The following is a 99,838-nucleotide window of genomic DNA, read 5'->3' as shown; positions in this document are numbered from 1 at the left end:
GTCGGCGCCACCGACCTGGTGCTGCGGCTGATCGAGGCCGGCGTGGTGATGCGCGACCTCACCTTGGAGAACCCGATCCGGGCGATCCGCGCGTCACTGCCGGAAAGGGCTCGGCTCCCAGGCCTTCCCGCCGATCGGATAGCTGTACAGCGGCCGGCCCTTGACCGCGCTGGTGCGGAATGGCGTGCCGTCGCCGAGGCCGATGGGCAGCGTGCCCTTCCGGTTGCCGCTGGACCACTCCAGTTCCAGGTACCAGCTGACGTCGTGGGCGACGGTCTCGGCATTGACCTGGATGACCTCCGGGTCGGCCTCGCTCACCTTGACCGGCAGGCCGGTGCTGCCCTCGCTGACGACCGGACGGGGGCGGGCGGCGTCGAAGTCGATGTCGTAGGACTTCTTGTCGACCCCACCGCCGCAGCCCTCGCCCATGGAGTAGGCGTTCCAGGCCAGCGGGGCCGCGATCCGGGCGACGCGGACGTTGAGGGCGGTCAGCACCACGGTGTCGCTGCCGGTGCCCTGCACGGCGAGCTCGATCGACTGGTAGTGGCCGGGGACCGCGCCGACCCTGGCGGCCCAGGCGGAGACGTCCGCCACCGCGGGCGGCCTGGGGACTTCGGATGGCGGGCGGTCGACCACGTACTGGTCGCACGCGCTGACCCAGCCGGAGGGGCGGACCGTGACGGTGATCGGGGCGCTCGGTCCCTGGTCGGCGGCGGTCGACCCCGACGGGGTCGCGCCCGCGGTGACCGACGCGGCCGTGGCGCCGGGAGTCGGGAGCGGGGCCGGGGATCCGGTGGACGCCCCGGCGTCCGCCGCCGGGGCGGAAGCGGACGCGGGGTCACCGCCCCGGTGGGGCCCGAGACCGGTGGCGACGGCCCCGATGGTGGCGAGCACCGCGGCAGCCGTCACGGCGGCGAGTACACCCCGGCGCACGCGCCGGCGCGGCGGTACGGCGGGGGTGCGCGCCGGGGCGGCCGTCCCGTCCTCCGCGACGCTTCCCGCGGCCGGTGGCGGTTCGGGTACGGCCTGCAGTTCCGGTACGGCCTGCGGTTCCGCCTCCGGTTCCGGTTCCGGTTCCGGTTCCGGTGCCGCGGGGGCCACCGGTGCCACGGGCCCGGGGGTCGCAGGACCGGGTGCCCCAGGACCGGGCGCGGGCGCCTGCCGGTTCCCCCGCGTCGCGTGGGCGATGACCCACAGCCGGTAGAGCTCGGTGCGCTCCTCCGGTGTCGCCCGGCACAGTCGCGCGAGGCGCTCCAGCGGGTCGTACTCCACCGGCATCACGTCGCCGTTGCAGTAGCGGTGCAGGGCCGACGTGCTCACGTGCAGCCGTTTCGCCAGTGCGCCGTAACTGAGCCCCGACCGGCTCTTCAGCTCCTTGAGCAGCCGCCCGACCTCCTCCGCCGCCGTCAAATCCCCGGTCCCCTCTGGCACTGGTCCTCCACCCGCTCGTGCACTCCTCGGTGATCGCGCCCCCGGCTCCGGCCGTCGCCGACCGCCGGGCCACCGGGGCGCCGGCTGACGTGGGCTCCGGCAGACAAGCACGCTGCAGACCGCCCCGCGGTTCCCCCGGGGAGGCCGGCGGCACCGGCCGCGCCCTCCCGGCGTCCCGCGGGATCGTCCCGCGAGCGCGTCCCAGGAGGGTTACATCTTCCCAGGTCACAGGGGGTGGAAGCGTCCCAGCGTCCCTGATCGGCGGCCCGCCGTTGCGGCGGGGATGAACCGGCGCACAAGCTGCCGACGAACACCGAGAGGGAGCGACTGTGAGCACTGTTCGGGCGGCCCGGGCCGCGATACGCACCAACGACCGTTTCCACCGCGGCGCGGTGGCACTGGCCATGGGCGGGGTCCTGCTGATGTCCGCGGCCTGCGGCGACGGCCAGGGCGGGGGCGACGGCGCTCACGCCGCCGCCTCCGGTACCCCGGGCGGGGCGGCCGCCGCGGCGACGCCGAAGACGTCGACCGCGGTGCTGGACGTCGAGCCGAAGGACGGGGCCCAGGGAGTCGCACCGACCGCCCTCCGGGTGTCCGTCTCCCACGGCAAGCTCACCACCGTCGACGTGACCGACAAGGAGGGCAAGCCCGTCCCGGGCTCGATCACCCCGGACGGCACCGACTGGAAGCCCGCCGCCGCGCTCGCCCCCGGCACGGCGTACACGGTGAACGCCCAGGCGAAGGACGCCGACGGTCTGCTCTCCGCGGCCACCAGCGCCTTCACCACCGTCCCGCCCGGCAAGCAGGTGTCCACCAACGACAACATCGCCGACGGCCAGACCTACGGCGTGGGCATGATCGTCAAGGTGGACTTCAGCACGAAGGTCGTGAACAAGGACGCCGTCGCCAAGGCCATCACCTTCGAGACCGACAACGGCACCGAGGTGAAGGGCCACTGGTTCGGCGACGACCGGATCGACTTCCGTCCGGCGGACTACTGGAAGCCGGGGACCAAGGTCACCATCCACTACCGGCTGAAGAACGTCGAGGTCGCCCCCGGCGTCTGGGGCGACGTCGACAAGGACGAGCCGTTCACCATCGGCCGCTCCCAGATCTCCACCGCGGACGCCGCCACGCACCAGATGACGATCGTGCGGGACGGCAAGTCCACCACGGTGCCCGCCACCCTCGGCGACGACAAGCACGCGTCGTGGGGCGGCACCATGGTGATCATGTCCAAGGAGAAGGTCACCCACATGAACTCCCAGACGGTGGGCCTCGGCAACGAGTACGACATCCCCGCCGTCCCGCACGCGATGCGGCTGACGAGGAGCGGCACCTACCTCCACGGCAACTACTGGTACAAGGGCGACCCGTTCGGCAAGGCCAACACCAGCCACGGCTGCGTCGCGCTCAAGGACGTGGAGGGCGGCAGCGACACCTCCCCCGCGGGGTCGTTCTTCAACAGCTCGATGATCGGCGACGTCGTCACGGTCGTGAACACCAAGGAGAAGACCGTCTCGCCCGACAACGGCCTCGGCGGCTGGAACCTCACCTGGGCCAACTGGTAGCACCCGCGGCCCGCGGAGGAACCCGCCGCCGGACGGCCTCCGTTGTCGCGCGACCTCCGTTGTCGCGCGGCCGCCGTCGTCGCCGGACAGCCTACGTCGCCGTGGACGCACTGCTCGGGCCCGGTCAGTTGCGGTCGCCGAGCAGTCTGTCGACCAGGAGTTCGGGGTAGCCGTGGTCCGGCGGGTCGATGCCGAAGATCGCCCGGACGTAGAACGGCGCGATGAGCTGGTCGAGGATCTGCTCCAGGGGCGGTGGGTCCTCGCCGCGGGCCGTGGCCCGTTCGCGGATCTGCTCGATGGAGCGCATCCGGCGCCGGAAGTGCTGCGCGCGCTCGTCCTGGGCCTGGGTGCTGTTCGGCATGGACAGCACGACGGCGCGCACGAGGGCGCGTCCCTGGGGTGTGCGGATGCTCGCGACGCTGGCCTGGGCCCAGGCGAGGAGGTCGCCGCGCAGGCTGCCGGTGTCGTTCAGGGGTGAGTCGCGTTCGAGCCGGGTGGTCACCATGTCGGCCAGGAGGGCGTCGAGGCTGCCCCAGCGCCGGTAGACGCTGGTGTGGTTGACGCCGGCGCGTTGTGCGATCGCGGGGATGTTGAGGTCCTCGCCGTCGGGGTCGGAGAGCAGGTCGATGACCGCCTGGTGGACGGCTTCGCGGACCTGTTCGGGGCTCCTGCGCACTCGTGCGGGCGCTTGCTTGTCGGTCATGCCTCCATCGTAAGCACAGATATTTGCTTCTGGGGATCCGGGGGGCTACTGTTCCCATCGCAAGCACAGATCTGTGCTTGCGGGTGAAGGGGAGTGTGTGATGAAGCAGCTGCTGTTCCCGAACAACATCCAGTTCTGGTACGAGACCCTGCGCTCGATGAGCCACATCGCCTACGGCGGCGCGGACTTCGGCGAGGTCGTCTCCACCGCCGAGCGGATCACCGAGGGCGACTACGGAAGCTGGTACACCGAGTGGCTGGCCACCGCCGACCGGGTCTCCCGCGACGCCGGGAAGGCACTGGCGGCCGGTCACACGGTCAGCGCCCGGGACGCCTTCCTGCGGGCCTCGAACTACTACCGCTCGGCCGAGTTCTTCCTCCACGGCCACCCCTGCGACCCCCGCCACGACCACGCCTACGAGCGCAGCGTGGCCTGCTTCCGGTCGGCGGCCGCCCTGTTCACCCCGATCATCGAGCCGGTCGAGATCCCGTACGAGGACACCACCCTGCCCGGCTACCTCTACCGCGCCGACGACTGCGGCACGCCGCGCCCGACGCTCATCATGCACAACGGCTTCGACGGCACCGCCGAGGAACTGCACTTCTTCGGCGCGTTGGCCGGCGTCGAGCGCGGCTACACCGTGCTGGTCTTCGACGGCCCCGGCATGCCCGGGCCGCGCCACCGCGAGGGCCTGGTGTTCCGTCCCGACTGGGAGAACGTCATCACCCCCGTCGTGGACTTCGCCCAGACCCTCGCCGAGGTCGACGACGACCGCATCGCGCTGCTGGGGATCAGCATGGGCGGCGTCCTCGCCCCCCGGGCCGCGGCGTTCGAGCACCGCCTGGCCGCGCTGGTCGCCGTCGACGGCCTCTACGACCTCGGCCAGACCTCCGTGCGCAACATCCCCGGCACCCGCGAGGACGCCGAGCGGCTCCTGCGCGCCCCGTCCGCCCCCGAACTCGACGCCGCCCTCGACCAGATCATGACCAAGGACCCGATCGCCCGCTGGGCGATCAACCACGGTATGTACGTCATGGGCGTCGACACCCCGCGGGCCTTCAACGCCTCCTACCTCGACTACAGCCTCGCCGGCGGCATCGCCGAACAGATCCGCTGCCCCACCCTGGTCTGCGATGCCGAGGACGACATGTTCTTCAAGGGCCAGCCCGAGCAGCTCTACGACCACCTCACCTGCCCCAAGGACCTGATGGTGTTCACCGCCGAGGAAGGCGCCGGCGCCCACTGCCACCCCGGCGCCATGCGCCTGACCCAGGCCCGCATCTACGACTGGCTCGACGACACCCTCAACACCAACGCCTGAGAAGCAGGCGGTGACCGACGGCGGCACCGGGCCCGGGTGCCGCCGTCCGCCGGCGGCGCCCGGGCGTCACCCGGCGCCCTCCCGAACGCCCCGGCGACAGCGATGGCGGCGGCGGTGCCGGAACAGCGCCGACGACGGGTCGGGCGCCGGGTCAGGCGGAGGGTCAGGCGGAGGGTCAGGCGGAAGGTCAGGCGAGGGGTCAGGCGCCGGTCAGGGCCGTCGGCGCGTCGTCCGTCTCCCGCAGGGACGCCGACAGGGCGCGGGCCTCGTGTTCGGTCATCCGGGGGGTGTCGTACGGCAGGGCGTTGACCCACCGCTGGGTCAGCCGGGCGATCCGCTCGCCGTAGCGCTCGGCGGTGATGAGGTCGCCGCGCGAGCCGGCCCGCTCCGGCCCCTGGTCGGCGTGGCTCTGGCTCATCAGGCCGAGCCACGAGCCCAGCCGGTTCACGTCGTCGCGCGAGCCGCCGCTCCAGTTGTTGCCGGGCATGTCGCCGACGCCGATCCACTGCATGCCCAACTGCGCGGCGAACACCGCCAGTTGCTCCAGGACGGCCAGCTTGTCACCGCTCTGCGAGGCGGACATCGTGAAGCCGCCGGCCAGCTTGTCCTTCCACGCCTGCGTGACGAACGGCGTGAACGCCGCCTCCATGAACGCCTTGAACACCGCCGACACGCTGCCCATCAGCGTCGGACAGCCGAGGACGATCGCGTCGGAGCGCTCCAGCAGCGCCATCACCCCGGCGTCGTGCCAGCGGCCCGCGACGACGTCCTCGGCCCGCACCTCGACCAGGTGCACGTCGGCGCCGGGCACCCGCCGCGCCCCGTCGGCGAGGTGCTCGGCCAGGACCTGGGTGTGTCCGTGCACCGAGTGGTAGACCACCGTCACGGTGACCGTCGGCACATCCTGCTCGCGGTCGACGTCCTTGACTGCCATGACTCTTCACTACTTCCGATCGTGGGAAAGTCCTGCTCGCAGGCCCTGCTCGTCGGCCTGCCCACCCATCACAGCCCGTGCGCGCCACGCCATCAACGCCGAACTCCGGCATGCAGCGATCGGCGACACCGATCGATCGCGCTAGCCTGCTCCCGTGGACCGGATCGAACTGGAAGCATTCGTCGCCGTCGCCGAGGAACTCCACTTCGGCCGCGCCGCCGTGCGCCTGCACCGAGGACAGCCCACCGTCAGCGACGCCGTCAGACGGCTGGAGAGCAGCCTGGGCGGACGGCTGTTCCACCGCACCAGCCGCCGGGTCTCACTCACCGACCTCGGCGAAGCGCTCCTGCCCGACGCCCGCGCCACCCTCGCCCAGCTGCGCCGCTTCCAGCAGCGCGGACGCGCCCTGGCCGCCGGCGACCGGGCCCGCACCACCCTCGTCGTCGCCCATGCCGAGTACACCGGTCACCAGCTGCTGTTGCGCTGCCTGCCGCAACTGCGCGAGCGCTTCCCCGATGTGACGATCGTGCCGGAGTCGATGCCGACCACCGCCCAGCTCACCGCCCTGCGGGCGGAGACGATCGGGCTCGGCATCGGCTGGGCGACCGGTGACGTCACCGGCGTCCGCGCGAGGGTGCTGTCCACCGAGCGGTTCGTGGCGCTCGTGCCCGCGGACCACCCCCTCGCCGGGCGCACCGGGCTGAGCACGTCCGACCTGTCCACCACCGACCTGCTCACCTGGCCCCACCAGATCAACAGCGGCCTCTGCGACCGCCTGCTGTCCGCCTTCCGGATCGGCGGTGCCGATCTGCGCATCATCAGGACCGCCGACAGCGTGCACGCCATCGCCGCGCACGTCGCCGCGGGAGCGGGCATCGGCATCACCGTCGAGTCCGCGCTCGACCACCGGCCACCCGGCCTGCGGGTCATCCCCCTCGCCGGCCCGTCGACCACCGTCGACCAGGTCGTCCTCACGCCCGCCGAGCCGTCGGACACCGCCACGGCCCTGCGCGACCTGCTGCTGCAGGCCTCGACGGAGGTCCCGTCCGCCGGCGCAGGTGCCGGCGCCGTGGCCGGCGACAGCGACAGCGATGGCGGCGGCGGTGCCGGCGGTGGCCTCGTGGACGAACGGTCCGGGTGCCGCACGCCTGGTCACGGATGATCACCTGCCCTACGCTGGGGGCCCTTGATCGAATCGAGGGGGATGACGTGTCTCAGGTGACGCAGGGCGTGGCGCCGGCCGGGCCGCCGACGGCGGGCGGGGGCGACTGGTAGAACCCCGCCCGCCGTGGGCGTGGGGTCAGGGTGACGGGAGGGCGGCGGCCACGCAGTCGAGGACGCGCGCCAGCCCGTACCGGAACTGGTCGTCCCGGCTCAGGCGCGGCTGGCGCGCCTCCAGTGCGATCTTGCTGAAGATCGGGTACTCCCCGCTCTCCAGCAGCTGCTGGATGTACGGGTGGCTGCGTGCCGCCCACTCGGACTCGCTGAGGCCGCTGCGGCGGAGCTCCTCGGCCTGGCTGACCTCGTCGCGGACGGCGCCCTCGACGTAGCCGTTCAGCACAGCCATCAGGCCGAGGTTCTCGTCGATGGGCAGGTGGGCGTCGAGCACGCCCACCACCCGTTCGATCAGGAGCAGTTGGTGGGGGCCGAGACCGGGGAGCGACCGGTTCACGGTGGCGATCCACGGGTGCCGGAGCCACATGGCCCGCAGTCCGTCGGCGTAGCGTGTCAGATCCGCCCGCCAGTCGCCGGAGGGCATGCCCTCGACGTCGATCTCGCCCATCAGCCGGTCGGCCATGAGCTGGATCAGGTCGTCCCGGCTCGGGACGTAACGGTAGAGCGACATCGCGCCCGCGCCGATCTCGGTGGCGATCCGCCGCATCGTGGCGGCCTCCAGCCCCTCGGTGTCGGCGATCCGGACCGCGGCCTCGGTGATCTGCGCACGGCTGTAGGTCGGTTTCGGTCCGCGGGCCGGGCGCTCGGGCCGCATCCAGATGTTCGTGTACTCGGCGTCGGTCACCGCTGCACCCCCTGCTTGCGTACACAGTACCCAGTGGCCGCTCCCCGTGCTAGCGTGGTCGCCATGGCCGCGTACAGCGTACTCAGTCGAGATGTCGTGGTGGTTCCGGTCGCAGCCGCCCGGGGGCTGCACGGTCCTGCTCCGCAGACTGCCGGTGCCCCTGCCCCTGCCCGTGCGCACGGGCGCAGGGGGCGGTGATGGCCGGGCCCGGCGGACCGGACCATCGGCCGCCGCCGGTCGGCGAGGACGACCGCGACCAGGCGGTCGAGCGGCTGCACGAGGCGTACGGCGAAGGGCGGCTCTCGGACGAGGAGCTGGACGAACGCCTCCACGAGGTGCTGACCGCCACGACGGGCGCCGAGCTCCGGTCGGCCCTGGCCTTGCTTCCGGAGGAGCGCGCGGGTGCGGCGTCCACGATCGCCGCCGTCAGCGGTCGGATCCGCCGACGCGGCGCATGGCGGGTGCCCCGGACCCTCACGGTCGCGTCCGCCCTCGGCAGCGTGCACCTGGACCTCTCCCGGGCGGTCATCGACCACCCGGTGGTCGACATCGAGCTGCAACTCGGCACCGGCAACGCCAGGATCACCGTCCCGCGCGACGCGGTCGTCGACATCGAGGGTCTGCAGACCGGCTGGCGGCAAGCGCTCCACAAGGCCCGGCGGCGCGCCCGCCCCGGCGGACCGAGGATCCGGATCTCGGGGTTCACGGGGCTCGGGCGCTTGACCATCCGTCATGCGTGGCGCTGAAGCGCCCGTCGGTCGCGCCGTCCTGTCCCTCAGCCGGTGTGCGCCGCCTCCGCGGGCGGGCGGGGCGCGCCGTGGAACACCTGCCGTACGTGCCACTGCCGGTGCCGGGCCGCGACCGGCGGGTTCCCGGGCTGCGGCCCGATGACGGGGCGTCCGGAGAGCGCGAGCACGTGCCGGCGGCTGGCCTCGCTGCGGCCGACGAAGCGCTGGGACACCAGGATGCGGTGGTCCTCCCCCAGGCCGAGGACGCCCCTGTCGAAGAGCTTGTGGTGCAGCGAGCACAGGCACAGGCCGTTGTCGACCTCGTCCGGCCCGTCGTGCGACCACCAGCGGACGTGCGCCGCCTCCAGCCCGACCGTGATCGCGCCGAGGGCCCCGTCGTAACCGCAGAACGCGCAGCGGAACTCGTAGGCGGTGAGCACGAGTTCACGCATCCGCCGGTCCCGCTGCCGCCGGGCCGCGGGGTCGGCTGCGCCGGGGTCGGCTGCGCCGGGGTCGGCTGCGCCCACGAAGCCGGTCCCGGCCCGCTCCAGGTCGAGGCCGACGGCCTCGCAGAGGTCGGCGTGCAGGGACAGCGGGAAGTGGGCGTCCAGCACCACCCTGGCCATCCGGCCCAGCAGGGACGGCTCCTCGGCGAGCGCGGCCCGCAGCCCCGGCGCCAGCCTGCCGGTGGCGCCGCTCGCGCGGAGGACGCCGACGCCGCTCCCGGGGCTTCCCGGGCCCCGGTCGGTCCGGACCTCCCAGACACCGTCGCTGACGAGGTGGTGGAACGGGTAGGCGGGCGTCGTCGGATGCGACGGCCCGTACTCGGCGAGCAGCCGCTTCAGCTCACCCTCGACCGCGCTGAAGCGCAGCTCGCCGTCGGCGTCCTGCTGGTGGCTGCCGAGGGCGTAGAGCAGCAGCAGCGGCTTGTGCGGAGCGCGGACGCCGTTGTTCGTCCAGCGCCGCAGCCCCGCCGCGCGGTCGAGCCAGTCGGTGCTCACCGGACCGTCACCGTGTAGGTGTCGTGCACGACCCGCTTCCGGTCCTCGTCGCCGAGGGCCGGGCGGTGGCAGAGTCCGCGGTAGCAGTCGAGGAGCGTGACGGCGGTGGTCCCGCGGCCCTTGGCCTCGAAGGTGTAGTAGCGGGTGCCGCCGGCGCCGTCCGCGGTCCTCGCCTCCTCGGGGAGGTCGACGCGCTCGTCGACCTCGACCGCCACGGCGGCGTCCGGCCGAGGGGCCTCGATGCTCCAGGAGTCGCCGGCCGAGGCGTTGTCCCGGACGGCGATCGAGAACCGCTGGCCGACGGCGAGGCTCACTGCGCGTTCGTCCGCGCGCAGCACCCGGCCGCGGTCGGGCCCGTCCGACCCGCAGGCCGTCAGGGCCGCCGCCAGGACGACCGACAGCGCCACCGCCCGCAGCGGGGTCCGCCCCCGCCCTCGGGCCCGCCCCTCGGCCGCGCCGCCTGTCCGGACCGCGTGGCCGGAACCGTCCGCCATGATCCCCCCGTACCCGTGTGCTGCCCGTGCGCCGTCCGCGCGGCGGCGTCGGGGCACTCTACGGACCGGTTCGAGGCCGGATCAATCCGCCCGGCCTCCGGTACGGCTTCCCGTCAGGCCTCCGGTACGGCAGGGACGCTCGTTCAGCGGGACGGGAACGACGACAGTCCGTGCTCCCACGCGTCGGCGGCCTGCAGCAACTCGTCGTTGCTGCAGGCAACTTCGACGGCGTACTGGTAGATATCCGGAGCGTCGTCGGCGTCCCACCGCTGCCACGGCGGTGCCGCCTCCAGGGACAGGTGGACGCGCACCAGCGACCGGCCGTCGAGGCTGCCGGCCAGGCTGAAGGCCAGGTTCGGCTCCAGGAACGACAGGCTCGGCGACAGGTCGCCCTCCTCGTCGGGCTCGGCCACGGCCACCCTGCCCGCGGCGACCGCGCGCAGCCAGGACGACAGTTCGCGGCCTTCGGAGGTCAGCAGGGCCGGATCCTGGAACGACCATCCGCCGGCGGGGGTCGTCACCCTGCCCTCGACGACGAGCCAGTTGTCGTCGTACGGGTCGCCGCTCGTCGCGGGGAACTGGTAGCGCAGCGGGCGCAGTTCGACGCTGGTTCCATGACGTGCCAGGAGCATCGTCACAGCATGCCACGAGCCGGTAGATTGCCCCCGGCCACCCGGCCACCCGAACCTCAGGGCCGGACACCCGGACACCCCGACAAGGAGACGACGGCGTTGGGCACGAAGGCGGTTGCGATCCTCTCCCTCGGCGGCACCATCGCGATGACCGCCGATCCGGCCACCGGCGGCGTCGTGCCGGCCCTGTCCGCCCACGACCTCCTCGCCGCCGTCCCCGCCCTGCAGAGCCTCGACGTCGAGCTGCGGGTCCACGACTTCCGGCGCCTGCCCAGCGCCTCCCTCGGCTTCGACGACCTGAGCGCGCTCGCGGACGCCCTGGCCGACGCCTTCCGGTCAGGCTGCGACGGCGCGGTGGTCACCCAGGGCACCGACACCATCGAGGAGACCGCCTACCTGCTGGACCTGCTGCACCCGGGCGAGCAGCCGATCGTGGTCACCGGCGCGATGCGCAACCCCACCCTGCCCGGCGCGGACGGCCCGGCGAACATCCACGCGGCCGTCATCGCCGCCGCGGCGCCCGAGCTGCGCGGCGCCGGCGCGGTGGTCGTCCTCGGCGACGAGATCCACGCCGCCCGCACCGTCCGCAAGTCCCACACCACCAGCCCCGCCGCGTTCACCTCCCCGGCGACCGGGCCCCTCGGCCGCCTCTACGAGGGGCGCGTCCACCTCCACGGCCCGCTCGCCGCGCGTACGACCTTCGCCGGCCCGATGATCCGGCCCGCGGCCCGCGTCGGCCTGTACACCGCGACGCTCGGCGACGACGGCGCCCTCCTCGCCGCGATGGCCGAGGCGTGCGACGGGCTCGTCGTCGCCGCGTTCGGAGTCGGCCACGTCCCCGAGGACTTCGTGGCCGTCCTGGAGCGGGCCGCGGCCCGGATCCCGGTCGTCCTCGCCAGCCGCATCGGCAACGGGCCGGTCCTGGAGGGGACGTACGGCTTCCCCGGCTCGGAGAAGGACCTGCTGGCCCGCGGACTGATCCGGGGCGGCCACCTCGACGCCTACAAGGCCCGCCTGCTCCTGCACGTCCTGCTCGGCCAGGGCCGGAACCGCGACGAGACCGCCGCCGCCTTCGCCCTGGCCGCGCACTGACCCCGGCAGCGGGCTGCGCCACGTGCGCCGCCTCCGCCTCGTACGCCGCCTCCGCCGCTGACGCCCCGGGGAGTCAGTCGTGCTCCGCCGAGCCGGTGAGCCGGAGCTTGCGCTGGGCCCGCTGGTAGAACGTGGTGCGGCCGAGCCGTACGACGCGTGCGGCCGCGGGCAGCATGGTCACCGCGACGTGGTCGCCCGGTACGACACGGCCGACCAGGAGGCCGTCGGCCTCGACGGCGAGGTCGCCGCTGTGCGGCAGGACCTCCAGGTCGAGCCGCTCGCCGCTGGAGAGGAACACCGAGCGGTTGAACGCGGCGTGCGGAGCGACGGGTGTGATCAGCAGCCCCTCCGCGTTGGGGGAGACGATCGGGCCACCGGCGGAGAAGCTGTACGCGGTCGAGCCGGTCGGCGTGGCGGCGACGACCGCGTCGGCGGTGTAGTCCACGAAGGGCTCGCCCTGGACCCGCACGGCGACCGCCGCGGACCTGTGGCCCGGGCTGCGCAGCAGCACGACGTCATTGAGCGCTGTCTCCCGGGTGGTCCCGAAGCTGGCGTGGACGCCGGAACGGACTTCCACGGTGAACCGCTGGGCGTCGATGGCGTCCAGTGCGGCGGGCAGTTCCGGTATGTCGACCTCGGCGAGGAAGCCCAGGCGTCCGACGTTGACGCCCAGGACCGGCGCGTGGCCCCCGGTCGCGAGCCGCATGGCGCGCAGCATGGTGCCGTCCCCGCCGAGGCTGATCAGCAGGTCGGCGCTCGTGGCCAGCTCCTCGGTCCCGACCGGAATGGCCTCGCAGCCGATCCTGGCCACCTCCGCCGCCAGCCCCAGCACCTTCGTCCCCCGGGCCCGGCTCCAATGGACCACGGCCTCGACGGTGGGCGCGCAGGTGCGCTCGGGGTGGAGGACCAGCCCCACCGTGCCGATGAATCCCATCCGGGGCACCTCGATGTCGGCCGGGAGCGTTGCTCCCTCCAGTCATGCACAGCCGGTCGCCACCTTCAAGGGCACGCGGGCCCGTGCGACCGGCTCAGTGGTGGGGTACGACGGCGACGGGGCCGTGGGCGTGGTGGAGCACGGACTGGGCCACCGGGCCCAGCCGGGGCCCGGCCATCGGGTGCCTGGGGGAGCGCCGGCCGAGGACCACCAGCGAGGCGGTGCGGGACGCCTCCACGAGCATTCTGCTCGCGCTCCAGGCGCACACCTCCGCCTCGGTACGGACGTCGGGGAACTCGTCCTGCCAGCGCTCCAGGGTGTCCTGCAGCCGGGCCCGTTCGGCGGCAGCCAGGGACTGCCCGATGTGCCACCGGTCCACCGGTGCCTCCGTGGCGGACGGGCCGCGGAAGGTGTCCCGGCTCTCCATCACCCGCAGGGCGGCGCCGGTGTCGGCGGCGTGCCGGAAGGCGAAGGCGAGCACCGGGTCGCACGGCCGGTCGCCCTCGACGCCCACGACGACGGGTCCGGGCGCCGCGGCCCGCCCGTCCGCCTCGGCTCCGCCGTCCGATCCGGCGCGGACCAGCACCACCGGGCAGTCCGCGCGGGCGGCGGCGCGCAGGCTGACGGAGCCGATCAGGAGGTCGGCGAAGCCGCCCTTCCCGCGCGAGCCCAGCACCAGCACCGGGGCCCGGCGGGCGGTGGCGGTCAGCGCGTACGCCGGGTTCCCGGGGACGATCTCGCAGGAGACGGCCAGCCCGGGCAGCTCGGCCGCGATGCGGTCCCGGATCGCGGCCACCGGGACCGGCAGCGTGCCGTCGCCGCCGAGGTCGCGGTCGAGCGCGTCCACCTCGCCGCCGGCGACCAGGACCATCCGCAGCGCGCGCCCGTTCCGCCGGGCCTCGCGGGCGGCCCACTCGGCCGCCGCCGCACTCTCGGTCGAGCCGTCGATCCCCACCACCACGCCGTGCGACATCGCTGAGACCTCCCTGGTCGGCGGAGGGCCGCGGCACTCGTGGGCGCGGTCCCGTCCGGCGACCAGACTCCCGCCGGGCCGACGGTCGGGCACAGGGGCCGAGCAGCCCCACCTGGGTACCGAAGGTCCCGGGGCCGGACGGCCGTCTGCGAGAATCAGCCGCGGCTTCGGCAGTGAGGCTTCGGCAGCGCGGCTTCGGCAGTGGGGCTTTGGCGACGAGGAGGGCCCGTGGGCGGCGAGACGGTGCGGTCACGAATGCCGCAGCTGCGGTTGGACGAGCTGCTGGAGGAGCTCCAGGCGCGGATCGACGCGGCCCGGGGCACCCGGGACCGGGTGCACAGCCTGCTGGAGGCGGTGCTGTCGGTCGGCCGGGAGCTGGACCTGACGCAGGTGCTGCGGCGGATCGTGGAGGCTGCCGCCGTCCTGGTGGACGCCCGTTACGCGGCGCTCGGGGTGATCGGGCCGGACGGGGAGACGCTGTCGCAGTTCCTCACGGTGGGCCTGTCCGAGGAGGAGATCGCCCGGATCGGCCCGTACCCGACCGGCCGTGGCCTGCTCGGGGAGCTGATCCACCGCCCGGCGCCGCTGCTGCTGGCCGATCTCTCCGAGCATCCGTCGTCGGTGGGCTGCCCGGCGCACCACCCGGTGATGCGGACCTTCCTGGGCGTGCCGGTGCGCGTGCGCGAGGAGGTCTTCGGCAACCTCTACCTCACCGACAAGCAGGGCGGCGAGGAGTTCGACGCCGACGACGAGGCGGTGATCTCCACCCTGGCCGTGGCCGCCGGGGTGGCGATCGACAACGCCCGCCTGTACGAGGAGGCCCAGCGCCAGCAGCGCTGGCTGAGCGCGAGCGCCGAGATCACGCGCGCCCTGCTGTCCGGCGGTTCCCGGTCCGAGGTGTTCGAGCTGATCGCCCAGCGGGCGAGGGAGATCACCGGCGCGGAGCTGGCCGACGTCTCGGTGCCGACGGCCGGGACCGGAGCGCTCCGCGTGGAGCTGGCGCTCGGCGGCGACGCGGCCGGCCGGGAGGGCCTGGTGGTACCGCTGGAGGGGTCGCTGTCGGGGACGGCCTTCGCCTCGGGGGTGTCGGTGACGACGGTGGATCTGGCCGGTGATCCCCGGCTGTTCGCCGAGCCGCGCCGTTTCGCCGGGCTCGGACCGGCGGTCGCGGTGCCGCTGGGCCGGGCGGAGGGGCAGATCGACGGCGTGCTGCTGCTGGCCAGGGAAGCCGGCCGACCCGAGTTCACCGACGGCGAGACCGGCCCGCTGCTGGGCTTCGCCGACCAGGCCGCGCTCGCCCTGGAGCTGGCGGAACGCCGCCGGGACGTCGAGCAGCTGGCGATGCTGGAGGACCGTGACCGGATCGCCCGGGACCTGCACGACCTGGCCATCCAGCGGCTGTTCGCGACGGGGATGACGCTGCAGAGCGCGGCCCGGGTCATCGACCATCCCGGTGCATCGGACCGGGTGCTGCGTGCGGTGGGGGACCTGGACGAGACCATCAAGATCATCAGGTCGACGATCTTCGGCCTGCGGGCGCGGGAGGAGAAGGGCGGCCAGGGCCTGCGGTCGCGCGTGGTGCGGGTGGCCGAGGAGGCGCAGGCGGCGCTGGGCTTCCCGCCCAGGCTGAGCATGGAGGGCCTGCTGGACACGGACGTGCCCGCGGAGGTGGCCGACCACGTGGTGGCGGTTCTGGGGGAGGCGCTGAGCAACGCGGCCCGGCACGCGCGGGCGGGGCGGATCGAGGTGGTGCTGCAGGCGACCGGGGCGCGGGTGGTGCTCACGGTGCAGGACGACGGGGTGGGCATTCCGGAACAGGGGCGGCGCAGCGGACTGCGCAACCTCGCCGAACGCGCCGAAGCCCTGGGGGGCGTCTTCGAGCTGGCCGCCCCGGCGGCCGGCGGGACCAGGTTGTCCTGGTCGGTGCCGCTGGCACACTGATCCGGCCCTGCGGCGGCGCGTCCGTCGTGCCGTCCGAGGGCCGGAGGCCGGTGGTTCGGCCGTCGTCGGTTCCGCCGGCGTCGAGTCCGTCGGCGTCGGACCGGCCAGCGGTGGCCCGGCCGGCGTCGGTCCGATCGGCGATCCGACCGACGTCGGTCCGATCAGCGTTGGACCAGGCGGTTCGGCGGGAACAGGCGGCCGCTCACCAGCTCCGGGAGGATGCGGACGGTGACCGTGCCGGCCGGCCCGGTCGCCGCTCCCTCGGGGGTGACGTCGGCGCGGCCGAGGACGGTCACGCTCCAGCCGGTGCCGTCCGCCGCGTCGAGCTCCCCGGCCTCGAAGGCCACCAGCGCGCCCGCGACCGCTCGGGCCAGCTCGGACCCGGCGGCGGTGCTCAGCAGCACGCTCCCGTCGGCCCCGAGCCGGTACCGGGCGGGTTGGACGGCGGGGAGGGCACCGAGGGTGTAGACGACCCGGCCGACCGAGAGGCCGGCGAGGAGCCGTCGGCACTCTCGCCCGTCCAGCGGGGTGGTGTCAGGTGTCATGGCATCGATGGTGTCGCCGCGGTGGGCGCCGGGGGAGGGGTCGTTGGTCCTCGGAGGGGATGCCGACCGGATCTGATCGGTGGGGTCGGTGCCCCGAGGCGGTCGGTGAGGCAGCGGGTTCAGCGGTCGGTTCAGCGGCCGGTACGAGCCGCGGGCTGCCCGTGGGTGCCGAGGGCCTGGGTGGCGATCAGGGCGGCCTGGACGCGCCGTTCCACGCCGAGCTTGGCCAGCAGGCGGGAGATGTGGTTCTTGACCGTCTTCTCGGCGAGGAAGAGCCGCTGACCGATCTGGCGGTTGGTGAGCCCCTCACCGACCAGGGCGAGCACTTCCCGCTCCCGTTCGGTGAGCTGGGGCAGGCCGGAACTCTGCTCGGTGACGGCGTCGCCGCGCAGGCGGGCCATCAGCCGGGTGGCGGCGCCGGGGTCGAGCATCGACTGGCCGGAGGCGACGGTGCGAACGGCGGAGACCAGGTCGGTGCCGCTGATCTGCTTGAGGACGTATCCGGCGGCTCCGGCCATGATGGCGTCCAGGAGCGCCTCCTCGTCGTCGAACGAGGTGAGGATCAGACAGGCCAGCCCGGGCATGCGGGAGCGCAGTTCGCGACAGACCGTCACGCCGTCGCCGTCCGGCAGCCGCATGTCGAGAATGGCGACGTCGGGGCGCAGCGCGGGGACCCGGGCGAGCGCCTGCTCGACCGTGGCGGCCTCGCCGATCACCCGGAGGTCCGGCTCGGCGTCCAGCAGGTCGTGCACGCCCCGGCGGACCACCTCGTGGTCGTCCAGCAGGAACACCTTCACCGAGCCGCTCGCTCCAGCCGCCGGACTCTCCGTCATCGCCGCTCCAACCCCGTTGGCCCGCCCCGCTGGCGGACCGCGTGACTCTCCGTGGAGTCTGACGCGACCGGGGGCGGTTCCGATAGGGCCCTCCGGCCCTGTTCCGCCCCACGGTGGCCGGGTGTCGGGACCGGGTGTCGGGACCGGGTGCCACGGCCGGGTGCCGTGGCCGGTGTCGCGGACGGAACGGCCGGACCGGTCAGCCGTGCTCGCCGCCGCGGGGCGCGCGGCCGCTCCAGACGGGCTCCGACCGGGCCCAGCCCAGGGCCCACGCCCGGTCGGCCCGACGGTCGAGGACGCTCAGCCTCGTGCAGAGCACGGCGGAGGCGAGGACGCAGAGCAGGCCGAAGAGGAGCAGGCCCAGGCACAGGGCGTCGGCCACGAGGTCGGCGGTGCTCGACGGTGCGGTGGCGGGACGGCCGGTGCCGTCGACCCAGATCCCGACGGTGCTGCCGGGCCCGGCGGTCCGGGGGACGTCGATGCTGCCGGTGTTGGACCGGGTGCCCGGGTAGGTCCAGGCCGCGTCGGCGCGGTACACGGCCTTCCCGCCGACGACGGTGGCCTCCGCCCTCCGGACGGAGCCCTGCACCAGGGCGTCGACGCGGTGCAGACCGGCGGCCGTGGCCGCGGCCTGCCGCTGGCCGGCGGCGAAGTGGGTGACGGCGGCTCCGGCCCCGAGGAGTGCCGCGAGCGCGATCCCGAGGGCGGTGAGCACCACCGCCCGGCTCCGGGCCCGGTCGAGAGCGCGGCTGAGCGGATTGCGCTCCCGGCCGAGGGCCCGGCGCAGGTGGCCGTACGGCGGTGCCGCCGGGCTGTCGGGCCGGGCCGGGCGGTGGGTGCTGGACACGGCGGTGCTCCTTGTCGCTGTTCAGGGGGCGATGGCGGGGCCGTGCACGGCTCAGGGGTGGGGGACGACGACGACCGGGGCGGCGCAGTGGTGCAGGACGGCGTGCGCCACCGGGCCGAGGCGCGGCCCGAGGCGGTGGCGGTGCTCCCGCCGCCCGACGACGACGAGGTCCGCACGGGTCGAGGCCGCCTCCAGCAGGGCCCGGGCTCCGCCACCGAGGCGGACGTCCTCGACGATGTCGAGCCCGGGGTGCTCCGCCCTCAGGGCGGTGACGACCGGGGAGATCAGGGCCGCTTCGGTGGCCTCCTGCTCCGTCAGGTCCACCAGGGGCGGCATCAGGCCCCCGTACGCCCAGACGGGCGCCGGGTCCCACCCGTGCACGACGCGCAGCCGGCAGCCGCGCAGCTGCGCCTCGGCCACGGCGAACTCGACGACGGTGTCGTCGGTTCGACGGCCGTCGAGCCCGACCACCACCTCCCGTCCCGCCCCGGCCCCCGTCCCGCCCCCAGTCCCAGCGGGCCGGTCGGCGGGCGCCTGTCCGAGGCGCACCAGCACGGTCGGGACGGTCGCGGCCGCTGCCACCGCGAGCCCCACCGAACCCACGAGGAGGCCGGCGAAGCCGCCGAGCCCGCGGGAGCCGAGCACCAGCAGCTCCTGCCCCTTCGCCGCGGCGAGCAGTCCGTCGACGGGATCCTCCGCGACCACCGCGACCTCCACCGGCAGGCCCGGGTGGTCGTGCCGGATCCGGTCGGCGATCCCACGAAGCGCGTCCGATGCCCTCTGCCGCAGGTCGCCGGGCTGCGAGACGTTCCCGTCCCCGGCGTCGAGCCACGGCCACGCGTGCAGCAGCCGCACCGCGCAGCCCCGGCGCCGGGCCTCCGCGGCCGCCCACAGAGCCGCCGCCTCGCTCTGCGGCGATCCGTCGATTCCGGTCAGGACACAGCGCGTCATGGTGGTCTCCCCCTCGTGGGATCAAGCGTCGGGCCGGGACGGCCGGCGCCCGGCGTCATCGAATCTCCCGCCCGGGCGCGCGGTGGGAGAAGGGACCGAAGGGACCGGCCGCCGGGCCGGTGGTCCCGGTCGCGGAAGCGTCGGGCCGTGTGCCGCTCGCGGTACTTCCCCGTGTCGACCGCGACGGGCCGGCGCCGGGCTCCGGTGGTCCCGGCCGGGCCCGGGACCACCGGGCGGGCAGGCCGGGACCGCGGGCACGGGGGACAGGGACCGTCGGCCCCTGGGGCGGCGCAGCCCGGCGGATCGAGGATCTTCCTCGTCGAGCGATGGGCAGGTCCGCCCGCCGTGGACTTCCACTCTGACCGAGGAGCACCCTCATGTCCGCATCCGACCACCCGGAGCGAGGGGCCGCCGACGCGGCCCCGGGGCAACGGAGAACCGACACACGCTTCGGATTGCCCGCCGCGACCGCACTGGTCGTCGGCAGCATCATCGGGACCGGGGTGTTCGCCCTGCCGTCCGCGCTCGCACCCTACGGGCCGATCGCCCTGGTGGCGTTCGTCGCCGTGACCGTCGGCGCCCTCGCCCTGGCGGTGGTGTTCGGGCGGCTGTCCGAGCGGGTGCCGGGCAGCGGCGGCCCCTACGTCTACGCCCGGGAGGCGTTCGGCGAGTTCGCCGGGTTCCTGACCGCCTGGTCCTACTGGATCACCGCCTGGGCGGGCAACGCGGCCATCGCGGTGGCCTGGGTCGGTTACGTCGAGGTGTTCGTCGACAAGGGCCACCACACCTGGGCCTCGATCACGATCGCGCTGGCCGGTCTCTGGCTGCCCGCGGCCGTCAACCTGACGGGCGTGCGGAACATCGGGGCCTTCCAGGTGGTCACCACCGTCCTGAAGTTCCTCCCGCTGGGCTTCATGGCGACCGCCGGACTGCTGTTCGTCAAGTCCGGCAACTTCGGGGCCTTCAACGCGAGCGGGGGATCGGCCCTCGGAGCCGTCTCGGCCGCCGGCGCCATCGCCCTGTTCAGCTACATCGGCCTGGAGACCGCCTCGGTCGCCGCCGGCCGGGTCCGGGACCCGGAGCGCAACGTGCCCCGGGCGACCGTCTACGGCACGCTGGCCTGCGCCGCGATCTACCTGCTCGGGACGCTGGCCGTCTTCGGCACCGTCCCGCACGGCCGACTCGTCGGCTCCACCGCGCCGTTCACCGACGCGTTCAACACCATCGCGGGCGGTACCTGGGCCGGGAACCTGGTCGCCGCCGCCGCGATCGTCTCCGGCCTCGGGGCCCTCAACGGCTGGACGCTGATCTGTGCCGAGATGCCGCTCGCGGCGGCCCGCGACGGACTGTTCCCGTCCGCCTTCGGCCGTACCCGGGGGCGTGGTGAGGTGCCCGTCTTCGGCATCCTGTCGGCCACCGTGCTCGCGTCGCTGCTCACCGTGGTCAGCTACACGCAGTTCACCCAGGTCTTCACCGAGATCGTGCTGCTCAGCGTCCTGACTGCCGTCATCCCCTACCTGGTGTCCGCGGCCGCGCAGCTGCTCTGGCTGGTGCGGCACGGTCGCGCGGAGCTCGACCGGCGGCGCCTGGGCCGGGACGCCACCGTCACCGTCCTCGCGCTGTCGTTCTCCTACTGGTCGATCCAGGGCAGCGGCTACCAGACCGTCTACTACGGCTTGTTCACCATCCTGCTCGGCATCCCGGTCTACGTCTGGCTCAAGCGGGAGCCGGGCGGGAACCTCACGGCCCCGGCGGCGCCCGCCGCCTCCGGTACGGCCCAGCCCGTGCCGGCGGCCCATACGGCCCACCCCGTCGGCCTGCCGACGCTCATCCTCCGCGCGCTGCGCCCGCGGCACCAGCACTGAGAACGAGGAGCCCCACCGATGTCCACCCTGCGTGTCGATTCCGAGGCCGGCCGCCTGCGCCAGGTCGTCCTGCACCGCCCGGGCCTCGAACTCGCCCGGCTCACCCCCCGCAACGTCGACGAGCTGTTGTTCGACGACATCCTGTGGGCCAAGCGCGCCCGCGAGGAGCACGACGCCTTCGCCCAGGTGCTGCGCGACCACGGCGTCCGCGTCCACCACTACGCCGACCTGCTCGGCGAGACCCTCGCCCTGCCGCCGGCCCGGGCGTGGCTGCTCGGACAGGTCGTCACCGAGAGTACCGTCGGCCCCGCCCTGGTCGACCCGGTCCGGGCCCTGTGCGAGGACCTGGACGGCCCGACCCTCGCCGAGTACCTGATCGGCGGCGTCCTCAAGGACGACCTGCCGCTGACACGGCCGCACAGCCTGGTCTGGAGCGCGCTGGGGGAGCAGGACTTCGCCCTGCCGCCGCTTCCCAACCACCTCTTCCCACGGGACAACTCCTGCTGGATCGGCGGGCGGTACAGCCTCAATCCGATGGCCCGCCCGGCCCGGCGCCGGGAGACCCTGCACACCGCGGCGATCTACCGCTTCCACCCGCTGTTCGCCGAGACCGCGCCCCCGCTGCTGGACGGCACCGTCCAGGCGCCGGGGAGCACCCTGGAGGGCGGGGACGTCCACGTCCTCGCCGAGGGCGTCGTGATGGTCGGGATGGGCGAGCGCACCACCCCGCAGGCCGTGGAACAACTGGCCCGGCAGCTGTTCCTGACGAACACCGCGCACCGGCTGGTCGCCGTCCGCCTGCCGGAGACCCGGGCGTTCATGCACCTGGACACCGTCCTGACCATGATCGACCGGGACGCCTTCGTCCTCTACCCCGGGCTCGCCGACCAGCTGCGCTCCTGGACCCTGACCCCCGCCCCCGAGCGCCCGGCCGGCTTCGACGTCCGCCCCGACACGGACCTCGCCACCTCACTCGCCGAGGCCCTCGGCCTGGACAAGGTGCGCTTCCTCTCGGCCGAGCAGGACATGCGCGCCGCCGAGCGCGAGCAGTGGGACGACGGGAGCAACTTCCTCGCCCTCGAACCCGGCGTCGTCGTCGGCTACGAGCGCAACACCACCACCAACACCCACCTGCGCAAGCAGGGCGTCGAGATCGTCACGATCGCCGGATCCGAGCTCGGCCGGGGCCGCGGCGGCCCGCGCTGCATGAGCTGCCCCGTCCAGCGCGATCCCGCCAACTGACCACCTCCGATCACTCCCCACGAAGGAGAACGCCGCCATGACCATCGACCTGTCCGGCCGCCACTACCTGGACGAACTCGACTTCACCGCCACCGAGATCCGGCACCTGCTCGACCTCGCCGCCGAGTTGAAGGCCGCGAAGCGGGCCGGCACCGAGAAGCCCCGGCTCGCCGGCCGCCGCCTGGCGCTGATCTTCGAGAAGAACTCCACCCGCACCCGCTGCGCCTTCGAGGTCGCCGCCGCCGACCAGGGCGCCACCACCACCTACCTCGGCCCGGACAGCTCCCACATCGGCCACAAGGAGAGCGTCGCCGACACCGCCCGCGTCCTCGGCCGGATGTACGACGGCATCCAGTACCGCGGCTTCGACCAGGGCACCGTCATCGAACTCGCCCGCCGCGCCGGAGTGCCGGTCTACAACGGCCTCACCGACGCCTGCCACCCCACCCAGAGCCTGTGCGACGTCTTCACGATGCGCGAGCACAGCGGGAAGCCGCTGGAGGAGATCTCCTTCTGCTACCTCGGCGACGCCCGCAACAACACCGCCAACTCGCTGATGGCCATGGGCAGCCTGCTCGGCATGGACGTCCGGATCGCCGCGCCGGGCGCCCTGTGGCCGCAGCCGGAGCGTGTCGCCGCCTGCCGGGCGCTCGCGCTGGAGAGCGGGGCCCGCCTGACCGTCACCGAGGACGTGACCGAGGCCGTGCGGGACGCCGACTACCTCTACACCGACGTGTGGGTCTCGATGGGCGAGGACCACGACCACTGGCCCGACCGCATCGCCCAGCTGCTGCCGTACCAGGTCAACGCCAAGACCCTCGCCGCCACCGGCAACCCGGACACGGCCTTCCTGCACTGCCTGCCCGCGCTGCACGACACCCGCACCGACCTCGGCGCCGAACTCGCCGCCCGGCACGGCCTGGAGGGGCTCGAAGTCACCGACGAGGTCTTCGAGTCGCCCGCCTCGCTGGTGTTCGACCAGGCCGAGAACCGCATGCACACCATCAAGGCGATCCTGGTCGCCACGCTGGGGAGGGACTGACCGTGCGCATCGTCGCAGCCCTCGGCGGGAACGCCCTGCTCCAACGGGGCGAACACCCGGACGCCGAGGTCCAGTTGCACCACGTCCACCAGGCGGCCCGCTCGCTCGCCGAACTCGTCGAGGCCGGCCACGAGGTGGTGATCACCCACGGCAACGGTCCGCAGATCGGCCTGCTCGCCGTCGAGAGCGAGACCGACCCGGCGCTCACCGCACCGTACCCGCTGGACGTCCTCGGCGCCCAGACCCAGGGCATGATCGGCACCCTGCTCGCCCGGGAACTGATGAACCGGCTTCCCGGGCGGGAGGTCGCCGCCCTCGTCACCCACACCGAGGTCGACCCGGACGACCCGGCGTTCACCCACCCCACCAAGTTCATCGGCCAGCGACTCGACGAGCAGCAGGCCCGGGCCCTGGAGCGCGAGCGCGGCTGGACCACGGCGCAGGACGGCGCGCACCGCCGCCGTGTCGTCCCGTCGCCCGCACCACGGGCGGTGCTCGAAGCGCCCCTCGTCCGCCGCCTGCTGGCCGGCGGAGCGGTGGTGATCTGCGGGGGCGGCGGGGGCGTCCCGGTCGTCCGCGACCGTGACACCGGCCTGCTCCGGGGAACCGAGGCCGTCGTCGACAAGGACCGCACCGCCGCGCTCCTCGCCGAGCAGCTCGACGCCTCCGCCCTGCTGATCCTCACCGACGTCACGCACGTGTTCACCCGCTACGGAACCGCCCACCCCGGCCCGCTGGTGACCACCACGCCCGAGCGCCTGCGCGCGCTGGACCTGCCCGAGGGCTCGATGCGGCCCAAGGCCGAGGCCGCCGCCGCGTTCGCCGAACGGACCGGCGGCCTGGCCGCCATCGGCCCGCTCGACAACGCCCTCGGCACCGTCCTGGGCACCACCGGGACCACCGTCCGCGCCGCCGCGATCGGTGGGGAGTTGGGCCGCACGGCCCTGCCCGCGGGACGAACGGCCGACGACGGCGCCCTCCGGCACCCGGCAGTCTGAAACCACATCCGAGAGGCAGGACTCCTGATGAACCGTCTGCACACGCCGATCGCCCACGACATCCGGGTCGAGACCCGGGGCGAGGTGTCCCTCGCCGCGCCCGACTACGCCCGGGCGAAGCTGCTGGCCGTCGTCGAACGGCAGCACGAGCCGGTGCTCGCGGCCCGGGTGAAGCTCACCCAGGCGAGCAACCACGTCGTCAAGCCCGCCATCGCCCAGGCCGTGGTGGACCTCAACGGCCGGCCCGTCCGCGCCCACGTGGCGGCCGCGACCATGCAGGAGGCCGTCGACCTGCTCCAGGACCGGCTGACCGCCCGGCTCGCCCGGGTGCACCGGCACCGCGACGCCCACCGCCACCACGCCCCGGCCGGCCGCGCCGCCCGGGACGACGAGGCCGCCCGCGAGCACCGCCCGCACCGGCGCGGCCTGGCACCGGAGGACCGGCGGATCGTGCGGCACAAGACGTACAGCCTGCCCAGCCAGAGCGCCCGGGCCGCCGTGTTCGAGCTGGAGGCCATGGACTACGACTTCCACCTGTTCACCGACGCCGCCTCCGGCTGCGACAGCGTCGTCTACCGCGACGAGCGCGCCGATGGGCACCGCCTGGCCGTCGCCGGACCCGTCGCCGGACCCGTCGCCGGACCCGTCGCCGGGCCCATCGGCGAGCCGGAGCCGGGACTCAGTGTGAGCACCGCGGCGGTGCCGGAACTGACGGTGCCCGAGGCGGTGGCCAGGCTCGACCTCACCGGACTGCCGTTCGTCTTCTTCGCCGACACCGCCACCGGGCGGGGCAACGTGCTCTACCACCGCTACGACGGCCACTACGGCCTCATCACACCGGCGCGGTGACGCGGTAGCGGCGGCAGGAGCTGCGCCGAGGGCGGGGAGCCGGGGACGGGTGACACCGTCCCCGGCTCCCCGCCGTGCATGCGGCCCCCCACCGACCCCGCGCCGCCGGGACCTTCGGCGCGGCGGCAGGGCAGCTCGGCCCCTGCCACGGCTGCGGGGCACGACGCGATGCTGTCCCGGACGGCGGGGGCGCGGAACGGCCGCGTCCCGCGGGACCGAGAGAGGACGCGACATGTCGCACTCCGTGGTGGTGGGGATCGACGGCTCGGAGCAGAGCACGGTGGCGGCGGCGTGGGCTGCCGCCGAGGCCGACCGGAGCGGCCGGGCGCTCCGGATGATCCACGTCGGGGGAGCCGAGGACGGCAGGCCGCTGCGGCCGGCGGGGGCGGACGACGGCCTGCCGCCGGAGCTGCTGGCGGTCCGGGACCGCCTCACGGCCGTCCTGCCCGGCCTGGAGCTGTCGTGCGAGCGGATTCCGGGCAGCCCGGTCCACGCGCTCGTGGCGGCCGGCGCGCGGGGCGGGCTGATCGTCCTCGGCTCGCGCGGCCTCGGTGGCTTCACCGGCCTGCTGGTCGGCTCGGTCGGGCTCCGGGTGGCCGCCGACGCGCCCTGCCCGGTCGTGCTCGTCCGGGCGGGCGCGGACGGCGAGTCCGACGGGGCGGGTGACGCGGCGGGTGACGTGGTGGTGGGCGTCCGGGGCGACCGCCCCTGCGCCGAGGTGCTCGCCTTCGCCTTCGAGCAGGCGGCCCGTCGGGGCGTCACCCTGCGGGTGCTGGAGAGCCGTTCGTTGCCGGCCGGCCCCTACGTGACGCAGGCGCCGGTCGACCAGCGGGAGATCAGGGACTCGCTGGCGGAGGCGGAGCTGGTGCGCCTGGGGGACGCGCTGGCCCGTTGGCGGGACAAGTTCCCCGGGGTGCGGGTGGAGGCCGAGGTGACCGCCCGGCACGCGGGCGGGGCGCTCGTCGACGCCTCCCGGGGAGCCTCGCTCGTCGTGCTGGGGCGGCGGACCCCCGTGCACCAGGCGGGTGTGTCCCGGTTGGGGAGCGTGGCGCACGCCGTCCTGCACCACGCGCTCTGCCCGGTCGCGATCGTCCCGCACGACTGAACCGCACGACTGAGCCGCCCGGTGGCGGCCTCGGCCCGGACCCTCGAAGGTCCGGGCCGCGGCCGTTCCCCGGTCCCCGACCGGCTGCGCCGGCCGCGCCGGGCGGGCCGGCCACGATCGCAGGTCCGTCCGGGGAAGGGACCTTCGGCCCGGAGGAACGGTCCAACGGCGCTTCTCCGCAAGGGCGTTGCCACGACAGGCTGGAGTTCGGAGGCGCGGACCGGCCACGGATGCGCCCCGACCGGATGACGAACCGAGAGGTGACCACCATGCCCCGCCGCCGCCCCGAGGCCGAGACCACGGACGAGACCGAGGCCCGGACAGGGTCCCCCACCACCGTCAGCACCGTGAACAGCGTCAGCGACGTCAGCACCCCGTCCGCCGTCGACGCACTGGTCGCCTCCGCGCTGGAGGCCCTGCAGGAGTACGCCTCGTTCACCCAGGACCAGGTCGACCACATCGTCAGGAAGGCGTCCCTGGCGGCGCTGGCCCGACACACCGGACTCGCCGTGCTGGCGGTGGAGGAGACCGGGCGCGGGGTGTTCGAGGACAAGGCGGTGAAGAACGTCTTCGCCTGCGAGAACGTCACGCACGTGATGGGGCGCACGAAGACGGTCGGGGTGGTGTACCGGGACGAGATCGACGGGATCGTGGAGATCGCCGAGCCGGTCGGGGTGGTCGCGGGCATCACCCCGGTGACCAATCCGACCTCGACCGTGATCTTCAAGTGCCTGCTGGCGCTGAAGACCCGCAACCCGATCGTCTTCGCCTTCCACCCCGCGGCCCAGAACTGCTCGGCTGAGGCGGCCCGGATCGTGCGGGACGCGGCCGTGGCGGCCGGCGCCCCGGCACACTGCGTCCAGTGGATCGAGGAGCCGTCGATGGCGGCGACCGGCGCGCTGATGAACCACCCGGACGTGGCGACGATCCTGGCCACCGGCGGGAACACGATGGTCCGGGCCGCGTACAGCTGCGGCAAGCCGGCGTTGGGCGTCGGCGCGGGCAACGTCCCGGCGTACGTCGAGAAGAGCGCCGACCCGAAGCGCGCGGTCAACGACATCGTGCTGTCCAAGACCTTCGACAACGGCATGATCTGCGCCTCCGAGCAGGCGGTGATCCTGGACGAGGAGATCCGGGAGGCGGCGCTCGCCGAGTTCCGGAAGCTGAAGGCGCACCACGCGAGCGCCGAGGAGAAGGCGCTGCTGGAGCGGTTCCTGTTCGGCACCGGCGACGGCCGTTCCTGCGCCGGGGACCGGCTGAACGCCGACGTGGTGGGCCGCCCGGCCGCGTGGATCGCCGAGGCGGCGGGCTTCGCGGTACCCGAGGACACCTCGGTGATCCTGGTGGACTGCGAACGGGTCGGGCCGGCGGAGCCGCTGACCCGCGAGAAGCTCTGCCCGGTGCTGGCGGTGCTGAGCGCCGGATCGCGCCGCGAGGGCGTCGAACTGGCCGCGGCGATGGTGGAGTTCAACGGGCTCGGGCACTCGGCGGCGGTGCACACCGAGGACGCGGCGTTCGTGGAGGAGTTCGGGCACGAGGTCAAGGCCTGCCGGATCGTCTGGAACGCGCCGAGCTCGCAGGGCGGCATCGGAGACGTCTACAACGCCTTCACCCCCTCGCTGACCCTGGGCTGCGGCAGCTACGGGCACAACTCGGTGGCGGGGAACGTCTCGGTCCTCAACCTCGTCAACATCAAACGGATCGGGCGGCGCAACACCAACATGCAGTGGTTCAAGGTCCCGCCGAAGATCTATTTCGAGCGCAACTCGGTCAAGTACCTGGCGAGCATGCCGAACGCGCACCGGATCGTCGTCGTCACCGACCACACGATGGTCCGGATCGGGCACCTGGAGCGGATCCGCGGCGTCCTGGACCGTCGCCGGGAGCCGGTCGAGGTGCGGGTGGTCGACTACGTCGAGCCCAACCCGAGCATCGACACGGTGCGCCGCGGCGCCGAGCTGATGCGGGAGTTCGAGCCGGACACGATCATCGCGCTGGGCGGTGGCTCGCCGATGGACGCCGCGAAGGTGATGTGGCTGATGTACGAGCACCCGGAGGTCGAGTTCGCCGACCTGAAGGAGAAGTTCTTCGACATCCGCAAGCGCGCCTTCACCTTCCCCGACCTGGGGGAGAAGGCGAAGCTGGTGTGCATCCCGACCACCTCGGGCACCGGCAGCGAGGTCACCCCGTTCGCGGTGATCACGGACACCGCGACCGGCCAGAAGTACCCGCTCGCCGACTACGCGCTCACCCCGAGCGTGGCGATCGTGGATCCGGCGCTGACCACACGGCTGCCGAAGGACGTCACCGCCGACTCCGGCTTCGACGCCCTCACCCACTGCATCGAGACCTACGTGTCGGTCTACGCCAACGACTTCACCGACGGGCTCGCCCTGCAGGGCATCCGGCTGATCTTCGAGAACCTGGAGCGGGCCGTGGCGGACGGCCCGGAGGACCCGGTGGCGCGCGAGAAGATGCACAACGCCGGGACGATCGCCGGAATGGCCTTCGGCTCGGCCTTCCTCGGCGCGGTGCACGCCATGGCCCACACCCTGGGCGCCACCTTCCACGTCGCCCACGGGCGCACCAATGCCCTCCTGCTGCCGCACGTGATCCGCTGGAACGGTTCCGCCCCGACGAAGGTCACCGGCTGGCCCAAGTACCAGAGCTACCTCGCCCCCGAGCGCTACCAGGCCGTCGCCCGGATGCTCGGCCTCCCGGCCGCCACCCCCGAGCAGGGCGTCGAGTCGCTCGCCGCGGCGGTCGAGGACCTGCGCGACAGGGTCGGCATCCCGCGCTCCTTCAAGGCGGCCGGCGTCGACGAGGAGGCCTTCCTGGCGGCCCTGCCGCACCAGGCGATGAACGCCTACGAGGACCAGTGCGCCCCCGCCAACCCGCGCATGCCGATGCTCGCCGACATGCAGCAGCTGATGCGTCAGGCCTACTACGGCGACCGGTCCTGAGGACCGTCGGCCCCTGGTCCGCCGGGGGGTTCCGGACGAGGACCGGGGCCGACGGCGGGACCACCACGGTGGCGGTGAATCCGAGAAGGGAGCCAGAGAGATGACTGTCCGGCAGCACGACGAGACGACTCGGGACGCCTGGGAGGGCTTCCGGGGCGGACGATGGCGGGAGACCGTCGACGTCCATGACTTCATCCGGCACAACTACACCCCGTACGAGGGCGACGCCGCCTTCCTGGCCGGCCCCACCGGGCGGACCACCGCGTTGTGGCGGCGGATCACCGACCGCTTCCCGGAGGAACGCGCCAGGGGCGTGTACGACGTCGCGCACGACGTTCCGTCCTCCGTCACCGCGCACGCGCCCGGGTACATCGACCGGGGGAGCGAGCTGATCGTCGGCCTGCAGACCGACGCCCCGCTCAAGCGCGCGATCATGCCGAACGGCGGCTGGCGGATGGTCGCGGGTGCGCTGCGGACCTACGGCTACCCGGTCGACCCGCAGCTGGAGAAGGTCTTCACCGAGTACCGCAAGACCCACAACGCCGGGGTGTTCGACGCCTACACCCCCGAGATCCTGGCGGCCCGCCGGGCCGGCGTCATCACCGGCCTGCCGGACGCCTACGGGCGCGGCCGGATCATCGGCGACTACCGCCGGGTCGCCCTCTACGGCGTGGACCGGCTGGTCGCGGCCAAGCTCGCGGAGAAGGCCGAGCTGAACGCGGCGCCCGCCGACCCGGCGGTCCTGGAGGAGACGATCCGCGAACGCGAGGAACTCGCCGAGCAGATCCGGGCACTGGGCGAGCTCAAGGAGATGGCCTCGGCCTACGGGTACGACGTCTCCGGGCCGGCCCGCACCGGCCGCGAGGCGCTGCAGTGGCTCTACTTCGCCTACCTGGCGGCGGTCAAGGAGCAGAACGGCGCGGCGATGTCGCTCGGCCGCACCTCGACCTTCCTCGACGTCTACCTCCAGCGCGACCTGGACGCCGGGCGCCTCACGGAGGAGCAGGCGCAGGAACTGGTGGACGACTTCGTCATCAAGCTGCGCATCGTCCGCTTCCTGCGCACCCCCGAGTACGACGAGCTGTTCTCCGGGGACCCGACCTGGGTCACCGAGTCGATCGGCGGCATGGGCGCGGACGGCCGCACCCTGGTCACCCGGACGTCCTTCCGCTTCCTGCAGACCCTGTACAACCTGGGCCCGGCGCCCGAGCCGAACATGACCGTGTTCTGGTCGCCACGCCTCCCGCGGGGGTTCAAGGAGTTCTGCGCCCGGGTGACCATCGACACCTCCGCCGTGCAGTACGAGTCGGACGAGCTGATGCGCCCGCGCTTCGGCGACGACACGGCGATCGCCTGCTGCGTCTCCGCGATGGAGGTCGGCAAGCAGATGCAGTTCTTCGGGGCCCGGGTCAATCTCGCCAAGACGCTGCTCTACGCGATCAACGGGGGCCGGGACGAGCTGACCGGCGACCAGGTCGGGCCGGCCACCGCCCCGGTCGGCGACGGCGTGCTCGACCACGACGAGGTCCTGGCCCGCTTCGACGAACAGCTGGAGTGGCTCGCCGAGACGTACGTTCACGCGCTGAACGTCATCCACTACATGCACGACAGGTACGCCTACGAGCGGATCGAGATGGCCCTGCACGACCGGGACGTCCGGCGCACCATGGCCTGCGGCATCGCCGGCCTCGCGGTGGCCGCCGACTCGCTGTCCGCCATCAAGTACGCCGAGGTCACCCCGGTGCGCGACGGGACCGGGCTGGTCACCGACTACCTGATCGAGGGCGACTACCCGGCGTACGGCAACAACGACGACCGGGCCGACGGGATCGCGGTCCGGCTGGTCGAGGAGTTCATGGCGAAGGTCCGCAAGCACCCCACCTACCGCGGCGCCGAGCACACCCAGTCCGTCCTGACCATCACCTCCAACGTGGTCTACGGCCGGAAGACCGGCAACACCCCGGACGGCCGGCGGGCCGGCGAGCCGTTCTCCCCGGGCGCCAACCCGATGAACGGCCGGGACGGCCACGGCTTCGTGGCCGCCGCCCTGTCCGTCGCGAAACTGCCCTACGAGCACGCCCAGGACGGCATCTCGCTGACCAACACCGTCGCCCCGGACGCGCTGGGCCGCACCGAGGCGGAGCGGATCAGCAACCTGGTCGGCGTGCTGGACGGCTACGTCGCCTGCCACGGCTTCCACATGAACGTCAACGTCCTCGACCGGGACACCCTGCTGGACGCGATGGCCCACCCGGAGAAGTACCCGCAGCTGACCATCCGGGTCAGCGGCTACGCGGTCAACTTCGTCCGCCTCACCCGCGAACAGCAGCTCGACGTCGTCAACCGCACCTTCCACGACGCGCTCTAGGCCGGTCTTCGAACCCCCGAACGTGGGGTCCGAAGACCGGGCCCGGGCAGCGTGACCGACCGTCCACGCGGCGCCGGCGCCCGCTCCGACCAGCGGACGCCGGCACCCCGCCGTCCTCCGGAGAATCGCCATGACCGAACCCGTCCTCCGCGAAGGCCCGCCGCGTCGTCCCCCGGCGGCTCGCGCTCCGAGTGCCGCCGAACCGATCGCCACCGAACCGATCGCCGTCACCCCGATCGCCGTCACCCCGGGTGCCGTCACCCCCGCGGCCGCTGTCACCCGGCGCCCGGTCGGCGGCATGCTGCACTCGTGGGACCTGTCCACCGGCGTGGACGGCCCCGGCACCCGCTTCGTCGTCTTCCTCGACGGCTGCCCGCTGCGCTGCCTCTACTGCCACAACCCCGACACCCGCCACATGCGCGACGGCCGGCGCACCTCCGCGGACGAGATCGTCGCGGAGGCCGCCAAGTGCACCGGGTTCATCCACGCCTCCGGTGGCGGCGCCACCGTCAGCGGCGGCGAACCGCTGCTCCAGCCGGTCCTCACCGGCGAGCTGCTGCACCGCTTCAAGCACCAGCTCGGCCTGCACACCGCCCTGGACACCTCCGGCTACCTCGGCGCCCGCGCCACCGACGCCCTGCTCGCCGACACCGATCTGGTGCTGCTGGACATCAAGTCCTGGGACCGCGCGCTCTACCGGCACCTGACCCAACGGGAACTCGCCCCGACCCTGGACTTCGCCCGTCGGCTCGCCGACCTCGGCAAGGAGACCTGGGTCCGGTTCGTGCTGGTTCCCGGCCTGACCGATGCGCCCGGGAATGTCGAGGGCGTCGCCGCGTTCGCCGCCTCGCTCGGCAACGTCACCCGCGTCGACGTGCTGCCCTTCCACAAGCTCGGCACGGAGAAGTGGCGAGCGCTCGGTCTGGAGTTCACGCTCGCGGACACACCGGTGCCCACCCGCGACCAGACGGCCGCGGCCCGCGCCGTGTTCGCGGCGTACGGGCTGCACGTCGTCTGACGGGACGGCGCGCCGCCGCGCGTCGGGGCACCTCGGTTCCGTCCCCGGTCGGGCCCGCGGGCCGCGCTCGAACGAGCTGCGTGCGGATCGTGAACTCCGGTAATTCCTAACCAATTTGAGTGAAGGTTTGTTCACCGATCGACCGGGCGCCTGCGGATCGCCGTAGCCTCGGGAGCCGCAGGAAGCCGCGGGGATCCAGTCGACTCGGAAAGGCCATCGACACCATGACCCACTCATCGGGCGGGAACGACGCGACGACCGGCGGGCCCTCCCGCCGCACGCTGCTCAGGATCGGTCTCGGCGTCGCCGCGGGGGCGGGGGCCCTCGGTACGGGTGCTCCCGCGGCGGTCGCCAACGGGCCGTACGACCCGACCGCTCCGACGATCGCCACCAAGATCAAGAACCTCAGCGGACCGGTCGAGACCGGGCCGTTCGCCTCGCCGTGGACGGACCTCGGCATCCCCGTGCGGTGCCCGGACGGGACCATGCTCTTCGTCTGCGGCGACACCTTCGACGGCGACCGGGTGGGCACCGGCGACTGGCGCGCCCCGGTCGGCCTGCGCTCCGGCAGTGCGAACCCCGACAACCTGCGCATCGACGGCAGCGTCGGCGGCGACCACGCCAGGAGCCTCGTCGACGAGCCGCACAACCCGGTCGGCGACAAGTTCACCACGGCGATCCCGTCCGACGTGTTCGTCGTCGACGGCGTGATGTACATGCACCTCATGCGCGGCGTCATCTACGACACCCACCACACCGACTTCTGGCGCTCCACCGACAACGGCGAGACCTGGGAGTACCTCTGCCAGTGGCCGGGGGACCTGCACGGCGGCCAGTTCCAGCAGAAGACGTACGCCGTGGCCGACGACGGCTACTGCTATGTCCTGTCCACGGTGTTCAACCGCGACGTGGAATCGGGCATGCTGCTGCACCGGGTCCGGCAGGACAGTCTCGGCAACCCGGACGCCTACGAGCCGTGGGGCTTCGCCGACGGCGGCTGGCGGTGGAACGCGCCCGCCCCGACGACCGTCTTCGGCACCCGCAGGTGGGGCGAGATGTGCTTCCGCGCCATGGACGGCAAGTACGTCCTCACCTGGCTCAACATGGACCCGCTGTCGATCAGGGCGATGGTCTTCCCCCTCCCGACCTCGGACCTGACGAGGACGCTGGAGCAGACCATGATCCTTCCCGGCGCCCCGGGCCAGGAGGTCGGCAACCTCGTCGCCAGCCCGTACGGCGGCTTCGTCGTCCCCGGTTCGACGTTCGGCAACTTCCACATCGTCGTCAGTCAGTGGTACGACGACACGAACTACCGGATCATGCAGTACCGGATCAACATGCTGTCCTGAACCTGATGCCGAACGTGAGGCCGGACCTCGACCTGAACGTGAAGCCGAATCCTGGACCTGAGGCTCAACCTGAAGCTGTACAGCCTGAAGCTGCACCTCGACCTGAACCTGAGGTTGAGCTTGAGGTCGAGGTCAAGGTCGAGGTCGAGCCTCGCGCCGAGGTCCGGCCGACCCCTGGGTAGTCTTCGGAGCCATGTGGAGAGAAGCGGCTGGTGAGGCCTTCCCCGGGGCGGGGTTCCGGAGTCCCGCGCAGGTGACGGCGCTCGCCGAGGCGGAGCGCCGGCTCGGGCGCGGTCTGCCGGCCGAGCTGAGGGAGCTGCTCCTGGAGAGCGACGGAATCATCGGGCGCACCGCGGTGGACACCGTGTGGCCTCTCGAAACGGTCGTCGAGCGGAACCTGCTCTTCCGTTCCGACGCCTCCTTCGCCCAGCTGTACATGCCCTTCGACGCCCTGCTCTTCTTCGGCGACAACGGGGGCGGGGACCACTTCGCGTTCGTGCGGACACCCGAGCGTCCGGACATCTTCGTCTGGGAGCACGAGGACGACAGCCGCCGGTGGGTGGCCCGGGACCTGGCGGACTACCTGGGCCGTTCCCTCGCCGCGGGCGGGGACGACTGGTACCGGTAGCCGCCGGCCCGGTGCGCCCCGCCGGGTGTCGCCCGTCGGGTGCCGTCCCGCGGGGTGCCGTCCCGCCTACCGCCGGGCGTCGACCTGCACGACGGCGTGACGGCCGTCGGTGCGCCACGGCGTACCGGTGTCGTCGAGCCGGGCGACGGTGGTGGCGTCGACGCCGACGATCACGTCCGACTTCAGGGTGCGCAGGGCTGCGACGGCGGACGGGAAGTGCGCCGTCGCGGCGGTGAACGGGGTGGTCGGCGGCCAGAGCCGGTCGCCGACCAGGCGGCGGTAGTTGAGGTCGCCCTTGACGATGGTCAGCGCCGCGTCCGCGAACTCCTCCCGGAGGTCGGCGGGCATGTCGTGGAAGGGCAGCGGCGCGCAGAAGAACGGATGCGTGCGGACCGCGAGCGTGCCGCTGCCCATCGCCCGCCACAGCCGCTCGCCGGCCGCCGCGGCGGCCGGCGTGGGCGCGGTGCGGAGGCGTTCGAGCGCGGCGAGGACGTCGGCCATCGTCGCGTCCGACACGAAGTACGGCTGCGGCTTCACGTACAGCGTGACCTGCGCCGCCGGGCCGCCGGTCAGGAGGTGGTCGATCAGCACGAGGTCCGGCAGCAGCTCCCGGCCCGCGTTGTCGGCGACGACGCAGAGCCGCCCGCCCCCGGCCCGTTCCAGCGCGGCCCACAGCAGCGCGCCGTCGTCGGCGACCAGGCCGGACGCGGCGGGCCCGCCCGGCTCCGCGGTGATCCCGAAGCTGAGGTCCGCGCGGTTGCCCCACAGCGAGGACGACAGCAGCGCCTCCCGCCGGCGGGTCTGCGGCAGCCCGTCGAGGGCGTCGAGCGCGGCCAGTTCGTCGTCGACCGCCGACCCGCCGAGCTCGGCGGCCTTGAACGGCGCGAACGGGTCGACGCCCTGCCAGGCGCCGGGCCGGAAGTAGCCGGTGGCGTCGAGGAGCCGACGGTAGAAGTAGCTCTCGGCCCACAGGAACGGCGCCTCGCCCCACGGCCTGCCCCACAGGCCCTCGCCCCACGTCAGCCACCGGGCCGCGTCGGCGGCATCCGTCGCATCCGTCGCATCCGTCGCATCCGTCGCGTCCACCGCGTCCGGCCCATCCGTCGCGTCCACCGCGTCCGCGCGCAGCGGCTCCAGGACGCCGTCGGTGCTTTCCACGAGCAGCCGTTCGACGGCCGACCGCTCGGCGGGGCCGTACGGGAGGGCGTCGAGGACCCGCCGGACGAGCTGGGGGTGGCGTACGTGGAAGACGCTCCAGGGGAAGGACCCGGGGACGTCACTGCGGATCACGGGCGCGTTCGACACGGTGGGGCTCGTCCCTCGTCGTCATCGGGCAGGTGGGTGCGTCGGTCGCAGACCTTACGCGGGTGGCGGCCCGGAGTCGCGACGCGGTGCTGCGGCGCGGAGTCGCGGCGCCGGGTTGCCGTGCCTCCGGGGTGTCACTGCGGTCGCAGTCCGGCGAAGACGACGTCGAAGATCCGCTCCCGGGCCCCGGGGTCGGCCGCGAGCTGCTCGGTGGCCGTGCCGACGCCGACGAGCAGGGCGATCAGCTCCGGCAGGCCCACCTCGGGGCGGACGGCCCCGGCCCGCTGCGCCGCGGCGAGGAGTTCGGTCAGCTGGGACCGCATCTGCTCGGTGGACTCCCGCAGGGAGGCGTGCACGTCGACCCCGGCCTCGGCCAGGGCGCGGGTGAACTCCTGCTTGCCGGCGGAGTGTTCGACGATCAGGCGGAAGCTGGCGAAGAAGGCCTCGGCGGGCTCGGCCTCGGCCGCGAGTTCCGCGGTGCGCGCGGTGATCGTCTCCAGCCTGCGGACCATGACCGCCTCCAGCAGTGCCTCCTTGGTGGGGAAGTGCCGGAAGAGGGTGCCGACCCCGACCCCGGCGGCGCGCGCGATCTCCTCGGTCGGCACGCCGATGCCGCGGGTGGTGAACACCTCGGTGGCGGCGTCGAGCAGCTTGGCCCGGTTGCGGGCCGCGTCGGCGCGCAGCGGTCGTTCCGATGCCCCGCTCATGCCTGTCTCCTCCCGTCCGCGGCGCGCGCGGATCTACCCCTGGACAACCGGAGTGGCTGGTCCGTATCGTGTGAAGCGGAGTCGCTAGTCCGATTCTAGCGGCGCGATCCTGGGGGTTGATCATGTCCGAAACGCTGTCGCCGCGCGAGGTCTTCCTCAAGCTGCTGGAGGGCATCACCGAAGGACGGTTCTCCGAACTGGCCGAGCTCTACGCCGAGGACACCGTGGTGGAGACCGTCTTCGAGCCGGTCGGGCCGCGCCGGTTCGAAGGGCGAGCCGTCCTCGCGAAGCGGTTCGCGGAAGTCGCCGAGCACTCGCCCCTGCGGCTCACGGCGGAGAACGTGGTGATCCGGGAGACCGACGATCCCGAGGTGATCGTCACCCAGTGGGACTACCGGGCCCACCACCGCGCCACCGGCCGGGACTTCGAGACCGCGAACATCCAGGTCCTGCGGGTCCGCGACGGCCGCATCGTCCACAGCCGGGACTACCACGACCACCTGGCCTTCCACACGGCCGGCGGCACCCTGCCCCAGCTGGTGGCCGCCCTGGAAGGCGAGTAGCCGGCCCCTGCCGGAGCGCTCCGCTCGCCCCCGAGCGCTCCGGCCGGCGCCCCACCACGGCCGCCCGCAGCGGGCCCGCCGCCGGCACTCGGCTCACCCGCCCGGCGTCCGGTAGATTCGGCCGCCGGCTGACGCACACGAAGCGGCTGCGCGCAGCAGGTTCGACGCAAGGGGGCGACGGGTGGGGAGCGGGGACGGGCGGGGCCGGCGGGCGGGGGACCTGCTGGAGTGCTGGCGGGCGATCGAGCTGTTCAGCCCGCCGTCGATCCCCGAGGTGCCGCGCAAGCGCCGCGTGGGCCGGCCCCGGGCCTCGGACCCGGTCGTCGTCGACGTCACGCCGGCCGCGGGCCAGGCGGCGGCCCTGCTGCCCTGGTCGCCGGAGCACCCGGAGACGGCGGCCCGGCGTGCGCCGCGCGGGATGGTGTGGCGGCACGAGGTGTACGGCGGGGTCTTCGAGGTGGAGCGGCTGCGCCAGGCGATGATCGCCGTGCTGCCGGCGGGCACCGACCCCGATCCGGGGGTGCCGCAGGAGGAGCTGAAGCTGTCGGGCCGCAGCGCGATGTTCGCGCTGGTCCTGGACGAGCACGGGCGGCCGGTCGAGGAGACCTCGGTGGTCTCCGCGTGCGCCTGGGCGACGGGGCGGCTCTTCGACCCAGGGCCGTCGACGCCCGGGTGGCTGGACGGCTTCGAGGAGCTGGGCGAGGCGTTCGAGGTGGCGGTGGGGCAGCTGGCCGCCGCGCCGATCCGGTACGCGCCGGGGGCCCGGCCGCTGCCGAACCAGCTGCCGTACTCGCTGCCGAACCCGCTGCTGTCCCGGCCGGTGGGCGGCACGGTGCCCGGACGCACGGTGCCCGGACGCGCGGGGGCCGAACCGACGGGCGGCTGGCGGCAGTTGCTCGCGGAGGTCCTGGGCGGCGCGGCGGTGGCGGCGGTCGGAGCGCTGTTCGGCGAGGTCGCCGGGGCTGCCGTGCAGGGGGCGACGGAGCCGCTGGTGCGGCGCGTCGCCGAGTGGTCGGCGGTCCGCCGGACGGGGCGGCAGGACGCCGAGGGGCCGGGGGCCGCGGCCGAGCCGCAGCCGTCCGCCGCGGTGCCGTCACCGTCCGCTTCACCCGCCACCGTTGCGCCCGTTTCCCCCGACGAGCCCGGTGGGCCTGGTGGGCCCGATGGGCCTGATGGGCACGGTCCCGACGGGACCGACGGGGACACCGGCGCGCGCCCGGTCGAACTCGCCGACCTCGTCGCGCTGACCGCCCAGATCGCCCACCTGTGCGGTGTCGAGGAGCACCTCGACCCGCGCGTGATCCGGGTGCAGAGCCGGCTGGTGCGCCTCCCGCGCGACCCGAAGGCCAAGGCCGCCGCCCCGCAGCCGTTCCTCAACAGCTTCCTCCCGCCCGACCTCGCCCGGGTCGGCGCGGCGCTCGCCGACAGCGGCGGCGAAGGCCTCGGCCCCGCCCTGGAGGCCTATCTGACCGCTCGCCAGGACATCCCGGTCGCCGCCCGCACCGACCTGCTCGTGGACCGCCTCACCGTCCTCGAAGGCGTCGACCCGGCGCTCGTCCCCGCCGGGCGCTGGCCGGCCAAGGCGCGCTACCCGCTCGCGCTCAGCCAGCAGTTCGCGGTCAACCGCATGCTCGCCGACCGCGCCACCGGGACGACGGCCACCGCCCCGGCCCCGGACGCCGGCGGCCTGTTCTCCGTCAACGGCCCGCCCGGCACCGGCAAGACCACCATGCTGCGCGACCTGGTCGCCGCCCTCGTGGTCGAGCGCGCCGCCGTGCTGGCCGGCTACCGGCGGCCCGAGGAGGCGTTCGTCGGCCGAGCCTGGCGCGGCAAGGACCGCCAGGGCGTCCACGCGCGCTTCGTCTCCGCCCTCGACCCGCGGCTCACCGGCCGCGAGATCGTCGTCACCTCCTCCAACAACGGCGCGGTGGAGAACATCACCGCCGAACTGCCCGGCGCCACCGCCCTCGACGAGCACTGGCACGGCGGCCCCGACCACTTCTCCGACCTCGCCTCCGCCCTGCTCGGCGGTGCGCCCGCCTGGGGGCTGGTGGCCGCCGTCCTCGGCAACAAGACCAACCGGACGCGGTTCACCGAGCGCTTCTGGTGGGGCCGCCTGCCCGAGGACGAGAACGCCGTCCGCACCGCCGCCGGCCTCCCGCCGCTGCGCGGCATGAACGCCGTCCTCGGCGACTGGGTCCCGCCGAGCGCGCCCAGGCCCACTGCCCGTACCCCGCGCGACCGCCGCACGGCCACGGCCCCAGCGACCGTGACAGCGCCCCCCGCCGCCCCCGCCGAGCCCGCCGAGCCCGTCCCCTCCTGGCCCGAGGCCGTCGCCGCCTTCCGGGCCGCCCAGGCCGAGGTGGAACGCCTGCGCGCCGAACGCGCCCGCCTCGCCACGGCGCTGGCGACCACCCGGTCCGACCGGCTCGACGCCGACCTCGGCGCCCTGAGCGCCGCCGTCGTCCGTGCCGATGAACGGGTGGCCGCCGCCCGGACCCGCTCCGACGCCGCCGCCACGGCCGTCGAGACCGGTGCGAGCGCCGTCCGCACCGCCGAAGCCGCCCACGAGGCCGCCGACCGGGGCGTCTCCCGGGCCCGCCAGGCCCTCGAAGAAGCCCGGAGCGTCCTGGCCGTCGCCCGCGAACGCGCCGACCAGCACCGCCGACAGGTCGACACCCTCACGGCCCTCCACGACGAGCCCCCCACCGCGCAGTCGGGCCTGCGCGCCGGGCTGCGCCGCATGCTCCGGAGCGAGGCCGAGCGCCAGGCCGCCGAGCAGCACCGCGAACGCAGCCAGGCCGAACTCCTCGCCCTGCTCGTCGAGCAGCACACCGCCCTGGCGGACGCCAACGGCCACATCGCCCGTTGCGTGCGCGCCGAGGAGCAGGCCGCCGCCGAGCTGCGCACCCGCTCCACCACCGACGTCACCGCGGCCGCCACGGCTGCCGACTTCGCCCGAGCGCTGGAGCGTGCCGCCCTCACCGAGGAGTCCGCCGCCCACGAAGCCCTCCAGCGGGCCCGACAGGACGCCCGCACGGCCCTGCAGGAGCTGGAGAGCGCCGTCGCCCGCGTCGACGCCGCCCACCGCTCCCTGCGCGAGGCCGCCGAGACCCTCCCCTCCCTGCCACTGGACTGGCTCCACCTCGACGACCACGAGCAGGAACTCGGCGCCCCCTGGGCCGACGAGGCCTGGAGCACCGCCCGCAGCGACCTGTTCCTGCGCGCCCTCGACCTGCACCGCGCCTTCGTCGCCAACACCGCCAAGCGGATCCGCAGCAACCTCCAGGTCCTGGTGGAGCTCATGGCCGGCACCAACGGCCCCGTCCCCGACGAGCAGGTCCTGCACGCCTGGCAGACCCTCTTCCTGCTCGTCCCCGTCGTCTCCACGACCTTCTCCTCGATCGGCAGCATGTTCGCCCGCCTCGGCCGCGGCTCCCTCGGCTGGGTCCTCGTCGACGAGGCCGGCCAGGCCACCCCGCAGGCCGCCGTCGGCGCCCTGTGGCGCGCCCGCCGCGCCGTCCTCGTCGGCGACCCCCTGCAGCTCGAACCCGTCGTCACCATGCCCAGCGCCCTGCAGCGCCGCCTGCTGCTCGCCCACGGCGTCGACGAGGAGTGGCTGCCCTCCGCCACCTCCGCCCAGGCCGTCGCCGACCGGGTCAACCGCTACGGCACGTACCTGCCCGCGCCCACCGGCGCCGAGGACGAGACCGTCTGGGTCGGCTCACCGCTGCGCGTCCACCGCCGGTGCGAGGAGCCCATGTTCACCGTCAGCAACGAGGTCGCCTACGGCGGCCTGATGGTGTACGGCACCCACCCGCAGCCCTTCCCCGACCCCGAGCACGACGGCCTGCTGCCCAGCCGCTGGCTCGACACCCCCGACCCCGAACGCCCCGCCGACGCCCCCTGGGGCGAACGCGACCGACGCGCCCTCACCTTCCTGCTGAGCCGGCTCGACCGGCACGAGGTCGGCGTCGACCGCCTCCGCATCATCGCCCCCTTCCGCGCCCTCGTCCGGGAGGCCCGCGACACCTGCCGCACCCTCCCCGGCTGGAGCGCCGAACACCTCGACGAACGCTGCGCCACCGTCCACAAGGCGCAGGGCAAGGAGGCCGACGTCGTCATCCTGCTGCTCGGCGCCGGCCGCCGCGGCGCCCGCGCATGGGCGGCCGGCACCCCCCACCTGCTCAACGTCGCCGCCAGCCGCGCCAAGCGCCGCCTGTACGTCGTCGGTGACCGCGCCCTGTGGGCCCCGCTGCTCCACTTCGACGTCCTGGCCGACGAACTCCCCGTCTACGACCACATCGAGGACCGCGACACCTGGCCCCTCGACACCCCCGAACCGCTGGCCCCGCCCGCGTAGCCCACCGGGCCCTGACGTGCCGCGCCGGGCCCGGAAAACAGCGGTGTCCCGCTCCACCCGCGAACGGGTGGAGCGGGACACCAGGGTGCGTCAGCTGCTGGTCGTCAGCAGACGGTTCGCCAGGGCGTCGGCGAGGCGGTAGGCCTCGTCGGCCGAGAGGGTACGGCAGATGGCGTCCGCCAGTTCCTCGACGTTGTGCCAGTCGACACCGTCCAGATCGGCCTGCGGGGCTGCGACCGCCGGCTTCTCGCGCTGCTCCGGCATCGGGACCGGGTCGGAATTTTCCGCGGAAAATCGGTCGGTGCCCGAAGCGGGCTCGGCGCTCGCGGACGGAGCCGCCTTCGGAGCTGCCGGGGCTGCAGGTTCCGGCCGAGGCGCGGCCGGCGTCGTCGGCGCCGGGGCCGCCGCCGACGGCGCGGATTCCGCAGCCGGTCGGCTGACCGGCTCGGCAGCGGCCGGGGCGGGCGTTGGGGCAGCTATCGCGGCGGGTGCGGTGACCGTTTCGGCGACCGGCTCGGCGGCCGGTGCCGGCGCGGCCGCCGGCTGCGGAGCCGGCACGCCGGCCGGGGCGGCCTTGACGCCCGCCTTCGCCTCCAGCCGCGCCGCCCGCTTGAGCGCCACCGCGTCGGCGTCGGCCTGCAGCAACTGGTCCAGCTCCGCCGTCTGTCCGGCCAGGGACATCTCCTCGATGCCCTTCACCGACCCCAGCCGCCGGGCGACGTTGATGGAGACGCCCTCCTCGCCGCGTGCCTTGGCCCGCACCTGGCGCTGCAGCTCCGGGTGGAGCTTCAGCAGGTTCTTGCGGTGCGAGATCCAGCTCTGGGACCAGCCCTCGGCCTCGGCGGCCTCCTTGGCGGTGGGGTACTGCGCCACGATGAGCAGGACCGCGTTGGCCTCCTCGATCGGGTCGAAGTCCTTGCGCGCCATGTTCTCGTCGAGGGCCGCCCGCAGCAGGGTCGCCTTGGACTCGGCCACCGAGTCGTCGACGACCACGAGCAGCTGCTCACGCCCGTACAGCTGCGCCGCGGCCCGACGGCGGTTGCCGTTGACGATGACCACGTCCTGCGGGCCCGCGCCGAGCACCTGCCGGTCCTCCGGCCACAGGAGCAGGTAGGCCGCCGGGGTGACGGCGAGGCAGCTCTGCAGCTGGCGGTCCTTGATGCTCGCCAGGTCGGAGAGGTCGCCCAGCTCGTCGCGGGGGTTGCGCGGGTTGGGGAGGCAGTTGGCGGTGGGGATCCACCGGGCCGGGGTGTTGTTGGCGCTGCTGCCGCTTTCCACACCCGGGGCGTCGACGACCGGGTCGGCGGCCATCGAGGCGAAGGAGACACGACGGCCTGCCATCAGCGACCCCCGTACCCGAGTTCGAGGGACAGGCGGAAGAAGTCCTCGCGGGCCCGGTAGGCGGTGCCGCTCTCCTTGTACTGGGTGACGACGGTGCCCTCGGCCACCGCCCGCGAGTGGATCTTGTACCGGCGCAGGACGGTCTTGGCGCGGGGCCAACCCTTCGCCGCGATGTACGCCTCGGTGTCCTCCAGGTCGGCGCGGCCGTCGCGCGGGTCCCAGTTGTTGACGACGATCCGGAAGGGGATGTCCATCGGCTCGATGACCTTCTGGATGGTCCGGGCCGTCGGGTCGAAGCACAGCGGCTCGGTGATCATCGGGACCAGGACGTCGTCCGCGATCTCCAGCGCCCGGCGCAGGATCTCCTCGTCGGCCAGGGTGCCCGGCGTGTCGATGAAGATGTGCTGGTACTCGTCCTTCTCGCCCAGCACGTCGAACGTGCACGCCGCGAGGTTGACCGTCGTGGTGGTCTTGCCGACGCCGCCCTTCTGGTTGGCGATCACGTGGATCTTCGCGCCGGTGTTCTTGAGGTGGATCAGCTGTTCGGCGTGGTCGTGCGCCGCCATGAAGTCGAAGGGCAGGTTGTCGCCCACCCGCTCCGCCCAGACGACGGCGGACCCCTGGGGGTCGGTGGACACGACAAGCACGGATGGCTTCATGATGTTCCGTTCTCTCCGTGGGCTTCCCGGGCTGACTGCCCGGTACTGCGGATGTCCGCCGTTCAAAGCCGCGAACGGTGGACGGGGACAGCATTGCAGATGATCAACTGGGAGTCGGACGCGACCCGCCCGTTTTCGCGCACAATGATCGTCTCCGGCGCCCGCTACCGTCCCCGGAAAGCGGTTCTCCCCCGCGTGAACGGCCTCTGCCCCGGTGATCCGGGAAACCGCGGGCCCGGCTGCGGCGGAGGGGGGAGGGAACAGGAATCGTGCACGGCACTCGCCGATTCACACATCCGGGAAATCGCCGGAAGTGACGTTCCGGAAATCATGACGGACCGCCAGATCGAAAGCCGTCGGAATTCCCCCGCGTCCGGACCGGCGGACTGCCACCGCGACGGCCGACGGGCCGCCGACGGCCACCGAGGCGCCCGAAGTCCCGGAACACCACGACAGTGGACAGTAGACAAACGATGGACGCGCGGCGGGCGGCACGGGCCGCATCGCGCCGCCCCGCCCGTCCATCGCTTGTCGCCCGGCGCGGCGGATCGTTCACCACGGCGCAGGCACACGGCCCGCGCCGCCCACCGAACACACACGGAATCGAGGGAAACCATGCGCATCTCCGCACGCGTCGCGGCGCTGGCCACGGTGGCCGCCATCGGGCTCGGCACCATCGCCACCGGCACCGCCCAGGCCGCCCCGGCCACCGGAGCAGCCACCGCTTCGGCCGCCGTCAAGGCCGCCCAGCCGGCCCCGGCCGGCGTCCAGGCCGCCCGGAGCACCACGGTCCACCTGACCAACAAGACCGGCTGCACGCTCTGGCGGACCAACTACTCCCTGGCCCACGGCATCTGGACGCAGGAGCCGTACCTGGGGCTGGCGGACGGCGCCGAGGAGACCTTCGGGTCCGAGAGCAACGGGTTCATGACCGGTACCGAGGGCCTGGTGCAGTACGTGTCCTATGACTGCCAGCAGGGCTGGCGCAACGGCAAGTACGTCCAGCTGCACTGGGCCAACCCCTACGTCGGTTCCAACGGCTATGACGAGAACGGCACCGACGGCGGCGTCTTCGCCCCGGTCCGTCAGGGTGGCGGCGGCGACAACGCCGACGTCTTCTGGACCGTGTGGGGGGCCTGATCCCGCCGTCGGGCACCACCACGCCGGAGCGGTCGGATAGTTCGGAGTCCGCCGGCTGACGGGCGGTGCCCCCTGCCAGGTGTCGAACGGCCCGCCCCTGTCCGGGCCGTTCGGCACCACCGGGTCGGACGCGCCGCCGCGCGGCCGGTCGCGCCCGTCCTCTCAGCGCCGGGCGCGAGGGCCGCGCGGCTCGACGAGGCGATCGCCGAAGAGCCGGGTGCCCGCCTGTTTGACGTGTTTCAGCACGGGTGAGACCTCCATGCTCTGCAAGCCGTCCAGGGACCCGATGCGATCCGACGTGAACTCGAACAGTTCGTCGAGATCCCGGCAGTGTGCGACGGCGTGGATGTTCCAGGGCCCGGAGACGGCTGCGACGAAGGCGATCCCGGGTTCCTGCGCGAGTGCGCGGCCCGCGTTCTTCACCGCCGACGGGTGCACGCGGAGCCAGAGGTTCGCGCGGGCGTGGTAGCCCAGGGCCGCTGCGGCGATCTCGACGTCGATGTGCACGACGCGGCGCCGGAGCAGGGTGTCGAGGCGCCGCGAGACGCGACCCGGAGTGAGACCGGCGGCTGCGGCGAGGTCGACGAGACCGGCGCGGCCGTCCGCGGCGAGCGCATCGAGCATCTTCTCGTCCTCGGGGGTGAGCTGCAGCGGCTCGCGGGCGACGACCGGAGACTCGGTGAACGGGGGCCCGCCGCTCCCCAGCGCTGCTTCCTCCTCCGGGGACAGCGTGCCCTCCAGGGCGGACCAGTAGTGGCCGCGCCCGCCGAGGAACTGACGGAGCATGGCGAAGGCGTTGACGTCGACCACCGCGGCCGTGCGGGGAAGCCGCTGCCCCAGGAGGTCCTCGCGTTGTTCCCGCGTCCGGGACTGCGTCGCGCAGGTGATCTCGCAGCCCGCCGCGCCCAGGGCCACCCAGTTGACGTCGTCCCGCTCGGCGAGCGCGTCGGCGATCGCCGGGCCGCTGCCGGGGCGGCAGCGCAGCCGCACCAGCCACCTGCTCTGCCCCAGGGCGCCCGGGTTGACCACGCCGGCCACGCGGATCACACCGTCGGCGCGCAGCCGGCGGTAGCGGCGGTTGACGGCCCCCTCGGTCAGGCCGAGGGCGGTCGCGATCGCGGCGAACGAAGCCCGCGGTGCGATCTGCAGCGCCCGGATGATTCGTACGTCATCGGGCTGCAGCGAAGCGGATTCCGTCATGAGTGCCCTCGGCATGTCGGCAATCCTACGAACGAGGGCTTGTGGCTCGCCCGCGATGCCGTGCGGAGGAAACACTCGGGGCGTAGGGGGTTCGGGGCGCAGGGGTTCGGGCGCACGGGATTCGGGGCGCACGGGTCGAGGGATCGCAGCGACGGGCGCCGCCCCGTGCCGGTCCCGGGGTCCCGACGACACCCGAACGGAGTACGACGCCCGTGGAACGGAGTTGACGCCCATGTCATCGAACGGCACCGCACATCAGCACCGACCGACCGCCCTGATCGTCGGGGCCTCGCGCGGCCTCGGCCACGCGATGGCGGTGGAGTTCCTCGACCGGGGGTGGAGGGTCGTCGGCACGGTCCGCGACCTCACCGCCCGGACGCCGCTGCACGAACTCGCGGACCGGGCCGACGGGCGGGTGACCGTCGAGCGCCTCGACCTCAACGAGCCCGGCCACCTGCCGCTGCTGCACGAACGTCTGGCGCACCGCCGACTCGACGTGCTCTTCGTCAACGCGGGCACCACCAACAACGAGCGGACGCCGGTCGGGGCGGTCCCGACGGCCGACTTCGTCGACGTGATGGTCACCAACGCCCTCGGCCCCATGCGCGCCATCGAAGCCCTCGAAGACCTGGTGCGACCGGCGGGCCTGATCGGGGCGATGTCCTCGGGACAGGGCAGCATCACGAACAACACGGACGGCGGCCGCGAGGTCTACCGGGGGAGCAAGGCAGCGCTGAACATGTTCCTGCGGAGCTTCGCGGCCCGGCAGAGCGGGACGCGGCGCGCCTTCGTCCTCCTGGCGCCGGGCTGGATCCGCACGGCCCTGGGCGGTCCGGACGCGCCGTTCACGATCGAGGAGACCGTCCCCCTGCTGGTGGACGTCCTGCTCTCCCGACGGGGCACGCCCGGCCTGGCGTATCTGGACCGCTTCGGCCGGACCGTTCCTTGGTGAGCCCTGCCCGCTACGGATGGACCGTCCCGTGGTGAACCCTGCCCGCTACGGCCGGGCCGAGCCGCCCGACTGAGGCTCCTCCGTCCCCTCGCACCCGGAGTCGGCGGCGGCCTCGACGAGGTTGTGCTCCAGGCGTTCCAGGGTGTGCAGGGCCTCCGCGCGCTCGTCGGGGGTCAGACCGGAGGTGACGAGGTCTTCGAGCGTGCTCCAGCTCTGTTCGACCTCGCGGCGCAGGGCGTGGCTGGCGGCCGTGGGTTCGATGAGCGACGCGCGCTTGTCGGTGGGGTCGGGGCGGCGGCGGACGAAGCCGGCCTGCTCCAGGCGCTGGACGGTGCGGGTCATGGTGGCGGCGTCGGAGTCCAGCAGGCGTACGAGGTCGGTCTGGCGCCGGGGGCCGAGTTCCCACAGGTGCATCATGACGAGCTCCTGGCCGGGGTGCAGGCCGATGCGGCGCAGGAGCTGTCCGGCGTACATGCGGTGCAGGCGGGCGAGGCGGAAGATCGCGTGGCTGATGGGCCCGCCGGCGGCGGCGGCCGGCAGCGGAACGCTGGCTCCCTGAGCGGATCCCGCGGGATCCTTCCCGGCCTTCGGGGACTGGGTCATCTCTTCCTCACTTCCTGATCGGGCAGCTAACTCTATCGCGCGGCTGCGCTCCCTCGCTGATCCGCCCGCCTTCGCACGGCAACTTACCTGGCAGATCGGCATGGCTGACGCCAGGAGGCCGTGGAGAAGTGGCCCTCGGGCACTTACCTGTTCGAGCAGGTATCTGTTACGTTGGATGCATCGAGGCCACCGGCACTCCTCACGTAGGGAAGAGATCATGACCACTGCTTTCGATCCGATCGTTCTGGGCGGCAAGCCCCTGACCAGCCGTATCGCCATGGCGCCGATGACCCGCAGCCGCGCGCACGGGCCGGGCGCGGAGCCGACGGAGCTGATGGCGACGTACTACGCGCAGCGCGCCGGCGCCGGGCTGATCGTCACCGAGGGCATCCAGCCCTCGCCGGTCGGCCAGGGCTACCCCGACACCCCAGGCCTGCACACGGCCGGGCAGGTGGCGGCGTGGCGGACGGTGACCGACGCGGTGCACCGCGAGGGCGGGGTGATCTTCGCCCAGCTGATGCACACCGGCCGGATCGGCCACCCCAGCCTGCTGCCCGACGGCCTGGTGCCGGTGGCGCCGTCGGCGGTGGCCGCCAAGGGGCAGGTGTTCACCCACGAGGGCCCGAAGGACTACGTGACGCCGGAGGAGCTGAGCGAGGCGGAGATCCGGCAGACCGTCGCGGACTTCGCCGACGCCGCCGCCCGCGCCGTCGAGGCCGGGTTCGACGGGGTGGAGATCCACGGCGCCAACGGCTACCTGGTCCACCAGTTCCTCGCGCCGAACACCAACCTGCGCACCGACGCCTGGGGCGGCGACACCGAGGGCCGGATCCGATTCGCCGTCGAGGTGGTCACCGCGGTGGCCGAGGCGATCGGCGGCCACCGGGTGGGTCTGCGGATCTCGCCCGGCAACCCGTACAACGACATCGCCGAGGCCGACCCGGCCGAGGTGTACCAGGTGTACGAGGCGCTGATCGGGCGGCTGACCGGCCTGGACCTGGCCTACCTGCACCTGTTGGAGGGTCCGGACCGCGACCTGACCGCGCGCCTGCGCAAGGCGTGGCCGGGCACCTTCGTCCTGAACCCCTTCACCCACCCCGCCGTCACCGGGCCCGAGGCGCTGGAGCTCGTCGAGGACGGCAGCGCGGACATGATCGCCTACGGGGCGCTGTTCCTGGCCAATCCGGACCTGCCGGCCCGGCTGGCCGTCGGCGGACCGTTCAACACGCCGGATCCGGCCACGTTCTACGGCGGTGACCACCGGGGCTACACCGACTACCCGGCTCTCGGCGCCTGATCGACGCCTGACAGGCGCGCGGCACACCGGCGCGGCCACGGGCGTGGCCGCCGTCGTGACCGCACAGTGGGTCAGGGCGATCCCGTCCGATCCGTCCCCCGATCCGTCTTCCGAACCCGTCTTCACCTGGGAGTTTCCGATGTCCACTGCCATCACCTTCTCCGAGTACGGCCCGCCCGAGGTGCTGCGCCCGACCGAGGTCACCCCGCCGCAGCCAGGTCCGGGCCAGGTCCGGATCAAGGTCAAGGCCGCCTCCGTGAACCCGCTCGACCTGAAGATCCGCTCCGGCATGATGGCCAAGGTCGCCCCCGCCGACTTCCCGGTGACACCGGGCGTGGACGCTGCGGGTGTCGTCGACGCCGTCGGCGAGGGAGCCGGTGCGGCCGTCGGCGACGAGGTGCTCGGTGCCACCGCCGGCGGCAGCTACAGCGAGTACGCCCTGCTGGAACGCCCGGTGGCCAAGCCCGCGGAGCTGTCGTGGGAGGTGGCCGCCTCGCTGGTCACGGTCGGCCGGACCGCACACCGGGTCCTCGACCAGCTCGGCGTCGAGGCGGGCCGGACCCTGCTCATCCACGGCGCCGCCGGCAGCGTCGGCTACATCGCGGTGCAGCTGGCGGTCGCCCGCGGCATCACCGTCATCGGTACGGTCGGGGAGAAGGACGTCGAGCGCATCACCGCGCTGGGCGCCACCGCCGTCCGCTACGGCGACGGCTGGGCGGAGCGGGTGAAGGCCGCCGCCCCGGGCGGAGTGGACTTCGTCTTCGACGCCGCCGGCGCCGGCGTGCTCGCCGACTCCGTCGCCCTGACCGGCGATGCGGACAAGGTCATCACCATCGCCGACATGTCCGCCCAGCAGCACGGCGTGCGCTTCAGCGCGGGCACCGGCGGCCAGGGCGGGGAGTCACTGCCGGAGCTGGTGCAGCTCGCCGCCGCCGGAAAGCTCACCGTGCCGATCTGGCGCACCTACCCCCTGGCGGAGGCCGCCCAGGCGCATGCCGACCTGGAGGCCCACCGCAACCGGGGCAAGGCCGTCCTCCTGCCCTGACCCCTGTGCTGCGGCCGCCTCGCCGCCTCGTGTCGCCGGAGCGCGTTGCCGCCTTGCGCCGCCGGAGCGCGCGAGGCGGACGGCCGGGGCCGCAGCCGGCCCCGCACTCCAGCCGGCTGCGGAGCGTCACGTGCCCGCTGGTCGTGGCGGTCGGAGGGCAGGGCTGAGGAGTTCGCAGAAGCGGTCCAGGGCGCGGTCGGTGCGGTGGCGGTCGCCGGTGGTCGTGAGGTCGAACAGGAGGCCGCGGATGACGGCCATGACCAGCGTCGGGGTGACGGTGTCGTTCGGGCCGGCGGTGACGTCGTGGAACACGGCGCCCAGGGTGTCGAACCAGTCCGTGATCGCCTCGGCCTGGTGCGGGTAGTTCTCGGGATGGACGAGACCGTCGGCGTGCACCTCGAAGAACAGCCGGACGAACGGGGCGCGTTCCGGTGCACTCATCCAGGACCAGATGCCGCGCAGGTGCTCCTCCGGGGAGGCGGCCTGCGCCGGGGGGAGCCCGGCCAGCCGCATCGCGCCGCGGCGGCGGGCCTCGGCGAGGACGGCGGACACCAGCTCCTGCTTGCTGCCGAAGTCGTAGAGCAGCATCCGCGGGCTGGTGTCGAGGGCGGCGGCCAGGGGCCGCAGGCTCAACCCGGCGAGGCCGTGCGCCAGCACGTAGTCGGTCGCCCTGGCCAGCGTGGCCTCCCGTCGAGCGGGGTCCGGAGGTCGCCCCACGGTGGACCGTCCTTTCGTTCTTGCCGATCTGAGCCTGCGTCAGTATATGGTACGACTGTTTCAAGAACGAGGGGGAGACAGTCATGCACGCACACGACCGGGCCGTCGCACTCGGCGCCGGAGGTCTCGTCGGCACCGCCTGGACGGCCGGGCTCGCCCGCGGCCTGCGCCACGGCGGGGTGGATCTCGGCGAGGCCGATCTCATCGTCGGCACCTCGGCCGGCGCGATCACCGGCGCACTGCTGGCCACCGGTCAGGACCCGGGCCGCCTCGCCACGCCGGTGCGCCCGGCCGGTTCCGGCAGCACGCCGCCGCGGGTGGACGGGCGCCGGCTGGGCGAGGTGTTCGCCGTGCTCGGTCAGGCCGCCGCGGACCCGGACGGGGCGCGGCGCCGGGTCGGCCGGATCGCGCTCGACGCCGAGACCGGCCCCGAGCAGGCCCATGTCGCCCGGATGCGCGCCATGGTCGGCACGGACGACTGGCCGGACCGGCCGCTGCTCATCCCCGTGGTGGACGCCGAGACCGGCGAGTCGGCCGTCCTCGACCGTACGAGCGGCGCGCCGCTGTCCGTCGCCGTGGCGGCGAGCACGGCCTTTCCGGGCATCTACCCGCCGATCACCGTCGACGGCCGCCGGTACATGGACGGCGCCCTGCGGTCGGCGACCAACGCCGCACTCGCGGCCGGAGCGCGCACGCTCGTCGTGATCGACCCGCAGGCGCACCTGTTTCCCCGCGAGCTGCTCCACCGGGAGCTGGCCGTGGCCGCGGCGCACACCGTGGTGACCGTCGAGCCCGATCCGGCGTCGATCGGCGTGTTCGGCCCGGACCTGAACGACCGGACGGCGTGGGAGCCGGCCTACCGGTCGGGCCTTCGCCAGGCCGCCGAGGTCGCGGAGCGGCTCCGTTCCGCGTGGCGGACCGACGCCGGTGCCGACACCGCGGCCGGGACCGGATTCGGTACGGAGGACTGAGCGCCGCCTGGTCCCCGGCCGGGTGATCCGGTCCCGGCCGGCCCGGCGGCGCTCAGCGCGGCAGCACCCAGTCCGGGGCCCAGGTGTCGGGGGCGTCGTGGCCGGGGGTCGTGGCGGCGAGGTGGGTGCGGAGGGTGGCCAGGGCCGGGTGGGGGTTGTCGCGGTGCCACAGGAGTGAGTGCGGGTAGACGGGCGTCGGGTCGGTCACCGGGATGCGCCGCAGGCCGTGGCCGGCGGGCCAGACGAGGCGGGTGTGCTCGCTCATGAAGGTGGCCAGGGCCGGGGTGTCGGCGATGGTGTCGAGGAGCGCGTCGGAGCCGAAGTTGGGGCCGGTCGCCTCGATGGTGAGACCGAACTCGGCGACCAGGTCGTCGTAGTAGGCGCCCCACTCGCTGCCGGGGAGGATGCCCGGCATCCAGATCCGGTGGCCGACCAGCTCGGCGAGGGTCACCGACCTCGCGCCCGCCAGCGCGTGGCCGGGGCCGGTGAGGAGCTGGAGCGGCTCGTCGAGCACCCGGACGGACGTGATGTCCTCGGGCAGGGGCCGGCCGGGCGCGGCGACGGCGCGGAAGGACGCGTCGACGGTGCCGGAGCGGATGGCGGCGATCGCCGTCTCGATCTCCAGCAGCATCACCACGTCGAGGTCGATCTGCGGGTGCGCGCGGTGGAAGCCGCGCATCAGGCCCGACGCCGCGCCGCGCGAGGCGATCACGTCGACCCGCAGCGGGCGGTGCCCCACGCGCACGGACGCGACCGCGCGCTCCGCGACGCGCAGCAGTTCGCGCGCGTGGGGCAGGAACGCCTGCCCGTCGATGGTCAGCTCGGCCCCGCGCGGGGTGCGGGTGAACAGCCGCACGCCGAGGTCGCGCTCCAGCGCGGCGACGCGCTTGGAGACGGCCTGCTGGGTGACGGAGAGGTCGACCGCGGCCTTCTGGAACTGGCCGGCGTCCGCGATCGCGGCGAAGGTGCGCACTGCTTCGAGGTCCACGCCGACCACCCTAGTGAACAACCCATGGTTGTGCGGCGATGGCACGAAGGTTGTTTGACCCGCGGTTGTGCTGCCCGATTAGCTCTCCTCGATCAACCCCGGTTTGTGTGATCGAGACGGCGAGGAGGCACATCGAGCATGAGGGGCAGGAAGCGGCTGGGCCGCCGGTTCGGCTGGCTGTGGGCGGCGTACGCGGTGAGCGCGTACGGGTCCGGGCTGGGGTTCGGGGCACTGCCGATGATCGCCGTGCTGGTGTTGCACGCCGGTCCGGCCGAGGTGTCCGCGCTGTCCGCGGTCGGGCCCGCGGTGGGAGCGCTGGTCGCGCTGCCGCTCGCGCCGTGGGTGGAGTTCCGGCGCAAACGCCCGGTCATGATCGCGACGGACCTGACCCGGTTCGCGGCCATGGCGAGCATCCCGGCGGCCTACGCCCTCGGGTGGCTTGGCTTCGTCCAGCTGCTCGTGGTCTCGATCGTGGTCGCCGCCGCCAAGATCGCGTTCGGCGCGGCAAGCGGCGCCTACCTCAAGGCCCTCGTCCGGCCGGAGGACCTGCTCGTGGCCAACGCCCGGTTCGAGTCCACGAACTGGAGCTCCATCGCGGTCGGGCCACCGCTGGGCGGCGCGGCGATCGGGGTGTTCGGGCCGGTCACCACCGTGGTGGCCGACGCGCTCGGCTACCTGCTGTCCGCGCTCGGCATCACCGCGATCGGCGGCCGGGAGGAGGCCCCGCGGCCGCCCGGCACCGGCACTGGCAGCGACACCGGCAGCGGCAGCGGCACTGCCACCGGCACCGGCCCGGTCCGGGCCGGCGGGGTGCTGGACGGCTGGCGGCACATCCTGGGCGACCCCGGTCTGCGCGCGCTCTACCTCAACAACGTGCTCGTCTCCGGCCTGATCATGGCCACCGAGCCGGTGCTCGCCGTCCTCCTGCTGCGCCGACTCGACTTCGCCCCCTGGCAGTACGGCCTCGCCTTCGCCGCCCCCTGCCTCGGCGGACTCGTCGGCTCCCGGCTGGCCCCCCGCGTCGTGGCCCGCTACGGGCGGCACCGGGTGTTCCGGACCGCCGGCACCCTGCGCGCCGTCTGGCTGATCGGCCTGGCCTTCGTCCGCCCCGGCGTCGTCGGCCTCGTCACCGTGATCGCCGTCGAGCTGGCGATCATCGTCAACATGAGCCTCTACACCCCGGTGCTCGCCACCTACCGGCTCGAACACACCCCCAAGCACCTCGTCGCCCGCACCCTGGCGGCCTGGTCGATCGGGCAGCAGGCGGCGATCGCCGTCCTCACGGCGCTCGGCGGACTGCTCGCCGGCGCCACCGGCCCGCGCACCACCCTCGCCGTCGCGGGGCTGGCCATCCTGGCCACCCCGTTGCTGCTGCCCCGCCGCGACCAGGTGGCGCAGCCGGATCCGGTGCCGTCGGTGCCGGCCGACAACCCGGCCTGACTCCCGCGCCGCCGCAAGCGCCACTGCCGTCACCGCCCTCGTAACTGCCACCGCCACCGCCGTGACCGCTACCGCCACCGCCGTGACCGCCACCGCCGCCGCCGTGACCGCCACCGCCGCCGTAACCCAGGAGGACACCCGCGTGAGCACCGACCTTGCCCTCGACCCCGCGCACACCGCCCTGCTCGTCCTGGACTGCCAGCCCGCGGTCCTGGCCGCCGTCCTGCCCGACGAGGGGGAGCGCGAGGCCCTGCTCACCCGCCTGCAAGGAGCCGTCGCCGACGTACGCGCCGCGGGCGGCACCGTCGTCCACGGACGCCTCGGCTTCACCGAGGCCGACTGGGCCGCGGTCCCGGCCGCCAACACCTCCTTCGCCGCACTGGCCCGCCACCGCGCCATGCACCACGAGGACCCCGCCGCCGCCGTCCACGAGCGCCTGGCTCCCCGGGAGGGCGGCGGCGACATCGTCGTCCGCAAGACCCGCCACGGCGCCCTGTCCACCACCGACCTCGACCGCCGGCTGCGCGAGCGGGGCCTCACCGCACTGGTCGTCGCCGGCGTCAGCACCGGCGGCGCCGTCCTGTCCACCGTCCTCGACGCGGCCGACCGCGACTACCGGCTCCACGTCCTGTCCGACGGCGTCGCCGACCCGGACCCCGACGTCCACGACGTCCTGCTCCGCCACGTCCTCCCCACCCGGGCCCGCATCATCGACACCGCCGCCCTGCCCGCCCTGCTCCGCGCCGCCTAATGGGACTTGCTGAGTCGTAGAGACTCGGTGCCGTAGCCGCCGGCAGGTGAGCACTCGTGTCGCCGGAACCATTGCGAGTTCTGGGGTCAGACCGTGCCCCTGCTGGTCGGCCGGAAGGCCATGACCGCTGATGGGGTGGCGTGCCCGCCGAACAAGGCGTGAGCACTGGATCCATTAGGCCGCGTGCCGTGTCTTCCGCTGGCTGCACGACCGGCAAGTACACGATGGGGAGGACGAGTTGCTACTGATCGGCGACGACTGGGCCGAGGACCACCACGACATCGAGGTCCAGGACCCGACCGGCCGGAAGCTGGCCGCCGCCCGGCTGCCCGAGGGCGTGGAGGGCATCGCCAAACTGCACGAGGTCGTGGCCAGGCACGCCGGCGAGGACCCCGACCCCGCCGACGTGATCGTCGGGATCGAGACGGACCGCGGCACCTGGGTGCAGGCCCTGATCGCCGCCGGCTACCAGGTCTACGCGATCAACCCCCGGCAGGTCGCCCGCTTCAAGGAGCGATACGCCACCTCCGGTGCCAAGAGCGACAAGGGCGATGCCCACGCGCTCGCCGACATGGTCCGCATCGACCGCGACCAGCTGCGGCCCATTGCCGGCGACAGCGACCGGGCCCAGGCCGTCAAGGTCGTCACCCGCGCCCACCAGACCCTGGTCTGGGAACGCACCCGCACCTTCCAGCGGCTGCGCAGCACGCTACGCGAGTACTTCCCCGGCGCGCTGACCGCATACGCGTCCCTGGAGCTGACCAGCGCCGACGCGCTGGAACTGCTGATCAAGGCACCCACGCCGCAGAGGGCGGCGAAGCTGACCCGCACCCAGATCGCCGCCGTCCTGGCCCGGGCCCGGCGCCGCGACCGGGACCAGAAGGCCGGCGCGATCCAGGCCGCACTGCGCGAGACATACCTGGAGCTGCCCGAGCCGGTCACGGCCGCCTACGCGGCCGCCACCACCGCCCACGCCCGTCTCCTGCTCGCCCTCAACGAGCAGATAGCCGCGATGGAAGAGCAGGTGAGGGCACATTTTCTCGCGCACCCGGACGCTGAGATCTACCTGTCGATGCCCGGCATCGGCGAGATCACCGGCGCCCGGGTGCTCGCCGAGTTCGGGGACGACCCCACCCGCTACAGCTCAGCCAAGGCCCGCAAGAACTACGCCGGGACCAGCCCAGTCACCCGGGCCTCCGGCAAGAGCCACAGCGTCCAGGCCCGCTACGTGCGCAACAACCGGCTCGCCGACGCCCTCCAACGCCAGGCGTTCTCCGCCCTGCGCGCCTCACCCGGTGCCCGCCGCTACTACGACAAGCAACGAGCCCGCGAAGCCGGCTACAACCCCGCCCTCCGCCAGCTCGGCAACCGGCTCGTCGGCATCCTCCACGGATGCCTCAAGACCCGCACCCACTACGACGAAGCGACCGCTTGGTCCCACCACGCAGACCTCCATGCCGCTTGACCTCAAACGTCATGGGGTGTCTGACCCGAACCGCGCTCGGCGCCCAGAGCGCGCCCATCCCGCGCCCACCCACACCCACCCCGTCCGGCCAGGGCCGCCGAAGCACGCACCGGTGAGCCCCTTCGCCACTACGGTGGTCACCCATGGCCCACACCGCGCACACCGCGACCGAGATGACCGCGGAGCTCGTCCGGGAGCTGCTCCGCGACCAGCATCCCGACCTGGCCGACCGCCCCATCAGGCTCGGCGCACGCGGCTGGGACAACCAGCTGTGGCGGCTCGGCGACGACCTCGCCGTCCGCCTGCCCTGGGCGACGGATTCCGCGGACGGGCTGCTGCGCAAGGAACACGCGTGGCTGCCCTCCCTCGCCCCGCAGCTGCCCCTGCCGGTCCCCGTCCCGCAGCGCCTCGGGGAGCCCTCCGAGCGGTTCCCGCGGCCCTGGATCGTCACCACGTGGGTCCCCGGCGCGCCCGGCGACCGCGCCCCCGCCACGCGGGCCACCCACGCGGCCGACCGCCTGGCCGGGTTCCTGACCGCCCTTCACCGGCCCGCCCCCGACGGCGCGCCCGTCGGCCGCGACCGCGGGGGGCCGCTGGCCGAGCACGCGGAGGGGTTCGCCAGGATGCTCGCCTCGGCCGACGAGATGGGGCTGATCCCCGACCCGGACGCCGTCCGCGCCGTCTGGGAGGACGCCGTCGCCGCGCCCGGCTGGGCGGGCCCGGCGCTGTGGCTGCACGCCGACCTCCACCCGGCGAACGTCCTCACCGCGGACGGCACCCTCTGCGGCGTGATCGACTTCGGCGACCTGTGCGCAGGCGATCCGGCCTACGACCTCGCCGCCGCCTGGATCCTCCTGCCGGACGGTGCCGTCGACCGCTTCCACGACACCTACCGGTCCCGGGTCGCCTCCCGCTCCCGTGCCGCCGACCGGCCGGCTCCGGACGCCGCGACCCTGCGCCGCGCCCGCGGATGCGCGGTGCTGCGCGCCCTCGTCGGGATCCTCATCGGAGAGGCCGGTGTCCGCGGTCGCCCCGGAGGCAAACCCACCTGGGGCCCACCCGGCCACGCCGCCCTGCGACGCCTCACCGCGACGGCCGGGCACTGACGAAGCCTGCCGGTCGCCGCCCCGCCCCACCCACGGCCGAGCGCCCGGCGCTCTGTCGGTGCCGGCGAGTAGCTTGCGAGCGCAACGTGGGCATTCGTCGTGAGGGAGGAACCGTGGGGGCCAAGACCGGGCTGCTCGTGTACGCCGACGGGGAGGCGCCGGGCCTGCTGAAGCGGGTCGGTGCGCCGGACCGGGAGCGGACGGCCGCGATGATGCGGCGCCTGTACCCGGGCTGGGCGATCGACGCGGCCGCCCCGTCGAACCTCGGGCGCGGGGTCCATCCCCCGAACGGCCTTGCCCACGCGGGGAGTTGGCCGGGGGTGGAGCTGGTCTGCGACCAACGGTTCATGATCGACTTTCCGTCCCGCCTCCCGGACGAACTGGTGGCGGCGAGCGCGGGCCGGCGGATGGTCCTGCACGCCATGCACAGCGTCGTCGACTGGCTGGCCTTCGGCGTGTGGGAGGACGGGCACCTCGTCCGCGCGCTGAGCCTGTCCCCGGACAGCGGGATCATCGAGGACATCGGCGAGCCGCTCCCCTTCGAGACGCCCTACTGGGCCGGGGAGCGCCCGGCCGACATCGTCCCGTGGCCGGACGAGGAAGAGGAGCCGTACCCGCTGCCCTTCCACCCGCTGGACATGGGCGAGGACGCGCTGCGCGCGCTCTGCGGCTTCGTCGTCGAGGGCTGCCCGGAGCCGGGCGACCTGGCCGCGGAGACCGTCGCCCTGCACGGCTACCTCGTCCGGGACCCCAACGCCCCCGACCCCGCCGAGCGGGACGCCGCCCTCAAAGCGGCCATCGCGGCCATGCCCCCGCCGCGCGTCCACCGGCTCGGCCCGGACGGCACGTTGATCAGAGACGACTCCTAGGGAAGGAGGCGACATATCCTCTCGTGATGGTGCAAAGTGCAGCGAAAGACGTGGATGGCTACCTGGCCGAGGTGCCCGATGACCGTAGAGACGCGCTGGCCGAGTTGCGACAGCTGTGCCGGCAGGAGCTGAAGGGCTTCACGGAGCTCATGGCCTACGGAATGCCGGCATATGAGCGGGACGGTGTCGCCGAGATCGCCTTCGCCAGCCAGAAGCAGTACATCTCCTTCTATCTGATGCGCAGTGATGTGCGCGAGGCGTTCGCCGAACGGCTGGCGGGGCAGGACATGGGCAAGGGGTGTCTGCGGTTCCGCAGGCCGCAAGCGATCGACTTCGGTCTGGTGCAGGACCTCTTGCGAGCAACTGCGGCACGGCCGGGCACAGTCTGCTGACGCCGGTCCTGATACGCCCTGTATCAGTCAGCCGATGACCATGGACGTGCCGAGGATCGCCGACAGTTTCCGCAGCTTGGCGGTGGTCGCGCTGCCCGCGCTCGCCTTCTGCGCGATCACCCCCGGCAGGGCCTGGTTCCGGGCCCACCCCGGCGCGGCCGAGCAGACGTCCAACAGCGTGTCCAGGGCGGTGTCCGACTGCCGTGTCTCCGCCTGTGCGAGGGCGACGTCCAGCAGCATCCGATTGCGTGCCGACGGCGTGAGGCCGGACGGGTCACCGATCGACCCGAACAGGCCGAGGGCCTTGCCGGGGCGTCCCGTGGACACCGTGATGCCGATCGCCTGTGCGGTGACCGTAGCGGGCCCGAACGCCGTGCCGTTCACCGTGACGTCCCGGCCCATCCGGGCGGCGACGGCGTGCCCTTGGGAGAGCAGGTCGTCCGCCCGGGCGACGTCGCCCTGCCGGGCCGCGACGACGGCCGCGAAGGTCACGTGCCATCCGTAGGTGGCGAGCAGCCCGAGATCGCGGTCCCCGTACCGGGGCTCGATCGCTTCGTAGGACATCCGAGCCGTCTGCGCGGCCTGGTCGAGGCGGGCATCCCGCAGGTAGATCCACGACCGGCCCGAGGCGACCATGGCCGAGCGGACGGTGTCCCCGGCCTGGTCGGCCTGGTGCTGGGCGTGCCCGATCCCCGCGTACGCGAGGTCCCGGGCGCCGAACTGGTTGGCCACGTACGCGGCGAGCCGGTAGGCGTCCGCGAGGAGGCCGGCGGCCGTGCCCTGCCGGTCGGCGGGCACGGCCCGCAGGGTAGCGGCGGCTTCGCGCAGGGCCGGGGCGATGCGCACGCCCGCGCCGACGAAGTCACCGGTGCGGTAGGTCTCCCACGCGGCGGTGAGCCCGGCGGCGAGCTCGGCCGGGGCCGGGGGCTGCACGTCCAAGCCGACGCCGGCGGCGGTGTCGTGGACGGCGCGGGACAGCTCGCGCATCATCGCCCGGTCGGCGCCGTGCATCGCCCGGCGGGGCGCCTGCTGGCCGAGGATCACCGACACGTCGGTGTTCAGCGCGGCCGAGATCCGCAGCAGGGTCTGCAGGCTCCCACCGAGATCGCGTTCCGCCTTTCGGATGGTCGCCACGGACAGGCCCGAGGCCTCGGCGAGCTGTTCCTGAGTCACGTCCGGACCGCGCAGAAGTTTGATGCGCTCGCCCGTGGTGTAGTCACCCCACTGCGTCATCCTGATCCCCTTCCGGGTGCATGGCCGTACCCGGAAGGTACCCGCCCCCGTGAGCGGGGCGACATGGGCGGGTTGGGCCGTGGTAGACGGTGGAACCGGCGGTCCTCGTCGGCGCGTGGAGGTGATCTCTCCGGTCTCCCGGACGGTGCGACGGTGACCGTGCCCGGTGGGCTGCGGTTGAATCGGCGCATGACCGTATACGACGTGACCAGCCGACTTCCGGAGATCTCAGCCGTTCGGGACCGGGCGCAGGCCATGGCGGTGCTGGACGTGATCATGTGCGACGAGCCGTCGCTGCGCTACTACGCGTTCGACCCGGCCTGGTCCGGGTCGGAGATGCTGGCGTCGATGCAGGACGGCTCGGGGAACGACTACTCGGTGGTGTTCTCGGCGGCCGGCGCGTTCGCCCGCGGCTTCGACCACGAGTCGCCGATGACACCCTGGGCCGAGGATCCGCTCCGGCTGTGGCCCGGGTTGGTGGATTCGGTGCCCGAGGCGTTCCAGCCGCTCCTGACCGAGCCGTCCTTCTGCGAGTCGGACGGGACCCTGCGGGCGACGGTGTGCTTCTGGCGCGAGTCCTCGGATGCCGAATGGCGGAGTGGGGCCGTGGACCTCCCGGACGGGAACGACGGCGACGTGGACGGCGCGAGCTGGATCTTCGACGTGCTGGTGGCCGGGACGGCCGCGGCCTATCGGGAGTTCGCCGAGGAGTACTACGAGAAGGCGCCCGACCTGACGGCGATCCAGCACGTCCTCGATCACCAGCCGCTCACCGACGCCGTCGTCGCCCTGCTGAATCCCGACCGCCAACTCGCCGACCTCCACGACGAGGTTGCCCAAACCGGGTACGGCCGCGAGCTGATCGTCGGCTGAGCCCGGCGCGTGCCGGGGGCACGGGGCCGCTCTCGCGGCCCCGTCCGGCCTTCGCGGGTTCAGGGCGCCGGGGGTTCGGCCGGGAGCGGCGCGTCCTCCGGGCCGTCCGTGCCGGCGCCGTCCGTGCCGGGGCTGTCCGCAGGGGCGCTGTCCGCAGTGGCGCGGTCCGCGACGGGGGCGGGCCGGGTGCCCTCCTCGGCCTTGCGGCAGCTGCTGCAGGTGGCCCAGGGGAGGCGGGGGTGCGGTTCGCCGAGGTCGGTGGACCGGTGCGGGGCGAGGGTCATGTCGGAGGTGTCCAGGCCGCACAGCGTGAGCGGGTCGCAGACGCCCGAGGCCGCTGCCCGGGCGGTGTGCGCGCGGCGTACGGGATTCTCGGGGTCGGCCGGTGTGTGGTCGGCACCGAGCAGCCGGACGTTGGTCGGGGTGTCGGCTTCGAGCACGATGATGGTGTCCATCCCCTCAACCTCGCCGCAGGGCCGGTGTGCTGCACGCGCACGGTGGCATCCGGATCAGTCGGACGGGCCCGCAGTCGCGCGTCCCGCCCGGCGGAGCGGCTGCTCGGAGCGCCCGCTCGGTGCCCCGGCGGTACACCCGCGGCACACCGGCGAGGTCTCACCCCGGCTGGGCCAGTCCGCCGAGGCCCAGTGCGGTCGTACGGGCCGCACGCAGGGCCGCCCGGGCACGGGCCACTCCGACGAGGGTGGTCGCCCCGCTGCCGCCGACGGCGGGCGTGGGTGCGCCGAGCCCGGCGCAGGGGCGGCAGATGCCGGGCTTCGGTACCGGGTCGTGGCACTTGGCGCACTCGGCGTACCGGGCCGCTGCCGGGCGTGCGGGGGCTCGTTCGGGCGGCATCTTGTTTTCCAGGCGGTAGCGGATCACCCCTGCCGCCGAGTGCAGGGGGGCGGGGAGCCCGGGCAGGAGGGCCTGGGCGAGTTCGGTGTGGGTGGCGCCGCGCTCCAGCCACCGGGCGACCAGCGGGGCGAGCTTCCGGGCTTCGGCCTCGCCGAGGTGGAGACGGGGCTCGGGCCGGATCGCCCGGAAGAGTGCTGCGACCGCCTCCCGCGTTCGTTCGTCCGGGGGAGCGGGAGGGGGAGGGGGAGGGGGAGGGTCCTCGGCGGCCCGGTGTTCGACCTCCGGCCCGTCGCGTTCCGCGGCGGCCGGGAGGGAGGGTTCTTTGTCTCGGTTCTTTGGTAGGGCGTCAGCACCACCGGTGGTCGCCCCACCGGGCGCCGGAGGGGTGGTACCCGGTGCCGGGAGCTGAGGGGTGTCGTAGACGTGGTTCTCGGTGCGGAGGGTGCCGTCGGGCAGGCGGACCGTCACGACCCGGTAGTAGCCGGCCGCGATCAGCTCCTTCAGGGCCTTGCGGACGGCGCTTCGCCCCTGGGGGCTGGTGTCGGCCATCTGCCGACCGTCCTCCTGCCAGCCGTCGGGGCGGGAGAGGAGGTCCGCGAGCAGACCGCGGGCAGTGTAGGAGAGCCGTCGGTACTGCAGGACGTTGTTGGGAAGTACGGTGAAGTCACGTACGGGGACGCTACGATGAATACGCATCGGGAGTTCCTTGGCTTCCTTGTGCCGGACCCCGGGGTGTTGGTAGCGCCGCCGGGGTCAACCTGTTCTCCGTTGGTCTGCGAAACGTAACACGGTACGCCGGATCGAGATCCAATCGGTCGTCAAAAGACATCGCTGGCATGCGAGTTGACGATGAACGGTCCGTTGTCGACTGGGAAGCGACAGTTGTGGCAACTGTTGTGATCGCCGCAGGGCCCGGCCGGAGCGGTGTGGGTCACCGTGGCCGGGGCGGGCGCTCGGCGAGCTCTGCGCGGAGCGCGTCACGGTTGTAGGTGAAGCGCCTCAGGTCGGTCGTGAACGCCTCGGGGTTCGCGGCCGCCAGGGCCTGCTGGATGCGCACCGCCTCCTCGGTCGCGTCCAGCCCCTTGCGGAGGAAGCCGAGCTGCGCCCATCGGATGCCCAGGTTCGCGAGCGCCCGGGCCAGGGCCGGCTGGTACGCCGCCGGGTGCTCGCCGACCAGGACGAGGTAGATCTCCACGGCCTTCCGCGAGGTGTCGAGGGCGGCCTCCGGCCGGTTCACCGCGGCCAGCCGGTTGCCCAGGTTGTTCAACGCGATGGCGAAGCTGTCCCGGTCGACGGCGCGGCCGGTCGCGGCCCGGCGGTCGAGGATCAGCACGGCCTCCTCGGTGGCGGTCAGGGCCTCCTCCGGCCGGGCGGCGGCGGCGAGCCGGTTGCCGAGGTTGGACAGCGCGGCGGCGAGGAACTCCTCGTGCAACGCCGGGTTGGCCGCGACCAGTTCGCGCCACTGGCGGACGGCCTCCTCGGCGGTCGTCAGCGCCTCGTCGTCGCGGCCGGCCGCCCGCTGGTAGACGCCGAGTGCGGTCAGCGCGCGGGCGAGTGCGGGCCGGAAGGCGTCGGGGTTCGCCCTGGCCAGCCGGCGCCGGATGCCCACGGCGGTGGCGGCGACCCCGAGCGCCTCCGTGCCGCGCCCCATGCCCCACAGGTGGTTGGCCACGGTGACCAGCGATGTCGCGAACTCGGGGTCGAAGCGGTCCGGGCTGTCGGCGGCGAGGGCCCGGTAGACGGCGAGTGCGGTCCGGCCGGCGTCGACGGCGTCGGCCCGGTGCCCCGACTCGAACAGCGCGATCCCGGCGTTGACCAGCGCACGGGCGTAGGCGGGCCGGTAACCGTCGGGGTCCGCGTCGGACAGGTCGCGGCACAGGTCCACCGCCTGCCGGGCCGCCTCCAGGGCCTCGTCGAGGCGTCCCGTCGCCAGCCGGTGGTGGACCAGGTTGCTCAGCGGGCGGGACAGGTCGGCCTGCGGAGCACCGGGACGGCGGGCCGCGGGGTGCTCGGCCGCATGACGGCGGGCCAGGAGGACGGCCTCCTCGGTGGCCTCCAGCGCCTCGGCGGCCTGCCCCAGCACCGACCGGCACACGCCGAGGTTGGCCAACGCATTGGACAGGTCGGGTAGGTACTGCACGGGATCCTCCTCGGCCGGGCCGCGCAGGCACGCGACCGCCTGCACGCTGTTCTCCAGCGCCTGGCGGTGGAGACCGGCGTGCGACTGGCGCGTGGCCAGACGGGTGTGGAGGAGCGCCCGGTCGTTCGGGTCCCGGGTGCGGCGCAGCAGGTGCTCGGTCAGGCGGCCGATCACGGCCGCGATGCCGGGGTCGAGGTCGGTGTGCCGGTCGGGCGGCAGGTGCGGCTCGACGGCTTCGAGGACGGGGACGACGTCGGGCAGCCCGGCGAGGACGGTCAGCGCGGCGCTCCCGGCGTCGACCGCCAGCCGCGGGTCCGCCAGCAGCAGCGGGTAGAGGTGCTGCGGGCCGAGATGCTCCCAGTGCTGGGCGGCCGACAGCAGGAAGGTGACCGCGCGGGGCGTCCAGGGCGCGGGGGCGCGCTCGGGCCCGTGCCGGGTGAGCAGCGACGAGGTGTCGGGCACCGCCCACGGCTGCGGCGGGTAGGCGAGGTGGTGGCCCGGCACGGTCAGGGCGAGGAAGTCCTCGGCGAGGCGGTCGGGGTAGAGGGGCTCCAGGACCTGGTCGGGGATCGGTGTGGTCGGTGCTGCTGTCGCAGTGGGTGCTGCGGGTCCGGTCGAGGCGTCGGCTGCGGCCGGCGGGTAGCAGGACGTGTGGTCGTTCAGGACGTCCGGAGGGTCCGGCAACCGGAGCCGGTCGAGGACCGCCGTACCGGCCGCGCGGGAGAGGGTGCCGGTGAGGACGGCGGCGTACACGGCCCGGTTCATGACCTCGGGCGGCGTGCGGAAGCCGTTCCCGTCCTGCCCGGCGTTGGCGCCGTCGCCGTACAGCCGCGCCCAGTGCAGCCGCTCGCGGTCCAGGAGGTACATGGTCAGGCCGGACCGGTCCGCCGGCGGGGCGGATCCGGTCGCACGGGCGTCGACGGCGACCAGGGCGGCCATGTGGACGGCCAGGGTCAGGCCGAACTCGGTGCCGTGCAACGCCAGGGGCGGCCGGACCGCGGCTGCGTCGGGCAGGCGGTAGACGGCCGCGAAGGCGTCCCGGGCGGCGGTGAACATCGCGCCGCGGCCCGCGCCGTCCGCGGGCAGGGCCGGGAGGGGCTGGACGGACACACCGGCCTGGTAGGTGTCCAGGATGCCGCGCAGCTGGGGCAGTTCGTCCATGGTGCGCCCCAGCATCAGCACCCGGGTGGGCACGCCGCTCTGGTGCAGCAGGGCGTTCTTCAGCAGCCAGGTCAGGTTGGTGGTGAGCCACCGGTCCGCGTAGTCGACGATCAACAGCACCCCGGTCGCCCCGGCGGGGCGCAGATCCTGGCTGCCGGGCGGGATCGGGTCGGCGTCGGGGCCGTGGAAGGCGACGACGACCTTCCAGCCCGCCTCGGCGGACTCCTCGGCGAACCGGGCCGCCAGGCGGCTCTTGCCCTGGCCGCCCGGACCGTACAGCCAGCGCACCCCCAACCGCGCGCCGTCGCCGTCGCGCCACTCCCGCAGCCGGGCGAGCTCGTCGTGGCGGCCGGTGAAGGGCACCACGGCGCGGCGGGCGTTGAGCATCCGGCTCGGGAGTTCGCGCAGCCACCCCGGGTCGGTGTCCACCGTGCGCTGCCAGGCGGCGAGCAGGTACAGCGGGAGCCCGTCGGCGCCGTGCACGTGGATGTCGGCGCCGATCGTGCCGTAGGCGAAGCCGCTGACGGCGATGACGTTCTGGACGTAGAGCGGCTGGGAGTCGCCGTCGGCGCCGCCCTCGGTGCGGTCGCCGCGGTCGGCGGCGCTCATGCGGCGCCCGCCCCGGCCGCTGCCGTGTCGGTGGTGCCGGTGACGCCGATCGGGGTGACCGGCGGCCCTGCCTCACGATGTGCCACCCCGGAGTCCCTTCTCCTGCTGCGCGGCACCTCTGCCGCGGTGCGCGACGGGACGTGACAGAACCCCAGCGCTCCGGCACCGGCCCCTGGAAGCGCTCTGCCCTCGGCCCCCGGACGGGAAACGGGGCCCGGCCGCACCGGGCCGTCCCCCGAACCGCCGGTCGTGCCGGATATCTGACGAACTGTCGGATATGGTCCTCCTGCCCCGAACCCGATACCGAGAGGCTCGTGCGTTGAAGGTGACCAAGATCGTCCCCGGTTCCCCGTGCTGGGCGCAGCTGAGCGCCCGCGACCTCCCCGCCGCTCAGACGTTCTACGGCGAACTGTTCGGCTGGAGCGCCGAGACCGACCCCGACCCGCAGTACGGCGGCTACACCACCTTCTCCCACGGCGGCGCGCCCGCCGCGGCCGTGGCGCCGCTGATGAACCCGCAGCAGCCGGTGATGTGGCTGGTGTCCTTCGCGACCGACGACGTCGACGGCACCTGCGGGACCGCCAAGGGCGCGGGCGCCCAGGTGTGGATGGGGCCGATGGAGATCGGCGACCTCGGCCGCTGGGCGCTGCTCAGCGACCCGACCGGCGCGCCGTTCGCCGTCTGGCAGGCCCGGAAGTTCGCCGGGTTCGGCGTGGTGAACGAGCCGAACGCCTTCGGCTGGGTCGACCTGTCGACCCGGGACAGGAACGCCGCGGTCGAGTTCTACAAGACCACCCTCGGCTGGCAGGTCTGGCCGGACGACGTCTACCCGATGGTCGGCCTGGCCGGTGAGATGTTCGGCGGCGTGATGGCGATGGACGCCTCCATCCCGGCGGAGGTCCCGTCCCACTGGGCCCCGTACTTCCAGGTCGCGGACGTGGACTCCGCCGCGGCGACCGCGACGCGCCTGGGGGCCGAGGTCCTGCACGGGCCCGTCGACGTGGAGATGGAGAACGGTCCCCGGATCGCCGTGGTCCGCGACCCGCAGGGCGCCACCTTCGGCGTCTTCGCACCCCGCACCACCGGCTGACCCGCCCGCCGGGCAACGCCCCGCCCCCCGCCGAAGGTCCCGTCCGCACGACGGCCGGGACCTTCCGCGCGTCCCGTCCCGCGCGGGGAATGAGGCGGGACGGAGCGGAGCCTCGGTGTCAGTCCTGTGCCGTGGGGCGGACGACGATCTCGCTGACGTCGACGCCCTCGGGCTGGTCGATGGCGTAGGCGATGGCGGCGGCGATGGCGGACGGCGGGATGGCGATCTCGTCGCGCCGGCGGAGGAGGGCGGCGGCGACGTCGGGAGCGGCGCCCTTGCCGACGCCCTCGGTGTCGGTGAAGCCGGGGGAGACGAGGGTGACGCGCAGGTCGGGCCCGGACTCCTGGCGCAGGCCCTCGGTGAGCACCTTCACCGCGGTCTTGGTCGCCGCGTAGACGCCCTGGGGGGACTTCACGGTGTAGGCCGCGGTGGAGCCGATGTTGACGAACTGGCCGGAGCGCTGCGCCCGGAAGACGGGCAGGGCGGCCGCGATCCCGTTGAGCAGGCCGGTGATGTGGGTGGCGACCATCGCGTCCCAGTCGTCCTGGCGCAGCTCGTCGAACGGGGACACCGCCATGGTGCCGGCGTTGGAGACCAGGACGTCGAGCCGGCCGAACCGGTCGAGCGCCGTGTCCGTCAGGCGCCGCAGGTCCTCGCGGCGGGTCACGTCGACGACGGCGCCGACGGCGCTGCCGCCCTGCGCGGTGATCTGCGCGACCACCGCGTCCAGTCGGTCCTCGCGTCGTGCCCCGAGGACGAGCCGGGCGCCCCTCCCGGCGAGGTGGAGGGCGGTCGCCGCCCCGATGCCGCTACTGGCGCCAGTGATCGCCACGACCTTGCCTTCGATTCCCGGCATGAGCAGCCTTTCCGGAGTTGGGCGGGCTGGCCTGAGGGTGCCCGAGGGTGGCCCGAGGTTGGCCCATGGTGAAAGTGGGGAGTTCTCCACTTGATCCCACGTTAAGTGGGGAACCCTCCCTTTGGCAATCGGCGGACAGGACGGGAAGGATCGACCGGCAGACAGGAAGGGACGACGACACGTGACCGACGGCAGCTCGCACCGCCCGCTGCGCGCCGACGCGCAGCGCAACCGGGACAAGATCCTCGCCGCCGCCGTGCGCGTCTACACCGAGGACGGGCTCGACGCCCGCATGGAACACATCGCGAAGGCGGCGGGCGTCGGCAGCGCGACCCTCTACCGCAACTTCCCCACCCGCGAGGCCCTGATCGAGGCGGTCTACCGCAACGAGCTGGCCCAGTTGTGCGACGCCGTCCCCGGACTGCTCGCAGCCGAGCCGCCGTACGAAGCGCTACGCGCCTGGACCCGGCTCTTCCTCGACTACGTCGCCGCCAAGGCCGGAATGGCCGACGCGCTGCGCGCCCTCGCCGCAGCCGGGAGCATCTCGCACGGCCACAGCCGGGACATGATCCGACAGGCCCTCGCCGCCCTGATGGACGCCTGCACGGCCGTCGGCGCGATCCGCACCGACATCGGCCCCGCCGACCTCGCGGCCGCCCTCGAAGGCATCGCCCTCACCTCGGCCGGGCCCGACCTGCGGGCACGCGCCGAACGCCTGCTGGACCTCACCCTGGACGGGCTGACGGTCCGTTCGTAAGCCTACGGGGTGGAGAGCGGCGGCGGGACGGCCACCGGGACGGACGGACCCGCGCCCTCCCCGGTGGGTGACCGGGGAGGGCGCGGGTCGCGGGGTGGTTCAGGACCGGCGGCGCAGGCGGCCGACGAGGACGAGCGCGCCGGCCCCGAGGGTGGCGAGCGCCGCGGCGGCCACGGCCGGGACGGTGCTGGACTCGGCACCGGTGGCGGCGAGTTCGCCCACGGCAGGGGCGGCGGGGGCCGCGGGGCCGGCACCCACGGCGGGCGCGGCAGCCACGACGGGGGCGACGGGTGCGGGCGCAGTGTCGGTCGCGGGCTTGGTGTCCGTGGCCTGCTTCACGTCCGTGCCCTGCTTGGTGTCGGTGCCCTGCTTGGTGCCGGTGCCCTGCTCGGCGCCGGTGCCCGACGTGCCGCCGGTCTTGCCGGGGGTCTTGCCCGGGGCGGTGGTGGGGGTGCTGGTGGGCGGCGTGGTGGGGGCTGGGGTCGAGGCCGGGGCGACGACGTTGACGGTGCTGCCCTGGCTGCAGTTGGTGGTCCCCCAGAACGGGGCGCTCCCCTCGTTGACGAAGACGCACGGGTTGATGCGGGTCGAACCCAGCGGGGTGGTCCCGTCGTAGGACACGCGCACCCGGCTCACCGTGGTCTTCCCGGCGCCGATGGAGGAGTTGCGGCCCTGCAGGTAGACGCCGGCCGTGTCGTCGGTGTCAGTGGCGTACTTCTTCAGCGTGGTCCACGTGCCGTCCGCCTTGCGGACCTGGACGGTGGCGTGGCTGTCGGTGAAGAGCACGTTGCCGAGGTTGATGTAGGCGGACGGGGTGGGGTTGGACAGCACCGCGTCGAACTCGATCGGCGCTCCGCCGGCGACCGCCGTGGCGGGCACGTGGGCCAGGGAGCCGGCGATGGGCTCGACCGAGATCGTCCTGACCAGCTCGCCCAGGTTCTCCCAGGTGCCCGGAACGGTGAGGCGGGAGCTCAGGGTGATGGAGCGGAAGCCGCCGTTGCTCGCACCGTTGTGCGGCAGGCCCATCGGGGCGCCGATGCGCATGTCCAGCTTCACGGTCTTGCCGGCCGCGACCGTGATGCCGTTGATCAGGCCGTGGTAGGTGGCCTCGCCGTCGCCGCGGTAGAACTCCAGCGGGACCGAGGTCCACTTGCCGTTCGCCGGGTCCTTGTAGTCGATCGTGATCGCGTGCTCCGGGGTGCCCGCCTCGGTCGTGGTCTGCAGGACGAGCGAGAAGGCGGTGGTCTCGGTGCCGGTGTTGGTCACGGTCTCGGTGAACGCGACCGGCTGACCGGCGAAGCCGACCTCCTGGGGCGTCTGGACGGTCAGCGTCCCCTGGTGCACGCCGTCGGCGAAGGCGGCCTGCGCCGGGAGCGCGAGCGAGCCGCCCAGTGCGAGGACCCCGAGCGCGGCGGCGACGGTGACGGCGCGGCGGGAACGGCGGACGCGGGTGGTGCTGGACATGGTTCCCCCTGGAACAATCTTGTCATGGGCATGCCGAACAGAGGGTTCGGCGGTACCGAAGGCGATGGGATGTGGGTGTGCGTGTACCTGTGCGTACCTGAGTGAGCGGTCGAGCGGCCTCGTGGACCCGACGGGTCACGGAGGCCGGCTCCCGGACGGAGGCCCCCCTGTGCGTCAGCCCCGTTCCGTTCCTCTCACTGATACAGACGTGCGGCCACCGCGGGGGTTGCAGGTGGGTTCGAAGAAATTTTCCGACCGTCTTCCGCCCCGGTCGGGCACGTGCCGGCGGGGCGCGGGACGCGGGGGACACCGGGGACGTGTGGGCTGCCTGCGACGGCAGGTGACACCGTGACGGCCGGTGTGCGACGCTGCACCTCGCGCGCCGTTCGTGCGCGCGGGGGACCGGGGGGTTCGCATGAGCGGTGGATCGCCGACGCGTACGCGCGGACGGCACGGCCGACGGGCGGGGTTACTGCTGGTCGTCGTCGGGCTGCTGACGGCTGCCGCGACCCTGCGGCCCGGGGGCGGGTTACTGGGCACGGCGACGAGCGGGCCGGTGACGGGCCTCGGTTACGTGGTGCTGCTCGGGCTCGGCTGGGCCGTGCTGGTGGGCAGGTTCGCGGTGCGCTTCCGCGAGGAGGTCCGCCACCTCGACGGGCCGACGCCCCGGGCCGACCGCCTGCGGGAGACGGCCATGCTCCTGCTGCCCCTGGCCGCCGTCGCCGTGCCGGTCCTGCTGCTGGTCCTGCACAGCCGGTCCGGAGGGGACGCGCTGCCCGACCTCTCGTTGCCCTCGCCCGACTCCACCCCCGAGACCGTCCCGTCGGCCACGCCGGTGCCGGTCTCGCCGGAGTCCGGGGAGGGGCTCGGGATGCTGCTCGTGGCCCTGATCGCCCTGGCGGCGGCAGCCGTCCTCACCGTCGGCGCGTTCGCCGTGGTCCGGCTGCGCAGGTCGAGGCGCCGCAGCCGGGAGCTGCCCGAGGTGCTGCCCGCTGCGCCCGCGAGCCCCGAGGGCGCACTCGTCGAGGCGGTCGCCTCGGGCCGCAGGGCCCTGGAGGGAGCGGACGCCCGGGCGGCGGTGATCGCCTGCTACGCGGCCATGGAGGGTTCGCTGGCCGCCTCCGGACTGCCCCGGCAGGCCTGGGAGAGCCCGACGGAGCTGCTGGTGCGCGTGTTGTCCGACGAGCGGGTCGACGCCGCCGGGGCACGGGAGTTGACGGCGCTGTTCCGCGAGGCCAGATATTCGACCCACCCGATGGACGACCGCCAGGTGCACCGGGCCCGTACGGCCCTGGACGCCATCGCCGCCCGGCTCGCGGACGCCCAGCCCGCGGACGCCGGGGCCGCGGCGGACGAGGGCACACCGGCCGTCGCGCACCCAGCAGAGGCACCCCCGGCAGCGGCTCATGCAACAGGCGCCCACCCAACGGGAGCTGACACAACAGGGGAGCAGCGGTGAGCAGTTCAGCACCCCGACGCGACGGGCCCGTGGACGGGACGGACCGCGAACTGGCCCGGCCGGGCTCGGTGCGGCACAGCCTGATCGAGCTGGCCCTGCCCGCCGTCCTCGCCGAGATCCTGTTCGCCCTGGTCGGCGGCTGGCCCGGGGCGGGGGCCGGTGCGGTCCTGCTGACCGCCGTCGGCCTGCTCGTCGCCCGCCGGGTCGCCGGGGCGGAGACCGAGACCGAGACCTTCTTCCGGCGCCGTCGGCCGCAGGAGATGGAGGCGTACGAGCCCGGCCTCGGCGACTGGCGCTGGACGGTCCGCCAGGGCCTTGACCCCCAGGGGGACAGCACGCCGCTGCGCTTCCGGCTCCAACGGCTCTACACGGTACGGCTCGCGGAGGCGCACGGCGTGGACCTGTCGGCCGACCGCGCCCGGGCCGCCGAACTCCTCGGGCCCCGGCTGTGGCCGTGGATCGACCCGTTGGCGCCGGCCCCGGCCGAAGCCTTCCCGGCGGCGGTCCTGCGCGAGCTGGTCGACCGGCTCGACTCGCTGTGACGGCCGCCCCTCCATCACCTCCCACCGACCGAATCGTTTCTGCAGGAGCGTCATGCCCGACCTTTCCGCCCGTCCCGCCGCTGCCAGTCCTGCCAGTTCCGGCAGTCAAGCCGGTCCCGCACCGCAGGGAACCGTCCCGACTCCTCCGCCGCTCACCCCGCAACAGGCCGGCGAGCGCGCCCGCGCGGTGATCGCGGAGATCGAACGGGCCGTGGTCGGCAAGCCCGAGGCGCTGCGCCTGGTCATGCTCGGCGCCCTCGCCGGCGGGCACGTTTTGATCGAGGACCTGCCCGGGCTCGGGAAGACCCTGCTGGCCCGATCCTTCGCCACCACCCTCGGCCTGGACTTCCGCCGGATCCAGTTCACCCCCGACCTGCTGCCCTCGGACGTCACCGGCGCCCCCTTCTACGACCGCAACACCGGCGAGATGGTGTTCCGGCCCGGCCCGCTGTTCACCCAGCTGCTGCTGGCCGACGAGATCAACCGGACCCCGCCCAAGACCCAGGCCGCCCTCCTGGAGGCGATGGCCGAGGGCCAGGTCTCCGTCGACGGCGCCACCCGCCGGCTGCCCGACCCCTTCCTGGTCATCGCCACCGCCAACCCGATCGAGTACGAGGGCACCTACGCCCTGCCCGAGGCCCAGCTCGACCGCTTCCTGCTGCGCGTCCGCATGGGCTACCTCCCCACCGCCACCGAGGCGGCGATGCTGCGCGCCAGGATCGACCGGGCGGCCCCCGAGCCGGTCCTGGAGACCGTGGCCGGCCCGGCGGAACTGCTGGCCATGCGGGCGGCGGTGGAGCTGGTCGAGGTCGACGACGACCTGATCGCGTACGTCATGGCCCTCGTCGACGCCACCCGCAACGACCAGCAGATCCAGGTGGGCGCCTCGCCCCGCGGCGGCCTGGCGCTGGTCCAACTGGCCCGCGCCCACGCCATGGTGGAAGGGCGGGACTACCTGACCCCCGAGGACGTCAAGGCGCTCGCCGGCCCGGCCCTGGCCCACCGCATCACGCTCAAGCCGGAACTGTGGGTGCGCCAGATCGAGGCGGACGACGTGATGGCGCGGCTGGTCGCCTCCGTCCCCGCACCGCAGACGCTGCCCCAGGCGGGGACACGGTGAACGCCGCGTCGGACGGCAGCGGGACCCCGGGCCGCCCCGGTCGGGCCCCGGCCGCAAGCCTGCCGACGGCCACCGGCGGCACCGGCGGCACCAGCGGCACGGACCGGCTCGCCCGCCGCGTTCGCGCGCTGGCCGTCGCCCGCAGCGCCCGCGCCACCGCCGCCGGCCTGCCCGACGCCCCGCCGGCACCGTACTGGCGGCCCGGTGAGCAGACCCTGCGTCTGCTCACCGTGGCCACCGTCGCGGCCCTCGCCGCCCTGGTCACCGGCCACGCCTGGCTCCTGGCCCCGGCCGCGTTCGCGGCCGTCCTGCTCGCCCTGGCGGCCCCCGGCCGCAGCCGCCCCACCCGGCTGTCCGCCGAGAGCACCGTCCGCCTCCAGCGCTGCTTCGAGGGCGAGGCCGTCGCCGTGCACGTCACCGTGCAGCACGACGGCCGGATCGGCCCGCCGGAGCCCGTCGTGACGCTCGGCCCCGGCGTCACCCTGGACGCGCTGACCGTCACCCCGACCGGCGTCGACCTCGTCCTGCACGCCGCCAGCTGGGGCCGCCGGCACCTGGGCGTCGTCGACCTCGACGTCCCCGACGCCCGCGGCCTGACCCGCCGCACCGTCCGCACCGACCTCGGCACCGTCGACGTCTTCCCCGTCCCCGACGCCGCCCGCCTCACCCCGATCCCGGTCCGCCTGCCCGAACGGATCGGCGAGCACACCACCGCGCACGAGGGCACCGGCATCGAGGTCGTCGGCGTCCGCCCGCACGTACCCGGGGAGCGGCAGCGCCGGATCCACTGGCCGTCCACGACCCGCCGCGACGCCGTCCAGATCAACCAGTTCGCCGCCGAACGCGCAGCCGACGCGGTCGTCCTGCTCGACACGCTCGCCGACTACATCGACGCCACCACCGGGCTGCGCAGCCTGGACGAGACCCTGCGCGCCGCCACCGGCCTGACCCGCGCCTACCTGCGCCGCCACGACCGGATCGGCCTCGTCGCGGTCGGCGGACGCCTGCGCCTGCTCACCGCCTCCACCGGGGACCGGCAGTTCTACCGCATCGTGGAGAGCGTGCTGGAGGTCCGTCAGGACCGCCCCCCGCGCGGCCCCCTGCCGACCCTGCCGCTCGCGGCCCTGCCCGGCCACGCCCTCGTCTACGCCTTCACCCCGCTCGCCGACCAGCGCATCCTCGACGTCCTCGGCCGGGTCCGCGAACGGGGCAACCCGCTCGTCGTGGTGGAGATCCCGGTCGGGGAGCCGGCGGCCCGCCCCGACGACGAGACCGACGCCCTCGCGCTGCGCCTGTGGCGCGCGGAACGCGAGGCGATGCGCGCCACCCTGCGCGGCCGGGGCATCCCGGTGGTCCGCCACACACCCGGCGAGAGCCTGGACCTGGCCCTCGGGCCCCTGCTGCGCCGCCGGATCGTGGGAGCCGCCCGATGACCGCACCGACCCGCCCGACCGACGCGCCCCGAACGACCCGCTCGACCGCCTCGCCCCGAACGACCCGCGCCACGCAGCCGGGGTCCCCGCCGCGCACGCTCGCCGAACCGGCCCGCCGCCCCCGTACGGGCGCTGCGGCACCGGCCCACCGCACCGGCTGGGCCCCGCGCCTGGAACGCGCCGCCCTGCGCGCCACCGGCACCGCCCTCGCGCTCGCCGCCGCCGGCACCGGAGACGGCACGCTCACCGACCGGCTGGGGCCGGTCATCCTGCTGCCGGTCGCCGTCGGCGCCCTGTGGGCCGCCGTTCCCGCACCGGCCGGCCCGGACGCGTCGGGCGCCCCGCCGGCCTGGCTCGCGCGCCTGTCCGCGACCCGCCCCACCCTCCTCGCCGCCGCCTCCGTCCTGCTCGCCGCGCTCGGCGAACCGTCGTGGGGCCGGGCGCTCGCCGTGACCGTCCTGCTCGCCGCCCACCTGCTGCTGCTCGACGCGTTCGGCCCCCGGCACCCGAGCATCCGCCCCGCCTCCGCGGCCGCCGCCCTCACCGCCTCGTTGCTGGTCCTGCCACCCGCGTTCGCCCCCGCCACGGTGGGTGAGTGGTCCCGGCCGCTGGCCGCGCTGGGCCTGGCCACGGCCGCCGTCGGGGTGGGCCTGGCCCTGCGCCCGGAGCAGTCGCAGCCCCCGGCCCCGGCGGACTACCCGCCGTCCGCCGTCCGCCGTCGCCCGGGCGGGCGACGGCACTGAGCGCCGGCGGTCACCGCGCCCTCGTCACGCACCTGCCGGCGGCAGCTCAACGCGCAGCCGAGAGGACGGCCGCGAGCGCCGGGACATCGACCGGACAGGTGGTGTCCACGCGGTGGACGACCCCCAGCCCGAGCGGTTCGGCGCCCCGGGACCACAGGTCCCAGTCCCCGCCGAACCCGCCCGGGCGCTCGGGATGGACACCGTGCCGCTCGGCCGTGCGCGCGGCGAAGCGACGGCGTGCCACGTCCGGCGGTACGTCGCACCACACTTCGAGGACCGTCGCGACACCCGCGCGCCGGAGCCCCGCCGCCACCACCGGCCGGGTGTGAGCCAACCACGGACTCTCCAGGACGGCCCGGCCACCGGCGTCGGCCAGCAGGGTCCACAGCGTCTCACCGGCGGCCGCACCGAGCGCCCGACTCCACTCCCGGTCCGTGAACCCCGCCGGGCGCAGAACGCCGAGCGTGTCCGCCAGGGTCTCCTTGACCGCGTCCTTGCTGAAGAGCGGAAGCCGCAGCTCGGCCGCCAGAGCGCGCGCGAGCGTCGTCTTGCCCGCTCCGGGCAGACCGTTGACCAGCACCGTCACCATCGGCCGAGCGTAACGCCGAACGCGACGCCGGGCGCCCGCCCCGGGCCGGTCGCCGGGCGGATGAGCAGGGCGGGTTGAGCGGGCGTCAGGGGAGGCCGACCGGTCCTCGGGGCACGGGGCTTCCGATCTCCGGGGTACCCGCGCCACGATGGCTGCACCACCGAGGAGACCGGAGGGAATCGCCATGCAGTGTCCGAACTGTGGGTCGCTGATGCAGGATCAGGGTAGACAGCTTGCCTGCGGGCAGTGCGGCGCCGTCATCGGCCGTGCGGTGCCGTCGTCCGCGCGAGCCGTCCCCGTCGTCCCGTCCATCGTGAGGTAGGTATGAACACTCCCCGTTGCGGCAAGTGCCGGCAGCCCGTCAGCCACGGCCCGCAGGGCGGTTACGTCTGCGGATCGTGCTGGTACGTGGTCCCGCCGCCGGCGAACGCCGCACTGCGGGAGGTCACCACGCGGGAGGTGAGCGTGTCCGGGATGCACTGCGCGCAGTGCGGGGCGGAGATCACCTACGGCCCGGAGGGGGGCTACGTCTGCGGCAACTGCAACTTCGTCGTCGAGCCCCCCGGTGCGGCGCAGACGCGCAAGGACGCCGCGAAGGACCGGGCCAACCGGCAGCGGCGCGCGGCGGAGGACCGGGCGATGCAACGCCGGTAGGCAGTGGGCACTTTGACGGCCATACGGATACCGGGCACCTTTGCGCGGGTGCCCTTGTTCCCCGGCGGTGGAGGCGGCCCGGCGCGTAGCATCGGAGGATCGTCGGGTCGGAGGATCGTCGGGCCGGGGGAGCGGCGGCGGGGCGCGGACAGGGGGAGCGTGTGACGGGGCGTGACGTCCGCCGGGGGGCGCTGCGGCGCGGGCTGTGGGCGCTGGCCGCCTGGTGGCTGTGGATGCCGCTGGTCGCGGTGCTGGTGTGGCTGGTCAAGCACGTCGCGTTCGGCGGGTTCGGGCAGCAGGACCAGAGCTATGTGCTGCTGCTCCGGCAGGAGTTCTTCCCGCACGGCGGCGTGCCGGACGCGACGCCGCTGTTCTGGGTGTGGGTCGCGGTGGGGCTGTGCGGCACGGTCGGCGTGGTCGGGTACGTCGCGGAGCAGTCCGGGGCCGGCTTCCGCGGGTGGCGGGTGCGCCTGGCCGTGGCTGCGGTGCTGCTGGCGGTGGTCGGCTCGCTGGTACGGGTGGGCACCGGGCTGTGGGACGACGACAAGGACGCGGGCCGCTACTACGCGGCGGCGACCGTGCTCGACGTCCCGGCCGGCGGCGCGGGCACCCCGCGGTCGGTGCTGCCGGTCACCGAGCACACCCGCGCCGGCGACGGCGGCCGCTGCGACCTGGTGGGCACCGCGGACGTGCCGGCCTGCGTGAAGACCGCGCCGATGCCGGACTTCGACTTCGAGGCGCGCACCGCCTCCTACGCCGCGGCGACCAAGGCGCTCACCGACAGCGCCGGCCTGACCTCCGGGGTCCACCTGATGGGGCACAGCCTGCACTACCTGCCCGACGCCCCGCAGGGCGGCGGCGTGTGGACGGCCGTCCTGGACGGCTCCGGCGAGCAGCCGATGGAGGGCGTCGCGGTCTGGGACGGCCGCTCGAACTCCGTCGCCACCTGCGCGTTCCGCGGCGACCACGCCTTCGGCCGGGCCTTCGCCGGCACGGGGGCCGTCAGCCTGCGCAACCTGCTCGCCGAGCGGTTCCCTGACCTGGTCTACAGCGACCAGGACATCTGGGGCTACTGCGACGGCGCCGACCCCCGCACGGCCGAGCCGGTGGTGGTGATCTCGGTGGCGCGGCAGATCGGCTGGCGGCAGCGGACGGTCCTGGAGCCGGCCGGGGTGCTGGTCCTGCGCGGCTCGTCGGACGGCCGCCCGAGCATGACGTACCGGGCCGAGGTGGCGCCGGGCGATCTGCCCGGCGCGGTGTACCCGGCCTCGGTGGTCCGGGACCAGATCCACGAGGTGCAGTGGCTCGGCGGCCGCGGCGCCAAGGACGACCGCGGCTTCGGCTACGACCACACCTCGGCGGCGACCAACGCCGTCAACCCGGGCGAGTTCCTGCTGCGCTCCAAGGCGGACGGCCACCTGTACTACGTGACGCCGCTGGTGCCCCGGGAGAGCTCCTCGCAGCTGGTGGTGGCGTTCGCGGTCGTGCAGGCCGACCGGGTCGGCGGCGGCCTCAACGAGCTGCACGTCTACGTGCGCGGCGACGACGCGCCGTCGGTGAACCTCGACGTGCTGGCGAGCCGGATGGTGTCGTACATGGCGCAGCAGACCTCGATCACCATCAGCGCCGGGCAGGGCGGCGCGCTGCAGGAGATCGTCCCGTTCGGCCGGGACATGTGGCGCGGCTTCGTGGACTTCAACGGGCAGACCCAGGACTACATCGACCTGTCGGGGGACGCCACGGTGTCGCCCAACCTGGTGTCGCTGAACGGCAGCATCTCCCCGCCGGGCGGCGGCGTGCCGGCCCCGGCGCCCGGCACGCCGGAGCCGTCCGGACAGCCGACCGCCCCGCAGCCGACCGCGCCGCAGCCGACCGGGCAGCCGCCGGCCGTACCGGCGGTCGGGTGCGGCGGCGACCCGGCGCAGTTGACGACCGGGCAGCTCGCGGCCTGCGTCGCGGAGCTGTCCAAGCAGCTGCAGGGGCGCATCCAGGAGACGGCACCCGCCCGGCCCTGACCGGGTCCGGGCCGGGCCGGCCCCGCCCCCTGGAGGGGATCGGAAAAAAATTCGGCCCGAATCCGTCCGCCGTGTCGATTTCGCTGCCGCGCCGTTCGACCTGGGACTGAGAGGGTCGAGAGACGACCCCCGAACGAGGAGACCGATCATGGCGAAGTACATGCTGATCATGCGCGGCACGGACGAGTCCGTCGCGAAGATGATGGACACACCCTTCGAGCACATGCTCGAAACGGTGGGCCGCTTCAACGACGAGCTGATCCGGGCCGGGGTGCTCGTCGCCGCCGAGGGCCTGGACGACCCCTCCCAGGGCGTGGTGGTCGACTACGACGGCGAGACCCCGGTCGTCACCGACGGGCCGTACGGTGAGACGAAGGAGCTGTTCGGCGGCTTCTACCTGCTCGACGTCGCCTCCAAGGAGGAGGCGGTGGAGTGGGCCAAGCGGATGCCGGCGATCCCCGGCTCCAAGTGCGAGATCCGCCGGGTGCCGGGCATCGACGAGTTCCCGCAGGACAACGAGTGGATCATCAAGGAGCGGGCGTGGCGCGAGCGGACCGGCCAGCTGTGACGCCCGCGGCCGCCGACGGCCCGCCCGTCGCCGACGCGGCGCGGCGGGCCGTCGAGGCGGTCTGGCGGATCGAGTCCGCCCGGATCATCGGCGCGCTGGCCCGCTACACCGGGGACTTCGCGCTCGCCGAGGACGTCGCACAGGAGGCCCTGGCGGAGGCGCTCGTCGCCTGGTCGCGCGACGGGGAGCCGAGCAGCCCGGTGGGCTGGCTGCTCGCCACCGCCCGGCGGCGGGCCATCGACGCCTTCCGCCGCAGGTCGGCGCTCGACGAACGGTACGCCGCGCTCGCCGGTCCACTCTCCGACGGCGAGCTCAGCTCGGGCGCGGCCGCCGCGCCCGAGCGGGCGGACGACCTGCCGTGGGACCCGGACCGGGTCGACGACGACGTCCTCGCGCTCGTGTTCACCGCCTGCCACCCCGTGCTCTCCCCCGAGGCAAGGGTGGCACTCACCCTGCGCGTGGTGGGCGGCCTGTCCAGTGAGGAGATCGCCCGCGCCTTCCTGGTGCCCACGGCGACCGTCCAGGCCCGGATCACCCGGGCCAAGAAGACGATCGCCGCCGCCCACGTGCCGTTCGAGCTGCCGCCGCCCGAGGACCGGCGCGAGCGGCTCGGCGCCGTCCTGAGCGTGCTGTACGTGATCTTCACGGAGGGCTCGACGGCGACCAGCGGCGACGACCTGCTGCGCCCCGACCTCGCCTACGAGGCCGTACGGCTCTCCCGGACGCTGACCGCCCTGCTGCCCGCCGAACCGGAGGTGCACGGCCAGCTCGCCCTGTTCGAGCTCACCGCCGCGCGCTTCCCGGCCCGCACCGGGCCCGACGGCGAGCCGGTGCTCCTGGAGGACCAGGACCGTCGCCGGTGGGACCGCTCCGCGATCCGCCGCGGCCTCGCCGCGCTCGGCCGGGCCTCGGCCCTCGGGCGGGGCCTCGGCCCGTACGGGCTGCAGGCCGCGATCGCCGCCTGCCACGCGACGGCGCCCTCGGTGGCGGACACCGACTGGGAACGCATCGTGCTCCTCTACGAGGCGCTCGGCCGGGTCGCCCCGTCGCCCGTCGTCGAGCTCAACCGGGCCGTGGCGGTCGCGATGGCGGGCGGGCCGCTGGAGGCGCTGTCCACGGTCGACGAGCTCGCCGCCTCCGGCCGCCTGTCCGGGTCGCACCTGCTGCCGACCGTCCGCGGCGAACTGCTCACCCGCCTCGGCCGCACCGTCGAGGCCCGGGCCGAGCTGGAACTCGCCGCCCGGCTGTGCCGCAACGCGAGCGAGCGGTCGGTGCTGCTGCGCAAGGCGGCCGCCCTGGGGTGACGCCCGGCTGCCTGCGGGGCTGTCCGCCCGCCCGCCGACAACGGCCGGCGGGCGCGGTCGTCGGTCGTCGGTCGTCAGTCGCCGGCGCTGTCCGGCTGGCCCGCCCGCCAGGTCAGCTCGATCTCCAGCTCGATCTCGCCGTCCTCCAGCTCGACCTCGATCTCGGTGTGCAGCTCGTCCGGGATCCGCAGGGACAGCTTCCCGGGCCCGAGGTCCAGCTCGGCCTGGCCGCCGCGCCTGAGCGCCGCCGCCAGCGCGTCGAGCTGATCGGCGGCCTCGGCGCGGGTCAAGGTGCGCTTCTGCTTGAACTCCAGGTCCTTCATGGACGCCTCCCGAACCGGTCGGACACGGCAGCTACGGCCCATTCTCACGCCGCTGCCCGGCATCGGCCCGGCGGCAGCGGTGCGGCGTGCCCACGCGGGGCCGGGGCGCGGTGGTCGGGGTGGTCCCTGAGGTCGGGCGGGTCGGGGCCGCGGGACCGGTCACCCGTCCGAAGGACCCGTGCCCTTCCCCAGCCACCGTGTCAGGGCGGCTTCCGGGCCCGGGCCCACGGGGTCACCGGCGACCGACACCCACGCCACGAAGCCGTCCGGACGGACCAGCAGGCCGTCCGCCCCGACACCCTCCGTCCTGACGCCCTCCGCCCGGCCCCGGACCAGCTCCAGACGCCCGGCGTACCGCTCGGCGAGAGCCGCCAGGGCGGCCAGCCGGTCGTCCCCGGCGAGGTCGACGAGCAGCGCCCGGCCCGTACGGGTGCGGTCGGAGAGCCGGGTGCCGTCGTCCAGCCGGAGGTCGGGCACCGCCGTGCCGACCAGCGGATGGCCGTTGCCCAGGTCGTAGCGCTGCGACAGACCGGAGATCCGCTGCACGTAGTGGGTCGCGCCGTCCCGCGTGCCGAGGAGGTCGGCGGTCACGTCCCTGAGGGCGCGGCTGTGGGCGTCGCCGCGCATCACGGCCACCTGGGCGCGGGTCCAGTCGAGCACCCCGGAGCCGATCGGGTGCCGTTCGCCGGTGTAGGTGTCGAGCAGGCCCTCGGGCGCCCACCCCTGCACGGTGGCGGCGAGCTTCCAGCCGAGGTTGACGGCGTCGCCGATGCCCAGGTTCAGGCCCTGGCCGCTGAACGGTGAGTGCACGTGGGCGGCGTCGCCGCAGAGCAGCACGCGACCGCGCCGGTAGGTCGTCGCCTGCCGCGCGTGGTCCGTGGAGCGGGCGCCGAAGGTCAGCGCGGTGATGCGGACGTCGGCGCCGCTGACGCGCCGCAGGCTGGCCTCCATCTCGGCCGCGGTGACCGGCGTTTCACGGTCCGCCGGCGGACCGTCCGGCTCGACGGTGCGCACCTGGCCAGGGCCCGGCCCGTGGACGTAGACGCCGGTGGGAGTGTGCTGCCAGCCCCGCCCCAGGTGCTCCGCCCCCTGGATGGTGCCCACCGCGTGTCGGATCGTGATCTGCGGGTCCGTGCCCGGGAAGTCGAAGCCCGCGCGGCGGCGGACCGAACTGCGGCCTCCGTCGCAGCCGACGAGCCACGCCACCCGGACGTCCTCGCCGTCGGGCAGGTGGACGGTGACACCGGCCTCGTCCTCGTCGAAGCCGCGGACCTCGACCCCGCGCCGGACCTCGACCCCCAGCTGCGCGGCGCGCTCGCCGAGGACCCGCTCCACCTCGGCCTGCGGGACCTGCACGTACCAGTCCGGGCCGCGTCCACACAGGCCGGGTGCCTGCTCGTCGACGGGGCCGGACGGGACCTGGATCCCGCCGAAGTGCCCGACGAAGGGCGGTCGTTCCCCCTCGGCCTGCAGCGGCTGCCTCCCCGCCGCGGCCCGTATCGCGGCGAGCAGGCCGCGCCGTTCGAAGGCCTCGGCGGTGGCCGTGTTGAACGCGCCCGCCTTGGGCGCGGTGTCGATCTCCGTCCGCCGCTCGACGACCACGACCCGGACTCCCGCCAGCCGCAGCTCCGTGGCGAGCATCAGGCCGACCGGCCCGGCACCCACCACGAGCACGTCGTGGTCCATCGCCGTCGACACGGGGGTTCGCTCTCGTACGGACATCCGGTTCTCCTCACGGACACGATCCTTAAGATAGAGAGTTCTATCTTGTGGCCCTCAGGCTAGGATGCCGAGATAAGAAAGGCAACTCTTTCCAAAGGGGTCCCGGATGGCTGAGCGACGCCGCGGCGCGGCACTGGAGAAGGCACTCCTCGACGCGGCCTGGGACGAACTCGCGGACAGCGGCTACGCCGGATTCACCATGGACGCCGTCGTCCGGCGCGCGGGCACCAGCCCGCCCGTGCTCTACCGCCGCTGGTCGGGCCGCGACCAACTCGTCCGGGCGGCCATCGCCCACGTCCTCGAACAGTCCCGGGTCGACATCCCCGACACCGGCAGCCTGCGCGAGGACGTCCTCACCCTCATGCGGACGATCAACGCCACCCGCGTCCAGCTCGTCACCGTCATGAACGTGCACCTGGCCGGCTACTACCAGGCGACCGGCACCAGCCCCGGCGACCTCTTCACCGCAGCCCGTGAGAAGACCGCCGACGTCCTCTTCGACCGCGCCGTCGCCCGCGGCGAAGTGGAAGCAGAACACCTCAGCACACGCATCAAGGCCCTCCCCTTCGACCTGCTGCGCCACGAGATCCTCACGACCTTCGCCCCCGCGCCCGACCACGTCCTCGAAGAGATCGTCGACACGGTCTTCCTGCCCCTCGTGCGCTGACCTCCGCACCCCCGGCGGCGTCCGCTGCAGAACCCGGTGGCCAGCCCGAGTGACGGCCCTGACGGCCCGTGAGCGGTGCCACCGCTCCCGGCCGGCCGGGCCGTCGTCGGACCGCCGGGCTGCCGGGGTCTCAGGTCACCCACGGGGAGGCGGGCGACTTGCCGGGGTGGGAGCATGAAGATAGCGCCACGAGCGGCACCGGTCCGCGCCGAGGACGCCTGTCGTCCCACGGGACGGACCCGACCCGGTCCCGGCGGACGGACCCGAACAGGCGGCGCGGCCCCGGTGGAACCCCGGGCCGTTCCCCGACGGCGGCGATCCCGACCCGCCTTCCGCTCCCGACGCGCGTTCCGCCGGCGGGAGTCCGACCGGTTCGTGCGAGTTGCCGTCGTCCCGTCCCGGCACGGGGACCGCTCGCCCCCGGCGCGCACCTCCGAGGAGCTTTGCCATGCCAGGGCCCAGCCAGCCCCCGCCGGAAGACTTCGCACGGTCCGGCGAGGACGTCCAGATGAGTGCCCCGGGGAACCTGCCCGAGAACATCGGCTTCGACCCCGCCGAATTCCCGCCCGAGCTCCTGGAGGCGCGAGCCGCGATCGAGGAGGCCCTGAGGACCCAGGGTGACGAACGCAGCGGCGTCCGCTCGGCGGAGGCCTTCACCGAGCTGACCAACATCCAGGGCGTCGGCATCGGCCGGGCCACACCGTCGGAGCTCGGACCGCGCGACGGCGCGGTGGAGCCCGGGCAGCCGACGCTGACCGTCTACCTGGCCCAGCCGAGGACCGCCGCCGACGTCACCGCGGTGCTCGTCGAACGCATGGGCGTCCAGGCCGCGGCCTCACCCAGGGTGGTCGTCGTCCCCGTCGTCACCGGGCCGATCGAGGCACAGGCGTTCACCTTCCAGGCACGGCCCGCACCCGGCGGGATATCGGTGATCAGCGATCCCAACGCCCTCGGCACCGGCACGCTGGGCTGCCTGACCACCGGTCGGTCCGCCCCGCGGGACCAGCGAACACTCCTCATCAGCTGCAACCACATCCTCGCCAACAGCAACCAGGGCCAGCTCGGGGACTGCGTCGTCCAGCCCGCCACGGGCGACGGAGGGGTCTGCCCGCCGGACCTCGTGGCCGTCCTGGAGCGCTTCGTTCCCGTGACGTTCGGCGGGACCGTCAACGGCGTCGACTGTGCGACGGCCTGGGCGGACCCCGCCAACGTCAGCCCGAACGTCCTGGCCCCCGGGCCGAGCGGCCCGGTCGAGATCGCGATCAGCTCCACGACCACGGCGGCGACGGTCGGCATGCTCGTCGGCAAGAGCGGGCGGACGACGGAACTCACCTCGGGCTTCGTGCAGGAGGTCGGCGCTTCGCACTGGGTCGGCTACCCGGGAGGGAACTCCGCCTTCTTCTCCGGCTCCATCGCGATCAGCGGGAACGGCGGCGTCTTCACCCAGCCCGGGGACTCCGGCTCCATCGTCTGGACCTTCGACGAGGCCCGGAACCCGGTCGGCATGCACTTCGCGGGCACCAGCAACTTCAGCAGGTCGTTCTCGAACCCGATCGACATCGTGACCCAGGCCCTCGACGTCTTCATCACCACCTGAACGCCGCCCCGCCACCGTTCCGGCCGCTGCCGCCCCGGACGCCGCTGCCGCCCCGGACGCCGCCGAGCCCGTGCCCCAGCCGCGCGGGCTCGGTGTGCACTTCCCGCGTCAGGAACCCGCGTCAGGAACCCGCGGCGGCCCGCTCGGACGCACTGCGCAGCACGCAGAACTCGTTGCCCTCGGGATCGGCCAGGACCGCCCAGCCCGAGCCGTCGGGATTGCGGTGATCGCCGACCAGGGTGGCACCGAGGCCCAGCAGCCGGTCCACCTCCAGGTCGCGCGAGGTCGTCTCGGGGCGCAGACACAGGTGGATCCGGTTCTTGACCGTCTTGCCCTCGGGCACCTGGTTGAAGTACAGCACCGGGCCCTCGGCCAGCATCACCTGGGTCTCCCGGGCACCCGGCCGGTCCTCCGGGTCCAGCGGGCGACCCGTCACCCTGCTCCAGAAGCAGGCCAGTTCATAGGCGTCCGCACAGTCGATCGCCACGTTCTGCAGTACCGAAACCATGCGGGCGAGTCTTCCCGATCTCCACCCCGATCTCCACCCCGGAGGCCGGACGATCCGGGGACGTCCCGGGACGGCCGCGGCAGCAGGGGACAGGGGGTCGGGGGCCTCCTCACTGTCGGAGGACGCGCCGCAGCCAGCGGGTACGGGCGTCGTGGGCGTCCTGGGTGACGTCGGCGTCCGGCGCGAGGGTGTCGAAGCCGTGGCAGGCGCCGGGCCACACGTGCAGTTCGGCCTCGCCGCCCGCCCGCCAGATCGCTTCGGCGTAGGCGACGGCCTCGTCCCGGAAGGTCTCGGCCGAGCCCACGTCGAGGTAGGCCGGGGGCAGTCCGGACAGGTCGGTGGCGCGGGCCGGGGCGGCGTACGGCGGGAGGTCGGCGGCGCCGTACCGGTCGCCGAGCACGGCCTGCCAGGCGGTGGCGTTGGAGGTGCGGTCCCAGGTGTCGTGGCCGGCCATCTGGTGGCTGGAGAAGGTGTCGCCGCGGTCGTCGAGCATCGGGCTCAGCAGCAGCTGGCCGACCGGCGCCGGGCCGCCGCGGTCGCGGGCCAGCAGGGCCAGGGCCGCCGCGAGCCCGCCGCCGGCGCTCTTGCCGCCGATGATCACACGCCGCGCGTCCACGCCCAGCCGGTCCGCGAGTCCGACCGCCCGGACGAGCCCGGCGTAGCAGTCCTCGACGGCCCCGGGGAACCGGGTGTGCGGCGCCAGCCGGTACTCGACGGACACGACCGCCAACCCCAGCGGCAGCGCCCACCCGCGCAGCAGCCGGGGCAGGACGGACCACGCGTTGCCCGTCACCATCCCGCCGCCGTGCAGGTAGTACAGCAACGGCAGCGGCTCGCGGACCCCGGCGGGCCGCGCGCTGACGAGCGTGAGGCCGCTGCCGTCGGCCCGTGGCACGCGCGCCTCCTCCACCTCGAACCGGCCGCCGTCGCGCAGCCGGTCGAGTGTCGGGCGGGGCCGGGCGGCGGCGTCCCGCTCCTGCCACGCCGCCAGGCCCTCCGGTGTGAGCACCTCCCGCGCCCCCGCACCGGCGGCGTCCACCGCGGCCCGCACCTGCGGATCCAGAGGGGGCACCCGCCGAGCCGCCGACCCACCCATCTCCAGGACTCCCTCCCCGCGGGCGCCCGGTGACGCCCCGACCCGGCCCAGCCTGCCAGCCCCGCCCGTGCCGGCGTGCGGCGCCCCCGGGACCGCCTCGGTGTGGGCGTGTGTGGGTGTGAGGGTGGGGGCGGTGTCGTCGTCGGTGGTGTCAGGCCCAGGGGTTGAAGGGATTGCCGTCATAACAGTCGGCTGCGGTGCCGGGCGGCGGCTGCGCGGACGAGTCGGGCGAAGTGTTCGCGGCTCCGGTCCTGCTCGGCCCGGTCGTCGCCCGGTGCCGCCGAGCCGCGGTCGAGGCCGGTGAACTCGGCGTGCAGGAGCCGGCAGGCCCGGATGCCGTCGACGAGGACTTCGAGGAGGCTTCGGGCCGGCCGCCGGGGGTCCAGCGGGGTGAGGCGCAGGGCGAGGTCGGTGAGGCCCGGGTCGTCCTCGACGGTGTAGTCGGCGGCGGTCTCCTCCTCGTCCTCGTCCTCGTCCTCCGGGTCGTCGACCTGCTCGCGCAGGGCGACCGGGATGGGCAGGAGGCCCTCGGTGATCTGCATGGCGTGCCGGACCAGGCCGGTGACGGCGTCGTACGGGGAGACACCGGTCTCGATCAGGCCGAGGATGACCGTGCGGGTCTCGTGGGGAAGGGGCCCGATGGCGTCGGCCTCCTGCATCACCTGCACGGGGTCGAGCCCGGTGGCCTCGGCGGTGACCTCGACCGCGGCGGCGAGCCAGTGGGCCGCGGCGACGGCGGCCGCGGTCGGCTCCACGGCGCAGAACAGCGCGGCCGGACCGAACGGGTCCTGCGCCAGGAGGTGGTCCGCGGCGGCGACTTGGGCGGGGGAGGCGTCCTCGCGGCTGAGCAGGACGGCCTGCTGGGCGCGGCCGGTCAGGTCGCCCAGTTCGGCGCTCTCGACGGCGGCCAGCTCGGTGGCGGTCTCGGCGAGCACCGCCTCGGTGAGGCGGGGATCGGCCAGGTCGTGGAGGGCCCGGCCGACCAGACGGGCCGATTCGAGCAGCCGGCCGGACGACGCGAGGACGGCGCTGCGGCCGGCCGGGTCCGGTGCGGCGATCGCACGGGCGACCTCCCGGACGGGGTCGGGTTCCCGGTCGCGGACCCGGCCGCCGGTGTCGGGAACCCGGGAACCGGCGGCGCCGGCGGGGTGGGTGTACGCACGCCAGGCCGCGTCGGACAGTTGGGTCAGGGCGCTGGAGAGTCCGAGGGACGCGGACACGGCCACGTCGGCGGGGAGGGCGGCGATGCGGGTGGCGAGGTTGCCCTCACCGGTTCCCCAGGCGGCGATCAGCTCACGCCGGTCGGGGTCGACGCTGTAACGGGTCACGAATCGCTACCTCCGGGTGAGTCGCGGTGCCGCACGGAACCGCGGGTGTTCGTCGGGCCGGTCGGCAGGGCGCGGATGCGGGGGAGAGGGTCTCCGCCGGACGACTCCCGTCAGCACCTGTGGCGCGCCGCGCCGCGAACGGCCCCCCCGAGGCCGGGGTGAACACGGCCTCCGATCACCGGCGGGCGGCTGCGGCGCGGTCCGCACGGGCAAGCCCGATCTTCACGATACCCGGGCCCGCACGGTTGGTCTACATTGTTGTCGTCGTATCGAATCGTGTGGTTCCCGAGGGACTTGACGGTGCGTCCGAGCGGTTGTTCGCCCGAGCCCGGGGCACCCCCTGCCCCGCCACCGCCGGAGGAGTGCCCCCTAGAGTTGAGCGAGGCACACCCGGGCTCCGCACGCCCGACCCCGTCTCGTCACCACACCTGGTCCGGGCGGGCCGGCCGGCGCCCGGGGCGTGCCGGTCGACCGCATCGGAGCAGGGGGAGAGATGACGAGGGACGGCCGGGAGGCCAGGCGCCCGCACGGGGAGCTCGTCGCGGACGTGATGGCGGTGCTGTGGGCGGCCGGTGAGCCGCTGACCGCCCAGCAGGTCAAGGGCGCCCTGCCCCGGGGCCTCGCCCGTACGACGGTGACGACGATCCTGGCCCGCCTGCACGAGAAGGGGACCCTGGAGCGCTCCAGGCCCGGACGCTCCTTCGTGTACGCTCCCGTGGCCGACGCGGCCGGGCTGGCAGCCGGCCGGATGCGCCGGGAACTGGAGAAGGAACCGCACCGGGACCTCGTGCTGAAGCGTTTCGTCTCCTCGCTCTCCGCCGACGACGGGGACGCCCTGCGGCGCCTCATCCTCGAAGCGGAGTCCGAACCGTCCCCCGCCGTGGAGGGTGGGGTGGAACCGGAGGGCAGGCCGTGACGCTGTTCCTGGTGATCGTCGCCCTCACCGCCGCCCTCCCCTGGGCGGCGGCGCCCGCGGCACGCCGACTGGCCGGACTGCTCCCGCCCCGCGAGGCCTCCCTCGTGCTCGCCGCGGCTGCCGTGCAGCTCGCGGGCGGGACGACGGCGGCCCTGATCGCGCTCTTCCACGTGCCGGTCCTCGCCGGGCTCGAACACATGGACCTCGGCCGGGTCGCCGCCGACTGGCCGGCGGTCGTGCCGGTGTCCTGCGTCGCCGGGGTGCTGCTCGCCGTGCAGGCGGTCCGGCTCGCGCTGGCCGTGCGCCGGCACCGCGCGCTGCTGTCGCGCGCGTGGACGCTGACCGGTGCGGGGACCGCGGACGGCGACCTCGTCGTCCTGCCGGGCGAGGAGGCGGAAGCCTTCGCCCTGCCCCGCCACCGCGGGCGCGCCGGCCGTGTCGTGGTGACGGAGGGCATGCTCGGAGCCCTCGGACCGTCGGAGCGCGCGGTGCTGCTCGCGCACGAACGGGCCCACCTCCGCGGGCGGCACCACCTGCTGTCGGGCGTCGCCGACCTCGCCGCCACCGTCCATCCGGCGCTGGGGCGGCTGCGTGAGGCCCTGGAGTTCCACCTGGAGCGGTGGGCGGACGAGGCCGCGGCCCGGGCGGTGAACAGCCGGCGGACGGCCGCGACGGCCATCGCCCGCGCGGCACTGGCCGGCTCCGCTACGTCCACCGCCGTCTCCTCCGGCGCACCCTCCGGCGCGTTCGCACGCGGCGGCGACCGGTTGCTGTCCGTCCGTACGGGCCCGGTGCCCCAGCGGGTCGAGGCCCTGCTGGGGCCGGAGCCCGTGGGACCCACGGGGCGCGGAGCGCGCACCGTCGCCCTCGGGCTGATCGCCGCGGTGGTGATCTCGGCGGTGCTGGCGCTGGGCCTCGCCTACGGCCTGCACGAGTACGTGGAGTACGCAGCGCCGAGGGCTGCGGGGCGATGACCCGCAGGCCGACTACCGCGGGCCGGTGACCGCGCGCCGATGACCGCCGTGACGGTTCAGGGGAGGGGAGCAGTGGTGGTCGCAGTCGCGCTGCTCCCCGCCGGCCGGACCCCGGCCCGCGCACAGGTCCGGGTCGGCCGGTTCGACGAGCCGGATCAGGGAGCACAGGACCGGCAGCGGTTCCTCGTTACCTCCGGTTGTGAGAGGACGAACGTATCGCGCGGGCGGACACGAAGCACGGGATTGTCCTGGCTGCACTCGCAGCCCTGCCCTCGACACCGCGGACGGCGGGCTGCGGGCCGAGCGGCGTCGCGGTGCGTCGACCTGTGTCCGACGGCGGGTCGCTTCAGTCGCTCCGGTCGCTCCGGTCGTTCCGGCTCAGCGGCTCGGGGGCTCGGCACTGTGGGCGCGGCAGGATCCGCTCAGCGGCGAGCCGGCTGCCCGGGCGTCTCCACGCCCGCCGTGGGTTCGCCGAGCAGGATGGCGGCCACGGCCTCCGGGGCCTCGTGCATGGCGTTGTGGCCGGTCGGAATGTCGTGGACCTGCCAGTCGGGATCGGTCCGGAGGCGGGTGCGGAGTTCGGCGAACGGTGTCCGGTCCTCCCAGCCCGAGCAGTAGACGAACTCCCGACGGGGGACCCGCGCGAACGCGCCGGTGAGCCGGATCGTCTGCAGGAACGAGGCGAGGGGGTGGGGGCGGCGGCGGGGATCGCCGCCCTCCGGCGGTCGGACGGCGTAGCCGGTGGCCGCGGCACCGGTGACGAAGACCTCTCGGAAGTGGTCGTTCGTCGAGGACCAGCACGAGTCGCCGTCGCGTGGCACGTAGGCGTCGAGGTGCACCAGTCGCGAGACCCGGCCGGCGGCGCGATCAGCGGCGGCGGCGATCACCATCCCGGCGTAACTGTGGCCGACCAGCGTCGCGTCGGTGATGCCGTGGCGATCGAAGTGCCGCAGTACGTCGTCGGCGTGCGTGTCGAGGTTGGCACCCGCGACCGTCGCGTTGTCGTCGTCCGGCCGCAGGCCGGTCAGGGTCAGGGCGTGAACGGTGTGACCGGCTCGCTCCAGCAGCGGGATCACCGCCTCGAACGCCCAAGAGCCCTTCCAAGCGCCGGGAACGAGGACGAATGACGTCATGGTTCTTCTCTCCATCTCCCAAGCCGCGGCATCGAGGCACACCGCCTCGACGGCCTGACGTGTGGTTCGGTCCGGCGCCTCACGCGGGACGGAAGGCCACTCGGCATGCAGGTAGTGTCACCGGACCGACGTGTGGCTCGTCACCGATAGGACGCCAACTGATGCCCGTTCACCGCCAAGCCCGCGGGACCGCCAGTGTGACGTCACAGGTGTGGCCCTCCGGCGGGCGCCACCTCTGGCCGTCCGGCGGTACGAGCGCGGCGCAGTCCCACGCGCGGGGACACCTGGTGTACGCGGCCGACGGCGTCCTGACGGTCCGCACCGAACGCGGCACGTCGATCGTCCCCGCCAATCGGGTCGCCTGGACCCCCGCCGGGTTCACGCACCAGCACCGCGCCCACGGCGACACCGACATGCGGATCGCCTTCCTTCCGCCGTCCCTCGCCCGGCTCCTACCGGATCACCCCGTGGTGTTCCTGGCCTCCGGCCTCGCCCGCGAGGTCCTGCTCGCCCTGACGGCCCCCCGCAACGACGACTCCTCCGAGCCCCGCTACAGCCGCTCCGCGCGCCTCCGCCTCCTGCGCGTCCTCGTCGACGAACTCGACGAAGCACGCGAGCAGCCGCTGCACCTGCCGGAGCCGCGGGACGACCGACTGCAGGCCCTGGCCCGGATGCTGTACGAGACCCCGGCGGACAACGCCACACTGGCCGAACTCGGGAAGAGGGTCGGAGCCGGCACCCGCACCCTCAGCCGGCTCCTCCGCAGCGAACTCGGCATGACCTTCTACGAGTGGCGCACGCAACTGCGCATCCACCACGCTCTGGTGCTGCTCGCAGACGGCCACGACACCGGCCGAACCGCTTACGCCTGCGGATGGTCCAACCCCAGCAGCTTCATCACGGCGTTCACCGACATCATCGGCACGACCCCGGGCCGCTACCGTGCCGACCTCCGAACCACCGCTCGGGCCTCCCGGCTCCCGGCGGTGGCCGGGCCCTGTCGGCCGCCGCGGCCGAAACCCTGTGCAGGCGCCACGCATCTCTCATAATGTCCTTGACCCGCAGTAGAGTTGACATGATCCGGTGGCCCGGACGAGGCTGCGGGAAGGGGCGGTCATGACGGATGTGTTCGAGGCGCTCGCCATCGAGGGCGGCCAGCAGCTGGTCAGGGCGCTGGCGACCGGGGTGGTCGACCTGGTGCGCAGGGCACCCGCGCTCTGGCGTCGCTCCGGCCAGGAGGCCGAACAGCGGATCGGAGCCGAGTTGGAACGCTCGTCCGCCGAGATCGCCGCCGAGTTCGCCGCCGAGGGCGAGGACGGCCCCGGGCGCGTCCGGGCCCGAGCCGAGGTCGTCTGGGAGACCCGGCTGCGCGACCTGCTCGCCGCCCACCCCGAGGCGCTTCAGGACGTGGAGCAGTTCCTCGCCGAGCTCAGGTCGCAGGAGCAGTTCCAGCCGCAGTCGCAGACCATCCAGAACATCACGGCCAGCGGGCAGAACGCCCAGGCCCAGGGCGTCATCGGCGGCAACATCGTCAACCTCGGGGTGGTCCGGGACGGCGGCGCCCGGGGCGACGGATCGCCGAACCGGCCGTGAGCCCACGACGGCGCGGCGGCCGGCGCGGGCCGGGCGTCGTCCAGCCCGTCACGGCCCTCGCGGGGAATGCCTACGGAGTGGTCGGTGGGGACCTGTACCAGGTTCCGGGCCGGGGGCCGGTCTACCTCCTGAGGGGGTACGCCCCCGCGGAGCCGGACCCCGGGCCGGTCCCGCACGGGGGCGAACCGCCGGTCCATCCCAGCCATCTGCTCAACGCGCGCACCGCCGTGGTGGAGTTCGTCGGCCGCGAAGCCGAGCTGCGCGACCTCACCGCATGGCGCGACAGCGGAACCCGACGGGCGGCGCTCTGGCTGCACGCCGCAGGCGGCCAGGGCAAGACGCGCCTGGCCGACGAGATCGCCGCCCGCACCCGGCGGCTGGGCTGGAAGGTGCTCAGCGCCGAGCAGACGATCGGCCGGATCGACGACACGGCACCCGCGAGCCAGGACCTGCGGATCGGCGGAGCACGCGGGCTGCTCGTCCTGGTCGACTACGCGGACCGGTGGCCCCTGACCCACCTGACCTGGTTGTTCAGCAACAAGGTGCTCCGCCAGGACGTCCCCGTACGGGTGCTCCTGCTGGCGCGCACCGCACAGGCCTCGCTGCCGTTCCTGCACGCACTCGACCAGGCCGGCTGGGCTCCGGACACGTTCACCGACCACCGCCTGGACCAGTTGCCCGACTCCGGGGAGGCGCGCGGCCGCATGTTCGCCGTGGCCCGGGACTGCTTCGCCCGCCACTACGGGCTGGACGCTCCCGAGGCCATCGCGGTACCGACCTGGCTGGAACAGCCCGAGTTCGGGCTCACCCTCGCCGTGCACATGGCGGCGCTGGTCGCCGTGGACCGGCAGGCCCGGAACGCCTCCGCACCGCCGCCGCCGAACGCGCCCGCACCGCTGGCGCGGAACGCGTCCGCACCGCTGCCGCCGAACGCCTCCGCACCGCCGCCGCCCGCCGACCTCATCGGCCTGACGAGCTATCTGCTGGCCCGGGAACGGCACCACTGGCAGGCGCTGTACGACGGCGGGACGGTCCCCGTCGGGCACGATCCCGCCGGAGGGCGGACGGGCCTGGACAGCACGCCCCTGGAGCTGTCCAGGGCCGTCTTCGTCGCGGCGCTCACCGGCGCGCTCCCGTACCGCGACGCGAGGCACGCCCTCGCGCGCGCCGGCCTCGCCGACGCCGACCGGGTCCTGGACGACCACGGCTACTGCTATCCGCCGACCGCCCCGGACAGCGCCCTCGAACCGCTCTACCCGGACCGCCTCGCCGAGGACTTCCTGGCTCTCACCCTGCCCGGCCACCGGATCTCCGGCCACGTCCCCGACCCCTGGGTGAGCGACGTTCCCGAGCTCCTGCTCGGCCGGGCCGAGTCGCCCGACGACACCGGGCACGAACTCCCGCCCTTCGCACCCAGGACGATCACCTTCCTGGTCGCCGCCGCCACCCGCTGGCCCCACCTCAGAGGCGTCCTGGAGGCCGTCGAGGCCCGCATCCCGGACCGGACGGACGGAGCGCTCAGCGTCGCCGCGGCGACGCTGGCCGAGCACCTGGCCGAGGGCCGGCTGGCCGGCGCGACCGACGCCGAACGGGCACGGATCCTGCAGGCGCTGGCCGCGCGCCTTGCCGCCGCCGACCGCTACGACGCGGCCGTGGCCGCGCTCCGGGACGCCGTGCCGGTCATCCGACAACTGGCTTCCGATCATCCACCGTCCCACGACAAGGAGTTGGCCGAAGCGCTGGTGTCCCTGGGCGCCTGTCTGCTGCTGCCGACCCTGGGCGGGGACGCCATGACGGCCGCCCTGAACCGGAGTGTCCGCGGCTTCCGGTGGGCACAGGCGGACGACCTGCCGGAAGCGGAGGCCGTGATCGACGAAGGGCTCGGCATCTTCCGCCGACTCGCCGCGGAGGACCCGACCGAGCACGAGAGCGACTACGTCCACGTCCTGGGCGGGGCGGCCGGCGTGCAGATGCGGTCGGAACGGTTCGACCGGGCCCTGCCGCTGATCTCCGAAGTGGTCACGCTGTGGCGCGGGTTGGAACGCCGCAGCCCGGGGGATCACGAGGACGACCTCCTCACCTGGCTCGTCATGCTCGCGATCGTGCAGCTGGAAGTGGGTCGGCCGAAACAGGCCCTGGCGTCGACCGCAGAAGTCATCGGGCTGTCCCGCCGATCGATGCACGAGAATCCCGCGCGGTACGGCCGGCTCCTCGCGAGCGGGCTCGACAGACGGGCGTCGGCCCTGGACATGCTGCACCGCCCCGCGGAGTCGGCGGACGCGCAGTCCGAGGCCGTCCGGACCCTCCGGAGCCTGCACGGGGACACGCAGTCCGGGAACCGGGAGGATCTCCAGTTCGCCCTGCAGAAACTGGCGCAACTCCTCGCGGCTGCCGGACGCGAGCAGGAGGCGGTGGCCGCCGCCGAAGAGGCGGTCGCGATCTCGCGCGATCTGCTCCGGAAGGATCCGGCCGAGCACGAAGGGCGACTCACCACCGCCCTGACCACCTTCGCCAGGGTTTTCGAATCATTCCAGCGGTGGGAGGAGTCGCTGGCACCCCAGATCGAGGGCATCGGGCTCCGCCGCCGGATGGCCTGGCGCAACCCCGCGGAGTACCAGCGCCTGCTCTCCGTCGAACTCACCCTCCTGGCGAAGGTCTACGGCCACCTGGGGCGTTGGGAGGACATGCTGTCCACGGGCGCCGAGAGCATGGCGATCACTTTCCACATGGAGGGCTCGGCCAGATACGGTCCGGAGTGCGCGCTGACCCCGGCAGTCGCCCTCCTGGCGGACCCGGCGGGGTCGCGGCCGTGGACGAGACGACTGCGGAAGAGCGGCTCGGCGGGCTTCACGCGCTCCGCGGGCTTCACGAACTCCGCGGGCTTCACCGGCGAACTCGCCGAAGTGGTGGACAACTTCGTGTCCACCCACGCCGGTCCGGCGCGCGAGGACCCGGCCTTCCCCGGGCTGTGCGACATCGTCGAGCTGCTCCGCCGGCGGATAGCCGAGGACAACCCGGCCTCCCGGCTGTACCTCCGCCTGACCGGCAGCGACCCCCTGGGCACGGATTCGTCGCTGCCCGAGTCACCCGCGGAATCCGCGGCGGCACTGGAACGCGCCGGCGGACTGCGCCGTGGGCGGAGGTGGCCCGCGCCCCGACGGGCCATCCCCGCCGAAGCCGAGCGCGCCGCCGCCCTGGGAAGGGCGGCGGTGATCCTGCGCAGGCTCGGACGACACGAAGAAGCGCTCGCACCCGCGTACGCGGCCGTCAACGTCCTCCTCAGAGTGGGGCCGAACGACACCGAGCGCTACGAGTTCCGGCTCGCCGACGCCTGGATGCGAGCGGGCATCGTCTCCGCGGAGCTGGGCATGCCGATCACCGGCGCCGCAGCGATGCGCCGCGCGATCGCCTGCCGGCGCAGGTCGGCCCGCGACCCCGTGGGCCCGGGCCACCTGGCGGTCGACCTGGCCGTCCTGGGGAGAACCCTGGCCAGGTCGGGCGAACTGGACGACGCACTGGCCTGCGTGCGGGAGTCCATGGCGATCCGCCGACGTCTGGGCGGACTCGGCGAACGCGGGCGCGGTCCGAAGGGCGCCCGGGAAATCATCGCCACCGCGAGAACACTCCTCGATGCCGTGGCCACGAGCCCGGAATGGCGCGGACCGGACGCGGACCACGCACTCGGGCTCATCGACCAGGCCCTCCTTCTGCCCGACGGTTCCTGGTAGTGCGCCGTGGACCAGGGGTGAGGCCTGCAGTCACCCCTGGAGGACCTGTGCCGCCGTGTCGCGGACGGCGCGGGCGAGGGTGTCAGGGGCGGCGAGGTGGGCGCCGTGCCCCTGGCCGGTGAGCGTGACGACCCGCGCGTTCGGCAGGGCCGCCGCCAGGTCGGCGAGGCGTTCGCGCAGGTGGACGGGGCTGAGATCGCCCTCGATCAGGGTCGTCGGCGTTTCGAGCGTCGCGAAGCGGTCGACGCCGACGCCGAGCGCGTCGACCGCCTCGGTGTCGGCGATCTGCGCCGCCGCGTAGGCGGTCAGCCTGGCCCGCGTGTCCGGGTCGGCGAACACGGCGTCCACCACCGGTGCGGGCATGCCGACGATGTCCCGCAGGTGGATCCGCATCGCGTCGACCGGATCACCCCCGTCGAGCGCGGCACGGGCCCGCGCTCCCGCGTCCCCGGTGTTCGGTCCGGCGACCGACTCCCGGGTGGGCAGGGGAGGTTCGTAGAGGAACAGGCCGGCGAACGCCGACCGGTCCAGCAGGGCGGCCTCCAGCGCGGCGACCGCGCCGGAGGAATGCCCCACGAGCAGCACCGGAGAGCCCAGGAGCTTCGCGACGGCGACGATGTCGGCGGCCTCGACGGCCATCGAGTGGGGAAGGGCGATGTCCGCTCCGGAGACGTAGATCCGTCGGCGGATCCGGACGACACGGAAGTCGTCGACGAGCAGGCGGGTGACGCCGTCCCAGGCCGTCGCATCACCGCCCCCCGGATGGACCACCAGCAGGGCCGGTCCGGATCCGTCGTCAAGGGCGGTGATGCGTCGTCCGTCGTCGGCTGATGCGAGAAGCTCGGTCATGCGCACCAGCGTGCACCCGTCCGCCGTCATCCCACCGTCATCCCACCGGCACGCCGTTGCGGCGGGGGAGCCATGTCGCTGGTGCCACGGCACTCCGACAGGCCGTCGCCGGCCAAGGTCGTGGGCGACCCTCGCGTTGGAGACCCGCAGGGTGGTGTCGAGCATTCGAAACGGTGCCGCGGGAACGGGCTCTGTGGCGGATCGTGAGCCATCGCCGCATTTTCGGAGGAACACCCGCGCTGTTCTGCCAGCGGCAGAACAGCGGCCCGAGCGGACTCGACGATCACTACAGTCCAGTCGCATGACGACGATCACCACGCGCACGGTCGAGTACCCGGCCGACGGTCTGACGATGATCGGGCACCTCGCACTCCCGGCCGGAGTCGATCGCCGGCCCGCGGTGCTGCTCGGGCCGGAGGGCATGGGGCTCAGCGACGTCGAGCGCCGCCGGGCCGATGCTCTTGCCGAGCTGGGATACGTAGCGCTGGCCTTCGACCTTCACGGCGGGCGCTATCTGGGTGACCCCGAGGAGATGCTGGCCCGTTGCATGCCGCTGCTCGCCGACCCCGACCGCTTGCGGGGCATCGGTCATGCGGCGCTCGACGTGTTGCGCGCCGAACCGCGGACCGACCCCGACCGGATCGCCGCCGTCGGCTACGGCACCGGGGGCGCCGTCGGGCTGGAACTCGGGCGCGACGGCGTCAACCTGCGCGCGATCGGGACGGTCAACGCGCTGACCACGGGCCGACCGGGCGAGGCGGCGCGCATTCGCTGCCCGGTGTGGGCCGGGGTCGGGTCGGAAGACCCGATCATGCCGCCCGCGCAACGGAGCGCGTTCACCGCCGAGATGCAGGCCGCAGGCGTCGACTGGCGCCTCGTGGTCTACGGCGGCGCCTTGCACGCATTCCACCACCCGCCGGTAGACCACCCGGTGGTCCCCGGCGTCGGCTACCACCCACGGCACGCGCAGCGAGCCTGGCACGACATCGTCGACCTGCTCGCCGAGTGCCTGACGTAACGGAGTGACTTGGTCGACAACCGCGATCCCGCACCACGAACCCGGCCCGAGCCTCCGGGGCCTCGGCCGCGAAGGCGGGTGGCGGTCAGGGGCGGGCCTGGGTGAAGCGGCCGCCGAGGTAGCGGAACTCCGGGTCCTCTGCGGTGAGTTCGCCGAGTTCGGCGATCAGGTCGGCGGCGAAGAGCTCGGCGTCGTCCAGGGGTCGGTAGCCGAGTGCCCGGGCGGAGGTGAGGTCCCACCAGGCGCGGGTGTTGGCGGATATGCCGTAGGCGACGGTGTGGCCGGCCACCGGGCCGGTGAGGGCGGCGTGCACCAGGCGGGTGCAGTCGGCGGGGCTGAGCCAGGTGCCGAGCATCCGGACGCTGCGGGGCCGGGGCGCGAAGGAGCCGATGCGCAGGGAGACCGTCTCGATGCCGTGCCGGTCGGCGTACAGCGAGGCGAGGTTCTCGCCGAAGCACTTGGAGAGCCCGTAGTAGGTGTCGGGTCGTTGCGGAGTGTCCACCCGGACGGTGCTGCCGTCGGCGGGGCGCTCGGTGAAGCCCACGGCGTGGTTGCTGCTGGCGTGGACGATCCGGGGCACGCCCGCCGCGCGGGCGGCGTCGTAGAGCCGGTAGGTGCCTTCGATGTTGGCGGCGAGGATGTCGCCGAACGGTGCCTCGCCCGGGATCCCGGCCAGGTGGACGACGGCGTCGACGCCGTCCATCGCCGCCGCCAGCGCTGCGGCGTCCTGCAGGTCGGCGACGATGGCGTCGGGTTCGCCGGGCACCGGGAGGCGGTCGAAGCAGCGCAGCCGGTAGCCGTAGGCGGGCAGGGACTCGCGAAGGCAGGTGCCGATGCGGCCGGCGGCACCGGTGAGCAGGACCTCGCGGGGCTGGTTCACCATCGGTTGCGTCTCCATGATTCCTCGCAGGCTCGTCGGAACGGACGGGTCGATTCGGCGACGTGGGACGGTACCTGATGGTGCGTCGGAGTTCGACGGGATTTCTGACGGCACGGTTCTGACGGCACGGTTCTTGGCGGCACGGTTTTTGAAGCACGGTTCTTGAAGGCCAAGGTGCGTGAAGGCACTCGACGAGCCTCCGCGGCCGTACGCCCGGCCCGGGCGGGGTCAGGGCGCGGCGGAGTGGTCGTCGATCCTGGTCAGGGCGTCGCGGAGGGCGGCGCGCGTGGTGACGCCCAGCTTGGGGAAGACGCGGTAGAGGTGGGCGCTGACCGTGCGGGGGGAGAGCCGGATCCGCTCGCCGATCTCCTTGTTCGTCAGGCCGGCTGCGGCGAGTTCGGCGACCCGGCGCTCCTGCCAGGTCAGCGGCACCGCGGTGGGTGCCGGGGTGTGGGGCGTGACGCCGCCGGCCCGTAGTTCGGCGTGGGCTCGCGCGGCCCAGGCGGTGGCGCCGAGCCGGTCGAGGGCCTCGGCGGCCGGGGCGAGGAAGGTGCGGGCCGCCGCGCCGCCCTGGGCGCGGCGCACGCGGATCCCGTGGGCGAGCCGGATCCGGGCCAGCTCGAACGGGAACCGCTCGGCCGCCGGGTGGGACTGCGCGCGGGTGTACATCTCCGCCGCCTCCCCGTCGTCGTCGGCCGTCATCGCCAGGGCCCCGTGGGTGATCAGGGCCAGGCGCGGGGAGAGGTCGGGCAGGCCGGCGTCCCGCGCGGCCAGCGCGTGGGCCCGGGCCTGTTCGGCACGCCCGGTGTGCAGGGCGGCTTCGACGAGGTCGAGGAGGGTCCGCGACGCCTGGTGCGCGTAGGGCCGGAACGCCCCCGGCGCGGTGATGCCGATGGCGTAGAGGAACGCGGTCTCGTAGTCGCCGGCGCTCAGCGCGGTGGTCGCGCCGATGCCGTCCGCGAGCTGGGTGAGGAATCCGACGCCGCGCGGGCGGGCCCAGGCGTCGACCTCGGCCTGCAGGTCGCGGGCCTCCTGCGCCCGGCCGCGTACGGCCGCTAGCTGGGCCAGGTAGGCGCGGGTCTGGTGCGCGAACAGCTGGTTGCCGGTCTCGGTCGCCAGGGCCAGGGCGTGCTGTCCGGTGCGTTCGGCGGCGTCCCACTGGCCGAGCGCGGTCTGGTCGAGCATGACCAGGTGCAGCATGACGATGCCGCTGGACGTGGCGCCGGTGTCCAGTTCGCGGTCCACGACGCGCTCCAGGTACGGGCGCAGCGGGCTCAGGACGTCGAGGTGGTAGGCCGACACGGCCAGGCGGGTGACGTCCCACGGGTCCTGGTGCTGCAGGTGCGCCGCGGCCCGTTCCACCGCCTCGGCGAGGCCGGCGCCGTGCCGGACGACGTCGCTCCAGGTGCCGGCGTACAGCCACGCCCGTTCGGTGGCGAGGTCGCCGAGGGAGGTGAGGACGTCGTGCGTGCGGTGCCACGCGGTACGGCTGCCGGCGTACTGGCTGACGGCGAGCAGGAGGCTGACCAGGCGGTCGAGCACCTCGCCGTTGGGGTCGGCGTCGGGCCGGGGCGGGGAGGGCAGGGGCGGGGAGGGCTGGGCCGGGGAAGGCCGGGTCGGGGAGGGCAGGGTCGGGAACGGCCGGGCCGGGCCCGGTCGGCCCGCGTCGCCGTCGCGCAGTCGCCCGATGGCCGCCGTGACCTGGCGGTGCGTGGCCCGCACGTCGCCGTTCTGGTACAGCGCCAGGTAGGCGTCGGCGAGGACCGCGGCGGGGTTGTCGTCCGAGCCGGGC

87 protein-coding genes and 1 pseudogene (1 of these 88 running past the window's edge) are annotated in these 99,838 nt (G+C 74.0%); 51 read left to right on the top strand and 37 right to left on the bottom strand.

The window, feature by feature from the left end; all coding sequences use genetic code 11:
• Positions 1–171 (top strand): annotated as a pseudogene (locus ABT048_RS41680) (Pup--protein ligase); the annotation flags it as partial.
• Here ABT048_RS41680 and ABT048_RS09400 read toward each other — a convergent pair.
• On the bottom strand, positions 94–1,431 hold the full coding sequence (locus ABT048_RS09400; protein ID WP_350520730.1) for a helix-turn-helix domain-containing protein: 1,338 nt from the start codon (positions 1,429–1,431) through the stop codon (positions 94–96). The pseudogene ABT048_RS41680 and the gene ABT048_RS09400 sit on opposite strands and share 78 nt — an antisense overlap.
• Before the next feature lie 329 nt (positions 1,432–1,760).
• On the opposite strand from ABT048_RS09400, the gene ABT048_RS09395 reads away from it, so the two are divergent.
• Positions 1,761–3,002: a L,D-transpeptidase gene (locus tag ABT048_RS09395; RefSeq protein ID WP_350520729.1), complete on the top strand. Its 1,242-nt coding sequence runs from the start codon at positions 1,761–1,763 to the stop codon at positions 3,000–3,002.
• Positions 3,003–3,126: 124 nt separating this feature from the next.
• On the opposite strand, the gene ABT048_RS09390 is transcribed toward ABT048_RS09395, so the two are convergent.
• Entirely contained in the window at positions 3,127–3,705 is a 579-nt protein-coding gene (locus tag ABT048_RS09390; protein WP_350520728.1) for a TetR/AcrR family transcriptional regulator, read from the bottom strand.
• Positions 3,706–3,805: 100 nt separating this feature from the next.
• Here ABT048_RS09390 and ABT048_RS09385 point away from each other — a divergent pair, with 100 nt between their 5' ends.
• Positions 3,806–5,026 carry an alpha/beta hydrolase family protein gene (locus ABT048_RS09385; RefSeq protein WP_350520727.1) on the top strand — a complete coding sequence of 407 codons (1,221 nt, stop codon included), beginning with the start codon at positions 3,806–3,808 and terminating at the stop codon, positions 5,024–5,026.
• A gap of 199 nt (positions 5,027–5,225) precedes the next feature.
• Here the strand turns inward: ABT048_RS09385 and ABT048_RS09380 are convergent, their stop codons facing one another.
• On the bottom strand, positions 5,226–5,960 hold the full coding sequence (locus tag ABT048_RS09380; RefSeq protein WP_350520726.1) for a flavodoxin family protein: 735 nt from the start codon (positions 5,958–5,960) through the stop codon (positions 5,226–5,228).
• Between the two features lie 154 nt (positions 5,961–6,114).
• On the opposite strand from ABT048_RS09380, the gene ABT048_RS09375 reads away from it, so the two are divergent.
• Entirely contained in the window at positions 6,115–7,122 is a 1,008-nt protein-coding gene (locus tag ABT048_RS09375; RefSeq protein ID WP_350520725.1) for a LysR family transcriptional regulator, read from the top strand.
• A gap of 138 nt (positions 7,123–7,260) precedes the next feature.
• Here the strand turns inward: ABT048_RS09375 and ABT048_RS09370 are convergent, their stop codons facing one another.
• Complete coding sequence (locus ABT048_RS09370) at positions 7,261–7,980, bottom strand: TetR/AcrR family transcriptional regulator (protein ID WP_350520724.1); 720 nt, start codon at positions 7,978–7,980, stop codon at positions 7,261–7,263.
• A gap of 197 nt (positions 7,981–8,177) precedes the next feature.
• Here ABT048_RS09370 and ABT048_RS09365 point away from each other — a divergent pair, with 197 nt between their 5' ends.
• Positions 8,178–8,726 (top strand): DUF1707 SHOCT-like domain-containing protein, encoded by a 549-nt coding sequence (locus ABT048_RS09365; RefSeq protein WP_350520723.1) that lies wholly within the window; start codon positions 8,178–8,180, stop codon positions 8,724–8,726.
• A gap of 29 nt (positions 8,727–8,755) precedes the next feature.
• Here ABT048_RS09365 and ABT048_RS09360 read toward each other — a convergent pair whose 3' ends face one another.
• The 3 genes from ABT048_RS09360 to ABT048_RS09350 all read right to left on the bottom strand — a co-directional run bounded on the left by ABT048_RS09360 (position 8,756) and on the right by ABT048_RS09350 (position 10,835).
• The gene (locus tag ABT048_RS09360) at positions 8,756–9,709 is read right to left on the bottom strand and encodes a phosphorothioated DNA-binding restriction endonuclease (RefSeq protein WP_350520722.1); all 954 of its coding nucleotides are present in this window, start codon (positions 9,707–9,709) and stop codon (positions 8,756–8,758) included.
• Positions 9,706–10,203, bottom strand: a complete 498-nt coding sequence (locus ABT048_RS09355; protein WP_350520721.1) for a protease inhibitor I42 family protein — start codon at positions 10,201–10,203, stop codon at positions 9,706–9,708. Before ABT048_RS09355 ends, ABT048_RS09360 begins: the two co-directional genes overlap by 4 nt.
• 143 nt (positions 10,204–10,346) lie before the next feature.
• On the bottom strand, positions 10,347–10,835 hold the full coding sequence (locus ABT048_RS09350; RefSeq protein ID WP_350520720.1) for a WapI family immunity protein: 489 nt from the start codon (positions 10,833–10,835) through the stop codon (positions 10,347–10,349).
• Positions 10,836–10,934: 99 nt separating this feature from the next.
• Here ABT048_RS09350 and ABT048_RS09345 point away from each other — a divergent pair, with 99 nt between their 5' ends.
• Positions 10,935–11,927, top strand: a complete 993-nt coding sequence (locus tag ABT048_RS09345; protein ID WP_350520719.1) for an asparaginase — start codon at positions 10,935–10,937, stop codon at positions 11,925–11,927.
• Between the two features lie 73 nt (positions 11,928–12,000).
• On the opposite strand, the gene ABT048_RS09340 is transcribed toward ABT048_RS09345, so the two are convergent.
• Together ABT048_RS09340 and ABT048_RS09335 are read right to left on the bottom strand one after the other, a co-directional pair.
• Positions 12,001–12,861, bottom strand: a complete 861-nt coding sequence (locus ABT048_RS09340) for an NAD(+)/NADH kinase (protein ID WP_350520718.1) — start codon at positions 12,859–12,861, stop codon at positions 12,001–12,003.
• A 94-nt stretch (positions 12,862–12,955) separates the two neighbouring features.
• The gene (locus ABT048_RS09335; protein ID WP_350520717.1) at positions 12,956–13,834 is read right to left on the bottom strand and encodes a universal stress protein; all 879 of its coding nucleotides are present in this window, start codon (positions 13,832–13,834) and stop codon (positions 12,956–12,958) included.
• 255 nt (positions 13,835–14,089) lie between these two features.
• Between ABT048_RS09335 and ABT048_RS09330 the strand changes: the two genes are divergently transcribed.
• Complete coding sequence (locus ABT048_RS09330; protein ID WP_350520835.1) at positions 14,090–15,775, top strand: GAF domain-containing sensor histidine kinase; 1,686 nt, start codon at positions 14,090–14,092, stop codon at positions 15,773–15,775.
• 161 nt (positions 15,776–15,936) lie between these two features.
• Here the strand turns inward: ABT048_RS09330 and ABT048_RS09325 are convergent, their stop codons facing one another.
• The 4 genes from ABT048_RS09325 to ABT048_RS09310 form a co-directional block, all read right to left on the bottom strand.
• On the bottom strand, positions 15,937–16,320 hold the full coding sequence (locus ABT048_RS09325; RefSeq protein ID WP_350520716.1) for a pyridoxamine 5'-phosphate oxidase family protein: 384 nt from the start codon (positions 16,318–16,320) through the stop codon (positions 15,937–15,939).
• Between the two features lie 131 nt (positions 16,321–16,451).
• Entirely contained in the window at positions 16,452–17,153 is a 702-nt protein-coding gene (locus tag ABT048_RS09320; protein WP_350520715.1) for a response regulator, read from the bottom strand.
• Between the two features lie 199 nt (positions 17,154–17,352).
• Positions 17,353–18,000, bottom strand: a complete 648-nt coding sequence (locus tag ABT048_RS09315) for an Rv1733c family protein (RefSeq protein ID WP_350520714.1) — start codon at positions 17,998–18,000, stop codon at positions 17,353–17,355.
• A 51-nt stretch (positions 18,001–18,051) separates the two neighbouring features.
• Complete coding sequence (locus ABT048_RS09310; protein ID WP_350520713.1) at positions 18,052–18,951, bottom strand: universal stress protein; 900 nt, start codon at positions 18,949–18,951, stop codon at positions 18,052–18,054.
• A gap of 377 nt (positions 18,952–19,328) precedes the next feature.
• On the opposite strand from ABT048_RS09310, the gene ABT048_RS09305 reads away from it, so the two are divergent.
• The 11 genes from ABT048_RS09305 (at position 19,329) to ABT048_RS09255 (ending at position 34,378) form a co-directional block, all read left to right on the top strand.
• The gene (locus ABT048_RS09305; RefSeq protein WP_502893988.1) at positions 19,329–20,816 is read left to right on the top strand and encodes an amino acid permease; all 1,488 of its coding nucleotides are present in this window, start codon (positions 19,329–19,331) and stop codon (positions 20,814–20,816) included.
• 18 nt (positions 20,817–20,834) lie between these two features.
• Positions 20,835–22,058 carry an arginine deiminase gene (locus ABT048_RS09300; protein ID WP_350520711.1) on the top strand — a complete coding sequence of 408 codons (1,224 nt, stop codon included), beginning with the start codon at positions 20,835–20,837 and terminating at the stop codon, positions 22,056–22,058.
• 37 nt (positions 22,059–22,095) lie between these two features.
• Entirely contained in the window at positions 22,096–23,100 is a 1,005-nt protein-coding gene (gene argF / locus ABT048_RS09295; RefSeq protein ID WP_350520710.1) for an ornithine carbamoyltransferase, read from the top strand.
• 2 nt (positions 23,101–23,102) lie between these two features.
• Positions 23,103–24,098: a carbamate kinase gene (locus ABT048_RS09290; RefSeq protein WP_350520709.1), complete on the top strand. Its 996-nt coding sequence runs from the start codon at positions 23,103–23,105 to the stop codon at positions 24,096–24,098.
• Positions 24,099–24,125: 27 nt separating this feature from the next.
• Positions 24,126–24,947 (top strand): ribosome hibernation promotion factor, encoded by an 822-nt coding sequence (locus tag ABT048_RS09285; protein WP_350520708.1) that lies wholly within the window; start codon positions 24,126–24,128, stop codon positions 24,945–24,947.
• A 232-nt stretch (positions 24,948–25,179) separates the two neighbouring features.
• Positions 25,180–26,052 carry a universal stress protein gene (locus ABT048_RS09280; RefSeq protein WP_350520707.1) on the top strand — a complete coding sequence of 291 codons (873 nt, stop codon included), beginning with the start codon at positions 25,180–25,182 and terminating at the stop codon, positions 26,050–26,052.
• A 245-nt stretch (positions 26,053–26,297) separates the two neighbouring features.
• Positions 26,298–29,015 carry a bifunctional acetaldehyde-CoA/alcohol dehydrogenase gene (gene adhE / locus ABT048_RS09275; protein WP_350520706.1) on the top strand — a complete coding sequence of 906 codons (2,718 nt, stop codon included), beginning with the start codon at positions 26,298–26,300 and terminating at the stop codon, positions 29,013–29,015.
• Between the two features lie 100 nt (positions 29,016–29,115).
• Complete coding sequence (pflB, locus tag ABT048_RS09270) at positions 29,116–31,383, top strand: formate C-acetyltransferase (RefSeq protein ID WP_350520705.1); 2,268 nt, start codon at positions 29,116–29,118, stop codon at positions 31,381–31,383.
• Positions 31,384–31,681: 298 nt separating this feature from the next.
• On the top strand, positions 31,682–32,401 hold the full coding sequence (gene pflA / locus ABT048_RS09265; RefSeq protein WP_350520834.1) for a pyruvate formate-lyase-activating protein: 720 nt from the start codon (positions 31,682–31,684) through the stop codon (positions 32,399–32,401).
• Positions 32,402–32,625: 224 nt separating this feature from the next.
• Complete coding sequence (locus ABT048_RS09260; protein WP_350520704.1) at positions 32,626–33,750, top strand: DUF4185 domain-containing protein; 1,125 nt, start codon at positions 32,626–32,628, stop codon at positions 33,748–33,750.
• A 253-nt stretch (positions 33,751–34,003) separates the two neighbouring features.
• Entirely contained in the window at positions 34,004–34,378 is a 375-nt protein-coding gene (locus ABT048_RS09255; protein ID WP_350520703.1) for an SMI1/KNR4 family protein, read from the top strand.
• Between the two features lie 66 nt (positions 34,379–34,444).
• Here ABT048_RS09255 and ABT048_RS09250 read toward each other — a convergent pair whose 3' ends face one another.
• The gene (locus tag ABT048_RS09250) at positions 34,445–35,683 is read right to left on the bottom strand and encodes a damage-control phosphatase ARMT1 family protein (RefSeq protein WP_350520702.1); all 1,239 of its coding nucleotides are present in this window, start codon (positions 35,681–35,683) and stop codon (positions 34,445–34,447) included.
• Between the two features lie 134 nt (positions 35,684–35,817).
• A complete protein-coding gene (locus ABT048_RS09245) occupies positions 35,818–36,390 on the bottom strand; it encodes a TetR/AcrR family transcriptional regulator (RefSeq protein WP_350520701.1) in 573 nt (190 codons plus the stop codon).
• A 122-nt stretch (positions 36,391–36,512) separates the two neighbouring features.
• Here ABT048_RS09245 and ABT048_RS09240 point away from each other — a divergent pair, with 122 nt between their 5' ends.
• Complete coding sequence (locus ABT048_RS09240; protein ID WP_350520700.1) at positions 36,513–36,953, top strand: nuclear transport factor 2 family protein; 441 nt, start codon at positions 36,513–36,515, stop codon at positions 36,951–36,953.
• 181 nt (positions 36,954–37,134) lie between these two features.
• Positions 37,135–41,316, top strand: a complete 4,182-nt coding sequence (locus ABT048_RS09235) for an AAA domain-containing protein (RefSeq protein WP_350520699.1) — start codon at positions 37,135–37,137, stop codon at positions 41,314–41,316.
• A 90-nt stretch (positions 41,317–41,406) separates the two neighbouring features.
• Here ABT048_RS09235 and ABT048_RS09230 read toward each other — a convergent pair whose 3' ends face one another.
• Positions 41,407–42,657, bottom strand: a complete 1,251-nt coding sequence (locus ABT048_RS09230) for a ParB/RepB/Spo0J family partition protein (RefSeq protein ID WP_350520698.1) — start codon at positions 42,655–42,657, stop codon at positions 41,407–41,409.
• Positions 42,657–43,295: a ParA family protein gene (locus ABT048_RS09225; protein WP_350520697.1), complete on the bottom strand. Its 639-nt coding sequence runs from the start codon at positions 43,293–43,295 to the stop codon at positions 42,657–42,659. The genes ABT048_RS09230 and ABT048_RS09225 overlap by 1 nt, the downstream gene beginning before the upstream one ends.
• A gap of 636 nt (positions 43,296–43,931) precedes the next feature.
• Between ABT048_RS09225 and ABT048_RS09220 the strand changes: the two genes are divergently transcribed.
• Positions 43,932–44,456, top strand: a complete 525-nt coding sequence (locus ABT048_RS09220) for a hypothetical protein (RefSeq protein ID WP_350520696.1) — start codon at positions 43,932–43,934, stop codon at positions 44,454–44,456.
• A 162-nt stretch (positions 44,457–44,618) separates the two neighbouring features.
• Here the strand turns inward: ABT048_RS09220 and ABT048_RS09215 are convergent, their stop codons facing one another.
• Positions 44,619–45,671, bottom strand: coding sequence for an Lrp/AsnC family transcriptional regulator (locus tag ABT048_RS09215; protein WP_350520695.1), 1,053 nt, complete (start codon positions 45,669–45,671; stop codon positions 44,619–44,621).
• Between the two features lie 217 nt (positions 45,672–45,888).
• Here ABT048_RS09215 and ABT048_RS09210 point away from each other — a divergent pair, with 217 nt between their 5' ends.
• Positions 45,889–46,608 (top strand): SDR family NAD(P)-dependent oxidoreductase, encoded by a 720-nt coding sequence (locus ABT048_RS09210; protein WP_350520694.1) that lies wholly within the window; start codon positions 45,889–45,891, stop codon positions 46,606–46,608.
• Between the two features lie 45 nt (positions 46,609–46,653).
• Here ABT048_RS09210 and ABT048_RS09205 read toward each other — a convergent pair whose 3' ends face one another.
• A complete protein-coding gene (locus ABT048_RS09205) occupies positions 46,654–47,211 on the bottom strand; it encodes a MarR family winged helix-turn-helix transcriptional regulator (RefSeq protein ID WP_350520693.1) in 558 nt (185 codons plus the stop codon).
• 217 nt (positions 47,212–47,428) lie between these two features.
• Here ABT048_RS09205 and ABT048_RS09200 point away from each other — a divergent pair, with 217 nt between their 5' ends.
• Both ABT048_RS09200 and ABT048_RS09195 read left to right on the top strand, forming a co-directional pair.
• Positions 47,429–48,508, top strand: a complete 1,080-nt coding sequence (locus ABT048_RS09200; protein WP_350520692.1) for an alkene reductase — start codon at positions 47,429–47,431, stop codon at positions 48,506–48,508.
• 139 nt (positions 48,509–48,647) lie between these two features.
• On the top strand, positions 48,648–49,553 hold the full coding sequence (locus ABT048_RS09195) for an NADP-dependent oxidoreductase (protein WP_350520691.1): 906 nt from the start codon (positions 48,648–48,650) through the stop codon (positions 49,551–49,553).
• Between the two features lie 126 nt (positions 49,554–49,679).
• Here the strand turns inward: ABT048_RS09195 and ABT048_RS09190 are convergent, their stop codons facing one another.
• The gene (locus tag ABT048_RS09190; protein WP_350520690.1) at positions 49,680–50,270 is read right to left on the bottom strand and encodes a TetR family transcriptional regulator; all 591 of its coding nucleotides are present in this window, start codon (positions 50,268–50,270) and stop codon (positions 49,680–49,682) included.
• A gap of 83 nt (positions 50,271–50,353) precedes the next feature.
• On the opposite strand from ABT048_RS09190, the gene ABT048_RS09185 reads away from it, so the two are divergent.
• Positions 50,354–51,241: a patatin-like phospholipase family protein gene (locus tag ABT048_RS09185; RefSeq protein ID WP_350520689.1), complete on the top strand. Its 888-nt coding sequence runs from the start codon at positions 50,354–50,356 to the stop codon at positions 51,239–51,241.
• A gap of 52 nt (positions 51,242–51,293) precedes the next feature.
• Here the strand turns inward: ABT048_RS09185 and ABT048_RS09180 are convergent, their stop codons facing one another.
• On the bottom strand, positions 51,294–52,229 hold the full coding sequence (locus tag ABT048_RS09180; protein ID WP_350520688.1) for a LysR family transcriptional regulator: 936 nt from the start codon (positions 52,227–52,229) through the stop codon (positions 51,294–51,296).
• Between the two features lie 138 nt (positions 52,230–52,367).
• Between ABT048_RS09180 and ABT048_RS09175 the strand changes: the two genes are divergently transcribed.
• The 6 genes from ABT048_RS09175 to ABT048_RS09150 all read left to right on the top strand — a co-directional run bounded on the left by ABT048_RS09175 (position 52,368) and on the right by ABT048_RS09150 (position 58,252).
• Positions 52,368–53,669, top strand: coding sequence for an MFS transporter (locus ABT048_RS09175; RefSeq protein WP_350520687.1), 1,302 nt, complete (start codon positions 52,368–52,370; stop codon positions 53,667–53,669).
• Between the two features lie 61 nt (positions 53,670–53,730).
• Positions 53,731–54,420 carry a cysteine hydrolase family protein gene (locus ABT048_RS09170; RefSeq protein WP_350520686.1) on the top strand — a complete coding sequence of 230 codons (690 nt, stop codon included), beginning with the start codon at positions 53,731–53,733 and terminating at the stop codon, positions 54,418–54,420.
• Positions 54,421–54,658: 238 nt separating this feature from the next.
• The gene (locus ABT048_RS09165) at positions 54,659–55,885 is read left to right on the top strand and encodes an IS110 family RNA-guided transposase (RefSeq protein ID WP_350520685.1); all 1,227 of its coding nucleotides are present in this window, start codon (positions 54,659–54,661) and stop codon (positions 55,883–55,885) included.
• A 143-nt stretch (positions 55,886–56,028) separates the two neighbouring features.
• A complete protein-coding gene (locus ABT048_RS09160; RefSeq protein WP_350520684.1) occupies positions 56,029–56,991 on the top strand; it encodes an aminoglycoside phosphotransferase family protein in 963 nt (320 codons plus the stop codon).
• A gap of 113 nt (positions 56,992–57,104) precedes the next feature.
• Positions 57,105–57,860 (top strand): DUF6928 family protein, encoded by a 756-nt coding sequence (locus ABT048_RS09155; protein ID WP_350520683.1) that lies wholly within the window; start codon positions 57,105–57,107, stop codon positions 57,858–57,860.
• A gap of 26 nt (positions 57,861–57,886) precedes the next feature.
• Positions 57,887–58,252, top strand: coding sequence for an iron chaperone (locus ABT048_RS09150; RefSeq protein ID WP_350520682.1), 366 nt, complete (start codon positions 57,887–57,889; stop codon positions 58,250–58,252).
• Between the two features lie 27 nt (positions 58,253–58,279).
• Here ABT048_RS09150 and ABT048_RS09145 read toward each other — a convergent pair whose 3' ends face one another.
• Complete coding sequence (locus ABT048_RS09145; RefSeq protein ID WP_350520681.1) at positions 58,280–59,485, bottom strand: helix-turn-helix domain-containing protein; 1,206 nt, start codon at positions 59,483–59,485, stop codon at positions 58,280–58,282.
• A gap of 189 nt (positions 59,486–59,674) precedes the next feature.
• Here ABT048_RS09145 and ABT048_RS09140 point away from each other — a divergent pair, with 189 nt between their 5' ends.
• Positions 59,675–60,358, top strand: coding sequence for a hypothetical protein (locus ABT048_RS09140; RefSeq protein ID WP_350520680.1), 684 nt, complete (start codon positions 59,675–59,677; stop codon positions 60,356–60,358).
• 59 nt (positions 60,359–60,417) lie between these two features.
• On the opposite strand, the gene ABT048_RS09135 is transcribed toward ABT048_RS09140, so the two are convergent.
• The 3 genes from ABT048_RS09135 to ABT048_RS09125 all read right to left on the bottom strand — a co-directional run bounded on the left by ABT048_RS09135 (position 60,418) and on the right by ABT048_RS09125 (position 65,120).
• The gene (locus ABT048_RS09135; protein WP_350520679.1) at positions 60,418–60,813 is read right to left on the bottom strand and encodes a hypothetical protein; all 396 of its coding nucleotides are present in this window, start codon (positions 60,811–60,813) and stop codon (positions 60,418–60,420) included.
• A gap of 157 nt (positions 60,814–60,970) precedes the next feature.
• Positions 60,971–61,906, bottom strand: coding sequence for a hypothetical protein (locus ABT048_RS09130; RefSeq protein ID WP_350520678.1), 936 nt, complete (start codon positions 61,904–61,906; stop codon positions 60,971–60,973).
• A 235-nt stretch (positions 61,907–62,141) separates the two neighbouring features.
• Complete coding sequence (locus ABT048_RS09125; RefSeq protein ID WP_350520677.1) at positions 62,142–65,120, bottom strand: tetratricopeptide repeat protein; 2,979 nt, start codon at positions 65,118–65,120, stop codon at positions 62,142–62,144.
• A 325-nt stretch (positions 65,121–65,445) separates the two neighbouring features.
• On the opposite strand from ABT048_RS09125, the gene ABT048_RS09120 reads away from it, so the two are divergent.
• A complete protein-coding gene (locus tag ABT048_RS09120; protein ID WP_350520833.1) occupies positions 65,446–66,210 on the top strand; it encodes a VOC family protein in 765 nt (254 codons plus the stop codon).
• A gap of 118 nt (positions 66,211–66,328) precedes the next feature.
• On the opposite strand, the gene ABT048_RS09115 is transcribed toward ABT048_RS09120, so the two are convergent.
• Positions 66,329–67,066: an SDR family oxidoreductase gene (locus ABT048_RS09115; protein WP_350520676.1), complete on the bottom strand. Its 738-nt coding sequence runs from the start codon at positions 67,064–67,066 to the stop codon at positions 66,329–66,331.
• Positions 67,067–67,247: 181 nt separating this feature from the next.
• Here ABT048_RS09115 and ABT048_RS09110 point away from each other — a divergent pair, with 181 nt between their 5' ends.
• The gene (locus ABT048_RS09110) at positions 67,248–67,823 is read left to right on the top strand and encodes a TetR/AcrR family transcriptional regulator (RefSeq protein ID WP_350520675.1); all 576 of its coding nucleotides are present in this window, start codon (positions 67,248–67,250) and stop codon (positions 67,821–67,823) included.
• A gap of 99 nt (positions 67,824–67,922) precedes the next feature.
• Here ABT048_RS09110 and ABT048_RS09105 read toward each other — a convergent pair whose 3' ends face one another.
• Complete coding sequence (locus ABT048_RS09105) at positions 67,923–69,287, bottom strand: hypothetical protein (protein WP_350520674.1); 1,365 nt, start codon at positions 69,285–69,287, stop codon at positions 67,923–67,925.
• Between the two features lie 415 nt (positions 69,288–69,702).
• Between ABT048_RS09105 and ABT048_RS09100 the strand changes: the two genes are divergently transcribed.
• The 5 genes from ABT048_RS09100 to ABT048_RS09080 are packed head-to-tail and all read left to right on the top strand — an operon-like array spanning position 69,703 to position 74,584.
• Positions 69,703–70,746 carry a DUF4129 domain-containing protein gene (locus ABT048_RS09100; RefSeq protein WP_350520673.1) on the top strand — a complete coding sequence of 348 codons (1,044 nt, stop codon included), beginning with the start codon at positions 69,703–69,705 and terminating at the stop codon, positions 70,744–70,746.
• Positions 70,743–71,288, top strand: coding sequence for a hypothetical protein (locus ABT048_RS09095; protein ID WP_350520672.1), 546 nt, complete (start codon positions 70,743–70,745; stop codon positions 71,286–71,288). The genes ABT048_RS09100 and ABT048_RS09095 overlap by 4 nt, the downstream gene beginning before the upstream one ends.
• Positions 71,289–71,340: 52 nt before the next feature.
• Positions 71,341–72,408: an AAA family ATPase gene (locus ABT048_RS09090; RefSeq protein WP_350520671.1), complete on the top strand. Its 1,068-nt coding sequence runs from the start codon at positions 71,341–71,343 to the stop codon at positions 72,406–72,408.
• Positions 72,405–73,841, top strand: a complete 1,437-nt coding sequence (locus ABT048_RS09085) for a DUF58 domain-containing protein (protein WP_350520670.1) — start codon at positions 72,405–72,407, stop codon at positions 73,839–73,841. The genes ABT048_RS09090 and ABT048_RS09085 overlap by 4 nt, the downstream gene beginning before the upstream one ends.
• Positions 73,838–74,584: a hypothetical protein gene (locus ABT048_RS09080; RefSeq protein ID WP_350520669.1), complete on the top strand. Its 747-nt coding sequence runs from the start codon at positions 73,838–73,840 to the stop codon at positions 74,582–74,584. Before ABT048_RS09085 ends, ABT048_RS09080 begins: the two co-directional genes overlap by 4 nt.
• 46 nt (positions 74,585–74,630) lie before the next feature.
• Here ABT048_RS09080 and ABT048_RS09075 read toward each other — a convergent pair whose 3' ends face one another.
• Positions 74,631–75,173 (bottom strand): P-loop nucleotide/nucleoside kinase family protein, encoded by a 543-nt coding sequence (locus tag ABT048_RS09075; protein ID WP_350520668.1) that lies wholly within the window; start codon positions 75,171–75,173, stop codon positions 74,631–74,633.
• Positions 75,174–75,497: 324 nt separating this feature from the next.
• Between ABT048_RS09075 and ABT048_RS09070 the strand changes: the two genes are divergently transcribed.
• The 4 genes from ABT048_RS09070 to ABT048_RS09055 all read left to right on the top strand — a co-directional run bounded on the left by ABT048_RS09070 (position 75,498) and on the right by ABT048_RS09055 (position 79,714).
• The gene (locus tag ABT048_RS09070) at positions 75,498–75,827 is read left to right on the top strand and encodes a hypothetical protein (RefSeq protein ID WP_350520667.1); all 330 of its coding nucleotides are present in this window, start codon (positions 75,498–75,500) and stop codon (positions 75,825–75,827) included.
• Positions 75,828–75,988: 161 nt separating this feature from the next.
• Positions 75,989–77,842 carry a hypothetical protein gene (locus ABT048_RS09065; RefSeq protein WP_350520666.1) on the top strand — a complete coding sequence of 618 codons (1,854 nt, stop codon included), beginning with the start codon at positions 75,989–75,991 and terminating at the stop codon, positions 77,840–77,842.
• Positions 77,843–77,990: 148 nt separating this feature from the next.
• Entirely contained in the window at positions 77,991–78,410 is a 420-nt protein-coding gene (locus ABT048_RS09060) for a YciI family protein (protein WP_350520665.1), read from the top strand.
• On the top strand, positions 78,383–79,714 hold the full coding sequence (locus ABT048_RS09055) for an RNA polymerase sigma factor (RefSeq protein ID WP_350520664.1): 1,332 nt from the start codon (positions 78,383–78,385) through the stop codon (positions 79,712–79,714). The genes ABT048_RS09060 and ABT048_RS09055 overlap by 28 nt, the downstream gene beginning before the upstream one ends.
• A 74-nt stretch (positions 79,715–79,788) precedes the next feature.
• On the opposite strand, the gene ABT048_RS09050 is transcribed toward ABT048_RS09055, so the two are convergent.
• Entirely contained in the window at positions 79,789–80,037 is a 249-nt protein-coding gene (locus tag ABT048_RS09050) for an amphi-Trp domain-containing protein (RefSeq protein ID WP_350520663.1), read from the bottom strand.
• Positions 80,038–80,196: 159 nt separating this feature from the next.
• On the bottom strand, positions 80,197–81,759 hold the full coding sequence (locus ABT048_RS09045; RefSeq protein ID WP_350520662.1) for an FAD-dependent monooxygenase: 1,563 nt from the start codon (positions 81,757–81,759) through the stop codon (positions 80,197–80,199).
• Between the two features lie 106 nt (positions 81,760–81,865).
• Here ABT048_RS09045 and ABT048_RS09040 point away from each other — a divergent pair, with 106 nt between their 5' ends.
• Both ABT048_RS09040 and ABT048_RS09035 read left to right on the top strand, forming a co-directional pair.
• Complete coding sequence (locus ABT048_RS09040) at positions 81,866–82,426, top strand: TetR/AcrR family transcriptional regulator (RefSeq protein ID WP_350520661.1); 561 nt, start codon at positions 81,866–81,868, stop codon at positions 82,424–82,426.
• Positions 82,427–82,934: 508 nt separating this feature from the next.
• Positions 82,935–84,023, top strand: coding sequence for a chymotrypsin family serine protease (locus tag ABT048_RS09035; protein ID WP_350520660.1), 1,089 nt, complete (start codon positions 82,935–82,937; stop codon positions 84,021–84,023).
• Positions 84,024–84,144: 121 nt separating this feature from the next.
• Here ABT048_RS09035 and ABT048_RS09030 read toward each other — a convergent pair whose 3' ends face one another.
• The 3 genes from ABT048_RS09030 to ABT048_RS09020 all read right to left on the bottom strand — a co-directional run bounded on the left by ABT048_RS09030 (position 84,145) and on the right by ABT048_RS09020 (position 86,955).
• The gene (locus ABT048_RS09030) at positions 84,145–84,531 is read right to left on the bottom strand and encodes a VOC family protein (RefSeq protein ID WP_350520659.1); all 387 of its coding nucleotides are present in this window, start codon (positions 84,529–84,531) and stop codon (positions 84,145–84,147) included.
• 109 nt (positions 84,532–84,640) lie between these two features.
• Complete coding sequence (locus tag ABT048_RS09025; protein ID WP_350520658.1) at positions 84,641–85,603, bottom strand: alpha/beta hydrolase; 963 nt, start codon at positions 85,601–85,603, stop codon at positions 84,641–84,643.
• Between the two features lie 203 nt (positions 85,604–85,806).
• Positions 85,807–86,955: a hypothetical protein gene (locus ABT048_RS09020; RefSeq protein ID WP_350520657.1), complete on the bottom strand. Its 1,149-nt coding sequence runs from the start codon at positions 86,953–86,955 to the stop codon at positions 85,807–85,809.
• Positions 86,956–87,448: 493 nt separating this feature from the next.
• Here ABT048_RS09020 and ABT048_RS09015 point away from each other — a divergent pair, with 493 nt between their 5' ends.
• Positions 87,449–87,871 (top strand): BlaI/MecI/CopY family transcriptional regulator, encoded by a 423-nt coding sequence (locus ABT048_RS09015; protein WP_350520656.1) that lies wholly within the window; start codon positions 87,449–87,451, stop codon positions 87,869–87,871.
• A complete protein-coding gene (locus ABT048_RS09010; protein WP_350520655.1) occupies positions 87,868–88,845 on the top strand; it encodes a M56 family metallopeptidase in 978 nt (325 codons plus the stop codon). The genes ABT048_RS09015 and ABT048_RS09010 overlap by 4 nt, the downstream gene beginning before the upstream one ends.
• Before the next feature lie 422 nt (positions 88,846–89,267).
• On the opposite strand, the gene ABT048_RS09005 is transcribed toward ABT048_RS09010, so the two are convergent.
• Positions 89,268–89,978 (bottom strand): alpha/beta fold hydrolase, encoded by a 711-nt coding sequence (locus ABT048_RS09005; protein WP_350520654.1) that lies wholly within the window; start codon positions 89,976–89,978, stop codon positions 89,268–89,270.
• Between the two features lie 197 nt (positions 89,979–90,175).
• Here ABT048_RS09005 and ABT048_RS09000 point away from each other — a divergent pair, with 197 nt between their 5' ends.
• From ABT048_RS09000 to ABT048_RS08990, 3 genes are all read left to right on the top strand, one after another.
• Positions 90,176–91,027: an AraC family transcriptional regulator gene (locus ABT048_RS09000; protein WP_350520653.1), complete on the top strand. Its 852-nt coding sequence runs from the start codon at positions 90,176–90,178 to the stop codon at positions 91,025–91,027.
• Positions 91,028–91,094: 67 nt separating this feature from the next.
• Complete coding sequence (locus ABT048_RS08995) at positions 91,095–91,571, top strand: hypothetical protein (protein ID WP_350520652.1); 477 nt, start codon at positions 91,095–91,097, stop codon at positions 91,569–91,571.
• Positions 91,572–91,648: 77 nt separating this feature from the next.
• Positions 91,649–95,299: a tetratricopeptide repeat protein gene (locus tag ABT048_RS08990; RefSeq protein ID WP_350520651.1), complete on the top strand. Its 3,651-nt coding sequence runs from the start codon at positions 91,649–91,651 to the stop codon at positions 95,297–95,299.
• A gap of 30 nt (positions 95,300–95,329) precedes the next feature.
• Here the strand turns inward: ABT048_RS08990 and ABT048_RS08985 are convergent, their stop codons facing one another.
• Positions 95,330–96,148 (bottom strand): alpha/beta fold hydrolase, encoded by an 819-nt coding sequence (locus ABT048_RS08985; protein ID WP_350520650.1) that lies wholly within the window; start codon positions 96,146–96,148, stop codon positions 95,330–95,332.
• Between the two features lie 301 nt (positions 96,149–96,449).
• Here ABT048_RS08985 and ABT048_RS08980 point away from each other — a divergent pair, with 301 nt between their 5' ends.
• Complete coding sequence (locus ABT048_RS08980; RefSeq protein WP_350520649.1) at positions 96,450–97,166, top strand: dienelactone hydrolase family protein; 717 nt, start codon at positions 96,450–96,452, stop codon at positions 97,164–97,166.
• Positions 97,167–97,251: 85 nt separating this feature from the next.
• Here the strand turns inward: ABT048_RS08980 and ABT048_RS08975 are convergent, their stop codons facing one another.
• Together ABT048_RS08975 and ABT048_RS08970 are read right to left on the bottom strand one after the other, a co-directional pair.
• Positions 97,252–98,046 (bottom strand): NAD-dependent epimerase/dehydratase family protein, encoded by a 795-nt coding sequence (locus ABT048_RS08975; protein WP_350520832.1) that lies wholly within the window; start codon positions 98,044–98,046, stop codon positions 97,252–97,254.
• A gap of 228 nt (positions 98,047–98,274) precedes the next feature.
• Positions 98,275–99,838 carry the 3' portion of a helix-turn-helix transcriptional regulator gene (locus ABT048_RS08970; RefSeq protein ID WP_502893987.1) on the bottom strand. The gene runs 1,325 nt beyond the window's last position, so the window shows 1,564 of its 2,889 coding nt (coding positions 1,326–2,889); the start codon falls outside the window, past its right edge — the gene reads right to left on this strand; its stop codon occupies positions 98,275–98,277.

This window comes from Kitasatospora sp. NPDC096140, from assembly GCF_040303045.1.
In the GTDB taxonomy this organism is placed as follows: domain Bacteria; phylum Actinomycetota; class Actinomycetes; order Streptomycetales; family Streptomycetaceae; genus Kitasatospora.
This window is presented reverse-complemented; position numbering and strand designations above follow the sequence as displayed.

Coding starts and splice junctions, on each gene's coding strand:
- ABT048_RS09390 (WP_350520728.1), bottom strand. CDS start 3,705: ATGACCGACAAGCAAGCGCCCGCACGAGTGCGCAGGAGCCCCGAACAG.
- ABT048_RS09385 (WP_350520727.1), top strand. CDS start 3,806: ATGAAGCAGCTGCTGTTCCCGAACAACATCCAGTTCTGGTACGAGACC.
- ABT048_RS09380 (WP_350520726.1), bottom strand. CDS start 5,960: ATGGCAGTCAAGGACGTCGACCGCGAGCAGGATGTGCCGACGGTCACC.
- ABT048_RS09365 (WP_350520723.1), top strand. CDS start 8,178: ATGGCCGGGCCCGGCGGACCGGACCATCGGCCGCCGCCGGTCGGCGAG.
- ABT048_RS09355 (WP_350520721.1), bottom strand. CDS start 10,203: ATGGCGGACGGTTCCGGCCACGCGGTCCGGACAGGCGGCGCGGCCGAG.
- ABT048_RS09350 (WP_350520720.1), bottom strand. CDS start 10,835: ATGCTCCTGGCACGTCATGGAACCAGCGTCGAACTGCGCCCGCTGCGC.
- ABT048_RS09340 (WP_350520718.1), bottom strand. CDS start 12,861: ATGGGATTCATCGGCACGGTGGGGCTGGTCCTCCACCCCGAGCGCACC.
- ABT048_RS09335 (WP_350520717.1), bottom strand. CDS start 13,834: ATGTCGCACGGCGTGGTGGTGGGGATCGACGGCTCGACCGAGAGTGCG.
- ABT048_RS09330 (WP_350520835.1), top strand. CDS start 14,090: ATGCCGCAGCTGCGGTTGGACGAGCTGCTGGAGGAGCTCCAGGCGCGG.
- ABT048_RS09325 (WP_350520716.1), bottom strand. CDS start 16,320: ATGACACCTGACACCACCCCGCTGGACGGGCGAGAGTGCCGACGGCTC.
- ABT048_RS09320 (WP_350520715.1), bottom strand. CDS start 17,153: ATGACGGAGAGTCCGGCGGCTGGAGCGAGCGGCTCGGTGAAGGTGTTC.
- ABT048_RS09310 (WP_350520713.1), bottom strand. CDS start 18,951: ATGACGCGCTGTGTCCTGACCGGAATCGACGGATCGCCGCAGAGCGAG.
- ABT048_RS09305 (WP_502893988.1), top strand. CDS start 19,329: ATGTCCGCATCCGACCACCCGGAGCGAGGGGCCGCCGACGCGGCCCCG.
- ABT048_RS09300 (WP_350520711.1), top strand. CDS start 20,835: ATGTCCACCCTGCGTGTCGATTCCGAGGCCGGCCGCCTGCGCCAGGTC.
- argF (WP_350520710.1), top strand. CDS start 22,096: ATGACCATCGACCTGTCCGGCCGCCACTACCTGGACGAACTCGACTTC.
- ABT048_RS09285 (WP_350520708.1), top strand. CDS start 24,126: ATGAACCGTCTGCACACGCCGATCGCCCACGACATCCGGGTCGAGACC.
- ABT048_RS09280 (WP_350520707.1), top strand. CDS start 25,180: ATGTCGCACTCCGTGGTGGTGGGGATCGACGGCTCGGAGCAGAGCACG.
- adhE (WP_350520706.1), top strand. CDS start 26,298: ATGACGAACCGAGAGGTGACCACCATGCCCCGCCGCCGCCCCGAGGCC.
- pflB (WP_350520705.1), top strand. CDS start 29,116: ATGACTGTCCGGCAGCACGACGAGACGACTCGGGACGCCTGGGAGGGC.
- pflA (WP_350520834.1), top strand. CDS start 31,682: ATGCTGCACTCGTGGGACCTGTCCACCGGCGTGGACGGCCCCGGCACC.
- ABT048_RS09260 (WP_350520704.1), top strand. CDS start 32,626: ATGACCCACTCATCGGGCGGGAACGACGCGACGACCGGCGGGCCCTCC.
- ABT048_RS09245 (WP_350520701.1), bottom strand. CDS start 36,390: ATGAGCGGGGCATCGGAACGACCGCTGCGCGCCGACGCGGCCCGCAAC.
- ABT048_RS09240 (WP_350520700.1), top strand. CDS start 36,513: ATGTCCGAAACGCTGTCGCCGCGCGAGGTCTTCCTCAAGCTGCTGGAG.
- ABT048_RS09230 (WP_350520698.1), bottom strand. CDS start 42,657: ATGGCAGGCCGTCGTGTCTCCTTCGCCTCGATGGCCGCCGACCCGGTC.
- ABT048_RS09220 (WP_350520696.1), top strand. CDS start 43,932: ATGCGCATCTCCGCACGCGTCGCGGCGCTGGCCACGGTGGCCGCCATC.
- ABT048_RS09215 (WP_350520695.1), bottom strand. CDS start 45,671: ATGCCGAGGGCACTCATGACGGAATCCGCTTCGCTGCAGCCCGATGAC.
- ABT048_RS09210 (WP_350520694.1), top strand. CDS start 45,889: ATGTCATCGAACGGCACCGCACATCAGCACCGACCGACCGCCCTGATC.
- ABT048_RS09205 (WP_350520693.1), bottom strand. CDS start 47,211: ATGACCCAGTCCCCGAAGGCCGGGAAGGATCCCGCGGGATCCGCTCAG.
- ABT048_RS09200 (WP_350520692.1), top strand. CDS start 47,429: ATGACCACTGCTTTCGATCCGATCGTTCTGGGCGGCAAGCCCCTGACC.
- ABT048_RS09195 (WP_350520691.1), top strand. CDS start 48,648: ATGTCCACTGCCATCACCTTCTCCGAGTACGGCCCGCCCGAGGTGCTG.
- ABT048_RS09185 (WP_350520689.1), top strand. CDS start 50,354: ATGCACGCACACGACCGGGCCGTCGCACTCGGCGCCGGAGGTCTCGTC.
- ABT048_RS09175 (WP_350520687.1), top strand. CDS start 52,368: ATGAGGGGCAGGAAGCGGCTGGGCCGCCGGTTCGGCTGGCTGTGGGCG.
- ABT048_RS09160 (WP_350520684.1), top strand. CDS start 56,029: ATGGCCCACACCGCGCACACCGCGACCGAGATGACCGCGGAGCTCGTC.
- ABT048_RS09150 (WP_350520682.1), top strand. CDS start 57,887: ATGGTGCAAAGTGCAGCGAAAGACGTGGATGGCTACCTGGCCGAGGTG.
- ABT048_RS09145 (WP_350520681.1), bottom strand. CDS start 59,485: ATGACGCAGTGGGGTGACTACACCACGGGCGAGCGCATCAAACTTCTG.
- ABT048_RS09140 (WP_350520680.1), top strand. CDS start 59,675: ATGACCGTATACGACGTGACCAGCCGACTTCCGGAGATCTCAGCCGTT.
- ABT048_RS09135 (WP_350520679.1), bottom strand. CDS start 60,813: ATGGACACCATCATCGTGCTCGAAGCCGACACCCCGACCAACGTCCGG.
- ABT048_RS09130 (WP_350520678.1), bottom strand. CDS start 61,906: ATGCGTATTCATCGTAGCGTCCCCGTACGTGACTTCACCGTACTTCCC.
- ABT048_RS09125 (WP_350520677.1), bottom strand. CDS start 65,120: ATGAGCGCCGCCGACCGCGGCGACCGCACCGAGGGCGGCGCCGACGGC.
- ABT048_RS09115 (WP_350520676.1), bottom strand. CDS start 67,066: ATGCCGGGAATCGAAGGCAAGGTCGTGGCGATCACTGGCGCCAGTAGC.
- ABT048_RS09105 (WP_350520674.1), bottom strand. CDS start 69,287: ATGTCCAGCACCACCCGCGTCCGCCGTTCCCGCCGCGCCGTCACCGTC.
- ABT048_RS09100 (WP_350520673.1), top strand. CDS start 69,703: ATGAGCGGTGGATCGCCGACGCGTACGCGCGGACGGCACGGCCGACGG.
- ABT048_RS09090 (WP_350520671.1), top strand. CDS start 71,341: ATGCCCGACCTTTCCGCCCGTCCCGCCGCTGCCAGTCCTGCCAGTTCC.
- ABT048_RS09080 (WP_350520669.1), top strand. CDS start 73,838: ATGACCGCACCGACCCGCCCGACCGACGCGCCCCGAACGACCCGCTCG.
- ABT048_RS09075 (WP_350520668.1), bottom strand. CDS start 75,173: ATGGTGACGGTGCTGGTCAACGGTCTGCCCGGAGCGGGCAAGACGACG.
- ABT048_RS09070 (WP_350520667.1), top strand. CDS start 75,498: ATGAACACTCCCCGTTGCGGCAAGTGCCGGCAGCCCGTCAGCCACGGC.
- ABT048_RS09060 (WP_350520665.1), top strand. CDS start 77,991: ATGGCGAAGTACATGCTGATCATGCGCGGCACGGACGAGTCCGTCGCG.
- ABT048_RS09050 (WP_350520663.1), bottom strand. CDS start 80,037: ATGAAGGACCTGGAGTTCAAGCAGAAGCGCACCTTGACCCGCGCCGAG.
- ABT048_RS09045 (WP_350520662.1), bottom strand. CDS start 81,759: ATGTCCGTACGAGAGCGAACCCCCGTGTCGACGGCGATGGACCACGAC.
- ABT048_RS09040 (WP_350520661.1), top strand. CDS start 81,866: ATGGCTGAGCGACGCCGCGGCGCGGCACTGGAGAAGGCACTCCTCGAC.
- ABT048_RS09035 (WP_350520660.1), top strand. CDS start 82,935: ATGAGTGCCCCGGGGAACCTGCCCGAGAACATCGGCTTCGACCCCGCC.
- ABT048_RS09030 (WP_350520659.1), bottom strand. CDS start 84,531: ATGGTTTCGGTACTGCAGAACGTGGCGATCGACTGTGCGGACGCCTAT.
- ABT048_RS09015 (WP_350520656.1), top strand. CDS start 87,449: ATGACGAGGGACGGCCGGGAGGCCAGGCGCCCGCACGGGGAGCTCGTC.
- ABT048_RS09005 (WP_350520654.1), bottom strand. CDS start 89,978: ATGACGTCATTCGTCCTCGTTCCCGGCGCTTGGAAGGGCTCTTGGGCG.
- ABT048_RS08995 (WP_350520652.1), top strand. CDS start 91,095: ATGACGGATGTGTTCGAGGCGCTCGCCATCGAGGGCGGCCAGCAGCTG.
- ABT048_RS08985 (WP_350520650.1), bottom strand. CDS start 96,148: ATGACCGAGCTTCTCGCATCAGCCGACGACGGACGACGCATCACCGCC.
- ABT048_RS08980 (WP_350520649.1), top strand. CDS start 96,450: ATGACGACGATCACCACGCGCACGGTCGAGTACCCGGCCGACGGTCTG.